Source organism: Wenzhouxiangella sp. YN1 (assembly GCF_056324145.1).
On the sequence record NZ_JBJNIO010000154.1, the window covers coordinates 226,329 to 307,226 of the forward strand.

Sequence of the window (80,898 nt, forward strand, 5' to 3'; positions counted from 1 at the left end):
TGCCGAAAATCGACGCTGAAGATCCGGGGCCGGCAGGCTTTGCCGGTTCGCTGATCGTTGCCGAGTTCGACAGCCTGGACGCGGCGAAGGGCTGGGCCGACTCAGATCCCTACCTGAGCTGCGGAGCCTGGGAAGGGACAGAGGTTCATCCGTTCAAGCAGGTGGCGCCATGACCGACCGGGTTGCCATGATTCGCGAGCGCCTCGAAGCCGGGCTGGCCCCCGATGAGCTCGATATCGTCGACGAGTCGCATCTGCACATCGGCCATCCCGGCGCCCGCGACGGTCGCGGTCATTTTCGCGTGCGCGTGGTCAGCGATGTGTTTGCGGGGCTGCCGCGCCTGGCGCGGCACCGCCGCGTCTATGCCGCCGTCGGTGACCTCATGACCACCGACATCCACGCACTCAACATTGAAGCGTTGTCTAAAAATGAGACATAGTCTACTGATTTTTGTATTGATTTTTCTGATTTCTGGCTGCGAGCAACAGCAGGGAAAGTCAGAGCCTGTCGATGGCAATCAGGTCGTGCTGGTCGAGGTCGACGGTCGCCCCGTGACCCTGGACATGCTCGAACGAGCGATGGAGGCGCGTGGCGTCGAAGACGGCGAACACGAACGCATGCGCGAGCTGCTTGACGAGCTGATTCGCGTACAGGCGGTGGCCAATGTCGCGCGCAGCGAGGGCCTGGCCGACAGCCCTGAAGTACAGGCGGAGCTGCGGTTGGCCGAGAGCCAGACCCTGTTTCGCCACTATGTCAATCAGGCCCAGCGCGCTGAACCGCTGGATGAGGAGCAGCTGCGCGCGGCCTACGAGGCGCAGCTGAAGCGCTCCGGCGACCGGCAGTACGATGTCGAAGTCATCGCTTACGCGGATCAGGCCCGGGCGTTGCAGGCCATCGAGCGGATCGAAAGCGGCGATATTGATTATGCGGCGCTCAAGAGCGAGGCTGAAGCGTCCGGACGCCGGGTGGAGCGGCCCGGCTGGATCGATCAAAGCCAGGTGCCGGAGGATTTTGCCGCCCAGCTTGCTGAAACAGGCGCCAATCAGGTGGTTGCCAAGCCGCTCAAGGACAGCCAGGGCTGGTTTCTGGTGCGGGTGAAAGGCCGGCGTGATCTGGAGGTGCCGGCGTTCGAGCAGGTGCGCGAGGGCATTGCCCGATCACTGCTGCAGCAACGGCGTCAGGCGTTGATCCAATCGATCCACGACCAGGCCGAAGTCGAGCCGATGCTGCCGCTCGAAGCCGCCGATGACAAGGGGCCGGATTGAGCGCACAGCATGGCTTCCCGAGCGCGCTTCGAGCCTGACAATCCGGCTGGCCTTTCCCGGGGTACACTAGGGTCTCGGGCGTGCGGACGCAGTCGGTGGATCCTTGCGCCGCCGGCGGGCCGGGGAGTGCATTCTGGATTTCCGCCCGGTTTGACGGCCGTTTTGGCCAGCCTTCTGGCGCCACGAGCGCGTACATTACAACAACTGACTAAAAACACTCTTCCTCGATGCGACTGACCGCAATGAAACTGTCCGGCTTCAAGTCTTTTGTGGAGCCGACCACAATCACGTTTCCCTCCAACCTGATGGGGATTGTCGGACCGAACGGTTGCGGCAAATCCAATATCATCGACGCGGTGCGCTGGGTGATGGGCGAGGCCTCGGCGCGTCAGCTGCGCGGCGAATCCATGAGCGACGTGATCTTTTCGGGCTCGAGCGCGCGCAAGCCGGTGGCCACTGCCACGGTCGAGCTGATTTTTGACAACAGCGATGGCCGCGCCGGCGGAGAATACGCCGACTACAGTGAAATCTCGGTCAAGCGCCAGGTCACGCGTGACGGCCAGTCCAGCTACTGGCTCAACGGCACCAAGTGCCGCAAGAAAGACATCACCAACCTGTTCCTCGGTACCGGCCTGGGGCCGCGCAGCTACGCCATCATCGAGCAGGGGATGATCTCGCAGATCGTCGAGGCGCGTCCGGAAGAGCTGCGCGCCTTTCTCGAAGAGGCCGCCGGCATCTCCCGCTACAAGGAACGCCGCCGCGAAACGGAGAACCGCATTCGGCATACGCGCGAAAACCTCGATCGTTTGAGTGACTTGCGTGATGAGGTCAGCAAGCATCTCGACAAGCTCAAGCGCCAGGCCAACGCCGCCGAGCGCTACAAAAAGCTCAAGGCGCGCTATCGCGACGACGAGGCACGGCTGATGGCGCTGCGCTGGCGCGAGCTCAGCGCGCGCTCGGAAAGCGAGGAAAAGGCGCTGCGCGAAGTGGAAAACCGGCTGCAATCGACCCTGTCGACGCAGCGCACGGCTGAAAAGGAGCTGGAAACCCTGCGACAGGACCAGCACAAGGCGCGCGAAGCGGTGGCCGGGGTTCAGGGCGATCTCTACGAGGTCGGCGGCGAGATTGCCCGCATCGAGCAGGCCATCGAACACCAGCGCGAGATCCGCAAGCGCCAGCAGGCCGAGTACAGCGAAACCGAATCCCAGCTCAACGAGCTCAAACAACATCTCGTGCTCGACAAGGCACAGGTCAAGGAAACCTCCGAACTGCTGGCGCGCCTCAATCCGGAGCTGGAGACCGCGCGCGAGGAAGAGAGCGCCGCTCAGCTCGAGGTCGAGCGCATCGACCCGGCAATGGAAGAATGGCAGCAGCGCTGGCAGGCCCATCAGGAAGGTGCCGGCAGCGCCGCGAGCGAGGCGGAGCTGCTGCGTCAGCGCATCGATCATCTCGATGACCGCATGAACCGTGCCGCTGAGCGACTCAAGGCGCTGGACGAGCAAAGCGGCGACGCGGCACTGGAGCGTCTGTCAGCGGAAAAGGAGGCGCTGTCGGAGCAGATTGGCGACGGCGAGTCGCACCTGGCCGAGATGCGCAAAAAGCTGGAGGGCAAGCGCGGCCGGCTGAATGAGCTGCGCCAGAAAATCGAAACGCTCCGCAACGATCTGGAAGCCGCCCGCGCCCAGCGCCATGAGCGCCAGACGCGCATCGAGTCCTTGCGCCTGCTCAACCGCGGCGATGATGACGGCGACGAGATCGAACGCTGGCTCGACGCACGTGGCCTGGATGGCGAAGCGCGCGTTCTGCGTCAGCTTGCGGTTTCCGATCGCGAATGGAGCCCCGCCGTCGAGGCGGTGCTGGAAGACTGGCTGCAGGCGGTTCGGGTCGACGATGTCACCCGACAACTCGGCGAGGACCTGCCAACGGCCGGGCTGCGGCTGGCCGACGAAAGGCAAACCGCGCCTGTGCCCGGCACGCTGGCGGACAAGGTCGACGGCGCCGGTGCGCTCGCTGCCGTGCTGTCGCGAGTTTACTGCGCGCCGGATCTGGCCGCTGCGCGGGAGCGGCTGAATACGCTCGATGAGCATCACTCGGTGATCACGCCCGAGGGGATCTGGTTGGGTCCGGGCTGGCTGCGGCAGCCGGCCAGGGCCGCCGATGAATCGGGTCTTTTGCAGCGCGAACAGGAGATCCGCGAACTGAGCGAACGGATCGAGACCGATTCCGATCGAATCGAAAACATCGAGACGCAGCTGGCCAGAACCCGCGAAGAGCGCCAGCAGCTGGAAACCGCGATGGCGCAGGAAAACGCTGGCCTTGAAGCGGCGCAGCGCGAGCATGCGCGGCTGCAGGGGCAGCTCAGCAGCCTCGAATCCCGCCGTGAAAATCTGGAGCGTCAGCGTCGCGAGGCGGTGGCAGAAGTCGAAAGGCTCAAGGCCAGACAGGCTGAAGACGGCGCGGCAGTGGCCAAGGCGCGCGGCGAGATGGAAGCGGCACTCAAGCGCATGCAGGCATCGGAAGCCGCGCGCGAGCCGCTGCAGCGCGAGCGGCGCGAGCTCGACACCGCCCGCCAGCAGGCCAGGCAGCGTCTCAACGATGCGCGCAGCAAGCGCGAGGCATTGTCGATCAAGGCCGAATCCAGCCGCGCTGGTCTGGAATCACTGCGCCAGTCGATCGAGCGCATGGACAATCAGGTCGGCCAGCTGCAGTCACGCTATCTGGAGTTGAGCGAAGCGCTGGCCCAGGGTGATGAGCCGGTGGCCGCTCAGCAGAAGAAGCGTGACGAGCTGCTCGATCAACGCCTGCAGATCGATGAGCGTCTGCGTGAGGCCCGGGTGGCGCTGGAGTCGCTGGAGGCGAAGTGGCGCGAGCAGGACGAGATCCGGCAAAAGGCTGCCGGCGAGGTCGAGCGCATTCGTTCTGATCAGTCCAGCGGGCAGCTGGCGCTGAAGGAAACCCAGCTCAAGGCGGAACAGCTCGCCGGACGCATCGCTGAACTCGATGCCGACCTGGAGCAGCTGCTCGGCGAGCTGCCTGGCGGCGCCGAAGCCGAGAAATACCAGAACGAGCTCGAAAGCCTGGAGCACCGAATTCGTCGTCTCGAGCCGGTCAACCTGGCTGCCATCGACGAGTACGAAGCCGAATCGGAGCGCAAGGAGTATCTTGACCGTCAGCACCAGGACCTGATCGAGGCCCTGGAGACGCTCGAAAAGGCGATCAATCGCATCGACCGCGATACGCGCACGCGTTTCCGCGAGACTTTCGAGCAGGTCAACCAGAATATGGAAGCACTGTTCCCGCGCCTGTTCGGCGGCGGGCACGGGCATCTGGAAATGGTCGGCGATGACTGGTTGTCGGCCGGGGTGGCCATTCTGGCGCGGCCGCCGGGCAAGCGCATTGCGCGCATTCACATGCTCTCAGGCGGCGAGAAGGCGCTGACGGCGGTAGCGCTGGTGTTTTCGATCTTCAATCTCAATCCGGCGCCGTTCTGTCTGCTCGACGAGGTCGACGCGCCGCTCGATGATGCCAACGTGGGACGTTTTTCCGAAATGGTGCGCGAGATGTCCGAACAGGTGCAGTTCCTTGTGGTAACCCACAACAAGGTCACCATGGAGGTCGCCCATCAGATGCTGGGCGTGACCATGCGCGAGCCCGGTGTATCGCGACTGGTTTCGGTGGATCTCGACCGGGCCGTGGCGTTGGCCCAGGCTTGAACAGGGCAGGGCAGATGGACGGCTTCGGTTACACTCTTTGCATCGCAACGGGCTAAGGTCGAACAAACGTGGATAATCTCCGCCTGATCCTGATTCTGATCGGTCTGGTCGTGCTGGCCGTGATTGTGTTGCTGCACAAGCCGGAAGGCGAGTCGAGGCGCAATCATGCCCGCTGGCGCGGCATGCGGCGCGAGCCGACTCTCGGCGGCGAAGCGGACAACCGGCCTGGCGCGGATAGTGGGTCACCCGCGGCCGACGATGGTCTTGGCGATGGTCGCGACGACCGTCATGACCATCGTCATGGCGACAGCAGTCAGACCCGCACAAAGAAGAGTGTGCCGCCTGAAAGCACCCGCGAACCCGGGCTTGGCAGCCGCATCGACCAAACGGCCGCCGACGAAGAAGCGAAACCGCGCGAGACGCCCGACAAGATCGTTTATCTGTATATCTGCAGGCACGGCGAGCAGCGCATCAGTGGTTCGGAATTGCTGGATGCCGCCATCAAGGCCGGCCTGAACTTCGGCGAGATGAACATCTTTCACCGCCGTCATGAAGGCGCCACCAAGCCGGTCTTTTCGATGGCCAACCTGACGCCCCCGGGCCATTTCGATGCCTCGCAGTGGAATGTCTTCGATACGCCGGGCGTGACGCTTTTCCTGACGCTGCCGGCGCCGGTCAGCGCGCTCGATGCCTGGGACGCCATGCTGGCCACCGCCGAGCGCATCAGCAAGCTGCTCGGAGCCGACGTGCTCGATGACAGCAAGTGCCTGCTCACACGCCAGCGAATCGCCCAGATTCGCGAAGAGATGCGCGAGTACGACCGCCAGTCGGGCACCATCAAGCCACAGTAGGGCGCCGCACATGACAAAACGGCATGCCGGTACGGTCGCAGAGCACATCGCGTCCCTGCGCGAGCAGTTGCGTGAGCACAATTATCGCTACTACGTGCTCGACGATCCCGTCGTTTCCGATGCCGAGTACGATCGCTTGCTGCGCGAGCTGCAGGAGCTCGAGTCCGAGCACCCGGAGCTGATCACCGAAGACTCGCCCACCCGGCGTGTCGGCGCCGAGCCGGCCGCGGGGTTCGAGACGGTCGAACACCGTATTCCGATGCTCTCGCTGGGCAACGCCTTCAGCGAAGAGGAGGTGGCCGAATTCGACCGGCGGGTGCGCGAGCAGCTCGATATCGAACAAGTGGCCTACAGCGTCGAGCCCAAGCTCGACGGCGTGGCCATTGCGCTGCGCTACGAGCGCGGTCGCCTGAGCCTGGCAGCCACTCGGGGTGATGGCCGCAGCGGCGAGAACGTGACCGCCAACGTGCGCACGATTCGCGCCGTGCCCCTGAAGCTGCGCGGCGACAATATTCCCGACAATCTGGAAGTGCGCGGCGAGATCTTCATGACCCGTTCGGGATTTTCCGAGCTCAACGAAGGCCTGGCCGATAGCGGCGAGAAAACCTTCGTCAACCCGCGCAACGCGGCTTCGGGCAGCCTGCGTCAGCTCGATTCGGAGGTTACTGCGCGTCGGCCGCTGCATTTTTTCTGTTACCAGGCGGCCACCACGGACGGTTTTCCGGAGTGCCACTCCGAAACCCTGGCCCGCCTGCGTGAAATGGGCCTGCCGGTCAGCCCCGAGGCGCGGACCGCGCAGGGGCTCGAGGGCCTGCTCGACTACTATCGACAGATCGGCAAGCGTCGTGATGCGCTCGATTACGATATCGACGGCGTGGTCTACAAGGTGGATGATTTCGATCAGCAGCGGGAGCTCGGCTTTGTCTCGCGCGCTCCGCGCTGGGCGATGGCGCACAAGTTTCCCGCACAGGAAGAAACCACCCGGCTCGTGAGTATCGAGGTACAGGTCGGCCGCACTGGTGCGCTCACACCCGTGGCCCGGCTCGAGCCGGTGTTCGTCGGCGGGGTGACGGTCACCAACGCCACGCTGCACAACCTCGATGAGGTCCGCCGCAAGGACGTGCGCCCGGGCGATTGGGTGGTGGTGCGCCGGGCCGGCGACGTGATTCCCGAAATCGTGCGTTCGATTCCCGAGCGGCGCGAGGGTGAACCCGAACAATGGCAGATGCCCGAGCGCTGTCCGGAATGTGATTCGGCCGTCGAGCAGGTCGAAGGCGAAGCCGTGACGCGTTGCACCGGCGGCCTGGTCTGTCCGGCCCAGCGCAAACGCGCGCTCGAGCACTTTGCCGGCCGCACGGCGATGGATATCGATGGTCTTGGCGAGAAAGTGATTGCGCAGCTGGTCGAGCGGGATCTGGTGCATAGTCCGGCCGATCTTTACCGCCTGGACCATGACACCCTGGCGGGCCTGGAGCGCATGGGCGAGAAATCGGCCGATAATCTGCTCCAGGCGCTGGAGAGCAGCAAGCAGGTGACCCTGGGGCGGCTTTTGTTTGCGCTCGGCATTCGCGAGGTTGGCGCGGTGACCGCGCAGGCGCTGGCGCGGCATTTCGGCAGCCTCGACAAGCTGGCGGCAGCCGGGGTGGCGGATCTCGAGGCCGTGCGCGATGTCGGTCCCGTCGTGGCCCGTCACGTACACGCATTTTTCGACGAAGCGCACAACCGCGAGATCATCGACGAACTGCTCGATGCCGGCGTCAGTTACGATCCCGAAGAGCCCGCTGCCGAGGCCGGCGAGCTGCCGCTGTCGGGCTGTACCTACGTATTGACCGGTTCGCTGTCGGGACTGACCCGATCACAAGCCAAGAGCCGCCTGGAGGCGCTGGGCGCGCGCGTGACCGGCAGCGTGTCGAAAAACACGACGGCAGTCATTGCCGGCGACAGCCCGGGCTCGAAGCTCGACCGCGCCGAAGAGCTGGAAATCGAAGTGCTCGACGAGGCAGCGCTGGAGCGACTGCTGGCCGAGCACGAGCGCTGAAAGCGTTCCGGATTTGCTTCCGGTCAAGTCGGGCCGGCATGCTGTCGTACATAATCAAGCTGGAAGTCAATCAATGATCATTGATTCAGGAGGAAGAAAATGAGTCACCCCGTCAAGGAAATCCTGGTGCCGGTCGACGGCTCCGAGAACGCCAATCGCGCCGTGAAATTCGCCGCCAGCATGGCATCGGCGCTGCAGGTGCCGATGCGTCTGTTCTACGTCTTTCCGGCCGCTTCGGTGGAGGTCATCGGCATGGCCGGCATGTCGCGCAACGATATCGACCGGGCCGCCCAGGCCGCGGCTCAGCGTGCTTTCGACAGCACGCGGGAAGCGCTTGGGGATGCAGCTCCAAAGGAGCTTGAGGAAGAAACCTCCATTGGCGATCCGGCCGAGGAAGTTGTGCGCTATACCGAAGACGACCCCGGTGTGATGGTCATCATGGGCCGCCGCGGCCTGTCGCGCATGAAAAGCCTGGTGCTCGGCAGCGTCAGCGACAAGGTCAGCCGCCACGCCAGGAGCCCGGTGACCATTATTACCTGAGCGGGCTTGCGTTGTGGTTTCGGTGCCTCCGCCGGGGGGAGCGCCCCTGGCGGAGGGCATGAAACTCCAAATTTCAAGCACCAAATCGCAAACAAATTCGAATGACCGAAATTCGAATGTTCAAAACAAAGCCTGCGTAGGTCGGCGTTACATCGCCGACGGACGACATGTCAAAACCTCCACGGCGCGCTACGCGTATTTTCGGCGCTCACTGCTCCCCGATGGCTCATCAACAAAAATCCCGTGAGCGGCTGTCGAGTTCGGCCAGCCATGCATCAAGGCTGTCGATGCGCTCGGCCACCAGGTGGCACACGCCTTCGGCGCTCTGAAGCCGGCCGTATACGCGCAGGATGCGCCCGCCGAGCACTTCGCGGCGGTAGCGCTCGAGCAGTTTCGGCCACACCACCACGTTGACGATGCCGGTCTCGTCTTCCAGCGACAGAAAGACCACGCCCGAGGCCGTGCCCGGGCGCTGACGGTGCGTGACCACGCCGGCGGCGGCAATGCGGCGACCGTCGCCGTGGCGGGGCAGGGCGCTTGCGTGCAGCACCCGTCGGCCCAGCCGGTGCCGCAGCAGTTTTGTCGGATGATGCTCCAGGCTCAGGCCCAGGCTGGCGTAGTCGTCGATCAGCTCTTCGCGGGCTTTCGGCACGGACAGCCGTACCGGCTGCTCGCGGATCTCGGCGCCGGCCAGCAGATCGCCCTGGCGCTGCGCGCCGAGCGCGGCCCAGCGCGCCCGATGACGATGTCCGGTCAAGCCCTTGAGCGCGCCGGCGTCGGCCAGTTTCCGCAAAGCATTTTGATCGAGCCCGGCACGCTCGGCCAGGTCGTCGATGTCGCCAAACGGCTGTTGCGAGCGCGCATCAACGATCCGCCCGACGACGTCTTCGCGCAGGCCCTTGATCATGCGCAGACCAAGGCGGATCGCAGGTTGGCTGGTTGGCGGGTTTACTGGTTGGCTTGTTTTCTGGTTGTTTTCTTTTTTGTTTCGATCATCCGAATTTGTTTGCGATTGGGTATTTGATATTTGGTGCTTGCTTTCAGCTTGTCCGTCGGCGATGTAACGCCGACCTGCGCGGCCATTGGCAAGGTCTGAATGCCATCCGCTGTAGCGCACATCCACCGGCAGAATCCGCACGCCATGGCGCTTGGCGTCGTTGATGATCTGGGCAGGGGCGTAGAAACCCATCGGCTGGCTGTTGAGCAGCGCGCAGGCGAAGGCGGCCGGATGATGGCACTTCAGCCAGGATGAGATGTAGGTCAGCAGGGCGAAGCTGGCCGCGTGTGATTCAGGAAAACCGTACTCGCCGAAGCCGCAGATCTGTTTGTAGATGCGCTCGGCGAAGTCGATGGAATAGCCGCGCTCGCGCATGCCCGTCATGAGCCGTTCGCGAAACGGCTCCAGGCCGCCGCGCCGCCGCCAGGCCGCCATCGCCCGCCTGAGCTGGTCGGCCTCGCCGGCGCTGAAGCCGGCGGCGACCATGGCGATCTGCATGACCTGCTCCTGGAAGATGGGCACGCCCAGGGTACGCTCGAGCACGCGCTTGAGCTCCGGGCTCGGATAGCTCACCGCAGCGGGATTGCGGCGCCGCTCGAGATAGGGATGAACCATGTCGCCCTGGATCGGCCCGGGCCGCACGATCGCCACCTCGATGACCAGATCGTAAAAGCAGCGCGGCTTGAGCCGGGGCAGCATCGCCATCTGCGCACGCGACTCGACCTGGAATACCCCCACCGCATCGCCGCGGCAGAGCATTTCGTAGGTGGCAGCGTCTTCGCGCGGAATGGTGGCGAGCGTCAGCTCGCGGGGGCTGCCCGGGGCCGGAGTGTGGCTCGCGCAGGTCGTGGTTACATCCGCGACGGACGAGGTTTCGGGTCTGTTCACGCATGGCGATGCATGTTCAAGAATGGCACATTGCTTATGCCATCTGGCCGGTTTGTCGGCTCTTTCTTTTGTTGGCTGGTTGGCTGGTTTCCTTGCTGCCTGGTTGTTTGTCTCCTTGTTTTGATCATTCGAGTTTATTTGTGATTTGATATTTGTGATTTGGTGCTTGCATTCAGGTTGTCCGTCGGCGATGTAACGCCGACCTACGCGGGTTTCGTTTTGAGCATTCGAGTTTATTTGCGATTCGGTATTTGAGATTTGGTGCTTGCTTCCGTGGTTCCAGGTTTCGGAGCGATTGACCAGATCCATCGCTTTCCGTATCACCGTCAGCATCCCCAGCGCCAGGCAGTCGACCTTGAGCAGGCCCAGGGTTTCCAGATCGTCCTTGTCCCACTGGATGATGGTGCGATCTTCCATGGCGGCGTTTTCCACCGGCACCAGTTCGTTCAGGGGCCGATCGGAAATGACCATGCCGCCGACGTGCTGCGACAGGTGGCGCGGAAAGCCGATCAGGCGAGTGCTCAGTTCCAGGAAATGCTTCGTCAGCGCCGCGTCGGGGTCGAGCCCGCACGCGCGCAGGCGCTCGGGCCAGGCCTCGGGTTTGTCCCACCAGGCCAGCGAGGCGGTCAGGCGGTTGACGCGCTCGGGCTCCAGGCCCAGCGCGCGGCCGACGTCCTGCATCGCGCTGCGCGGCCGGTAGCAGATCACGGTAGCGGCCAGGGCGGCGCGCTCGCGGCCGTATTTCTCGTAGACGTACTGCAGGACCTCTTCGCGGCGCTCGTGCTCGAAGTCGACATCGATATCGGGCGGCTCGTTGCGCTCTTTCGATAAAAAACGCTCGAACAGCAGCTGCTGCTCCGACGGGTCGACCTCGGTAATTCCCAAGCAATAGCACACCGCCGAGTTGGCCGCCGAGCCGCGGCCCTGGCAGAGAATACCGCGGCCGCGGGCGAATTCGACCAGGTCGTGCACGGTCAGGAAGAAGGCTTCCACGCCCATGTCCTCGATCAGGGCCAGCTCGCGCGCGAGCAGGGCCTGGACTCTTTCGGGAACCACATCACCGTAGCGCTTGCGCGCGCCGGCCAGGGTGAGCCGGCGCAGGTGCTGAATGGGGCGTAGCGGCTCGGGCACCAGTTCGCGCGGATAACGATAGTCGAGCTCATCGAGCGAGAAGCGACAGCGCGCGGCCACCCGCCCGGTTTCGGCCAGCCACTCGGCCGGGTAGAGCTTTGCCAGCACGTCGCGCGGGCGCAGGTGCCGCTCGCCGCTGGCGGCCAGCGCCAGGCCGCAGTCGGCGACGGGGCGCCCCAGCTCCAGCGCGGTGAACACGTCGAGCAGGGGCTTGTCGTCGCGGACGGTCAGGCGCACGTCACCGCAGGCCAGTCGGGGGATGCCGTGGCGCCGGCCCAGCGCGTCGAGCTGGTCGAACCAGGCGTGTTCGCCGGGGGCCAGCAGGCGGGTGGCGCCCAGCCAGAGCCGGTTGCCGAAACGTGCCTTGAGCCGGGCGGCATGAATATCATTTGCTGGTTGTGCTGGGGCATGGTTCTGATGCGCGCCTGATCGTCGGCGCGCTTTCCAGATGGCCAGCACGCCGTCGAGCCCGGCTTCCAGGTCTTCGGGCTCGAGCCGGTATGCGCCCTTGCCGGCGCGCCGGCGGGCAGAGGTGATCAGACGGCAGATCTGGCCGTAGGCAGCCCGGGACGGGGCGAGCAGCACCAGGCGGCTGTCGTCTTCGAGGCGGAATTCACTGCCGATGATCAGTCGCAGGCCGTGCTCGCGGGCGGCCTCGTGGGCGCGCACCACGCCGGCCATGGAGCACTCGTCGGTGATCGCCAGCGCCGAGTAGCCGCACTCGGCGGCGCGCTCGACCAGTGCCTCCGGCCGCGCGGCCGAGCGCCGGAAGCTGAAGGCGCTCAGGGCGTGGAGTTCGGCGTATTCGGGCGCTGATGCGGCTGGAGTGGTCAAAACGGGCTCCGGAAAATCCGTCGATTCGCGGACTTTGAGAAACTGTAAACTTATACAGTATTCTGATTCATCCATCCGGAGTCCGCAATGTCGGCCAAAGCGCGCATTGAACAACTGCTCAACCGCCGTTCCGATCTGTGGCGCGGGCGCGGGCGCGGGCGCCAATCCCTGCCGGTGGCCGCCACCGGCCTGGGCTGGCTCGACCGCGGCCTGCCCGGCGGCGGCTGGCCGCTGGGCCGCCTGACCGAGCTGCAGCCGCGCTTGCCCGGGTGCGGCGAGCTCGGCCTGCTGCTGCCGTTTTTCGCGCGCTGCACACAGCAGGGGCAGCCGGTGGTGCTGGCCGGGCCGACCCTGGTGCCGGGGCCGCAGGCGCTTGCCGGGGCCGGGGTGGTGCTCGAACATCTGATCGTGGTGCGCGCGGTCGACGAGGCGCTGTGGGCGGCCGAGCAGTGCCTGAAAAGCGGGCTGTGCGGCAGCGTTGCGGTGTGGCCTCCGAGCGGCCGCGTCGGAGAAAAAGCCGTGCGCCGCCTGCAGCTGGCCGCCGGAGATGGCCCGGGGCCGGCTTTCGTGATCTATCGCCCCGACCAGACGCCGCCGCCTTCCGTGTCGACCCTGCGTCTGGGGCTTGCGCCCGGGCCTGAAATCGAGGTTCTGCGCAGCCCGGCCGGGCTGGTCGAGTCGAAGCGTCTGGATCCGAAAGCCGGGTCTCCCGTCGACCTGGCGAGCTATCGTCGTCATGCCCGGTCGAGATAGCGCCAGGCGCAGCGAGCTGTGGCTCGGGCTGTACTGCCCGCAGCTGCCGCTGATGGCGGCCTGGCAGTGCGATCGACAGGTGCCGCCGCTGCATGCCGTGCACCGCCATCATCGCGGCCGCCACGTCATCGTGCAGGCCAGCGCGGCCGCCCGCCGGGCCGGGGTCTGCGCGGGCCAGCCCCTGGCCACAGCTCTGGCCGTGGCGCCAGCCCTGCACAGCCGCCCGCGCGATTTACGGGCTGAAACCTCCCTGCTCGAGCAGCTGGCGCTGACCGCCTGGCAGCACAGCAGCCACGTCGTGCAAGTGCCGCCCGACAGCGTGCTGCTCGAGATTGCCGGCAGCCGGCGCCTGTACCGCGGGCTGCGGCCGCTGGTCGAGGCCTTGCGGACAGACCTCGAGCGCCGCGGGCTTGAGGTGCAGCTCGGCTCGGCGCCGGTTGCGGCCACGGCCTGCCTGTTTGCCCGCCACGGCCTGCATGCCGCCGGCATCAACAACATGCGCGAGAAACTGCACGGGCTTTCGCTGACCGCGCTGGCCGCCGACGACAAACAGGCGCGGGCGCTGGCCGGCTGTGGGCTGAAATCGGTGGCCGAGCTTCTGCGCCTGCCGGCGCCCGAGCGGGCGCGGCGTTTTGGTCCGGCGCTCGGCCGACACCTGCTCTGTCTGGAAGGGCGCCAGCCCACCGCGCTGGCCGCCTGGCAGCCGCCGCAGACATTCCGGCTGCGTCTGGAACTGCCGGCGGCCAGCAGCGACAGCTCGGCCCTGTTGTTCGTCTTCCGCCGCGCGCTCGAGCGCATGGCGCACTGGCTTGACGTTCGCGATCAGGCGCTTGTGCGCCTGCATATCTCGCTGCATCGCGAGAACGGCGGCGGCAGCATTCCGCTGAGAGTCGGACTGTCGCGCCCGGGCGTGGATGTCGACAGGCTGTTGGAGCTGCTTGCGCTCAAGCTCGAGAATCTCGAGCTGCCGGCGGCCGTGGAAGCCGTGGAGCTGAGCGCTGAGAGCACCGATGAATATTGCCCGCCCCAGGCAGATCTGTGGGGCGGTCATGATGGCTACAACAATCGTCATGACAATCGCGACGACGCCTGGCCGGCGCTGCTGGACCGGCTCAGGGCGCGGCTGGGTGACGACGGTTTGTCCGGCCTGGCGCCGCGGCCCGATCATCGCCCCGAAAAGGCCTGGCGCTGGGTCGAGCCGGGAACGGCGACGCAATGCGAGGATACGCGCCCGCGCCCGACCTGGCTGCTGCCCGTGCCAAAGCCCTGTCGGCGCGAAAATTTGCGGCTGGAGGAAGGGCCCGAGCGCATCGAGGTCGGCTGGTGGGACGGTGCGCGCTGTCAGCGTGATTATTTCATCGCCCGCGACCGTCATGGCCGCCGCGTCTGGGTCTTTCATGAACACCAGTCACCGAGAGGATGGTTCATCCACGGCCTGTTCGAACCCTAGGTTTTGGCTCGGCAGCAGGGACAGTCGCGCATAAGTGGCAGCAATGCTGCTACGCTTTGTGGTTGGTCATGACTCCGCAAGGACACAGGTCCGCCTCATGTCGCAGCATCAGGCATCCGCCGACAACCGGCTCCAGCAGACCATCGAAGAGCTGAAAAAGGCCGAACGCATACAGAAAGCCCTGTTCCAGATTTCCGATCTGGCCGGCGCAAACCTGGACACCGACGATATCCTGCAGCGGCTGCATCAGATCATTGCCGAGCTGATGTATGCCGAGAATTTTTATATTTTTCTCTACAATGCCGACCAGGATACGGTTCGCTTCCGCTATTTTGTCGACGTGGCCACCCAGCCTCCCGATCTGTCGGCCAACATTCCGCTTGAAGATATCAAGCACAGCCTGACCTGGTACGTGATCCGCCTGGGCAAGGCGTTGCGTGGATCAATCAGTGACATCGAGAAGATGATACCCGGGCCGCTCAAGTTTCTGGGCGCTACCACCAATGACTGGCTGGGAGTGCCCATGCTCGACGGCAATCAGGTTCGGGGCATGCTGGTTCTGCAAAGCTACAACCAGGAAAACCGTTACAGCCAGGAAGAGCAGCACCTTCTGAGCTTCGTGGCCAGCCATATTCTGACCATGCTGCAGCGTCGTCAGGCCCACAAGGACCTGGAAGAGGCGGTTGTGGCCCGAACGCGGGAGCTCGCCGAAGCCAATCGATCCCTGCAGGTGGAAGTCGCTCAGCGACGTCGTGGTGAGCGCCTGCAAAGGGCGCTGTTCCATATTGCCGAGCAGGCCAGTGAGGCGGGCCGGGAAAAAGATTTTTTCCAGCTGGTTCATCGTGAAGTGGGGCAGCTGATCTATGCCGAGAATTTCTTCATCGCGCTGCTGGTCGATCAGAATCAGGCTCTGGAGTTCGGCTACTATGCTGACGAGTTCATGCAGCCGCAAGAAAAGCGCCGCCTCAGCGGCGGCTTGACCGAATACGCCCTCAAGCAGGATGGCGGCGTCCTGCTGATGCAAAAAGACACGCTGGCGCTGATCGAGGCAGGCAAGGTCAATCCCCAGGGCCAGGGGGCACTGCCTTGTGCATGGATGGGCGTGCCGCTGCAGTGTGAGGGCAAGACCCTTGGTTTGCTGGCGGTGCAAAGCTACCGCGAAGATCGCCTCTACCAGGAAGGGGATCTTGACCTGCTGCGTTTTGTATCCAACCAGCTGGCCAGCAGCCTGGAGCGCAAGCGCGCATTGACGTCTTTGCGAGAGGCTAAAGAGACGCTGGAGCAACGCGTTCTCGAGCGCACTCGAGAACTGTCGAAGGCCAATGAGGCATTGGCTGAGCAGAGCCTGACCGATCCGTTGACGGGGCTGCGTAACCGCCGCTATCTGGTAGAGCAGGCGCCGGCTGATGTTGCTCTGGTTGATCGTTACTATCGCGACCAGAATACCGCGCCCGGTGAGCAGCTGGGCGAGAATGTCGATCTGCTGTTTCTCATGCTCGATATTGATCACTTCAAACAGATCAACGATCAATATGGGCATTCAGCTGGCGATCGGGTGCTCGAACAGGTTCGCGATATTCTCAACCAGAGTATTCGGGAGTCGGATACGGCCGTGCGCTGGGGTGGAGAGGAGTTCTTGATCATGGCGCGCTTTACCGATGCCTGCTTTGCTCCCCGCCTGGCCGAGCGACTGCGCAGATCCATGGCCGAGTATGAGTTTGACCTGGGCAGGGATCTCACTGTCCGCCTGACTTGCTCGCTCGGCTACGCTCAATACCCGATATTTCCGGCGCGCCCCGGCCACGTGCACTGGGAGGAGGTGATCAACGTGGCGGATCAGTGCCTGTACGCCGCCAAGCGCACCTGGCGGGATGCCTGGGTGGGCGTGCGCTGGGCCGAGTTGCCGCCACCCCGCAGTCTGCCCAAGCGGTTGACGCGCGTATTGCCGGAGCTCATCGAGTCTGGCCATCTGGAAGTGGCCACATCGGGTCCTGACGGCACTCGGATCGAGTGGCCGGATTAGCCGCGGGCCCTGCCGCACTGGGCTCTGGCGGAAACCGGGATGACAGCGCGGCGCGCTGTCATCCCGGCGGGTTTTGAGGGATGCCATAACCACATCAATCGAAGAAGGCCGCTACCTGGACACCGTCAAAAGAGTCAGATTTGGCTTTCAGAAGCAGATAGTGCCAGCCAGTGCCCGGGTTGGAGACGATGAGCGTTTCATCGTTGCCGGGGGCGGTGCCGGCGTTGTCGTAATCTGACGTTCCTGGCCAGCCACCATGTTTCTGATACAGGTCGGCGTCGCCTTCACCGCCGCTCATTTCCAGACGCAGCGTACCGGTGCCTTCAGGTACGTAAATATAGAGCCAGACATCTTCCTGTACCGTGCTGGCGGAAAGCCCGCCGCGCTTGCAGCCGTTTTCCAACTCGCGCTCATCTTCGAGCGTGCATTCACCCACCCCGGGTTCAGGCGGTGGTTCGCTGCCGCCATCGTCATCATCATTGCCGGAGGTATCAAAGCGATCAGCAAAGATGCTGTCGCCACCGCTCGGCGGCGGGTCCACTGGCGGTCCGCCGCAGGCCGAGGTGTCACCGTTGCCGCTGTGAAAGCAGATCAGCCACTCGCGGAATTCGTTGTTGTAGATGTTGCGGACAGGGTCTAGCCAATTACGATATCCCGGGTGGTAATTGCCGGCCCGGGTGATTGTGAACATGGCATCCAGTTCCGCTTCGTGCCGCTCGAACATGAAACGAGTGGCCAAGTAACCCCATTGATAGATGCGCTCCTGGCTGCTGTTGTAGTCGTTGTCGAAAATCTGTCCGAGCGTGAACTTATCAGGATTGGATGCTGAGTTGACGGCACCGACGTTGGTTACCTGGCGGAAGCTCCATGACATGTACTCGGCAAATCCCTCGATGAACCAGATGGCCGATGCCGGGGAACTCATCGGATAGTCAGAAAACATGCCCCACCAGTTGAAGCGGCCGTCCAGATAGTGGATGTATTCATGGGTGAGGTTCCACACATGGAACTCGGGTCGCATCCACTCCGCCTCATAAGCGATGAAGCGAGCCTGGTTATTTGGGTCGGAAGGGTCACCCTCCAGGTACATGCCACCATTGTTGGTATCGTTTCCGAACAAGGTGCCGGAGTAGGTTTCATAGTCGCTACTGGAGTGAAAGATGATCATCTCCAGCGTTTCGTTGTAGTCATCGTCCACCGGCACATGGTTGGTCTGCAGACGTTCGTGAAAAAAGACCTCTTCAGCACTGACTTCAGCGCAAACCTCATCGAGCTGACCGGGGGTCAATGCCTGGCTGCGTACGCGCAGTGTAGGGCTGCAGTCTCGGGCATGTTGTTCGGGCAGAATGAAGTCCTCCAGATCCTCTGCAAAGGTACACAAGGCAAAATATGCGCAGTGCTCGCTATCTTCATAGTCGATGATGCCGGCCATGCGCACATAAACGCCGGTTCCGGGGCCGGTCATGCTGAACTGATCCAGAACGGACTTGACCTTGGGGTGAACCTGGTTGTGGAATGGTTCCGGATAGCCCCAGGCACCCTTGATCAGAAAGCGGGCCAGCTCTCCGGCGGCGTTTTGCAGCATGTACTCACGATCACTGCCCAGGTCCGCGTTCTTGTTGGTGTTGATGAAATCAACCAGGGTATCCAGAATTCCAGTATTGCCTTGCTGCTGCACGGCCGTGCGAAAATCGGCCAGCTGCTGCCCGCGAAACAGTACGGTAAAGACGTTGTTGACCGCGGCCTCCATGTACCAGAGCCCGTGGTGGGAAGGGCCATAGCGATCGAGGACTCCGCTTATGGTGTCGATCTGAGTGGCGTTTCGCTCAGCACTGTCGATCAGGGTGATCACTTCGGACAGGATTTCGCCGTGAGCATCATTGACGTCCGTGAAGTGGCTGTTGTTCTTGAACGCGTTGAGTGCCTGATCAATGGCTGCATCCAGCGCCGGTCCATAGCTTCCGATCTGGCCGCTGTTGTAAAATTGCACGTAGTATCCCGCGCGCAGATAGAGAACCAGCTGCAGCATGCCACTGCTGTTATTGCCCGGATAGCTTGCCGCGTCGACCGCCATGGCATTGGCGATGCTGATCATCTGGGACTGGGAAAAAATGCCTGCGCCTGTTGCGCCATCGACGCTGAACAGCGAGTTGATGCACCCTGCTGATGCGGCCTTTACGGCGCTGACAAGGGCTGAACCATCAAGGCCGGTGAAATTGCCCACGCCACAGCCGGCGAGTACTTGCGCTGGCCGTGCCGGCGACGGACGATCATAGTCCAGTCGCAGATGCTCACGGGTCGACGGAAGGGGCGGCAACGGAGATTGGTTGCTTGCATGCGGCTGCACGTGCATTACAGGCGGGCGCGCAGATGGGTCGCTGGCAGGCTTCGGACCCTGGTTACTGGCCATTATCACGCGGCCATCGCTGGCCATGCCGGACGATGCCGCCAGAAGTAACAGAGCTGTGGTAATCAGCAGGCCAGAAAAGGCCCGCCGGGTCATGACGCTGGTCAACATGAGTTCTCCCTGGATAAAAATCATCATTCACTCAGCGCTGCAAGAAAGCGCTGATGAAGCTGCATTGATAATTTAACGGTGGAGCATGTTGAGAATCTTGAAAGATAGTTCCGACTTGACGTATCAATTTGCACAAACCAGTCTGTTATCGATCTGCAGCACACCGAGTACTGACCAAGTGACATTGATATTCGATTCACCAGCCATGACAAAAGACCGATTCATCGGTCGGGTTACTGGGCATGCATTCGTTCGCGCTCTATTTGATCGGATGCCCGACATGGTCTTTTCAATCAAGGATAGTCGCGGCCGCTATATGCACATGGCCGAGGAGGGGATTCGGCGATTCGGGCTGAGTCAGCCGCTCGAGGTGGTGGGCAAGACCGTTTTTGATCTGTTTCCGGAACCCATGGCCAGACGCTACCATGAGCAAGACCAGCAGCTGTTCAACAATGGAGAACCCATTACCGACAACCTTGATCTCACGATTTATCGGGGTGGAGGTGCCGGCTGGTGCTTGACAACAAAAGAGCCGTTATTTGATGCCGCTGGAGACATCATCGGTCTTGCCTGTCTATCCAAGGATCTGGCCGAGGCGACATCTGCAGCGCTGGTCGATTCGCGCCTGGCCCGTGTTGTTGACGGTTTGCAGGAAACGCCGCCCAGACCACTGACGGTGGAGTCGATGGCTACGGCGGCTGGCTTGTCGGTGCCGCAGTTGAACCGCCGCATGAAAAAGATCTTTCACCTGACAGCCGGGCAGTACATCATCAAGGCGCGCATTGATCGGGCAACGCGACTATTGTCTGACAACGACATGCCGCTTGCTGATATTGCCGCAGAGCTCGGGTTTTCCGACCAGAGCGCGCTGTCGCGACAGTTTCGACAGGTCACGGGAATGACGCCCAGGCAATATCGCCAGCTGGGACGCCAGAACAGCCTCTGAATGCGCCCCTCGCGCGCGATCGGCGAAGGCTGCCGGAGATTGTCGGGTAATTGCTCCGGATCCAGCACCATTGGCCAGGCAGAAAAAAAGGGGCTGCGACAGCGTCGCAGCCCCTTGATTGATCTGGCTCCCCGGGTCGGATTCGAACCAACGACCTAGTGATTAACAGTCACCCGCTCTAACCAGCTGAGCTACCGGGGAATTGTGAAGCCGTGTATTGTGCGCATCCTCGGCGCTGTAGTCAAGCCCCTTTTGGCTTGCGGTCGCGCAGGCGCGTCTGTGCGGGTGAATTTCTGCCTGTCTGGGTATACAATCAAGCGTTTGCCCGGCCAAGGGTGTACTGGCTGGCAAGTCATCGCGCTGGTTCGCCCTGTCCGGGGAGCCAGTCAAGCACCTACGACAGACTGCAGGAGCACGCATGGAGCGCACACTGTCCATCATCAAACCCGATGCCGTAGCCAAGAACGTGATCGGTGAAATCTACAGCCGTTTCGAGCGGGCCGGCCTGAAAATTGCCGCTGCCCGAATGAAGCATCTCTCCCGTGAAGAGGCCGAGGGCTTTTATGCCGTCCATCGCGAGCGGCCGTTTTTCAAGGATCTGGTGGAATTCATGATTTCCGGTCCGGTCATGGTTCAGGTGCTTGAGGGCGAAGACGCCATTGCGCGCAACCGCGAGATCATGGGCGCGACCGACCCGAGCCAGGCTGCTCCCGGCACCATTCGAGCCGACTTTGCCAACAGCATCGACGCCAATGCAGTGCATGGTTCAGACGCCGAAGAAACCGCCAGAGAGGAAATTGCCTTCTTTTTTGGCGCTGATGAGATATACTCGCGCTAATTACCAGCGAAAGCACACAAATGCCCGCAGGGCCTGAAGAAATCACCAATCTCCTCGGTCTCGACCGCGGAGGGCTTGAGCGGTTTTTCGTCGACCTCGGCGAAAAACCCTTCCGCGCGCGCCAGATATTGCAGTGGATCCATCAGCGTGGTGTGAGTGATTTCGAGCAGATGACTGATCTGTCCAAGGCGTTGCGCGAACGCCTGAAAGCCCGTGCGGGAGTGGCCCCGCCCAGGGTGATGCGGGAGCAGCGCTCGGCGGACGGCACGATCAAATGGCTGATGTCGATTGCCGGCGGCAATGCTGTCGAGGCGGTTTACATCCCCGAGACCAGCCGCGGCACCCTGTGCATTTCTTCGCAGGTGGGGTGCATGCTCAACTGCACCTTCTGTTCCACGGCTACCCAGGGGTTCAACCGCAATCTTGATGCGGCGGAGATCATCGGGCAGGTCTGGCTCGCTGCACAACGCTTGCGCGAGATTCACGGCGGGGAGCGGCACGTAACCAATGTGGTGTTCATGGGCATGGGAGAACCCATGCTCAATCTCAACGCGGTTCGTCCCACGCTTTCCCTGTTGCGCGATGATCTGGCCTATGGCCTGGCCTCGCGTCGAGTGACCATCTCCACTGCCGGCGTCATTCCCGGCATCGACGGCCTGGCCGAAGGCGATGAGTTTGCCCTGGCGGTCTCGCTTCATGCGGCCGACAATGATCTGCGCACTCGGCTGGTGCCGCTCAATCGCAAGTATCCGGTTGAAGAGCTGATCGCGGCCTGCAAGCGCTTTGTCAAGGCGCGCCCGCGGCGTTCGGTGACGTTCGAATACACCATGATTGACGGCGTCAATGACCAGCCGGAGCACGCCCGCGCCGTGGTGCGTCTGCTCAGTGTGCTGCCGGCAAAAATCAATCTGATCCCCTTCAATCCGTTTCCCGGCACGCCGTTCGAGTGCTCCTCGGATGAAGCCATCTACGAGTTCCAGAAGATCACTCGTGCCGCCGGCCTGATCACTACCGTGCGCAAGACCCGTGGTGAGGACATCGATGCTGCCTGCGGACAGCTGGTGGGCAAGTTGCTCAGCCCCAGCCAGCGTCGCCAGATCGTTCAGCAGCAGCTGGCCAGTCAGGTAATGGCCGTATGAGTCGCGCGCGCCTGTTTGTGGCCATTGTGACTCTTCTGCTGCTGGCGGTCGGCTGCGCCAGCTCGCAACCACGGCCCGGAACATCCGGGCGGGCCGGCATGGATCGAGTCAGCCCGGTGCGGGCTGCGGACGTCAACACGCGTCTCGGGATCGGCTACTTTCAGCGCGGTGATCTGCAGCTGGCCATGGAGAAGCTCGAACGCGCCGTTGAGCTCGACCCGGCCCATGTGCCTGCCTATGCGACGCTGGGAATGATTCAGGAGCGCCTGGGGCGCGACTCCAGAGCTCGTCGCTACTATCGTGAAGCGGCCCGGCTGGCGCCTGAAGACGGCGCGACCCTCAACAGCTACGCCACCTTCTTGTGCCGGCAGGGCGAGTACAACCAGGCCGACGAGTTTTTTCAGCGCGCCATCAATGATCCCTTTTACGAGACTCGCGAAGTGGCGTACACCAATTCAGGCGCCTGCGCTCGCAGAAACGGGCGCCTGGACTTTGCCGAGGAGCAGCTGCGGCAGGCCCTGGAGGTCAGCGCCGAGTACCCGGATGCGCTGTACCATCTGGCCCAGCTGTTCTTGCAGCAGGGCGATGCTTTTCGGGCGCGCGCCTTTCTTCAGCGCCTGGAGTCGGTATCCGATGCCGATGCCGGAACGCTCGCGCTGGGGCATCGAATCGAACAACGCCTCGGCAACGGGCGGGAGGCGAGCCGCTACTTCGAGCGCCTGGAGGAACGCTTCCCCGATTCGGCCGAGGCGCGAAATATAAGACAGCAGACCAGCCAAGATGACTGAAAACACCAGCGCGAACGAAGACAGGGAGCAAAAGCCTGCCGACAGACGGCAGCGCTATGCGGATATCGGTGCCAGGCTGCGCAAACAGCGTCAGGCGCTGTCGTTAAGCCAGAAGGATATGGCCCGCCGGCTGCGCCTGCCCGGCATCGTGGTCAACGACATCGAAACCGGTCAGATCGAGCAGTTGTCCAGTATCTATCGCCGCGGCTATATCCGCAATTACGCCCAGGCCCTTGATCTGGACCCGGAGGTGCTCCTGGTCGACGCGGGCGAGGACTCACCGCCGGAGCTCAAGGCCGCTTTCCCGGTCGCGCCACAGCGCGAGTGGCAGTTTGAGCGATACTTGAAGATTGCCACGTATGCCATTGTTACCGTTGCCATTATTCCACCCCTGGTTTACTTTTTCATTGCCGGCGGCATGCGTATTCTCGAGCGCGACCCGGGCGTTGGCCCGAATTCAGTCGCGGTCCGTTCCGACACTCCATCCGGACACGACCAAAGGGCCGCTGCTGATCACGGCGAAGAATCAGGAAAGCAGGCTGACCGGCGCCGGCCGGCAGCTTCTGCAGGGCACGTGTCGGCTTCCGCGATTCCACTCAAGACCATTCGGCCGGTCAGCGAAACCATCGAAGGGCCGGTTCTTCCGACAGATCTCACGCCAGACCAGCAGATGTCTGCACCGACAGCTGATGAGGTGGCTGACGGACTGACATCTTTGCACCTTGAGCTGCTCGACGACAGCTGGATCGAGATTCACGATGCCGAGGGCGAACGTCTGGAATATGACCTGTTGCGTAGCGGCCAGACCCGCAGTTACCAGGCGCAGGCGCCTTTTCGGCTGTTGCTGGGGCGCTCGAGTGCGGTCGATTTGCGAATTGACGGTGAAAAAGTGACCTGGGAGGGGCACGAGAGCGGTGATGTGGCCGATATCGCGATTGCCGCCGACGGCAGCGTGGAGCCGCAGCAACCGTAACGCTGCAGAAAGCACGAAACCAGCAAGGCTGGCGCTGTTGCCAGCTCAGGGCGTATCGCCATGACACCAAGCCCGCCGCCGGCGGGCTTGCCGTTTTTGATGGAATTCAAGCGATGAACAACATTCAGTCGATTCGCGGCATGCACGATGTTCTGCCAGAGCACACGCCGCTGTGGCGCTGGCTCGAACAGCGTTTGGCACGGGCATTTGCTGCTTATGATTATCACGAGATTCGCCTGCCCATTCTGGAAAAGGCGGAGGTGTTCACTCGTGCCATTGGCCAGTCCACGGACGTGGTTGAAAAGGAGATGTACGCCTTCGAAGACCGCAATGGCGAACTGCTCAGCCTGCGGCCGGAGGGCACCGCTGGCGTGGTTCGCTCTGCGATTCAGCATGGTTTGTTGCAAACGCCCGGGCGCAAGGTGTGGTATCAAGGGCCGATGTTCCGCCACGAGCGGCCGCAAAAGGGACGGCAAAGGCAATTCCACCAGTTCGGCGCCGAGATGTTCGGCCTGGAGCAGCCGGCGGCCGACGTTGAAGTCATCGCTCTGGGCGAGCGTCTGTGGCGCGAGCTCGGGCTGTCGGATCGAATCCGGCTTGAAATCAACACGCTCGGAGACCGCGAAGATCGCAAGCGCTACCGTCAGAAACTGATCGACTACCTCGAGCCGTTCCGCGAGCGCCTGGACAAGGACAGCCAGCGACGGCTGGACAGCAATCCGCTGCGGATTTTCGACAGCAAGGATGAGCAGACGCAGGCCATCATGGCGGAGGCACCGAAGCTGACCGATGCGCTGGGAGACGAGGCGCGCTCGCACTTTCGCCAGGTCTGCGAGCTGCTCGATCACCTGGGCATCAACTACCGCATCAACACCGGCCTGGTGCGCGGGCTGGACTATTATTGTCGTACCGTGTTCGAGTGGATGACCGATGAGCTGGGCGCCCAGGGCACGGTGTGTGCCGGCGGGCGCTACAACGACCTGGTAGCCATGCAGGGAGGGCGCGATACCCCGGGTATCGGGTTTGCCTTGGGGGTCGAACGGCTGCTGGCGATGCTCACGGCCGCGGGCGTGACCCGAGATCAGCGCGCCGACGTGTTTGTGGTCAGCATGGTCTCTGCGGCCGACATGCTGGTGGTCGCCGAGGAGATCCGCGATCAGCTGCCGGGGCGCGGCGTTGCCGCCGCGTTGTCCGGGGGCAGCATGCGCTCGCAGTTCAAGCGGGCTGACCGCAGCGGGGCCCGCTGGTGCGTCATCCTCGGCGAAGACGAATTTGCTGAAGGCAAGGCGTCCATCAAGGACCTGCGCGGCGAGTCCGGGCAGGAGCTCATCGCGCTGGATGAGCTGGGTAATCGCCTGAATTCTTTGCTTGCCGCCGAGCGGCAGGACTGATTTATCATAGGCGACTGATTTTCTTTCAATGCCTATCGCAAGGAACTGATCGACATGGCCGTAGAGCTTTATGACGAGCACGAGCAGGGCGAGCGCGTTCGCCGCTGGATCAAGGAAAACAGCCCGGCGATTGTGGTTGGCCTGGTTCTCGCCTTTGGCGGTATTTTCGGATTTCGTTACTGGCAGGATCACCGCGCCGAGCAGCAGGTGCTGGGTTCGGAGTACTACCAGGTGGTTCGCCAGCAGATCGAGAATGACGAGCTCGACAAGGCGGAGTCGGAGTTCAAGGCCATGCAGGACGTGGCCGGCAACACCGCCTATGCGGGCCTGACCAGCCTGTACCTGGCCGCTGCTCGGGTCGATAACGGGCGCCTGGGCGCGGCAGCCGAGCTTTATCAGAGCGTTCTCGACAACCGGCGACTGAAGTCGCTGTGGCCCGTTGCTCGCCTGCGGCTGGCCCGCGTGCTCGAGGCGCAGGGAGAATATGAGGATGCCCTGGCGCTGATCGACGGCGAGGCGCCGGACGGTTTTGCCGCAGCCTGGGCTGAAACCCGTGGCGATTTACTGTTCGAACGCGGCATGGTCGATGAAGCCCGGGCAGCGTGGGAGGACGCTGTCGCCCGGCGCACTGCCGATGGCATGAGCGCCAATCTGCTGCAGATCAAGCTTGACGCTGCGACCCGTGGTGGAGATGCTTCGTGACCCGGCAGGGGCGCCTACCGGTACTGATCTTTGCTGTACTGCTGCTTGCTGGCTGCCAGACCATTGGCGGCTGGTTCAGCAGCAAAGATGACCTCGAGCCCGCAGAACTGACCGCTATCGAACAAACGGTACCGGTTGAACGTCTCTGGTCGGTGAACACCGGCAAGGGAATCAACCGCAGCAAGCCCCGGATTCGACCGGTCATCGAGGATGAGCACATCTGGGTGGCGGACTACCGCGGCAAGATCACGGCGGTTGACCTGGAAACCGGTCGAATCGAGCGCGAGATAGACCTTGGCCTGCCGATCTCGGCGGGCCCGGCGCTGGCCGATGATCTCATCATGGTCGGCACTTTCGATGGTGAACTCATTGTCATCGATCGCGAATCCGGGCAGATTCGCTGGCGCAAGCAGCTTTCCTCCGAGATTCTCGCTTTGCCGGTGCTGCATGACGGCATTGTCGTCGCACGCGCAATCGACGGCCGCGTATTCGGCCTGGATCGTAGCGACGGCGCTCGCCTGTGGATCTACGATCGCAGTGTGCCCTTGCTGAGCCTGCGTGGCAACAGCGACCCTTTTGCGCGGGCAGGGCAGGTGTTCATCGGCTTCGATGACGGGCTGGTTGCGGCCTTGCGCGTCTCCGATGGCTCGGTTCTCTGGGAGCAGCGCGTGAGCTCGCCGGAGGGCCGCACCGAGCTTGATCGTCTGGCCGACATCGACGGGCCGATGATCGTCGTCGGTACCGAGCTTTATGTCGTGACCTATCACGGTCGTCTGGCCGGGCTGGCGCTTGAGTCCGGGCGCACGCTCTGGGTCAAGGATGTTTCCTCGGCCAGTGGCCTGAGCCTGCGCCGCACTCAGCTTGCAGTGACCGATCGCAAGGACCACCTCTGGCTCATCGATCGACGCAACGGCGCTACGTTGTGGCATGACGAACAGCTTCTGCGGCGCGAGCTGACGCGTCCCGTTTTTCTCTCCGGGCTGGTCACGGTCGGAGACCTTGAAGGACATGTGCACTTTTTCGATGCCGACAGTGGCCAGATCGTGGCGCGGATCAGGGCCGGCAAGAAGGCCTTCGCGTCCGCCCCGCTGGTCAAGGGCAACCGGCTGTTCCTGTTTGATGAAGACGGCAAGCTGAGTGCCTGGCGGGTCGGTCGCTAGTGTGTGATCCGGGAGCCTGAAGCAGGTGTCTTTGCTGCCGGTGGTGGCCATAATCGGGCGCCCGAACGTGGGCAAGTCCACGCTTTTCAACGCGCTCACGCGTACTCGGGACGCGCTGGTTGCCGACACGCCCGGCGTCACCCGCGATCGTATCTATGGGCAGGCCAGACTGGACGAGCGCCCGATCATCCTGATCGATACAGGCGGTCTTGACGAGGCTGAAGACGAGATCGAAGCCGGTGCTCAGGCGCAGACTCGCACGGCCATCGACGAAGCCGACCTGGTCATCATGCTGACCGATGCGCGCGCCGGCATCCTGCCGGTGGAGCACGAGATTGCCGGCGATCTGCGCCAGCGCGGCAAACCAGTGGTGCATGCCGTCAACAAGACGGACGGTCTGGATGCTGACATGGCGTTGGCTGAAGCGGCTGAGCTGGGGCTGGGTGAAATCTGCCCGATTGCCGCCAGCCATCGGCGCGGGCTGGAAAGTCTGGCGCGCGCGCTAACGGAGAAATTACCGCCGGCCGTCGACCCGGGCCTGCCCGATGATGATGGCCTCCGGCTGGCTTTGATCGGACGCCCCAACGCCGGAAAATCGACCCTGCTCAATCGGCTGCTCGGGCAGGAACGCGCCTTGACCACGCCGATTGCCGGCACCACCCGGGATCCGGTCCACGCCACGGTCGAGCGTGACGGGGTGCGCTATCACCTGATCGATACTGCCGGCATACGCCGTCGCCGCGGCCAGCATGAAGGCGTTGAGCGCTTCAGCACCATCAAGGCCCTGCAGTCGGTCGATCAGGCGCGTATCGTTTGCCTGGTCTGCGACGCGGTCGAAGGCATTACCGACCAGGATGCCCGCCTGGCGGGCCACGTCATCGACGCCGGCCGCGGCCTGATTGTGGCACTCAACAAATGGGATGCAATCGATGGCGACCGCAGGCGCGCGGTGCTGGTGGAGGTGGCCGAGCGCCTGGGTTTTGCCCGCTTTGCGCCGACGGTCACGATTTCCGCTCTGCACGGCAGCGGTCTGGGCGAATTGACCGACGCCATAGAGCATGTCCATGACGCCGGGGAGCAGGAGTTCTCCACCTCGGCGCTGACGCGCGTCCTGCGCGACGCCGTCAACGCCCACCCACCACCGGCAATACGGAACAAGGTACCGAAGTTGCGCTACGCGCATGGTGGCGGCAAGTTTCCGACTCGCATCGTCATTCACGGCACGCGAACCCGCGGCATTCCGGACCAATACCGCCGTTATCTGATCAATCTGTTCCGCCAGCAATTCGAATTGACCGGCATGCCGGTGCAGCTGATCTTTCGTGAATCGGAAAACCCCTACGCTGGGCGGCGCAACCCGCTGACGCCCCGTCAGCAGGAAAAACGCCGGCGGCTGAAGCAGTTTTCCCGCAAGAAGGGCAAACGCTGAGGCTGCTGTGAAGACCCGCCCGCGGTCGCCTCAGACCCCGCCCAGCTGCTGATTGACATGCCTTGTCAGGCCGGGATCATCGGGCAGTGTTTCGGCGTGAAAACGCTTGACCAGCGCGCCGCGACGGTCGAACAGATACTTGCTGAAGCTGCCGCGCGGCAGAATTGAACTGCCGTGCTCCTGGAGCAGCTCCCGGAACAGCGGATGGGCCTCCGGCCCGCGGGTAGCATAGCGCCGGGTCACGATGAAAGTCGCCGGATAGTTTTCGCGCAGAAAGTGGTCGATCTCGGCTTCTTCCCGCGGCTCTTCCCCAAAGTCGTTGCAGGGAACCGCAACCACCATCAGCCCGTGGCGCCTGAACTGCGTATGCAGCTGTTGCAGGCCCTTGATTTGCGGCGTAAACCGAGCTTCGGTGGCAATGTTGACGATCAAGAACGGCTGGTTGCGATAGCGCTCGAGATAGATCCGTGCGCCTGAAAGATCCACGAAATGATGGTTGAAGAGATTCACGGCGACCGTCGCTCACTATCGGTTTTCACGCCCATCCTACTTTACAATATCGCGCATGACGAATTCCTCTGCACACACACTCGATGGTCGCGTGGTCGCCGACCGCCTGATCGCCAACGTGGCCGATGCGATCTCGCATCACGTCGAAGGCGGCGGGCGCCGACCCAGTCTGGCCGTGATTCTGGTTGGCGATGACCCGGCCTCGGAGATCTATGTCAATAACAAGATCCGCGCCTGCAAGCGCGCCGGCATGGTGTCGACGGATCATCGCCTGACCCACGGCGTCGGGCGGGGCGAGTTGCTGGCCTTGATCGATGCGCTCAATCGCGATGAGTCCGTGGACGGGATCCTGGTTCAACTGCCTTTGCCCGCTCATCTCGATGAACATGCAGTCACCCGCCGTATTGCCCCGGAAAAGGACGTTGACGGTTTTCACCCGGTCAACATGGGCCGGCTCGCGCTGCGTGATCCGGGGCTGCGTCCCTGTACGCCGCGCGGGGTCATGACGCTGCTCGCGGCCAACGGAATTGATACCAAGGGCATGAATGCGCTGGTGGTAGGTGCTTCCAACATCGTCGGTCGGCCGCTGGCGCTCGAGCTTCTTCTGGCCGGCGCGACAGTGACGGTGGCGCACCGTTTTACCCGCAACCTCGAAGCACTTGTCAGGCGCAGCGAGGTATTGTGCGTGGCGGTGGGCAAGCCCGGCATCGTCAAGCCGGAGTGGATTGCCGACGGTGCGATCGTCATCGATATCGGTATCAATCGCCGGCCCGACGGCAAGCTTCAGGGCGACCTGGACTTCGAGGCGGCTTCGCAGCGAGCCAGCTGGATCACGCCTGTCCCCGGCGGGGTAGGGCCGATGACGGTGGCCACGCTCATGCAGAACACGGTTGAGGCGGCCGGCCTGGTCGTACTGGCGCCCTGATGACTGACGCATCGTGGTCCGGGGCTTGTCGACAGTCGCTCGATTGGCCCGTGGCCGCAGCAAGACCGTTCGTCTGCGCGTCTCGCCAGATCGCGTGAGCCAGCCGGAGCAGGTGTGCCGCCCGCATGACCGCCGGCGCTCGGGGTTTGATCGGCTGGTCACCGCGCTGCTTTTGCTGCTGTTTGCCACGCTGATGGTGTTGGCGGCAACTCAGTTGCTATGGCGCCTGCTCCCCAAGACCGCCGCTGCGCCCTGGCTCGGCTCGTCGATCGCAGCCGTCGTGCTCTGGCTGGTCATGATCGGGGCGATTCAGGCCACCGGGCGCGCGGCTCATGTACGCATTCAGGTGCTTGAGCGCTGGCTGCCGCCAACCGCTGCGACTGCGGCATGGCGGTTGGTACTGGCTCTCACGGCCGTGATCTGTCTGGCGCTGGCGTCGAGCACCACGGGCATGGTTTTCCTGGAGTACGAATTCCTTGGTCGGAGCTTTCCCGGCCTGCCCGCCTGGTTGGTGCTCGCAATCGTGCCCGTAGGGTTCGTGGTCATGGGCCTGCGCTTTCTGGTGCGGGCCGTTGCCGCGCGCAGCTGAGTCCTCGATGCCGCTTTTGATCGGACTTCTTGTCGTGCTGGGCCTGCCCATTTTTGCTGTACTGGCGGCTGCGGCGCTGCTCGGCTATTGGCGGGCCGGGGTCGATCCACTGCTGCTCGGCGTGGATTTTACCCGCGTCGTTGCGCTGCCGGAACTGGCCGCGCTGCCGCTTTTCATTTTTGCCGGCGCGCTGATCGTCCACCGTCGCGACGGCGCCGGGTCAAGCGCTGCGTCGTCGTCGGTTGACAGCGAGGCGGTCGAGCTCGACGCCACGCCTGTGGGTCTGATCGCGCCCGCTCTGGGGCTGGTGATCTATGCGCTCGCTGCCGGCCAGCTGGTACCGCGATTCCGGCTCGAACTGACTGACCTGTATCTTCAGGCGCTCGTTGCCCTGGGGCTTTTCACGCTGCTCAGTGCCGGGCTGGTCGCCATTGGCCGCCGGCCGCTCGGATTGCCCCTGTCCGGCCACCGAGTGAGGCGAGTTTGGCGTGAATGGCTTCCGGAATGGCCGCTGTTGCCAATCGTGGTGGCCGGGTTCTGTTCGGGCTGGCTATCGCTGTTGGATGCGGCGGTGGTGGCGGTTGCCTGGCTGCTGTTTACCCGCGGGCTGCTGCAAGGCAAGCTGACGCTCCGGGAGCTGACAAGGCAGATCGGCGATGCCACGGTCAGAACGGCCGCGCTGTGCCTGCTGCTGGGACTGTCGGTGGCAGCTTGGAGCGCGCTCGACGTGGCCGGAATGACTCAGCACGGCCTTGACGGCCCGGGTTCGACCCTTCAGGGCCTGGTGTTTCTGGCGCTTGTCGTGTCGCTGCTGGCGCTGGTGGGCACGCTCGTGGATGTGCTCACCGGCATGGCCTTGCTGGCGCCGGTTGTCATCCTGCTGGCAGCCGGCGGCGCGAGCCGGATCGACCCGGGCGGGCTGGGGATTCTGTGCGTGCTCGCGCTGCAGCTGGGGCGCGGCCTGGTCGGCGGACAAAAAAGCCGGCCGCAGGGGGCTCCCGAAGCCGCTGTCAAGGCGGAACCCGAGATAACGCAGTGGCCCATCACACTGGTGGTCCTGCTGCTGTGGCTGGCTTGGCTGGTGGCGACCAGCAGCTGACGGGGCGAGCACAACCCGCTGCCCGCGCCGCACGCGGGGTACACTTGAGTGATGTGCTGTTCGCCTGAGCCAATCCGGAACCGCGCGCGTTCTGGCGCGCGCATTCATGCATTGCCGGTCCTGTCCGTGCTTGGACTGTGTCTGCTGCTGGCTGGTTGTCAGCTGCTGCCCATCGAGCGCCGCCAGCCTGGCGAGCCGCCCCGGGCATCGGTGCTTGAACAGTGGGAGCGCGCCGGACAACCGGTGGACGGGTCGCTGGATGCCGCTCTGGCCTTCCTGCAGGAGGGCAGGGAAAAGCGCGCCCGGCGTCAGCTGCAGCGCTTTCTGGAGGTCGACCCGGATAACGCCGCCGCCCGGCTGGTGCTCGCGCAGATCGACCAGCCGCCGGAAGAAATCCTGGGCTCTTCTTTCGAGCTTGTCGAAGTGCAGCCCAACGACAGCCTTTCGGCCATCGCCGGGCGCCGACTGGGCAATGAGCTGTTGTTTTACTCGCTGGCGCGCCTCAATGACATCACCGTACCGCGCCTGGTGCGGCCAGGGCAGCGAATTCTGGTGCCACGCCGCGAGGCTGATGACGAGGATGAGGCGTCAGAAACCACCGCAAAACCGGCGGTCGCGGCCGCTGCAGTGGCATCATCCGCGCCGGAAAAAACAGCGCCGGATGCCACGGTGAAACGCTTGATCAACAGCGACCGGCATCGGCAGGCTCACGCGCTCTTGCTCAGCCGGGCACGTTCCGGCCAATTGGACCCTGCCGGCCGCCAGGCGCTTGCCGACGTTGCGATCATCCTGGCTGAGCAGGCCTGCCGCCGCGATGCTCCCGATGCGGCAGTCCGGGTGCTCGACGACGCCGCACCCTGGATCGGGGCGCGTGCGGAATCCGGCGAGTTCGCGCGCTGGCGCCGGCATGTGGCGGCCCGTTTGCTGCTGGACGAGGCGGCACAGGCGCTGGCCGACAATGACCAGGACGCGGCAGTGAAGGCGCTGCTGCAAGCGCGTGCCGAAACGGATGATTTGCGTCGGCGACACAAACAGTCGCTGCGCCGGCTCGAAGTCGAACTCAGCGAGTACTATCATGATCTGGCGCTGTCTGCCTGGCGTGATCAGCAAGTCGACAGCGCGGTTTCACTTTGGGAGCGGGTGGTTGACATCAGACCGGATTTCGAGCCGGCGTTGCGCTATCTCGACCGCGCCCGGCGTGCGCAGCAGAAGCTGAAAGCCCTGGAAACCGAAGAAGTGCTCGGCGCGCCGGGCTGAGGGCAGGGCGGCCATCGATCGCTGACCCAGCTGCTACTGCCTGCGTTTGGGCAGCGGCAGGACGTTGTCGTCTTCCGGCGTCGACTCCATTTCAATGGTTTCTTCAAGATCGGGGTCCAGGTCTTCACTCGCCGTGGGCAGCGCTCGCTCTGCCGGCTTGTGCCGGAGGTGGCCATAGCGCTCTTCGAGGCGGTTGGCCATGTTGTTGAAACACTGGATGAGCGGCCTGAAAACATCCTCTCGCCCGGCATCGAGGCGGGTATCGTACTGGCCGCGAGCAACGCGCTGCAGCCCGCGGTTGATCCGCTGTACGGCGCGCTGCTGGCGGCGGACAAGCAGGCTGAACCCGCCGCCGACGACCAGAATGGTCACCGCAAACACCAGCGCCAGCATCAGCAGCGTGGTCTGTGCAGCAGACTCGAGCTGGTGGCCGTCGATACCCAGTTGAACCTCGCCGATACGCTTGGCCTCGAAGCGGATCGGCGTCTGGAACTCGAGGTTGCCATCCTGGCGATTGAGCAGCCGGACGGCGCCCTGCTCACGCTCGATCGTTGCCCGCCCCGGCTGCGGTCGCGGCTCGCCTTGAAGGAATGGATCGGTGCTGGCCTGCACGCGCCCCTCACGATCGCTGATATGCAAGTAGGTGATGCGGGGGTTGACCGAAAAGTCCGACACCAGATTGGACAGCGCGGTGGTGTCGTCGAGCAGCAAGGCTTCGGCCGTTTCCTGGGCGATGACGCCGGCCAGCGCGTCGCCATAGCCGTAGGTGGACTCGGTCATGGCTCGGGTCTGACTGTGATAGACCCACACCAGTCCGCCGCCCAGGACAAGCACCAGCGCCAGCGAAAGTACTGCCAGCCAGCGCCAGGGGCCGGGATGACCGCGAACGGTCGTCAGCAGACCGCGGTCGAGATCGGCGCGGATTTCCTGCAGTTCTTCAAGCAGCAGCGCGCCGCTGGCCGGTCGGGCTTCGGGATTCTTGGCCAGCAGGCGGTGAACCAGCTCGATCAGATCGACCGGCGTCTTGTCGTCTCTTGGCTGCAAGCGCGCGGCCGGCCGGTGGACGATCTGGTGAATCAGGACGCCGATGGAATCGCCCTGAAAAGGCGCGGCGTCGGCCAGCAGGCGGTAAAGCACCACGCCCAGAGCGTACAGATCAGCGCGGCCGTCCAGTTCACCACCCTGGATTTGTTCAGGCGACATGTAGTTGGGCGTGCCGGCAATGGTTTCGGCCTGCTCGTCGCCGGCAACCCGGGATGGGTCGTTGATCGCCGCGATACCGAAATCAACCAGCTTGACCAGGCCAGACTCCGGATCGAAATAAATGTTCGACGGCTTGACGTCGCGGTGAATGACCCCGCATTCGTGCGCATAATCCAGCGCCCCGGCAAGCTGGATGCCGATTGCGAGGATTTCACGGATGCTCAGGCGGCCGCCGGTGGCCAGATAGCCTTCGAGACTCTGGCCCTTGAGCCGCTCCATGACCAGAAAGGGCAGGCCCTCGTGCTGGCCGACATCGAATACCGTGACGATGTTGGCGTGGCTGAGACCGCCGGCCGAGCGTGCCTCGCGCAGAAAGCGCTGCCGACTCTTGAGATCGCGGGCGTAGCGTTCGCGCAGCACCTTGACTGCAAGGTGCCGGTTGATATGCGGGTCGAAGGCCTCGTAGACGATCGACATCGAGCCGCGCCCCAGCTCACGCTCGATCTTGTAACGTCCGATTCGCTCCATGGGGATCTCTGGTCAGTGGCTCACGAAGGCCATGTTAGCGCCTTCAGCCCGTTGCCGCAGAACGCAGATAGAAGTGAATGGCAACCCAGTCGTAGAGAGCGTGTACGATGATCGGCACCAGCAGGTTGCCGGTCCACAGATACAGCGCGCCCAGATAGAGCCCCATCAGGCTGGCGATGATGAAATAGGCCCGCGAGACTGCATGTGCAGCACCGAAAAGCACCGCGCCGGCAACCAGGCCGATCCCTGGCGTCAGCAGCTCGCCCAGGCCGGCCTGGGCGACACCCCGAAACAGCATTTCCTCGCCGAAGCCGGCCAGAAGCGACACCAGTAACACTGCGCCCGGGCGAGCGTGGCGAAACAGAAGCGTCAGAAAGTGCTTGACCTGCGCCGTCAGCTCCCGGGCCCAGCGCCAGCGTTCGAGCGGCAGCCACAGCAGGCTGGCGGCCAGCGGCAGGGTGGCTGCCACGGCAATGAGCAGCGCCTCGCCTGACCAGTACAGATTCTGCCAGTGATGCTGTCCGAAGACCAAGCCCAGCGCGACGGCGAGGACGAGCAGTACGCCCTGCATCGCCAGGCCGAAGACGAGCGGGTGAGAACGCGCGTTCAGCTTTGTTCCGTCCCGCTCTGCGGTGCGGACGCCTCCGGAGCTGTCTCGCTTCTGGCGGTCGTTTTCTTCTTGCTCGTCTTCTTCTTTTTCTTGCTGGCTTTCTTTCCGGCCTTCTTGCCGCTGGACTTCTTTTTGGCAGCTGCGCTTGCAGGGGCGGTCTTTTTCGTGGACGGAGCGTTGCCCGAGCCGTTGTTGTCGCGCTCGAGGATGGCCGCCACGCCCATACCTCCGGCCGTGCAGATGGAAATCAGCCCGCGGCCCGAGCCGGCTTTTTCAAGCACGTGTGCAAGAGTGGCGACAATCCGCGCGCCGGTTGCGGCAAAGGGATGACCGATGGCCACCGACCCGCCGTGGACGTTCATGCGGCTGCGGTCGATGGCACCGAGGGCGGCGTCCAGACCCAGGCGCTGGCTGCAGTAGGACTGGCTCTCCCAGGCCTTGAGCGTGCACAGCACCTGCGCGGCGAAGGCCTCGTGAATTTCGTAGAAGTCGAAGTCCTGCAGCTTCAGTTCAGCGCGCTCGAGCATCTCGGCCACGGCGACCGTCGGCGCCATCAGCAGGCCTTCATCGCCGTCGACGTAATCGACCGCGGCCGTGCGTGAGTGCGTCAGCCAGGCGAGTACCGGCAGGTCGTGTTCGCGCACCCATTCTTCCGAGGCCAGCAGCACGGCGGCGGCGCCGTCGGACAGGCTGGTGGAGTTGCCGGCCGTCAAGGTGCCGCTTCTGGAGCGATCGAAGGCGGGCTTGAGGCTCGAGAGCTTGGCCATTGACGAGTCGGGGCGCACGATATTGTCGCGCAGCACGCCGTTGTGCGGGCGCACCAGCTCGTCGAAGAACCCGGAGTCCCAGGCTTCGGCGGCCTTCTGGTGAGACTCAAGCGCCAGCTCGTCCTGCTCTTTGCGGGTAATGTTCCACTCGCGGGCCATGCGCTCGCAATGCTGCCCCATGGACAGGCCGGTGCGCGGCTCGGAGTTGCGCGGCGGCTGCGGCGCCAGCTCGGAAAAACGAAAGCCCTTGAAGGCCTTGAGCCGCTGGCCCAGGGTTCGGGCCTTGTTGAGCTGCATCAGGCGCTGGGCGAAACGGCGCTTGAAAACGATGGGCACGTCCGATGTCGTATCGGTGCCGCCCACGAGCGCGCATTCGATTTCGCCCGAGGCAATCTGGCTGCCGGCTAGCAGAGCGGCCTCCAGGCTGGTGCCGCAGGCCTGCTGCATGGTCACTGCCGGTGTCAGCGGCGAAAGCTCGGTCGAAAGAACGGCCTCGCGAGCCAGGTTCCAGTCTTTGGAATGCGTGGTCACTGCCCCGGCAATGACCTGGTCGAGCTTCTTGCCGGCCAGGTTGTAGCGATCGACCACGCCGCTGAAAGCGGCGGTGAGCATGTCCAGATTGGTCTGGTCAGCGTAGAGTGAACCGGAGCGACAGAACGGGATGCGGCTGCCGCCGACAATGGCGATGCGTCGCAGGGTCTGGTCTGCCATCAGGGTGCCTCCTTGTCGGCCTTGCGGGATTCGAGGTAATGCATCGGCCCACCCCGGAAGGGCGCGAAACCGGTGCCGAAGATCATGCCGGCATCGAGCAGGTCGGCATCTTCGACCACCTGGTCTTCGAGACAGGCCAGGCACTCATCGAAATAGGGTTGCATCAGCTGCTCGGCCAGCTGCTCGAGATCATGGCCCTTGTGGGCCTCCTTGTCGCGCTCGGGTTTGCCGTCCTTCCAGCGATAGAAGCCCTCACCGGACTTCCGTCCCAGCTTGCCGGCGGCGACCATCTCTTCGAGCACCTTGCGGTCTTCGCCGGCGGCGTCGCCCATCAGTGTCTTGATGACGCTCAAGCCGACATCCAGGCCGACGGTATCGGCCAGTTCGACCGGCCCCATGGGCATGCCGAACTGTTCAGCCGCGCGGTCAAGCGCTTCCTTGGGAAGGCCTTCCCGGTGCATTTGCATGGCGTTGCGCATGTAGGGTGCCAGGACGCGATTGACCAGAAAACCCGGCGTCGAGGTGACCGGCAAGGCGTATTTGCCGATCTGTGTGGCGAAGCTCGAGCCGTCGTCGACGCGATCGCCGTCGGAGTGCTCCGGATCATGGACCACTTCGACCAGCGGCATCTTGGCCACCGGGTTGAAAAAGTGCAGCCCGATCAAGCGCCCGGGGTCATCGAACACGTCGGCCAGCTCGGACAGCGGAATGGCCGAGGTATTGGTAGCGATGATCGCATCGCGGCGCGCCTTTCTGTTGACGCGGGTGAACACCTCGCGTTTGGCGTCGCGGTCTTCGAAAATTGCCTCGATCACCACGTCGGCTTGCGCCAGGCCCTTGCCTTCGACGTCGGCCATCAGGCGGGTCCTGGCAGCGGCCACCGCCGTGGGCGTCTTGAGCCGCTTGTCAAACAGCTTGTGCGCGCGTTTGATGGCCGGTTCGATGTGCTTCATTTCGCGATCTTCCAGCGTTACCTCCAGGCCGCGCAGGGCGCACCAGGCGGCGATATCGCCGCCCATGACGCCGGCGCCGATGACGTGGACGCGGCGGGCATTGAAGTCACTGCGCTTGCCCTGGGCCTTGAGTGCTTCCATCAGGCGGAATACGCGGCGCAGATTGCGCGAGCTGTCACCCGCCAGAAGCTGTGGCACCTGTTCAGCTTCGATGCGAATCATGTCTGCGCAGGAATCACCCGCTTGTTCGAAAGCGTCGATCAGGGCATGGGGAGAGGGGTAGTGTTCCTTGCGCGCCTTGGCGGCCGTCTGCTTGCGCATCTGCCCGGCCAGGAATTTGCGCACCAACCCCCAGGTCGTGGCGCGCGCACTCAGGCCGGGGCGGCGTGATTTGCGCTTTCTGGCAATCGCGTTGCGAGCCGTCCAGCGCAGCGAGCCGTGCTGGCCGACCGTCTGATCGATCAGGCCCATGCGCCTGGCGGCGCCGGCGCGAAGCAGCTTGCCGGTCAGCATGATCTGCATGGCCTGGAGCCCGCCCATGGCCCGGATGCTGCGCCCGGAGCCGCCAAAGCCCGGGTAGATGCCAAGATTGACTTCGGGAAAGCCGATGCGCGTGTGCTCGGCATCCCGGGCAATGCGATAGTCAAAGCAGAGTGCCAATTCCAGCCCGCCGCCCAGGCAGTAGCCCTCGAAAGCCACAGCGGTGGGGAAGGGGAGGTCATCAATGCGCTGGAACAGCTGGTGGACTTCGCTCACCTTGCTGCGCAGCTCGTCGACATCGTCGGTGGCGTCGAACTCGCGCACGTCGGCGCCGACGATGAAAGAACCCGGCTTGCCCGACATCAGGATCAGCCCGGCGGGTTGCTCGGACTCGAAGCGGGTGATGATGGACTCGAGTTCCGCCAGCACTTCCGATCCGAGACTGTTGACCTTCTCGTCGTCGCGGTCGAGATAGAGCCAGGCAATGCCGTCGAGATCGGTTTCCATTCGCCAGTGTCGACCGACACCGGTTTGCGAGGCCGTTGATGCCATCCCGAACTACTCCATTCAGAAACGTATGGTGGGAATCAGCTTATCATCACCGCCGCAGCGCTGTATTGACCGGCCGGCCAGTCACGGCAGATCGATGCCGAAACGGGCCAGCAGCGCCACTACACCGGTCAGCGGCAGGCCGATCAGAGCCGTCGGGTCATCGCTGGTGATCGACTCGGCCAGGCTGATCCCCAGCGACTCGCTTTTCATGCCGCCGGCACAGTCGAAGGGTCGATCGCGATCGACGTAGCGCTCGATCTGCGCATCCGCAAGCCGGCGCATGACCACGCGAGTGGGGACCGACAGGCTGTGGCACACCGTGCCGCGACAGATCGCCAGGGCCGTGTAAAACGTGATCTGCTGGCCGCTGCAGGCGCGCAGCTGGGCAATGGCCGGCTCTCGGGCGCCCGGCTTTTCCAGCAGGTGGTCATTGCAGACCGGCACCTGGTCGGAGCCGATCACCACGGCATCGGGATGGGCATCGGCCACCGCCGCCGCCTTGGTCCGGGCCAGCCGCAGAGCCAGTTCCGGGCCCGGCTCCCCGGGGCGCGGAGATTCGTCCACAGCCGGCGAGATCTGTTCGAAAGGCAGGCCGAGGCGGCGCAGCAGCACGGCCCGGTAAGGCGAGCTCGATGCCAGGATCAGGGGGCAGGGCAGTTGCATGTCATTCATGGCGCCAGGATAGAGCTGTTGTAGCTGCAAGCGTGGTTTGAGTGATATAATGAACGGCTTATGTCGCGAGACTTTCCAGATTGGATCGACCCTGACAAGGCAGCGGCTGCCGGACGCGAATTCAGCGGCACGGTTCCGCTCGCGCGCCTGGCTCGCCTGGAAGGCATGATAGCCGATCCCGGCGACGCTGAAATCGACTTTCACGTGGCTTTCGATCACGATGAGCAACGCCAGGTGCGGGTGGATGTGTCGGTCAGCGGGCAAGTGCCGCTGCGCTGCCAGAGAACGCTGAAAGTGTTCGAGCAGCCGGTGGAGAGCCGCTCGACCGTGGGCATCGTTGCCAGCGACCAGGCTGCCGATTCGCTGCCTGACGACTATGAGCCGCTGCTGTGCGAGGACAGCAAGGTGGAGCTGGTTCGGCTGATCGGTGAAGAAGTTCTTCTCGGCCTGCCGCTGGTGCCGATCGATCCGGCGTCACCCGGGGTGGAAGAAGAGGCACCAAAATCGGATACGCACCGGCCCTTCGAGGGCCTGGCCGAAGATTTGCGCAAGAATCGTCACGCGAACCGTGACAAGAATCGCGACGAGGAAAATTGACTCAAGGAGCACTCCAATGGCTGTTCAGAAAAACCGCAAGACCCCGTCCAAGCGCGGCATGCGCCGTTCGCACGACCGCCTGAGCGGTCCCACCGTGTCGGAAGAGCCGACCACCGGCGAAATGCATCGCCGCCACCATGTCTCCGCCGAAGGTTTCTACCGCGGCCGTCAGGTGGTGGAAGTGGCACCGGAAATCGACGAAGACGAGCTGGAAGAATCGCAAGGCTGAAGCAGCCCGCTCTGATTCATCATGGCGGTGCAGCAGATTGCACGCGTGGCTGTCGACGTGATGAGCGGCGACGGCGGCATTGATACGGCGCTGTCGGCGGTGCGCCAGGCGCTGGACGCGGACACCGATCTCCGGGTGGACCTGGTGGGCGATGCCGCGCGCCTGCGCCAGCGGCTTGCAGCCTTTGGTCTGGCGCGCGAGTCACGGACAACGATCATTGCTTGCAACAGCGTTCTGCCGATGGACGCCGGCCCGGCCCAGGCCTTGCGTCATGGCCGCGGCAGCAGCCTGCAGCTGGCGCTCGAGCGCGTCGCCGAAAAGGCCAGCGCCGCGATCGTCAGCGCCGGTAATACCGGTGCGCTGATGGCGTTGTCCCGCCAGGTTCTGGGAATGCTGCCGGGCATTGAGCGACCGGCGCTGATGGCGGCCTTGCCAAGCACCGAGCGGGCCGTCTGGGCGCTGGATCTGGGCGCCAATGTGGGGGTCGACGCCCTGCGGCTGTGCGAGTTTGCGCGCATGGGCAACACTGCCGTGCGTGTTCTCGAAGGCCATGATGCCCGCATCGGGCTGCTCAATATCGGCCACGAGCCGAACAAGGGGCCGGATGTCGTGCGTGAAGCCGCGCGCCTGATCGACCACGAAGACGGTCTCGAATTCTGCGGTTTTGTCGAGGCCGATCAGATCTTTTCCGGCAAGGTGGACCTGGTGGTCTGCGATGGCTTTGCCGGCAACGTGCTGCTCAAGAGCGCAGAAGGTACCGCACGACTGCTGCTCGAGCGCATGAAACATGAGCTGGCGGGCTGGCGCGGTGCGGTGGTTCGCCGGCCGCTGGCGCGGGTGTATGACAAGCTCGATCCGGCGCGGCATAATGGGGCCCCTTTACTGGGTGTGCGCGGCATCGTGATCAAGAGCCACGGCGGCGCTTGCGAGCGCGGTTTTGCCACCGCCATCCGTCTGGCTGCACTCAAGGCCCGACGCAAATTGATCCCGCAGCTTGAACAAGCGCTCTGGGCCAGCTACTGACCGACAAGCAGGAAACAAAAGAATCAGCCATGTACGCTCGCATCATCGGAACCGGCCACTACCTGCCTGAAAAGATCCTCACCAACAAGGATCTCGAGCAGATGGTCGACACCAGCGATCAGTGGATCACCGATCGCACCGGCATTCGTCAGCGCCACATTGCCGCCGAGGGGCAGACCACCTGTGATCTGGCCGAACAGGCCGCGCGCCGGGCCATGGACGACGCCGGTCTCGAAGCCGGCGACATTGATCTCTTGCTGGTCGGCACGACCACTCCGGACCTGATCTTTCCCTCCACTGCCTGCCTGCTGCAGCATCGTCTGGGCATGGCCGACTGTGGTGCCTTCGATGTCAACGCGGCCTGCTCCGGTTTTATCTATGCCCTCTCAGTGGCCGACCAGTACATTCGTAACGGAAACGCCCGCAACGTGCTGGTCGTGGGAGCCGAAACCCTGACCCGCATGCTCGACTGGAACGATCGCTCGACCTGCGTGCTGTTTGGCGACGGCGCCGGGGCCGCGGTACTCACCGCTGATGAAAACCCCGGAATCCTGTCGACTCACATCCACGCCAACGGCGGTTTCAGCGACCTGCTCAAGGTCGATGTCGGCGTCTCGCGCGGATTCAAGGCCGAAGCTCGCGGCGGCGTCAGCGTTTCGATGAAGGGCAATGAAGTGTTCAAGGTCGCCGTCAACACCCTGGGCCGCATTGTCGACGAGACCCTGGCGGCAAACGATCTGAACAAGGAAGATCTCGACTGGCTGATTCCTCATCAGGCCAATCTGCGCATCATCAAGGCGACGGCCAGAAAGCTCAAGATGTCGATGGACCAGGTGGTCGTGACCGTGGATCGGCACGGCAACACCTCGTCCGCCTCGGTGCCGATGGCGCTTGACGTGGCGCTTCGCAGCGGCCGCATCCAGCGTGGCGACAAGCTGCTGCTCGAAGCCTTCGGTGGCGGCTTCACCTGGGGCGCTGCCCTGATCGCCTACTAAGCAAGGCATCAACGGGCACCTGTCACTTTTCCCCTCACTTCATCCGTGCATTTCATAGTCAGGGAGGACGCATGACGGACTTTGCATTGCTGTTTCCGGGACAGGGTTCCCAGTCGGTCGGCATGCTCAGCGCGATGGCCGACAGACACGATTGTGTCCGCCAGACGTTCGAAGAGGCCGGCAACGCCCTGGATCTCGACCTCTGGCGTCTGGTTCGCGAGGGGCCGGAAGAAGAGCTCAATCGTACCGAAATCACTCAGCCGGCCATCTTGACGGGTGCGGTTGCGGTCTGGCGCGCCTGGCAACAACTCGGTGGTCCGCAGCCGTCTCGCCTGGCCGGCCACAGCCTGGGCGAGTATGCCGCTCTGGTGGTTGCCGGTTCGCTTGATTTTGCAGCCGCTGTTTCACTGGTGGCCGAGCGCGGCCGCCAGATGCAGTCGGCCGTGCCTGAGGGGGTGGGCGCCATGGCGGCCATCCTGGGCCTGGACGACGAAGTGGTCGAGGCGATCTGCCGTGAAGTGGCTGAAGACCAGACCGTGGTGCCGGCCAACTACAATTCTCCGGGCCAGCTCGTGATCGCCGGGCACGCGGCAGCGGTCGAGCGCGCCCTGCACAAATGTCGTGAAGCGGGCGCGCGCCGGGCGTTGAAGCTGCCGGTCAGCGTGCCCTCACACAGCCCGCTGATGGCGCCGGCGGCAGAGGCCATGCGTGCCATCCTGGCAGCAACCGACGTTCGTGCACCGGCCATCCCGGTGACCCATAACTGGGACGTGTCACAGCACGAGGACCCCGCCCTGATTCGCGAATCTCTGGAGCGCCAGCTGACCAGCCCGGTCCGCTGGACCGAGTCGGTGCGAGATATCTGCCAGGCGGGTATCATGGACCTGGCCGAGTGCGGCCCGGGGCGGGTGCTCAGTGGTCTGGGCCGTCGCATCGAGCGCCAGGCGCGCTGGTACGCGCTGGAGAATCCGGAAACCCTCGAGGAAACCATCCAAAGCTTCAAGGAATCTGTTTGATGAACCCTGAACAGGCATATCAACTGGACGGACAGGTCGTGTTGGTCACCGGAGCCAGCCGCGGCATCGGACGGGCTACGGCCGACTGGCTCAAGGCCCAGGGCGGCGATGTATTCGGCACTGCCACTTCGACGGCCGGCGCCGAGAAGATCAGCGAACGCCTGGGCGAGGATCGCGGACTGTGCCTCGACGTGACCGATGCCACAGCCGTTGAGCAGACGGTTGCAGCGATCCGGGAACGTGCCGGCGCCGTGACCGTGCTGGTCAACAATGCCGCCATTACCCGCGATCAGCTGCTGATGCGGCTCAAGGACGAGGACTGGGATGCCGTGCTCGACACCGGCCTCAAGGGCGTGATGCGCATGACTCGTGCCTGCCTGCGCGGCATGCTCAAGGCGCGATTCGGTCGTATCATCAGCATTTCTTCGGTGGTGGGCTACAGCGGCAACCCGGGGCAAAGCAACTATGCGGCTGCCAAGGCCGGGCTGGCCGGCTTTTCGCGCTCGATTGCGCAGGAACTGGGCAGCCGCAACATTACCGCCAACGTGGTCGCGCCCGGCTTCATTGAAACCGACATGACCGCCGCGCTCGATGAGAAGCAGCGCCAGCGCCTGACCGAGTCGATTCCGCTCGAGCGGCTCGGCGCAGTCGAGGACGTGGCCGCCGCCGTTGGCTTTCTCGCCGCCGGCGCCAGCAGCTACGTCACCGGCCAGACGCTGCACGTCAACGGTGGCATGTACATGAGCTGACGCCTTGGAAAGCTCGCATAAACCCATGACTTCATTGAGGACTTAAAGCAAGTTCCGGCGTCGCTTCACGCGCAGGCCGGAATACGCAAGCTGGCAGTGAGCGAAATTGTTCACTACAATGTGCCCGCTTTGGGCAACCCCCTATCAAAGAGGATATATCCAATGAGCAGCATCGAAGAACGCGTCAAGAAAATCGTGATCGAACAACTCGGCGTCAAGGAAGAAGAAGTCACGCCAAGCGCCTCCTTCGTCGACGACCTGGGTGCCGATTCGCTCGACACGGTTGAACTGGTCATGGCGCTCGAAGAGGAATTCGAATGCGAGATTCCAGACGAAGAAGCTGAGAAGATCACGACCGTTCAGCAGGCTGTCGATTACGTCAAGGCGAACGTCGAAAAATAAACCGCGCTCGCGGTTCGGTGAATCCAGTGGAATTGAATAACGGAGTCGTCAATGCGTGGTGACCGTCGCATCGTGATTACGGGCATGGGCTGCCTCTCGCCGGTAGGCAATGATGTCGCCAGCGCCTGGGACGCCATCTGTAACGGTCGCAGCGGCATTGGCCCGCTGGAGTCGTTCGATCCCGAACACTTTCCGGCCAAGATTGCCGGTGAAGTGCGGGACTTCGATATCGGCGACTACCTGACGCCCAAGGAAGCACGCAAGTGCGATCCGTTCATCCACTATGGCATGGCCGCAGCAATGCAGGCCATCGACGACGCCGGGCTTGGCGACAGCGAGGCCGATGCCGAACGGATCGGCCTGGCTATCGGCGCGGGCATCGGCGGTATATCGACGATCGAGAAAACCTACAAGACCTACCTTGATAATGGCCCCCGAAGAATTTCACCGTTCTTCGTCCCCGGGGTCATCATCAACATGATCGCCGGCAATCTGTCCATCAAGTACGGCTACAAGGGGCCGAATCTGTCCATGGTGACGGCCTGTACTACCGCCACCCACAACATCGGGGATGCCGCCCGGATCATTGCCTACGGCGACGCCGATGTCATGGTTGCCGGCGGCGGCGAATTCGGCACCACGCCGACGGCCTACGGTGGCTTCACCTCGGCCAAGGCGCTTTCAACCCGCAACGACGAACCGAAAAAGGCCAGTCGTCCATGGGATGTCGAAAGGGACGGCTTTGTCCTCAGCAACGGCGCCGGCATCGTGGTGCTGGAAGAGCTCGAGCATGCCAAGCGTCGTGGTGCCACCATTTATGCCGAGCTGGCCGGTTACGGCATGAGCGGAGATGCTTATCACATCACTTCTCCTTCCGAGGGCGGCGAAGGGGCCGCCCGCTGCATGGCCAACGCCGTACGCGATGCCGGGCTGAATCCCGAAGACGTCGATTACATCAACGCGCACGGCACCTCCACCCAGTTGGGCGACCGCGCCGAGTGCGCTGCCGTGCGCAGTTGCTTCGGCGACCATGCCGGCAAGCTGGCGATGAGCTCGACCAAGTCCATGACCGGCCATCTGCTCGGTGCCGCCGGCGGTGTCGAGGCGATCTTCACGGTGCTGGCGCTGCGCGACGGCATTCTGCCGCCGACCATCAACCTCGAAGAAGTCGACCCCGACTGTCGCGACATCGACCTCGTGCCACTCGAGGCTCGCGAGCAATCGATTCGCGTTGCCCTGACCAATTCCTTTGGTTTTGGCGGCACCAACGGCACCCTGCTGCTGAAACGATTTGAATGAGCGCTCCGGCGCGTGAGCTGGCGGCTTCCCTGCCGCTGCTCACTGTCCACCGACAGCTCCCTGAGCGCTGGCCCTTCCTCCTCGCCAGCTCCGCCCCGGCCGGCGGGTCTGCGCGCTGGTCGATGCTGCTGCGCGCAGCTGACGAACCCGCGCTGGTACTCGAAGCTCACAGAATCGGCGACCAGCCCGGCTTTCTCGACCAGCTTGCCGATGCACAGCGCGCCAATGCGGCACCTTCCGGGGACCTGCGCTTTCCGTTTTCCGGCGGCTGGTTCCTGTACCTCGGCTACGAGCTGAGCGGCGAAATCGAGCCCGTGCTCGCGCTGCCTCCTGCGGCCGACGGGCTGCCGGTGGCGCTGGCCCGGCGTTGCCGTGCGGCCATACTCCATGATCACTTCGAGCAGCGTTCATGGCTGGTTGCCGAAGACACGCAGGAGCTTGATGAGGCCTGGGCAGAAGTCGCCGGACTGAACACTGCTGATCAACCCCGTGCTCCGGAAACCGTGCCGGATCTGGCGCTGACCGTCGATGCAGGTGAACACTTCAAGGCAGGGGTGGAGCGCATTCGCGAGTACATTCGCGCCGGTGATGTGTTCCAGGCCAATCTATCGCGCGGTTGGCAGGCCACGAGCGAGCGCGATATCGACCCCGCCGGGCTCTACCAGGCGCTGGCCGAAGTCAACCCGGCACCGTTTGCCGCGCTGGCCCGTCTTCCGGGAGGAACGGTGATTTCCTCTTCACCAGAGCGCCTGATCAACGTCCATGGCCGCCGGGTCGAGACCCGACCCATCGCCGGCACCCGCCCGCGCGGGCACTCGCCGGACGCCGACTCGCGCCTCAGCCAGGAGCTGGTTTCGCACCCCAAGGAACGGGCCGAGCACATCATGCTTATCGATCTTGAGCGCAATGACCTGGGGCGAGTGTGCGCCGTGGGCAGTGTGGAGGTCGACGAGTTGATGGTGATCGAATCCTACGCTCATGTGCACCATATCGTCTCCAATATCCGCGGTCGACTGCGCCCGGAGGTTGATGCCGCCGACGTCATTCGCGCCGTCTTTCCCGGCGGCACCATCACCGGCTGTCCGAAAGTGCGCTGCATGGAAATCATCGCCGAACTGGAGGGACAGGGTCGCGGCTGCTATACCGGTGCCCTGGGCTACATGGGGCGCGACGGCAGCATGGATCTGAATATCCTTATTCGGTCCATGGTGGCCACTCCGCGTCGGCTGACGTTCCGGACCGGGGCGGGCATCGTGGCTGATTCCGATCCGCTGGCCGAGCTGCACGAAACCGAAGACAAGGCGCGCGGGCTGCTGGCAGCGTTGGGTCGGGATCGAGCATGAGCGAGTGTCTGGTCAACGGCAAGCCGGAAAACAGCGTGCCCACCGCCGATCGCGGGCTGCTTTACGGCGACCATCTGTTCGAGACCATCGCCTTTGTCGACGGCCGCGCGCCGCTGTGGCCGCTGCACATGGCGCGCCTGACTCAAGACGCAGGCCGCTTGCTGTTGCCGGCGCCGGATCCGGAACTGCTCGCCGCTGAATGCACACGCGTGGCAGGCTCGCAACCACGCTGTGTTGTGCGTCTGACGCTGACGCGCGGCAGCGGCGGGCGAGCCTACCAGCCGCCGGCTACGCCGCAGCCGCGGCGCATTATCCAGCGCCGCGCCTGGCCACAGCGCCTGGCAGCCCAGCGTCAGCGGGGTCTGAAGCTGCACACCAGCAGCGTACGCCTGGCATCCTCGGCTCAGCTGGCCGGCATCAAGCACGGTAACCGCCTGGAGCAGGTGCTGGCGGCCGAGTACGCTCGGCGTGCCGGCGTCGATGAAGCGATCATGCTCGATCAGCGTGGTCGCCCCCTCGAAGCCATTGCCGGCAATCTGGTGTTGATCATCGATGGTCAGGCGCTGACGCCGCAAAAGCGCCACGCCGGCGTCGACGGCGTCGGCCTGCAGGCGCTCGGCGAGTGGCTGCGGCAAGCACCGCAGGAAGCCACTCTGGAGGTCGACGATCTGCGACAGGCTGACGAGGTCATGGTGATAAACTCGGTTGCCGGCATCCGCCCGGTGCGCATGCTCGATGATCGAGCATTGGCCATCGGGCCGGTCTGCCGGCGCTGGCAGCGACTCTGGGACGAACTGTTCGAATGCGACGACTGATCATGGCCACGGGTTTTGTCGGTGTGCTGGCGGCGCTCATGGCCGCCTGGCTGGCCAACGATTGGCTACAGTTTCGTCAGCGGCCGCTGACCGATTCGGGAATCACTCATCTGTGGCTGGACAAGGGCACCAGCCTTCACGGCATGGTCCGGCAGCTCGAACATCTGGGGCTGACGCGTCTGGACTGGCGCTGGCGCCTGCTGGGGCGTGTCGAGTCGCCACTGCTGCAGGCCGGTGAGTATCGCATTGCCCCCGGCATGAACGCCGACCAGCTGCTCGACAAGATCGTCTCCGGTCGGGTGCAGGAGCATCGCTTCACCATTGTCGAAGGCTGGACTCTGAGCGAGTTGCGCGCGCGCCTGAGCAGAGATCCGCGGTTGCGCAAGGTGTCCGCCGATTTCAGCGAACAACGCCTGATGCGTGAACTGGGCTGCGATGGTTGCCGGGGAGAGGGCCGTTTTCTTCCCGAGACCTATTTTTTCGTGCGTGGATCAAGCGACCTGAACCTGTTGGAACGAGCCCATGCAGCCATGGACAAGGCGCTTGCCGCGGCCTGGGCCCGGCGCGATGCCGGCCTGCCGCTGGACGCACCCGAGGAGTTGCTTGTACTCGCCTCCCTGATCGAGCGCGAAACCGGGCGCCCTGAAGAGCGTGCCCGGATTGCCGGCGTTTTCGTGCGCCGGCTGCGGCGCGGCATGCGCCTGCAGACCGACCCAACCGTCGTTTACGGCCTGGGCCAGGACTTTGACGGCCGGCTGCGACGTGCGCATCTGCGCACCGATCACCCCTGGAATACCTACACCCGCCATGGGCTGCCGCCCACACCGATTGCATTGCCCGGCCGCGCAGCTCTCGCTGCGGCGGCACAACCGGCCCCCGGCAGCGCCCTGTATTTCGTTGCCCGCGGCGACGGCAGTCATCAATTCTCCGACACTTTGCCTGAGCACAACGCCGCGGTCGATCGCTACATCCGGAGCCGCCAGTGAAGCGCGGACGATTCATCACCCTCGAGGGGGGCGAGGGCGCCGGCAAGACCACGGCCGTTGAGACCATCTGCGCCTGGCTTGATCGCTACGGCCGCGAGGTGGTGGTCACGCGTGAACCCGGCGGCACACCCACGGCCGAACGCATCCGCGAACTACTGCTTGACCCGGCAACGGGCGCGTTGACGCCGATGAGCGAGCTGCTGCTGATGTTTGCTGCACGCCAGGAAAATCTGGCGCAGGTCATTCGTCCGGCGTTGGCCGACGGCCATGACGTGCTGTGCGATCGCTTCACCGATGCCAGCCGCGCCTATCAGGGGGCCGGGCGACAGCTGGGAGCCGCGGCAGTGGAAACCCTGGCCGATCTGGTGCATCCGGATTTCGAGCCGGATCTGACTCTGCTCCTCGATGTGCCGGTCGAGCTGGGCATGTCGCGGGTGCAAGCGCGCGGCATTCCGCCGGATCGCATGGAGCAGAATCGGCCCGAATTTCTCGAGCGCGTACGCCGCGCTTATCTGGACCAGGCCCAGCGCCAGCCGCAGCGTTTTGCCGTCATTGACGCCACCCGACCGCTCGAGGAGGTTTCCAAAATGATCGAAAAGACTCTCGAGCAGAGGCTGAGGTGATGCTGCCCTGGCTGGAAGGGGCCTGCCGCGGGCTGGCGAAGCGCATGGCGGGCGGGCGTCTCGGCCACGCGCCATTGATCCACGGGCCGCGCGGCATCGGCAAGCGCGCGCTTGGCGATTGGCTGGCGCGACTGCTGCTTTGCAGCCAGCCAGACGACGGGCAGCCCTGTGGAGATTGTCAGAGTTGTCGCCGGATCGACAGCGATACCCATCCTGATCTGTTTGTGGTTGAACTTGCCGAGGACAAGCAGAGTATCGGCGTCGATCAGGTGCGCAGACTGATCGAGCAACTACAGCTGACAGCTTCTCTGGGCGCGAGCCGGATCGGTTTGATCCCACACGCCGACGCCATGAACCGCAACGCCGCCAACGCACTGCTCAAGACGCTGGAAGAGCCACCTTCCGGGGCCTGGTTGATTCTGCTCAGCGAGACGCCCGCGCGCTTGCCGGCAACGGTGCGCTCGCGCTGCCAGCAATGGCCGCTACGCGTCGCAGAGCCACACCTTGCCGCACGCTGGCTCGAGCAGCAGTGCAGCAGCGCGGAAGCGGGCACGCGCGAAGCCGCCCTGGAACTGAGTGGTGGTGCACCGCTGGCAGCACGCGAGATGATCGCAAGTGACGACCTCGCGTTCGGTTTCGAGCTGCTTGATGATCTGAGCCAGTCGCGTCCGCACGCACAGGTGCTCGAGCGCTGGCAAAGCCATCCGGCGGCGACCTGGCGCTGGCTGGCGCGCTGGCTGAGCATCATCATGGCGCAGCTCAGCGGCGCCGGCGGCTGGCAACCGCCCGACCGGGCCTTGCCCCGTCATATCGATCGACGCCGCCTGGCAGAACTCTGGCAGCGCGCGCTGGAGGGCCACCGGGAGGCTGAAAGAGGCGTGGTTCGCCAGGATCTGCTGCTGGGGCAGTGGCTGTTAGAATGGCAGGCAGCTCAATCGGCGCGGAAGTGACTTCATGGCTCAGAAAGGCATTCTGTCCTACAACATCGAAAACAAGCAGGAACTCTACGGCGCCTACATGCCGTTCTTGATCAACGGCGGCCTGTTCGTGCCCACGCGCAAGCAGTTCCGGCTCGGCAACGAGGTTCTGATCCTGCTCGGCCTGATGGGCGAGGAGCGAATTGCAATTCCCGGCAAGGTGGCCTGGTTGACGCCGTCGGGCGGTCGGCATACGGCCAACAGCGGTGTCGGCATCCAGTTTTCCGACAGCGCCGAGGGCCAGCAGGCCAGGAATGTCATTGTTTCCCATCTGGCCGGCATGCTCGACAGCGACACGCCGACCCGGACCATCTGATTTCAGGTTTCCTGCCAGGCATTGAAAGCAGGTCCCGTCGGGCCCGTGAACGCAATCCAGGCGCCTGGGGCAGTCGGCGCGCCCGATGTTCTGCGATCAATGTCGTTGTGGTCCACTGATGCCCGATCGTCGATGTGAGTAACCGCGCCATCATACATGTCGACATGGATGCCTTCTACGCCAGCGTTGAACAACGTGATCATCCCGAATTGCGCGGCCGCCCGGTCATGGTGGGTGGCGGCAGCACGCGCGGCGTGGTGGCGGCAGCCAGCTACGAAGCCCGGCAATATGGCGTACGCTCGGCGATGCCCGGCGCCCGGGCCCGGCGGCTTTGCCCCGCGGGTGTGTTCGTTGCCGCGCGTTTCGATCGATACCGTGAAGTTTCCGGCAGGGTCTTCGCGCTGTTCCGGGAGCTCAGCGATCGGGTCGAGGGGCTCAGCCTTGACGAGGCCTTCATCGACGTCAGCGAACGCGTTCGCCAGCACGGCGAGTCGCTGCCGGCGATTGGCGCCCGGCTCAAGGAGCGCATCGCAGAGCAAACCGGGCTGACGGCCTCTGTGGGCATGGCCCATAACAAGCTGTTGGCCAAGATTGCCTCCGACTATGACAAGCCCGATGGTCTGGTGCACGTGCCGGCAGGGCGCGTACAGGGCTTCCTCGACCCGCTGCCGATTCGGCGGCTATGGGGGATCGGGCCGCGGACGGCAGAGCGCCTGCACGAGATCGGCGTTTTTACCATTGGCCAGCTGCGGCGCACCCATGCTGACGTGCTTGCAAGCGTGCTGGGTGATCAGGCAGAAGAATTGATCCAGCGCGCCGCGGGCATCGATGAGAGAGCGGTCGCAGGCGATCGCGTTCGCCGCTCGATCAGCCAGGAAACGACGTTTGCGCGTGACCATCACGATATCGAAAGTCTGCAGCAAGTCCTGCGCGTTCAGGCCGACGAGGTGGCAAGAAGGCTCGACCAGCGTGATCTGTACGCCCGCACTGTCACGATCAAGCTGCGCTCCGGAGGGTTTTCCACCATCACCCGCAGTCAGTCACTGAGCGGTTACACCCGCGCCGCCGAACCGATCCTGGCAGCCGCGCGCGAGCTGCTGGCAGACTGGGCCGGCTGGCGCAAGCAGTTTTCGGTTCGCCTCATCGGCGTAGGAGTTTCCGGCTTGTCAGCCCGGCCAGACGAGTCAGAACTGCTTGATTGACGCGCGCCGCGACCCGAACCCGTCTGCGCGGCAGAGTCAATGTTCATCCGAGCTGTTTGCCTCGCCATGAAGATCGCGCACTTCTCGCCGCAGAATCTTGCCGACGTTGCTTTTGGGCAGCTCGTCGACGAACTCGACGTACTTGGGGACCTTGTATCCGGTCATTTGTTCGCGGCAGTATTCACGCAGCTCCTTGACCGTGAGCGATTCGTCCTTGCGCACGACCACCACCTTGACCACCTCGCCGGACTTTTCGTCCGGTACACCGATGGCGCCCACCTCGAGCACTTTGGGATGACCGGAGGCAACGTCCTCGATTTCGTTGGGATAAACATTGAACCCGGAGACCAGAATCATGTCTTTCTTGCGGTCGACGATGTAGAAGTAGCCGCGCTCGTCCATCCGCGCCATGTCTCCGGTGCGCAGCCAGCCATCGTCGTCGAGCACCTTGGCGGTCTCTTCGGGCCGATTCCAGTAGCTGTGCATCACTTGTGGACCACGCACGCACAGTTCGCCGATTTCACCTGTCGGCAATGGCGTGCCGTCGGCGTCGATGATGCGGCAATCGGTCGAGGAAATCGGCAGGCCGATGGAGCCGTTGTATTCCTCGAGATCCATCGGGTTGATGCACGCTGCCGGGGCGGTCTCGGTCAGCCCGTAGGCCTCGACCAGCGTGACGCCCGTGGCTTTTTTCCAGCGCTCGGCCACGGAACGCTGAACCGCCATGCCGCCGCCGAGCGTCATGCGCAGACTGGAAAAGTCGAGTTGGCTGAAGCCCTGGGTGTTGAGCAGGCCGTTGAACAGGGTATTGACCCCGGTAATGGCGGTAAAGCGCACCTTGGCGAGCTCCTTGACGAAACCGGACATGTCGCGCGGGTTGGTAATCAGCACGTTGCGGCCGCCGAGCTTGAGAAACACCAGACAATTGGCCGTCAGCGCGAAGATATGGTAGAGGGGCAGGGCGGTGATGATGGTTTCCTCGCCCATGTTCATGTTTCCGCCCAGCCAGGCGGATGCCTGCTGCATGTTGGCGATCATGTTGCCGTGGGTGAGCACCGCCCCCTTGGAGATGCCGGTGGTGCCACCGGTGTACTGCAGAAAAGCGATGTCTTCATGCCCCAGACGCACCGGGTGGAACTGCTGATCGGCGCCTTCCCGTAGCAGTGCTTTGAATGGCAGTGCTTCGGGCAGGCTGTAGGCCGGCACCATTTTCTTGACATGGCGCACCACGAAGTTGGTCAGCGCGCCCCGGATGCCGCCCAGCATGTCACCCATGCGGGTGACGATCACATGCTCGACCGGCGCATCGTCGATGACCGCCTCGAGCACGCCGGCGAAGTTGTCCATGATCAGGATTGCACGGGCGCCGGAATCGTTGAGCTGGTGCTTGAGCTCGCGCGCGGTGTAGAGCGGGTTGGTGTTGACCACCGCCAGCCCGGCGCGCAGAGCTCCGAAAACGGCAATCGGATACTGCAGGACATTGGGCATCATGATGGCGATCCGGTCGCCTTTTTCCAGACCCATGGCCTGCAGTCGCGCGGCGAAGGCCGCGCTGTGGCGATCCACCTGGCCGTAGGTCAGCTTGCCGCCCATGTTGACGTACGCGATCTTGTCGCGAAAGTCATTGCAGCTGGTGTCAATGACATCCACTACCGAGTCGAATTCATCCACGTCAATCTCGGCCGGCACCCCTTCCGGATATTGCTTGAGCCAGGGTTTGTCGCTCATCAGGTCTCCCTTTGAATCCGCTTGATCGATCTGATCAAAGCTTGGCACAGGAGCTGCGCCGAGACAAGCCGGGATCGCGCCCGCACATCGACCGATGCGTGACCTGCCACAAGCTCGATATTTGCCCCTTTATCGGCCGCCGTATATGATCGCGGGAAAACCCTCAGCAACCGAACCCCATGGGCGAAGAGAACGTCGAACAAACCAGCGATGAGCGCAGCCGCCACGCCTTCATGAAAGCGCTGCTAAAAGAAGTGCGTGCTCTCGAGGACATGCTCGAGACCGGCATGATCGAATCCGGCGTCAGGCGCATTGGCGCCGAACAGGAGATGTTCCTGGTCGATCAGGCTGCCCGCCCTGCGCTGACGGCAATGCAGGTTCTCGAGCAGATTGACGACCCGCGCTTCACGCACGAGCTGGGCCTGTTCAACCTGGAAGCCAATCTGTCACCGCTCGAGCTCGGCGGCGACTGCTTGCGCCAGCTGGAAAGGGAGGCCGAGGAAGTGCTCGCCATCGCGCGGCAAAAGGCCGACACGGCAGGCAGCCGCATCGCGCTGGTGGGTATTTTGCCTACGCTCACGCGTGAGCACATGTCGCTGGACTCCATGGTGCCCAAGGCGCGCTATTTTGCGCTCAACGAGGCACTGTTGAAGCTTCGTGGCAGCAAGGTCCAGTTTGCCATCAAGGGCATTGACCAGCTCAACATCAATCACGACAACCTGATGCTCGAGGCCTGCAATACCAGCTTTCAGGTGCATTTTCAGGTGGGTGCGGATGAATTTGCCCATCTCTACAACATTGCCCAGGCAGTCACCGGGCCGCTGCTGGCCAGCTGCGTCAATTCGCCCATTCTGCTTGGCAAGCGGCTCTGGCACGAGACCCGGATCGCCGTATTCGAGCACTCGGTCGACGCCCGCTCGGAGGCACATGCCACCCGTGGCCACAAGCCCCGGGTCCATTTTGGCGATCACTGGATCGACGAGTCGGTCATCGAAATCTTCAAGGAAGACATCGCCCGCTTCCGGGTCGTGCTGACGACCGAATTCGAAGACGATCCGGTCGGCATGGTGGCGCGTGGCGAGACACCGCGATTACGCGCGCTGTGTCTTCACAACGGCACGGTCTATCGCTGGAATCGCGCCTGCTACGGCGTTTCGTCCAACGGCAAGCCGCATCTGCGCATCGAAAATCGCGTTATTCCGTCCGGGCCGACCGTCATCGACGAAGTGGCCAATGCGGCGTTCTTCTTCGGCATGATGTCGCATCTGTCGCACACCATCGACGACATCCGCGAACATCTGAACTTCAGCGACGTCAAGAGCAACTTCCTGGCCGCAGCGCGGGAGGGGCTGCGTGCGCAGCAGGTCTGGTTCAACGATCGTCAGGTCACTGCGCAGGAATTGATCCTCGACGAATTGCTGCCCATGGCCCGAACCGGCCTGGTCGAAGCCGGTATCGACGAGCGCGACATCGAGCGTTACCTGGGCGTGATTCAGGCGCGGGTGGAAAATCGCCGCACCGGCGCGCGGTGGCAGCTGGAATCGCTCGAGAGCATGCGCGGGGAGGGCAACGAGCATGAGCGTTTGCGGGCGCTGGTTTCGTCGATGGCCGAGCGCTCCGAAACCGGACGACCGGTTTCGGAGTGGGAGCTGGCTGCCTTCTGCAGCCAGCAGGACTGGCGCGACAGCTATCGCCATGTGGGACAGTTCATGGCCACTGATCTGTTTACCGTCAGGCCGGACGACATTGTCGATTTTGCAGCCAGCCTGATGGAATGGCGACACGTTCGCCATGTCCCGGTAGAGGACGACGCGGGCCAGCTGTTGGGCCTGGTCTCTCATCGTCAGCTGCTGCGACTGATCGCCCGCGGCAGGCGCAGCGAAGAATCCGTGACTGTTCGCGACATCATGCGATCAGATCCGATCACGATAACTCCGGATACGACCACGGTAGAGGCCATACGTCTGATGCGAGACAAGCGTCTGGGCAGCCTGCCGGTAGTGGAAAAGGGCCACCTGGTCGGTCTGATCACCGAGCATGATCTGATTGTGGTGGCCTCGCGGCTGCTGGAATCCTATCTCAGCGAGGACCAGCGCCAGTGAAAAGGCGAACGCGCCTTCGGGCACTGGCAATGGCGGCAATAGCGGCGGCGACTCTTGCCGCCTGCGCCGATGATCGGCCAGCCGAAGAGCGGATTCGGGCCCGTATCGAGTCGATGCAGACAAGCCTGAGCGAAGGGCGGGCGCGTGCGTTCATGGCACCGATAGCCAAGGACTTCACTGCGACGACACGCAACCTGGACCGGCGCGCGGCCGGTCTGCTGCTACGGCGGGAAATGATGGCGCACAAACGCCTCAAGGCGCGCTTGGCCAAACTGGAGATCAAGCTTCAGGGCAGGGACCGCGCCACCGCTACCATGCACGCCGTATTGACCGGGGGCAGCGGCCTCATCCCCGATACCGGCGGCTGGTACCGGCTCGAGACCGGCTGGCGGCTCGATGAGAGCGAGTGGATGCTCATTTCGGCCCGCTGGGAACGGGTTGCGGGGACATGATGATGTTCAATGATCGATGATCAGAAACCACCTGATGCTGGCGCCGCAATTGTTTCGGTCATTGGGGCATTCGAGAATTGGTACTTGTTTGAAAACTGGAGCTTGATCACGGGTCAATAACGAACGTGCCGGCACATTGGCCGGCACGTTCGTTTTCGATTTGTCGCTGCCCGGTTACAGAACGTAGACGAAAACGAAAAGGCCCAGCCAGACCACGTCGACAAAGTGCCAGTACCAGGCCACGGCCTCGAAGCCGAAGTGATTCTTCTTGGTGAAGTGTCCGGCCATGCAGCGCAGGGTAATGACGATGAGCATGATGGTGCCGGCAGTAACGTGCACGCCGTGGAGACCAGTCAGCATGAAGAATGTCGAGCCATAGATGCCCGAACCCAGGGTCAGGCCCAGGTCCTGGTAGGCGTGGACGTACTCCGTGGCTTGAAAGTACAAAAAGGTGGACCCCAGGGCCACGGTGGCAATCATCCAGCCGACCAGCGGGCCGCGCTGGGCTTTCTTCAGCGCCCAGTGGGCCAGCGTGATGGTCAGGCCGGAGCTGAGCAGAAGCAGGGTATTGACCAGCGGCAGGCCGAAGGCCGGAATGAGCTCGAACCCGCCACCGAGATTGGCCGGTCCGGCGGTGGGCCAGGCGGCGTCGTACTCGGGGTAGAGCAGCTGGTTGGTCATCGCCCCGGTGCCCTCACCACCGACCCACGGGACCGACAATATCCGGGTATAGAACAGGGCCCCGAAAAAAGAGCCGAAAAGCATGATCTCCGTGAAGATGAACCAGATCATGCCCTGGCGGAAGGAGCCATCAACGGCCTTGTTGTAGACCCCTCTCTCGGATTCGCCGATCACCTCCGAAAACCAACCAAAAAACATGACCGCCACGATTGCCGCACCGGTCAGCAGAATCCAGGGCCCGATGGCCGGGTTGTTGAACCAGGTGGCCGTGCCCATGACCATGACGAACAGACCGAACGAGCCGACGATGGGCCACCTGGCCCTGGAGGGTACGAAATAATGTGCTTGTGCCATTGTTGATTCCTGATGCAGTTGGTTCTGTGGCTGGCCGCTCGCCAGCTCCCTCTGTTGTTCGAGCACCTCAGGGCGCTGATCCGTTATGTCGCCGGAGTGTTCATTGGGCGTTGACGACTCCCATCATGATGAAACCGATGTAGATGGCCGTCGCGATTCCGGCAAGCACCAGCGCCATCCCGATGACCCGGCGCCGCCGGGTCTTGTGCTGATTGTTGTTCTCACTCAACGCCCGCGCTCCCATCATCCGGTATGGTCGGGATGAGCGGTCACGCTGTCGTCCACTTTCGGTGGCGTTTCAAAGGTATGCAGCGGAGCGGGCGAAGGCACGGTCCACTCCAGGCCGCGCGCGCCTTCCCAGACCTGATTGCTGGCGCGCTCCCCACCACGGATGGTCTGCCACACGATATAGACGAAAAACAGCTGGGCGATGCCAAAGGCAAAGCCGCCGATCGACGAGATCATGTTGAACTCGGCGAACTGAACGGCATAGTCGGGGATTCGTCGGGGCATGCCAGCAAGACCCAGGTAGTGCTGTGGGAAGAACAGCACGTTGACGGAAATCGCCGACCACCAGAAATGGATCTTGCCGAGCCTTTCGTTGTACATGTGGCCGGTCCATTTCGGTATCCAGTAGTAGACGGCGGCCATCAGGGCAAAGACCGAGCCGGTCACCAGAACGTAGTGGAAGTGAGCCACCACGAAGTAGGTGTCGTGGTACTGGAAATCGGCGGGCACGATGGCAAGCATCAGCCCCGAGAATCCGCCAATGGTGAACAGCACGATGAAGCCCAAGGAGAACAGCATCGGTGTTTCGAAACTCATCGAGCCGCGCCACATGGTCGAGACCCAGTTGAATACCTTGATGCCGGTGGGGATGGCAATGACCATCGTGGCGTACATGAAGAAGATATTGCCGCCCAGCGGCATGCCAACGGCAAACATGTGATGCGCCCAGACGATGAACGACAGAAACGCAATCGACGCGGTCGCATATACCATCGAGGTATAGCCGAACAACGGCTTGCGCGAGAACGTCGGCAGGATTTCCGAGACGATGCCGAAGGCAGGGAGGATCATGATGTAGACCTCCGGATGCCCGAAGAACCAGAAGATGTGCTGATACAGCACCGGATCGCCGCCACCTGCGGCATTGAAGAAGCTGGTGCCGAAGAAGCGATCGGTCAGCAGCATGGTGACGGCACCGGCCAGAACCGGCAGCACGGCGATGAGCAGAAACCCGGTGATCAGCCAGGTCCAGGCGAACATCGGCATGCGCAGCAGGCTCATTCCCGGGGCACGCATGTTGAGGATCGTGACGATGATGTTGATTGCGCCCATGATCGACGACATGCCCATCAGGTGGATGGAAAAGATGCCGAAGGCGATGTTGGTGCCGCCCTGCAGCGACAGCGGCGGGTATAGCGTCCAGCCCGAGGCCGGTCCGCCGGTGCCGATGCCGAACATGCCCAGCACCAGCGGCGTGAGCAGGACGGCGAACGCGAACGGCAGTATCCAGAACGACAGGTTGTTCAAACGCGGCAGCGCCATGTCCGGTGCGCCGATCATCAGCGGCACCATCCAGTTGGCCAGGCCGACGAACGCCGGCATCACCGCCCCGAAGATCATCACCAGCGCATGCATGGTGGTCATCTGGTTGAAGAATTCGGGGTTGACGATCTGCAGGCCGGGCACGAACAGTTCGGCGCGAATGACCATGGCCATCGCACCGCCGACCAAGAACATGGTCAGGGAAAAGACCAGGTAGAGGGTGCCGATTTCCTTGTGGTTGGTGGTGAACAGCCAGCGCGCCAGGCCGGTCGGGTGGTCGCCGTGGTGTTCGTCCTGATTCAGTGCGGTTTCATGGCTCATGACTTGGTTTCCTTGCTCTTGTTCACTCTTCCACCCGACTCGACGCTGCCGGCAGGCTCACCGGTCGCTGCCACCTGCTGCGCTGACGCTGGGCTGTCGGCGGCTGCCGCCTGCTCCGCCTTGCGGTTTTCAATCCACTCGCGGTAATCCGCTTGTGAAACGGCCTCGACCACAATGGGCATGAAACCATGGTCCTTGCCGCACAGCTCGGCGCACTGACCGCGGTAGACGCCTTCTTCCTCGATCTGCACCCAGGCCTCGTTGACCATGCCGGGGATCGCGTCTCGCTTCCAGCCGAGCTCCGGCACCCACCAGGAGTGGATCACGTCACCGGAGGTCAACAGGAAACGAATCTTGGTGTCGACGGGGACAATCAGCCGGTTATCGACTTCGAGCAGGTAGTTGTCGACGGTGCGAACGTCGATGCCCGCGCCAATCTGGCGCGCGCGATTGCTTTCCCGGTCCAGCATCGAATAGAAATCCACGCCGTCCTCGAGATATTCGTACTGCCACAGCCACTGGAAGCCGGTGACCTTGATATTGATCTCGGCCCCGCCGGTATTCTCCATGTCGATCAGAACGCGGGTCGAAGGGATTGCGAGGATGATCAGAATGACAACCGGGATGGCCGTCCAGGTAATTTCGGCGGCAGTGGAATGACTGAACTTGGCCGCCTTGTAATCTCTTGACTTCCGATGCACAAAGATCGACGTGAACATCGCCGTGAACACCAGAATGCCGATCACGGTCACCACGGCCAGAACAATATTGTGCAGCTGATAGACATCCTGGCTGTAGGCCGTCACGCCAGCGGGCATGTTGTCGCCGACGGCGAACAGGCCCCAGGTGACCACGGTGATGACCGCCAGTACGGCCAGGGCCACGATCAGTTCGTTCGTTTTCTTCATCCTCGTCTCACCTGTGATTGCTTGCTCAACTCCGGGCACTGTATGGCCGGAGACTTTCCCTGAGAGCGCCAGCCAGCGCCAGCTTCTCGTCAATCGGCAGAAATTCGCCGATCGCCTGTTGCCGTCCGTGACAGGCTACCATCACCTGCCGCTCACCCATCGGCTGCTGCAGGACCTTCACTTGTACCCAGGCCGAAGGCCATTCGGAACAAGTCTGGCGCCGGACGTCGAAGTGCTCGATCTTGAGCCTGTCACGATCAACCATCATGGTCTCGCGCGCCCAGTTCCCTCGCCAGGCCAGTCGCATGCACCAGCCGACAATGAACAGATGCAGTATTGCAGCTATCATGATTGGCCAGAAGCCCAGCAGAAGCGGGCCAAGCGCCACCAGAAGCGTTACTGCGCTCAAACCGAGAAACACGGCGGCCAGCCGGTCGAGCGACATGGAAAGATTGGAACGCGCCTCTATTACACGGGAGGGCTGCGGTTCCGAACTGTACCGGATGTCGATCATGCCAGCGATCACCATGTTTCCGGACTGCATTGCGCCCATTCTAGCTGATGCAATCGGAAGGTGGCAGGGGGAATTGCGCTGGATCAAGAAATCGGCCACGCAAGCGTGCACGCGCACCCGCACCCGGTCGTCAGTGATGACGCCAGTCACAAGCCGCCTTCGGTTACACTTGCGAATGACTTTCGAAACCTGTTTTCAGAGGGCCCGATGACACAAGCTTCCCACCCTTTCGTCACCATTGATTCCTTCACCGCGGACGCGCGCCGCCAGGCGCTGGATGCGGCCTGGCAGGTGGATGAGGGCGAGCATGTTCGCTTCTTGCTCGAGCAATTGCGTCTCGACCCCGAGCAGCGCGAGAGCATCAGCGGCAAGGCTGCCGCTCTGGTCCGGAGCGTTCGCAATCGCAGCCGCGATGTTGGCGTGATGGAAGCGTTCATGCGCGAGTACGACCTGTCGTCGGAAGAGGGCGTGATCCTGATGTGCCTGGCCGAGGCGCTGCTGCGGATTCCTGACAACGACACCGCAGAAATGCTGATTTCCGACAAGCTTTCGGACGCCGACTGGGAAGCGCATCTCGGCAAGAGTTCGTCAGTGCTCGTCAATGCCGGCACCTGGGGGCTGATGCTGACTGGCCGGCTGGTCGGCGTCAAGGGCTCGGAGAAGCGCAGCATCGGCACGCTGCTGTCGAAAATGGCCAACAAATCCGGCGAGCCGGTGGTGCGCACTGCCATCCGCCAGGCGATGCGCATCATGGGCCACCAGTACGTCATGGGGCGCACGATCGAAGAGGCCATGCAACGGTCGGTCAAGAAAGAGAACCGGCGTTTCCGTTATTCCTTCGACATGCTCGGAGAGGCGGCGCTGACGGCGGCGGACGCCCGCATCTACTTCGATGCCTATGCCAATGCCATCGACGCCATCGGCGAGCGCACCGAAGGTGACAATGTATTCGCGCTGCCGAGCATTTCGGTCAAGCTCTCGGCACTGCACCCGCGCTACGAATACGCCCAGCATCAGCGCGTGATGGAAGAGCTGGTTCCGCGCCTGCTCGAGCTGGCCCAGCGCGCGCGCAAGGCAGGCATTGCCCTGACCGTCGACGCTGAAGAGGCCGACCGTCTGATGATCTCGCTGGATGTTTTCGCCGCCGTTCTGGGCGATGCTTCACTGCAAGGCTGGGACGGCTTCGGGCTGGCGCTGCAGGCTTATCAGAAGCGGGCCTGGGCCGCCATCGACTGGCTGGCGGAAAAGGCGCGCGAAACCGGGCACCGCATTCCCATCCGCCTGGTCAAGGGCGCCTACTGGGACACCGAAATCAAGTTTGCTCAGGTTGACGGCGTCGAGGGCTACCCGGTATTCACCCGCAAGGCCAACACGGACCTGTCCTATATCGTCTGCGCCGACAAGCTGCTGTCGTTGCCGGATTGCTTTTATCCGCAGTTTGCCACCCATAATGCGCATACGATTGCCACCATCGCCGAGCTGGCCGGTGACAACACCGAGCATGAATTCCAGCGTTTGCACGGCATGGGTCAGCAGCTCTACGAAGAGGTGCTCGACGGTGAAGGCTTCAACGCGCAGTGCCGCGTCTATGCGCCGGTCGGCAACCACAAGGACCTGCTGCCGTACTTGGTGCGCCGCCTGCTTGAAAACGGCGCCAACACTTCGTTTGTCAACCGTATCGTCGACGAGAAACTCTCGGTCGAAAAGGTCATCGACGATCCGATAGCCGAGGTCCAGTCGCATGCGCAATTCTCGCATCCGCGCATTCCCCTGCCGGCCGACATCTATGGCTCCGGGCGGCGCAACAGCCGCGGCATCAACATGGCTCGCGATCCGGAGCTGTCGCAGCTCAAGCAGGATATGGAACGTGCCGCCGAAGCCGACTGGCGGGCAGCGCCCACCGGCCCGGCCGCGCGTGGCAGTACGGACGACAATATCGCCTCGCCGATGGACAGTCGCATGTCGCTCGGCCAGGTCACCTGGACCGATCCCGAATCGGTCTCCGAGGCCGTCAACACGGCGCTGACTGCGCAGGGCGACTGGGATCACCGCGGCGCTGCCGAGCGGGCCGACATTCTCGATCGCATCGGCGATCTCTACGAGCAGCACTGCGCCGAGCTGATGGCCATCTGTGCCCGCGAGGGCGGCAAGGCGTTGCTCGACGGGCTCGCCGAGGTGCGCGAGGCGGTCGACTTCTGCCGCTACTACGCCATGCAGGCCAGAAACGAGCTGGCCGAGCCGGTCGAGCTGCCCGGCCCGACCGGGGAATCCAACACCCTGCGTACGCACGGCAAGGGCGTGTTCGTGTGTATCAGCCCGTGGAACTTCCCGCTGGCGATCTTCACCGGCCAGGTCGTGGCCGCGCTGGTGGCCGGCAACACGGTGCTCGCCAAACCCGCCGAACAGACGCCCCTGATCGCCGCCCGCGCCGTGGCTCTCATGCACGAGGCGGGCGTGCCGGAAGAGGTAATTCAGTGCCTGCCCGGCGGCGGCAAGGTGGGTGCCGCACTCACTGGTGATTCGCGCATCGCCGGCGTGGCATTTACCGGCTCGACCGAAACCGCGCGCGTCATCAACCGCAGCCTGGCCGAGCGCGAAGGCTCGCTGGCGACCCTGATCGCCGAAACCGGCGGCCAGAACGCCATGATCGTCGACTCCTCGGCGCTGCCCGAGCAGGTTGTCGCCGACATCGTTCACTCGGGCTTTCTCAGCGCCGGGCAGCGCTGCTCGGCGCTGCGCGTGCTCTATCTGCAGGCCGACGTGGCCGATCGCATGCTCGAGATGCTCGCCGGCGCAATGGCAGAAATCGTGGTGGGTGACCCCGGCCTGCTCGAAACCGATGTCGGCCCGATCATCGACGCCGGTCAGCTCGAAATGCTCAACGAGCACGCCGAGCGGATGGATCGCGAAGCAAAGCTGATTGCCAAAACGCCGCTGCGCGATGATCTGCCGCCGGGCCACTGGTTTGCCCCGCGCGCCTACGAAATCGACAGCATCGACCGCCTCGAGCGTGAGATCTTCGGGCCGATCGTGCACGTGGTGCGCTACAAGGCAAGCGAGCTGGATGCGGTGATCGACAAGATCAACGCCACCGGATACGGCCTGACGCTGGGCATCCACAGCCGCATCGACCGGGTCTATCGTCATATCGCCCACCGTGCCCGAGTGGGCAACGCCTACGTCAACCGCAACATGACCGGCGCAGTCGTGGGTGTACAGCCCTTCGGCGGCGAGGGGCTGTCGGGCACCGGTCCGAAAGCCGGCGGTCCGCGCTACCTGCATCGTTTCGTGACCGAGCGCGTGCTGACCAATAACACCGCAGCCATTGGCGGCAACGCATCGCTGATGGCGCTGTCGGACTGAAATGAAGCCCCGCGAGCCCCAGATGCCGAAGCGGTGACGACACGGGTGAAACTGAGCGAGTGACTGCCGGGATCTGCTACTGATGTATCAACACTTCTACGGTCTGTCCGAGCGCCCGTTTTCGATCACGCCCGACCCGCGCTTCGTCTATCTGAGCCAGCGCCACCGCGACGCGCTGGCGCATCTGCTCTATGGCGTGGGGCAGGGCGGCAGCGGTGGGTTCGTGCAGCTGACCGGAGAAGTCGGCACCGGCAAGACCACGCTGTGTCGCGTGGTGCTCGAGCAGGTGCCCGAAAACACCCGTATTGCGCTGATCCTCAACCCGATGCTGTCGCCGGCGGAGCTGCTGCGCGCGGTCTGCGGCGAGCTGGAAATCTCGATTGCAGGCACCGACGGCAGCCTGCAGCAGCTCCAGGAGCGCCTCAACAGCTATCTGCTCGAGCGCCACGCCGAGGGCGAGCGAGTGGTGCTGATCATCGACGAGGCCCAGAACATGAGCCGCGAAGGGCTCGAGCAGATCCGACTGCTGACCAATCTGGAGACGGCCACCGACAAACTGCTGCAGATCATTCTCATCGGCCAGCCCGAGTTGCGCGATCTGCTGTCGCGGCCGGAGCTTCGACAGCTGGCGCAGCGGATCACGGCGCGCTATCACCTGGACCCGCTCAACGAAAGCGAAACCGAAGCCTATATCCGGCACCGTCTGGACGTGGGCGGCGCCCACCGCTGCCCGTTTACCGCCGACGGACTGCGCGCTGTTTACCAGACCTCTCAGGGCGTACCGCGCTTGATCAACATCATTGCCGACCGTGCTCTGGTTGCCGGCTACGCACGCGAGCACGACCGGGTTGGCGCCGGGCTGGTGCGCGCGGCCGCCCGCGAAGTCGCCGGAGAGGAAACCCGGCCGCGCGGCGGCTGGCTGCGCGGAACCATCGCAGCCGGCGCCCTGGTGGCGGTGCTGGCCGCCGGTGGCGCCTTGTCCTGGCTGATGCTGCAGCCACAGGGTGAAAGCGTCGACGAGATCCGCTCGGGCTGGCAGCTCATGCTCGCCGATGCCGATGCGCAGACAGCCTGGACCGAACTGTCCGCCTTATGGCCCGAGCTGGACTCCGTGGATATCGCCCGGGCCTGCGCTGGAACGGAGGTCGAAGCCCTGGTTTGCTTGCGACTGAAAGGCAACTGGTCCTTTGTCGAGTCGATCGACCTGCCTCTGGTGCTGCGGCTGAGCCGTCCGCCCGACGGACACGTGCTGCTGGTCGGGCTCGACGATCAGGAAGTGCTGCTGCGCCACGACGGCCAGGATTGGCGCGTGCCCCGCCTGCAACTCGACCGCCGCTGGCGTGGCGACTTGCTCGTGGCCTGGCCCGACAGCGGCGAGGTGTTCAAGCGCGGCGATAGCGGCGCCGCTATCCGCAGGATGAAAACACTGGCCTCCCGAGCCGATCCAGTGCCGTGGACTGGCGCCATCGATGCCAATTATGATGATGCCTTCAGCGACTGGGTGGCGGCCTTTCAACGCCATAACGGGCTCAACGACGACGGTGTGGTGGGACCCGTTACCCGCCTGTTCCTGCGCGCACCGCACGAGAATGCACCGCGCCTGCTGACCCGACACGACGGAGCCTGAACTTGTCCTTCATTCTCGATGCCCTGCGCAAGTCCGAATCGCGCCGCCAGCACTCCGGCGCGCCGGGGCTGAACTCGCCGGAACCACCCCGACCAGCACCGCGCCGCCGGCGACGGATATGGCCCTGGCTTGGCGCCGTGCTCCTGGTCGTGGCCGTGGCGGCGGCCACCATCTACGTTGTGCAGCCACAATGGCTGCCCTCGAGCCACGACGACGCGCCGCTCGCAAAAGACCGCGCGCCACGCCCGGAGCCCGTGCGGCCCGGCGAGGAGGAAGGTGACGCCGCAACGCTTGAAGTCGCTCAAGTCGAACCGTCTGACAGTGCGGATGCAGCGTCCGCCACGCAAGACCGGCGGCGCCGTCGGACTCCTCCGGTCGAATCCGACGACCGGGCAGGTGAAGAGGCCGCACCGGTCAGGGACCGTCGCGACCGCCGGCAGCCGATTCCGGCCGCCCCCGATCGTGTCGTGCGGCGAAAACCGTCCGAGCGCGAGTCACGGCCCGTCCCCGCCACGGAAGCAGGCGAGGAACTGGAGCGCCGCATCACCGCCGAGCGTGCGCAGCGCCAGCGTGACGCCCCCAGGCAACCGGCGAAGCGCGAGACAGCGCCCGCTCAGAAGCCAGACACCGGGGGCGAATCCGCCGCTGCACCTGAAGCAAGGCCGGAGCCAGCGCCGCTCAATGAGGGCGTCTCGGAGTACCTGCGGATCTGGGAACTTCCCTTGTCAACGCGTCGCAACCTGCCGGAGCTCGATCTGACAATCCACGTCTATTCACCCAGGGAGGCAGAGCGCTTCGTGCTGCTCAACGGCGAGCGTCACATGGTCGGTGACAGCGTCAAGGGCGCGCATATCGTCGAAATCACGCGTGATGGCGCAGTGATTGATTTTGAGTCTCACCGTTTCCTGCTCGAGCCGCGATGAGGCAAGCCGTCAACACCCACCGGCGCAAGCTGGTGTGGCCCTGGGTGCTGACGTTTTTCAGCCTGGCCATGGTGCTGACCTGGGCCTGGGCGCAGTGGGGCTCGGCGACGAATGCGACCGAGTGGGTCCGCAGCTGGGGGTTTGTGCCGGCGCACGTGCTCACCGACCTGGCCCGGTTTCCTGCCAGCTGGCACAGCCCGGCACTGCTCCGGATTCTGAGCTCGCTGTTCGTACATGCCGACTGGCTTCACCTGGCCGGCAACCTGGCCTATCTCTGGGTGTTCGGAATCACCGTGGAGCGGGCGATCGGGCACGGCGGGATGGTGCTGAGCTTTCTCGGTCTGGGCGCGCTTGCCAATCTGTTCCTGGCCTGGCAGATGGGACAAGTGCAAACCCCGGTCATTGGCGCCAGCGGCGGCGTGTCAGCCATCATCGGTATCTATCTCGGGCTGTTTCCGGTCAGCCGGATGGGTTTGTGGCTGCCGCTCGGGCTGTATCTGCAGTTTGCCCGGGTGCCGGCCATCCTGGTCATCGGCTCGTGGTTTACACTGCAGTTGATCTACACCGTTTTCGGCACACCCGATGGTGCCGTCGCCTGGTGGGCACACGTGGCCGGCTTCATCGCCGGCATGATCGTGGCCCTGATACTGCGCCCGTTTCCCGGTCTGGTCGATCTCGGGCTGCAGGACGACTGACAGGCACGCGCACCATGGCAATCGTTCGGATCATGTGATGTCCATTCTTTACAAGGTCAGTTTTCTCAATCAAGGGCAGGTCTACGAGCTTTATTGCCGCAAGGTCGGCGGCAGCGAGCTGGCCTACGGATTTGTCGAGGTTTCCGAGCTGGTGCTGGGAGGCGACGAAGGGCTCGTGGTCGATCCGACCGAAGAGCGGCTGCGCGACGAGTTTGAAGACGTCGAAGTGCTGCATCTGCCGATGCACTCGATCGTCCGTGTCGAGCAGGTCGCAAAACGCGGCACGGCGGTCATCCGCGACCGCAAAAGCGGGGAGAAGGTCACGCCACTGCCGCTCGACGGGCCGCGTCGCCGGCGCTGAGCCGAAGTGCGGCTTCAGTGGTCTGCGCGGCGTGGTTATGGTACGGTTCTGGCGCTTTTCAGCGCCGGGTCGCTATCGCTGGTACCGACCGGGTGGACACGTGCGGCGCTGACCGAATAACGATCTGATGGGGACCATCCGCCAATGAACAGCACCGAACAGAATTCTGCCGGCCACAGCGACAGCACGGCCGGCTGGCTCAACCGCGCACTGAACTTCATCGAGGTGGTCGGCAACAAGCTGCCCGACCCGGCCATGCTTTTCCTGCTGCTGATGATCGTGGTCTGGGTGCTCTCCTGGCTGATGTCAGGCATTCAGTTCGGCGCTGAACATCCCACGACCCGTGATGCCATCACCATCACCAACCTGCTCACCGGCGAACAACTGGTGAGCTTTCTGACCACCATGGTCGACACCTTTACCGGCTTCGCGCCGCTGGGCGTGGTGCTGGTAGCCATGCTGGGCGTCGGCGTGGCCGAGCACAGCGGCTACATCAACGCGTTGCTCAAGAAGCTGTTGGCGTTCACGCCAAAGCTGCTGCTCACGCCGATGCTGATCCTGATCGCGATCGTCAGCCATACCGCGGTCGATGCCGGCTACGTGGTGGTGATTCCGCTCGGCGGCATCATTTTCTACGCCGCCGGCCGCCATCCCCTGGCCGGCATTGCCGCAGCGTTCGCCGGCGTCTCCGGTGGCTTCTCGGCCAATTTCGTGCCCTCGGCGCTCGATCCGCTGCTGATGGGCTTCACTCAGCCCGCAGCCCAGATCGCGGATGCCAGTCTGGAGCTGCATCCGCTGATCAACTGGTACTTCACCTCGGCCTCGTGCCTGGTGATCGTGCTGCTGGGCTGGTGGCTGACCGACCGCATCATCGAACCGCGCCTGGCCAACACGCCGCTTGACGGCGATGCAGAAGACATGCCTGAAATGCACCCCATCGAGGCCAGGGAAAGCCGTGCGATGTGGGTTGCATCCAGCGTCATGGGGTTGGGTTTCGTGCTGCTGATCGTGTCGCTGTTTCCGGAGACTTCGCCGTTCCGTGATGCCGCCAGCGGCAAGATTGCTGAATTTTCGGCGCCGATCATGCAGTCGATCGTGCCGCTGATCTTCCTGTTCTTCGTCGTGCCGGGCGTGATCTATGGCTACATGACCGGCAGCTTCAAGAAAAGCAAGGATGTCGTCGATGCCATGTCTGAAACCATGGGATCGATGGCCTACTACATCGTCATGGCTTTTTTCTGCGCTCTGTTCGTGGCCGAGTTCGGGCGCTCCGGCCTGGGGCTGTTGCTGGCAGTGGAGGGCGGCAATTTCCTCGCTGGCCTGCCGCTGCCGGGCGGCGCGACCCTGTTCGGCATCATCCTCCTGGTCGGCTTCGTCAACCTGTTCGTCGGCTCGGCCTCGGCCAAGTGGGCGCTGCTGGCGCCGATTTTCGTACCCATGCTGATGCAGATCGGGTTCTCTCCCGAGCTGACTCAGGCTGCCTACCGCGTAGGCGATTCATCGACCAATATCGTGACCCCGCTGTTGCCGTACTTTCCGCTGGTCGTCGTCTACTGCCAGCGCTACGTCAAGGGCACTGGTATCGGCACGCTGGTGTCGATGATGTTGCCGTTCTCGGTGGTCTTTTTGCTGGTGTGGTCGGTGTTCCTGATCAGCTACTGGATGCTTGGCATCCCGCTCGGCCCGGGCACGAGCTATGCCTATCCGCCGGCGGGCTAGGGCAATTCAGACTACTGACGGTTGAGCCATCCGGCCGGATCCACCGGCCGGCCGTCCCGGCGCAGCTCGAAATACAGGGCCGGCTGATCCACTCCGCCCGAACGCCCGGCCAGAGCAACCACGTTGCCGGGGGCCACCCAGTCGCCGACATCGCGCATCAGCGCTTCATTGTGCGCGTAGAGGCTCATGAAGCCATCGCCGTGATCGAGGATGAGCAGCAAACCATAGCCACGCAGCCAGTCAGCGTAGGCCACGCGTCCGTGCGCGATGCTGACCACCTCTTCACCGCCATCGGCCTCGATCAACCAGCCGCTCCAGCGTAGTTCGCCGCTACGCTCGGCGCCAAAAGCCCTCAGAACACGACCGGCAAGCGGCATTTGCAGTTCGCCGCGAAGCTCGGCAAATGGGGGGATGTTGGCATCCGCCGGCACATCCGCCAGCGCATCGGCGAGCTCTTCAAGCAGTTCGGCGAGCTCATCGGCATCGCGTTCGAGCTCTGCCAGGCGCTCACGATCACTGATCAGGCGCTGATCCAGCGCATCGAGCGCGGCCGCGCGCTCTGCACTTGCCGTCTCCAGATGCAGCGTTTCACGCTTGCGCCGAGCCAGCAGCTGACCTCGTCGTCTGGCCTCCGCATCGAGCTCTTCGCGCGTGAGCATCAGCGCAGCCACCGTTTCCTGCAGTTCCTCGATTGCGGCAATGCGCGCCCGTGACAGATAACCGTGGTAGGCCAGGCGCCGCGACAGATGCCTGGGGTCATCCTGGTTGAGCAGCATGGCAAGCCGCGAGCGGCTGCCCTGACGATAGGCGCTGGTCAGCTGCAGCGCCAGCTCCGAAGCACGCTCTCCGACGCGGTTTTCAAGTGTCGCCTGGCGCGCTTCGAGCTGGTCGATCTCGGCGCGGGTCTGTCTCAATGCCTGGCTCGCCTCGACCTGCGCCCGGCGGGCGCGGCCCACCTCGCGCTCGGCTTCGGCCAGCTGTTCGTCCAGACGGTCGCGCTCACCCAGACGCTCGTCGATCTGCGCCTGCACGGCAGCGATGCGCGTGCGCAGCTGCTCCAGTTCGGCCTCGAGCGCTTCGCGGTCTTCCTGGGCCCAAAGCGACAGAGACGAGGCGGCCAGCAGCGCTGCCGCCGGCAGGCAGAATCGGGGCGCCAGCGCTCGCACCCGCCTCAGTCGGCCCGGATCAGCGAGCGGCCGGTCATGGCCTCGGGATGCGGCAGGCCGAGCAGGCCGAGCAGTGTCGGCGCAATATCTCGCAGGCTGCCACCCTCACGCAGCCGCAAGCGTCGCGGGCCAACATAGACCAGAGGTACCGGATTGGTGGTATGCGAGGTATGGGGCTGACCGGTGGCCGGGTCACTCATCTGCTCGACATTGCCGTGATCGGCGGTAATCAGCACTTCGCCACCGGCGCGCTCGAGCACCGGAAGAACCTCGCCAAGCACGTCATCGACGGCCTCGACCGCGGCCACGGCGGCCTCGAACCTGCCGCTGTGGCCGACCATGTCGGGATTGGCGATATTGCACACGATCAGATCATAATCGCCGCTGTCGATCGCCGTCTGCAGCGCTTGTGACAGCTCCGGCGCGCTCATCTCCGGCTGCAGATCGTAGGTGGCAACTTTTGGAGACGGAATCAGCTTGCGATCCTCGCCGTCGAACACTTGCTCCACGCCGCCGTTGAAAAAATACGTGACATGCGCATATTTTTCAGTTTCGGCAATGCGCAGCTGGCGTAGCCCGGCCGCCGCCAGCTCAGCGCCCAGCAGGTGTTCGAAGCGCTGCGGCTTGAAGGCCACATCCACCGGCAGGCCGTCTTGATAGTGCGTCATCGTGACCATGCCTGAAAGGGCAGGGCGGCGGCAGGAAAAGCCGTCGAAGTCGGGTTCGACAAAAGCGCGGGTGAGCTGGCGCGCACGATCGGCACGAAAATTGATGAACACAGCGCTGTCACCGTCGGCCACCCGACGGCCGCCGGCAATGACCGTGGGCTGAACGAACTCGTCACCCTCCCCGCGGGAATAGGCTGCCTCGAGCGCCTCGGAGGCGTTTGCGGCCGCAAAATCTGCGCGGCCTTCGACAATCGCATCCCAGGCGCGCCGGGTTCGCTCCCAGCGCTGATCGCGGTCCATGGCGTAATAGCGGCCGCTGACGCTGGCAATGCGCGCGCGCCCATCGGCGGCCACTGCCGCTTCAAGACGCGCGATGGAAGCCGCCGCACTGCGCGGCGCCACATCACGTCCGTCGAGAAAGACATGCACCGCAACCTCGGTCACGGCGCTGCTGAGGGCAAGCTCGAGCGCGGCCAGCAGATGATCCTCGTGGCTGTGCACGCCCCCCGGTGAGAGCAGGCCCATGAGATGCACGCAGCCGCCGGCGGCGCGCGCCTTCTCGATACCGCCGAGCAGCGCCGGGTTGCGGGCAAAACTGCCGTCGGCAATGGCCTGGCCGATGCGCGTGAGCTCTTGGTACACGATTCGACCGGCACCGAGATTCATGTGTCCGACCTCGGAGTTGCCCATCTGGCCTGGCGGCAGGCCCACCGATTCGCCGGAAGTCTCGAGCAGAGTCGTGGGGCAGCTGGCCTGGATCCGATCCCAATTGGGCGTGTGACCGGCGGCAATGGCGTTGTCCTCGGCAGCTTCGCGCTGTCCCCAGCCATCGAGAATGAGCAGCATGAGTGGTCGGTGTGTCGGCATGATCTCCCCGGAATTCAGGCTTGGCGCATTGATGACAATTATCCCACAGCCGGCCGCCGAGGTGCTGGCAACAAAGCGACGGATCAAGGATAATGGGTCGTTTTGACCCGAAGCGATTGACCCTGGATGGAACAAGCCCTCGAGTTCATAGGAAATCACCCCGTGCTGACCGGCGGGCTGGGCGTGGCTGTGGTCGCGCTCGTTGCCTACGAAATCAGCTGCCTGTTTCGCAAGTGGACGGAGCTGGGCACGCTGGCGGCGGTTCAGCTGATCAACCGGGGCGACCCGGTCGTGCTGGATGTCTCCAACAGCAGCGACTACACCAAGGGCCACATCCGCGGGGCCCTGCACATGCCACCCTCGAATATCGAGGCCGGCAACCAGCAGCTGCTCAAGCATCGCGAGCAGCCGATCCTGATCTACTGCAAGAACAATCAGGTGGCGCCCCAGATGGCCTCGCGACTGGTCAAGCTCGGCTTCACCAACGTCAATGTTCTGGCCGGCGGCCTGACGCAGTGGATCAGCGATCAGCAGCCCGTCTCTCGCCCGAAGGGCGCAGGCAAAAGCGGCAAGTCCAGAAGCAACAGGCGCAATGCGGATAAAGGCCGAAAGAAAAAGAACAGGACAGGCAAGGACGATTCGAAGCAATCCACGCCTGATGAGCCGTGAAAAACTGAATTCAATCAGACTACTGGAAAGGAAACCTCAAGCATGACTGAAGAGAACCAAGCCGCCGCAGCCGGCCAGGAGCAGGAAGCCCAGATGGCCGTCCAGCATATCTATCTCAAGGACGCCTCTTTTGAAGCGCCCAATATCCTCGAGCTCAGCCAGAGCGAGGGGGAGCCCGAAATCAACCTGAACCTGTCGCAGCGCAGCGAGAACATCGGCGAAGACCGCCACCAGATCACGCTTTCGGTTACCGTCACCTCCAAGCAGGGAGACAAGACCGCCTTCCTGTGCGAGGTTCAGTACGGCGGCATCTTCCAGATGGCCGGGTTTTCCGAACAACAGATGCCGTACGTGATCAACGTGCTGTGCCCGAACGTGCTGTTTCCTTATTGCCGCACGCAGATCGGGTCCCTGGTCAGCGCGGGCGGTTTTTTCATGCCCCCCATCCAGCCGGTCAATTTCGAGGCGGTTTTCCGCCAGCGCCTGGAGGAAGCCCGCAATCAGCAGCAAGGCTCGGGCGAGGGCAATGGCCAACAGCCGCCCAGCGGCGACTAGAGCCTGATCAGTGACAGCCGTCCGGATTGCGGTTCTGGGCGCCGGCTCATGGGGCACGGCGCTGGGAATGCAGCTGGCGCGCATGGGCCACGATGTGCAGCTGTGGGCGCGCGACGCCAGGAGCGCCCAGGCGATGGAGCGCAACCGTGTCAACCAGCGCTATCTGCCCGACTGTCCGCTGCCTGAGTCGCTGCGCGTGACCGCAGATTTCAAGGCGGCCTGTCGTGATGCACAGCGTTTGCTGGTGGCCACGCCCAGTCACGCCTTTGGTGAGACCCTGGACCGGGTGGCGCCGTTCGTGTCGGCTCAAACCGGCCTGGCATGGGCGAGCAAGGGCTTCGAGCCGGGCACTGGGCGACTGCTGCACGAGGTTGCCGCCGAACGCTTTGGCGCCAACATCCCCTTGGCGCTGATCACCGGCCCGTCGTTTGCCCGCGAGGTGGCCGAAGCGCTGCCGACGGCGGTGACCGTGGCGGCCACCAGCCCGGATTTTGGCCAGGCCTGGGCCGCGCTGCTGCACGGCAACAGCTTTCGTGCCTATTACACGGCCGATCTGGTCGGCGCGGCGCTGGGCGGCGCAATCAAGAACGTGCTGGCGGTCGCCTGCGGCATGGCCGATGGCCTGAAGCTCGGGCACAACGCCCGCGCTGCCCTGATTACCCGCGGCCTGGCTGAAATGCGCCGGCTTGGCCGCGCACTGGGCGCCGACGACCGTACCCTGATGGGCCTGGCTGGGATCGGTGACCTGGTGTTGACCTGCACCGGCGATCAATCGCGCAACCGCCGGCTCGGCCTGGCCGTCGGGCAGGGCCGCTCGGTCGACGACGCGGTGGCCGACATCGGCCAGGTGGTCGAGGGAGTCAAGACCGCCACAGAGGTCATGCGCCTGGCCACGCGCGCCGGCGTGGAAATGCCGATCGCCGAACAGGTGCACGGCATCCTCTTCAAGGGCTGGAGCGCCCGCAAGGGCGTGCAGGTGCTCATGGAGCGCGAGCTCAAGGCCGAAACGGAATAGCGCGCCCGCGCAGCCGCCCGTACCCGCAAACACCTCCTTTGGCAAGACTTGATCGCGCCCGGCCTTGGGCGTATGGTATGGGCATCTGACACAAGATCTTGTGTCCCGCGACAGGAACAGGCACAACCAGTTGTGAGTACAACGGTGGGTAACCTGTGTATAACCCTAAGTAGCACACAATAATCAAGAGGTTGAAACATGAGCGTTTCGGCAGAAGCTTTGACGGCTGCGCTTCCGGATATTGCCTTCCAGGAAGCGTCGCTCGACATCTGGGACAAGAAGTACCGTCTCAAGTCGAAGTCGGGGGACATCATCGACCAGGAGATCGACGACACCTACAAGCGTGTCGCCCGCGCCCTGGCCGAAGTGGAGGAGGGCAGCGACAAGCAGGTCCACTGGTATCGTGAATTCCTGTGGGCGCTCAGGCGAGGCGCCATCCCGGCCGGACGCATTACCTCCAATGCCGGCGCGCTGGCGCACAAGCCGGCCACCTCGACCATCAACTGCACGGTCTCGGGCACCATCGAGGATTCGATGAACGACATCCTCGGCAAGGTTCACGAGGCCGGCCTGACGCTCAAGGCCGGCTGCGGCATCGGCTACGAGTTTTCCACGCTCAGGCCCAAGGGCGCCTATGTTTCCGGCGCAGGCGCCTACACTTCGGGCCCGATGTCGTTCATGGACATCTACGACAAGATGTGCTTTACCGTGTCATCGGCCGGCGGCCGCCGCGGTGCGCAGATGGCCACTTTCGACGTCTCGCACCCCGACGTCATGGACTTCATCCGCGCCAAGCGCGAAGACGGCGTGCTGCGCCAGTTCAACTGCTCGCTTCTGATCACCGACGCTTTTGTCCAGGCCGTGGTCGACGATGCCGACTGGCCACTGGTCTTCCCGGTGCTCGACAGCGAAGCCGAGGATATCGACCTGGCCGACCCCGAGCAGGTCATCTGGCGCGAGTGGCCCACCACCAAGAACTACGTCAGTAACGAAGAAGGCCTGGTCGCCTGCAAGATCTATCGCAAGGTGCCGGCCCGGCGCCTGTGGAACATGATCATGACCTCCACTTATGACTACGCGGAGCCGGGCTTCGTGCTGGTCGACCGCATCAACGAAGACAACAACAACTGGTGGTGCGAAACCATCCGCGCGACCAACCCCTGTGGCGAACAACCGCTGCCGCCCTACGGCGCCTGTCTGCTTGGCTCGATCAACCTGACGCGCTTCGTCGAAGAACCATTCACCGACAACGCGCGCTTCAACTGGGACGAGTACCGGCGCACGGTCAATATCTTCACGCGCATGCTCGATAACGTGGTCGAGATCAACGGTCTGCCGCTGGACAAGCAGCGCAACGAGATCCTCTACAAGCGCCGCCACGGCATGGGCTTTCTCGGCCTGGGCTCGGCCCTGACCATGCTGCGGATGCAGTACGGTCGACCCGAATCGCTGGAGTTCACCGAGCGCGTCTCGCGCGAGATGGCCGTCGCCGGCTGGGAGACCGCGGCCGAACTGGCCGAGGAAAAGGGCGCAGCACCGATCATGGACGACGACTTCGAGGTCACCCCGGAGATGCTGCGCAAGCGCCCGGAGATGAAACGCGACGGCTACAGAGTCGGCGACAAGGTGCCCGGCCGCATCCTGCACGCACGCTACAGCCGCTACATGCAGAAGGTGGCGGAAGTGGCGCCCGAAGTGGTCGACCGTCTGGCCGAGTCGGGTGCGCGCTTCAGCCATCACACCTCGATTGCGCCAACCGGCACCATCTCGCTGTCGCTGGCGAACAACGCCTCCAACGGCATCGAGCCGAGCTTCGCCCACCACTACAACCGCAACGTGATTCGCGAGGGCCGCAAGAGCAAGGAAAAGGTCAGCGTCTATTCCTACGAACTGCTGGCCTATCGCACCCTGGTCAACGCGGGTGCCATGCCGTATTCGGACCATCCCGACGAGCAGTTGCCCGACTACTTCGTGACCGCCGAATCGATCACGCCCAAGGAGCACGTCGCCATCCAGGCGGCGGCACAGAAGTGGATTGACTCATCCATTTCCAAGACCGCCAACGTGCCTACCGATTATCCCTACGAGGACTTCAAGGACATCTATCTGTATGCCTGGGAGCAGGGCCTGAAGGGCTGCACCACCTTCCGCTTCAACCCGCAGGCTTTCCAGGGCGTGCTGGTCACCGACAAGGACCTGGAGTCGACCACTTACGTGTTCGAGCTCGAGGACGGGTCGAAGGTGGAGGTTCAGGGGCACGAGAAGATCGAATATGACGGCGAAGTGCACACAGCCGCCAATCTGTTCGATGCCCTGAAGGAAGGCTACTACGGAAAGTTCTGATGTGGCTTCGTCACGACACCGCAGGCCGTGTTTTACGGTTATCGGGCCTCCTCACGTACCCGGATGTACGCTCCGGGGCCCCGGTAATCGCAAAGCCTCGCCTGCGGCGCCGTGACTGGGCCACATGCCTTCGGCATTAGCAGAGTGATCAAGCAATCCAGCAACAGATCGAGAAACAATCCGGGAACATTGAAATGACCATCAGGATCGACAAGAAAATCGTGGACTACGCGGTCCAGGACAAGCAAGCCGAGGAAAAAGCGAGCGATCACCAGGACGGTCGCAAGGAAAAGGCCGAAATCATCCGGATGCACGAAAAGCTCGAACGCCCGGAGGGTATGGAGTGCTTGGAAGGCGCGACCTACAAGATCCGCACGCCGCTCGACGACCACGCCCTGTATGTCACCATCAACGACATCGTGCTCAATCAGGGCACCGAACACGAGCAGCGCCGGCCCTTCGAGATCTTCATCAACTCGAAGAACATGGACCACTTCCAGTGGATCGTGGCGCTGACGCGGGTGATGTCGGCGGTGTTCCGCAAGGGTGGCGACGTCACCTTCCTGGCCGAGGAGCTGCAGGCCGTGTTCGACCCCAAGGGCGGCTACTTCAAGCCCGGCGGGCGCTTCGTGCCATCGATCGTGGCCGACATCGGTGCGGTGGTCGAGCACCATTTCAAACGCATCGGCATGATCGAGCCCGACGAACTATCCGAGCAGCAGCAGCTCATTCTCGAGCAAAAACGCGCCGAAGCCGAAGCCCGCGAACAGCAACAGCCACAAGCCGAAGCGCCAAAGCCGGCCGGATCCGATGCCGGCGATGCGGGGCAGGGCGGTGAGGCCGCCTATCCGGCCTCGGCCACGCTGTGTCACAAGTGCAACACCAAGGCGATGGTCCTGCTCGACGGCTGCCAGACCTGCCTGGCCTGCGGCTATTCCAAGTGCGGCTGATTTTTGTCCCGCCCAGCCGCTGAAGGCCCGAAAGGCCGGCAAGATCGGGGACGCCTGGAGGTCGAATGCCGTCTCAATGAAGGCTGATTCTGGCCGCTCAGGTCACCCGGATCCCGGTCGACGCCGAGTCGGTCGAGCGCCGGAATGTGGGCGCGTCTTTTCACCGCGATCCACAGCACGGCCGCGGGTCACACCACGGTGACCAGACCGGGGGCGTGAGCCAGTACTTTCTGGCTGACGCTGCCCATGAGCAGCGCCTTGATCCGCGACATCCCGCGGCGTCCCATTACCAGATGCGTACCCGGATTGTCTTCCATGAAGGCGATGATCTCTTCTGCCGGATCGCCAATCAGCACGTGCCGCTGCGCAAACGTCAATCCTGCCCGCGATTCGCCTTCGTCGAAGATCTGTTGCGACTCGCTCTTGCTCGCACGCTCGAGCTCCTGCGGCGAGCTCTGGTCGCCAAGCCCGGCCGGGGTGGCCGACACGTGAGGCTGGTGAGCAAAGACATAGAGGGCCGAGAGCTCGCGGCCCATGGACGCCGCCAGCGCACGCGCCTCATCCAGGGCCTCGAAGGCCGGCTCGGATCCGTCCAGGGCGACGAAGAGATTTTTCGATTGGGTCATGGCGAACCTCCTTGGAGATGGTGTGATGGTGCGTCGACTCAAACCCGATCATGCCAGATGCCGGCGCCGAAGCGCTTGACCTGCGTCAGTCACGACGCGGCGCCAATCATGAGCGGCTGCTCATCCTAACGCGATTTTTAGAATAACGCGCCAAGCCAATGAAAATAAACAGAAACAGCGAGCGCATTCAGTTTGTCGAGCGCAGAACAGATGACGCGCCACCCGACCAGAGCTTTACATAATATACATTATGCGAACTATCGTCACAGCAGCCCTTGGTGTGGAAAAGCACCTGAATACACGAACAAGAAAAGGTGGAAACAATCTGCAAGTAACCTTGGAAACTTTCCAAGCAACCCTGGAAACAATTCGTTCTTTCCAAGAAACCTTCGAAACAATTTGTGCTTGCGCTACCCGGTTCTTGCGGAGGGATCAGGAAAGCTTTCGGATGGAGTACGCCGATGAGCCACTCTGACAAAGGCGGCAGTCCACCTCGCCGTCAGGCCGAAGGCGGATCGAACCGAGTGGTTCGCTGTGGTCCCAAACGAGAAATTGTCCGCCGCCTCACGTTCAAGCAGAGCCATAATCACATTTTTTTATAACGTCTGAGTCAAGTGGCGCGGCGTTAGCATTGACCCGCCCCGTGTAGCGCAAAGCGCGAGACGCGGAACGAACTAAAGCGATTTGTTGAACGAAGCCGCTTCGCGGCAGAAAACCCCATTCATGTTGTGTAACCCTTGATCGACGCCCAATCGGGGGCGCGTTTGTCAAGGAGTTTAGCATGAACAAATCCGAGCAAAAACGGTTCGATGAGTTGTACCGCCAACACCTCAGAGCCCTGAAGCTGCAAGGCATGAGCGACAAGACCATCGACGGCTATTCACGTGCGCTACGGCGGATTGCAGCCTGGTTTGACTGCTGCCCGGACCGACTCAACGTTGAGCAACTGGCCGGGTATTTTTCTGAGCTGGTCGAGACCCATTCCTGGTCAACCGTCAAGCTGGATCGCTGCGGTTTGCAGTTCTTCTACAAGCATGTGCTCGATCGCGACTGGCAGTGGGTGGAGATGATCCGGGCCCCGAAGGTCCGCTCCTTGCCCGATATTCTGACCACCGCAGAAATCGAGCGCCTGATCGGGTCGGCGCGCAAGCTGCGCTACCGGGTGTTTGTGCTGGCCACCTACTCCATGGGACTACGCCTGGGCGAGACGCTGGCCCTGGAAGTCGGGGATATCGACAGTGCGCGAGGCCAGGTGCACGTCCGGCGTGGCAAGGGGCACAAGGACCGGCTGGTGCCATTGCCGGATCTGACTTGCCGGGCACTTCGCGCCTTGTGGTGCCGGCATCGCCATCCGCGTTTACTGTTCCCCAATGCCGCAGGCTCGATGGACACGGTCCGTCAAGCCGCTTCGCATATGAGTCGCGGCGGCGTGCAAACGGCGATGAAGAGAATGCTGGCTGATTGCGGCATTAAAAAAAAGCGACCATCCATACCCTGCGCCATTCCTTCGCCACGCATCTGCTAGAACAGGGCTTGAGCCTGCGCCATATCCAGGCGCTGCTCGGCCATGCCAGCCCCACCACCACCGCGCGCTACGCACAACTGACCCGAACCACCGAGCAGGACAGCTTTCGCATCATCAACCAACTGGTCGACCGGCTGCATGTCGATCTGCAAAGGTTGTGATCATGGAACTGGCCACGATCATCCACCAATACCGCAGCGAGCTTGAACAGCGCTACGGCCACCGTCTGCTCCCCGGACACCGACGCGCCATGGACGCGATGCTGCGCTGCCGAACCCCGCAAGCCGGACAGGTCCACTGGGCGTGTCACGACTGCGACCAGCATCATGATCAACCGCTGTCGTGCGGCCATCGAAGCTGCCCGCGCTGCCAGAATCAGCAGGCCACTCACTGGCTGGAGCGCCAGCGCGCCAAGCTGCTGCCCGTCGATTACTTCATGGCCACCTTCACCTTGCCGGCGCAACTGCGCGCTGTGGCCTGGCGACATCAGACCATTGTCTACGGGCTATTGTTCGACTGTGCCGTATCCACCCTCACCGACTTCGGCCTGAACCCGGACCACCTCGGCGCCGAGCTGGGCATGACGGCCGTGCTCCATACCCATGCCCGCGACAAGCGTTTTCATCCGCATGTCCACGTCGTTGTGCCCGGGGGCGGGCTCAACCGACTGCGGCGCTGCTGGAAAAAGGTCAGGGGCCGCTACCTGTTCAACGCCTTCGCTCTGGCCACGGTGTTCCGGGCGCGCCTGCTCGATGGCTTGAACAAGGCCGGACTGCCGATCCCCGAAAACACCCCCGAGCGGTGGGTCGTCGACTGTCGCCGGGTGGGTCGCGGTGAGCCGGCGCTTCGATATCTGTCGCGTTATCTCTACCGCGGCGTGATCGCCGAGCGCGACATCCTGGCCAATCGGAATGGCCAAGTCACCTTGCGCTATGTCGAATCGGCAACCGGAGAAACCCGCACCCGGACACTGCCCGGCGCGGACTTCCTGTGGCTGATTATTCAGCACGTGCTGCCCAAGGGCTTCAGGCGGCTGCGAGACTACGGGTTCTTGCATGGAAACGCGAAAAAGCGGCTCAGGCTCGTGCAGTTGATCCTGCAGGTCGCGCTTGCCTTGCCGGTGGCATGCAAGCGGCCCAGGCTCGTCTGCCCCGCGTGCGGTAACCCCATGCATATCGCATCGGTTCTACCGAAACCGTTGCATCCTGGATAGCTCCACAGCACGGCAGCATCCGCGGCCCACCGATACGGAGGACGCAGAACCATCCATGACGAAGTTCAGTTAACCCAGCTTATTCATCAGACTGCCTCTTTCACGCTGAGTCAAGCCGGCTTTGATGGATTTTGGTCACCCAGCTTGCAGGTTCGGCTCGATGGTGGGTCTGGATGGCATTGATTCGCCAGGATTTGGCATTTTTGA

Annotated in this window: 71 protein-coding genes and 1 tRNA gene (1 of these 72 cut by a window edge); 54 read left to right on the forward strand and 18 right to left on the reverse strand. The window is 63.4% G+C overall.

Annotated features, from left to right (window positions below):
* The 7 genes from ACEWQZ_RS10915 to ACEWQZ_RS10945 form a co-directional block, all read left to right on the forward strand.
* Positions 1–173 carry the 3' portion of a YciI family protein gene (locus ACEWQZ_RS10915; protein ID WP_476483109.1) on the forward strand. It extends 127 nt beyond the left edge of the window, so only the last 173 of its 300 coding nucleotides appear in the window; the start codon falls outside the window, past its left edge; its stop codon occupies positions 171–173.
* Positions 170–439 carry a BolA family protein gene (locus ACEWQZ_RS10920; protein WP_476483110.1) on the forward strand — a complete coding sequence of 90 codons (270 nt, stop codon included), beginning with the start codon at positions 170–172 and terminating at the stop codon, positions 437–439. Before ACEWQZ_RS10915 ends, ACEWQZ_RS10920 begins: the two co-directional genes overlap by 4 nt.
* A 16-nt stretch (positions 440–455) precedes the next feature.
* Positions 456–1,265, forward strand: a complete 810-nt coding sequence (locus ACEWQZ_RS10925; protein WP_476483111.1) for a peptidylprolyl isomerase — start codon at positions 456–458, stop codon at positions 1,263–1,265.
* A 227-nt stretch (positions 1,266–1,492) separates the two neighbouring features.
* Positions 1,493–4,978 carry a chromosome segregation protein SMC gene (smc, locus tag ACEWQZ_RS10930; protein WP_476483112.1) on the forward strand — a complete coding sequence of 1,162 codons (3,486 nt, stop codon included), beginning with the start codon at positions 1,493–1,495 and terminating at the stop codon, positions 4,976–4,978.
* Positions 4,979–5,046: 68 nt separating this feature from the next.
* Positions 5,047–5,829, forward strand: a complete 783-nt coding sequence (zipA, locus tag ACEWQZ_RS10935) for a cell division protein ZipA (protein ID WP_476483113.1) — start codon at positions 5,047–5,049, stop codon at positions 5,827–5,829.
* Positions 5,830–5,839: 10 nt separating this feature from the next.
* The gene (ligA, locus tag ACEWQZ_RS10940; RefSeq protein WP_476483114.1) at positions 5,840–7,867 is read left to right on the forward strand and encodes an NAD-dependent DNA ligase LigA; all 2,028 of its coding nucleotides are present in this window, start codon (positions 5,840–5,842) and stop codon (positions 7,865–7,867) included.
* 99 nt (positions 7,868–7,966) lie between these two features.
* Positions 7,967–8,407, forward strand: coding sequence for a universal stress protein (locus tag ACEWQZ_RS10945; protein WP_476483115.1), 441 nt, complete (start codon positions 7,967–7,969; stop codon positions 8,405–8,407).
* A gap of 229 nt (positions 8,408–8,636) precedes the next feature.
* On the opposite strand, the gene ACEWQZ_RS10950 is transcribed toward ACEWQZ_RS10945, so the two are convergent.
* Positions 8,637–12,257, reverse strand: coding sequence for an error-prone DNA polymerase (locus tag ACEWQZ_RS10950; protein WP_476483116.1), 3,621 nt, complete (start codon positions 12,255–12,257; stop codon positions 8,637–8,639).
* A gap of 87 nt (positions 12,258–12,344) precedes the next feature.
* Here ACEWQZ_RS10950 and ACEWQZ_RS10955 point away from each other — a divergent pair, with 87 nt between their 5' ends.
* The 3 genes from ACEWQZ_RS10955 to ACEWQZ_RS10965 all read left to right on the forward strand — a co-directional run bounded on the left by ACEWQZ_RS10955 (position 12,345) and on the right by ACEWQZ_RS10965 (position 16,483).
* Complete coding sequence (locus tag ACEWQZ_RS10955; protein ID WP_476483117.1) at positions 12,345–13,010, forward strand: hypothetical protein; 666 nt, start codon at positions 12,345–12,347, stop codon at positions 13,008–13,010.
* Positions 12,994–14,460 carry a Y-family DNA polymerase gene (locus ACEWQZ_RS10960; RefSeq protein WP_476483118.1) on the forward strand — a complete coding sequence of 489 codons (1,467 nt, stop codon included), beginning with the start codon at positions 12,994–12,996 and terminating at the stop codon, positions 14,458–14,460. The genes ACEWQZ_RS10955 and ACEWQZ_RS10960 overlap by 17 nt, the downstream gene beginning before the upstream one ends.
* Positions 14,461–14,557: 97 nt before the next feature.
* Positions 14,558–16,483 (forward strand): sensor domain-containing diguanylate cyclase, encoded by a 1,926-nt coding sequence (locus ACEWQZ_RS10965; protein ID WP_476483119.1) that lies wholly within the window; start codon positions 14,558–14,560, stop codon positions 16,481–16,483.
* A 94-nt stretch (positions 16,484–16,577) separates the two neighbouring features.
* Here the strand turns inward: ACEWQZ_RS10965 and ACEWQZ_RS10970 are convergent, their stop codons facing one another.
* Positions 16,578–19,028, reverse strand: coding sequence for a M9 family metallopeptidase (locus ACEWQZ_RS10970; RefSeq protein WP_476483120.1), 2,451 nt, complete (start codon positions 19,026–19,028; stop codon positions 16,578–16,580).
* 88 nt (positions 19,029–19,116) lie between these two features.
* Between ACEWQZ_RS10970 and ACEWQZ_RS10975 the strand changes: the two genes are divergently transcribed.
* A complete protein-coding gene (locus ACEWQZ_RS10975) occupies positions 19,117–19,947 on the forward strand; it encodes a helix-turn-helix domain-containing protein (protein WP_476483121.1) in 831 nt (276 codons plus the stop codon).
* Between the two features lie 124 nt (positions 19,948–20,071).
* On the opposite strand, the gene ACEWQZ_RS10980 is transcribed toward ACEWQZ_RS10975, so the two are convergent.
* A tRNA-Asn gene (locus tag ACEWQZ_RS10980) sits at positions 20,072–20,148 on the reverse strand.
* Positions 20,149–20,365: 217 nt separating this feature from the next.
* Between ACEWQZ_RS10980 and ndk the strand changes: the two genes are divergently transcribed.
* The 8 genes from ndk to der all read left to right on the forward strand — a co-directional run bounded on the left by ndk (position 20,366) and on the right by der (position 28,367).
* The gene (ndk, locus tag ACEWQZ_RS10985; protein WP_476483122.1) at positions 20,366–20,785 is read left to right on the forward strand and encodes a nucleoside-diphosphate kinase; all 420 of its coding nucleotides are present in this window, start codon (positions 20,366–20,368) and stop codon (positions 20,783–20,785) included.
* Between the two features lie 20 nt (positions 20,786–20,805).
* Positions 20,806–21,924 carry a dual-specificity RNA methyltransferase RlmN gene (rlmN, locus tag ACEWQZ_RS10990; RefSeq protein WP_476483123.1) on the forward strand — a complete coding sequence of 373 codons (1,119 nt, stop codon included), beginning with the start codon at positions 20,806–20,808 and terminating at the stop codon, positions 21,922–21,924.
* Positions 21,921–22,712, forward strand: a complete 792-nt coding sequence (pilW, locus tag ACEWQZ_RS10995; RefSeq protein ID WP_476483124.1) for a type IV pilus biogenesis/stability protein PilW — start codon at positions 21,921–21,923, stop codon at positions 22,710–22,712. Before rlmN ends, pilW begins: the two co-directional genes overlap by 4 nt.
* Positions 22,705–23,685 carry a helix-turn-helix domain-containing protein gene (locus tag ACEWQZ_RS11000; RefSeq protein WP_476483125.1) on the forward strand — a complete coding sequence of 327 codons (981 nt, stop codon included), beginning with the start codon at positions 22,705–22,707 and terminating at the stop codon, positions 23,683–23,685. Before pilW ends, ACEWQZ_RS11000 begins: the two co-directional genes overlap by 8 nt.
* 113 nt (positions 23,686–23,798) lie before the next feature.
* Positions 23,799–25,076 carry a histidine--tRNA ligase gene (gene hisS, locus ACEWQZ_RS11005; RefSeq protein WP_476483126.1) on the forward strand — a complete coding sequence of 426 codons (1,278 nt, stop codon included), beginning with the start codon at positions 23,799–23,801 and terminating at the stop codon, positions 25,074–25,076.
* A gap of 54 nt (positions 25,077–25,130) precedes the next feature.
* Positions 25,131–25,778 carry a YfgM family protein gene (locus ACEWQZ_RS11010; protein ID WP_476483127.1) on the forward strand — a complete coding sequence of 216 codons (648 nt, stop codon included), beginning with the start codon at positions 25,131–25,133 and terminating at the stop codon, positions 25,776–25,778.
* The gene (gene bamB / locus ACEWQZ_RS11015; protein WP_476483128.1) at positions 25,775–26,938 is read left to right on the forward strand and encodes an outer membrane protein assembly factor BamB; all 1,164 of its coding nucleotides are present in this window, start codon (positions 25,775–25,777) and stop codon (positions 26,936–26,938) included. The genes ACEWQZ_RS11010 and bamB overlap by 4 nt, the downstream gene beginning before the upstream one ends.
* A gap of 25 nt (positions 26,939–26,963) precedes the next feature.
* Complete coding sequence (gene der / locus ACEWQZ_RS11020; protein WP_476483129.1) at positions 26,964–28,367, forward strand: ribosome biogenesis GTPase Der; 1,404 nt, start codon at positions 26,964–26,966, stop codon at positions 28,365–28,367.
* A gap of 30 nt (positions 28,368–28,397) precedes the next feature.
* Here the strand turns inward: der and ACEWQZ_RS11025 are convergent, their stop codons facing one another.
* Positions 28,398–28,877 (reverse strand): glutathione peroxidase, encoded by a 480-nt coding sequence (locus ACEWQZ_RS11025; RefSeq protein WP_476483130.1) that lies wholly within the window; start codon positions 28,875–28,877, stop codon positions 28,398–28,400.
* Positions 28,878–28,932: 55 nt separating this feature from the next.
* Between ACEWQZ_RS11025 and folD the strand changes: the two genes are divergently transcribed.
* From folD to ACEWQZ_RS11045, 4 genes are all read left to right on the forward strand, one after another.
* Positions 28,933–29,802: a bifunctional methylenetetrahydrofolate dehydrogenase/methenyltetrahydrofolate cyclohydrolase FolD gene (folD, locus tag ACEWQZ_RS11030; RefSeq protein WP_476483131.1), complete on the forward strand. Its 870-nt coding sequence runs from the start codon at positions 28,933–28,935 to the stop codon at positions 29,800–29,802.
* Positions 29,803–29,845: 43 nt separating this feature from the next.
* On the forward strand, positions 29,846–30,391 hold the full coding sequence (locus ACEWQZ_RS11035) for a TRAP transporter small permease (protein WP_476483132.1): 546 nt from the start codon (positions 29,846–29,848) through the stop codon (positions 30,389–30,391).
* Positions 30,392–30,398: 7 nt separating this feature from the next.
* Complete coding sequence (locus tag ACEWQZ_RS11040; protein ID WP_476483133.1) at positions 30,399–31,490, forward strand: TRAP transporter large permease subunit; 1,092 nt, start codon at positions 30,399–30,401, stop codon at positions 31,488–31,490.
* A 111-nt stretch (positions 31,491–31,601) separates the two neighbouring features.
* The gene (locus ACEWQZ_RS11045; RefSeq protein ID WP_476483134.1) at positions 31,602–32,747 is read left to right on the forward strand and encodes a LysM peptidoglycan-binding domain-containing protein; all 1,146 of its coding nucleotides are present in this window, start codon (positions 31,602–31,604) and stop codon (positions 32,745–32,747) included.
* A 33-nt stretch (positions 32,748–32,780) separates the two neighbouring features.
* Here ACEWQZ_RS11045 and ACEWQZ_RS11050 read toward each other — a convergent pair whose 3' ends face one another.
* The 5 genes from ACEWQZ_RS11050 to ACEWQZ_RS11070 form a co-directional block, all read right to left on the reverse strand.
* Positions 32,781–34,478, reverse strand: coding sequence for a protein kinase domain-containing protein (locus tag ACEWQZ_RS11050; RefSeq protein WP_476483135.1), 1,698 nt, complete (start codon positions 34,476–34,478; stop codon positions 32,781–32,783).
* Between the two features lie 43 nt (positions 34,479–34,521).
* Positions 34,522–35,049 (reverse strand): lysostaphin resistance A-like protein, encoded by a 528-nt coding sequence (locus ACEWQZ_RS11055; RefSeq protein ID WP_476483136.1) that lies wholly within the window; start codon positions 35,047–35,049, stop codon positions 34,522–34,524.
* 35 nt (positions 35,050–35,084) lie between these two features.
* Complete coding sequence (locus ACEWQZ_RS11060; protein ID WP_476483137.1) at positions 35,085–36,566, reverse strand: acetyl-CoA C-acetyltransferase; 1,482 nt, start codon at positions 36,564–36,566, stop codon at positions 35,085–35,087.
* Entirely contained in the window at positions 36,566–38,551 is a 1,986-nt protein-coding gene (locus tag ACEWQZ_RS11065) for a 3-hydroxyacyl-CoA dehydrogenase NAD-binding domain-containing protein (protein WP_476483138.1), read from the reverse strand. Before ACEWQZ_RS11065 ends, ACEWQZ_RS11060 begins: the two co-directional genes overlap by 1 nt.
* 81 nt (positions 38,552–38,632) lie before the next feature.
* Positions 38,633–39,223: a Maf family protein gene (locus ACEWQZ_RS11070; RefSeq protein ID WP_476483139.1), complete on the reverse strand. Its 591-nt coding sequence runs from the start codon at positions 39,221–39,223 to the stop codon at positions 38,633–38,635.
* A gap of 60 nt (positions 39,224–39,283) precedes the next feature.
* Here ACEWQZ_RS11070 and ACEWQZ_RS11075 point away from each other — a divergent pair, with 60 nt between their 5' ends.
* From ACEWQZ_RS11075 to ACEWQZ_RS11145, 15 genes are all read left to right on the forward strand, one after another.
* Positions 39,284–39,820, forward strand: a complete 537-nt coding sequence (locus ACEWQZ_RS11075) for a YceD family protein (RefSeq protein WP_476483140.1) — start codon at positions 39,284–39,286, stop codon at positions 39,818–39,820.
* 16 nt (positions 39,821–39,836) lie between these two features.
* Positions 39,837–40,049, forward strand: coding sequence for a 50S ribosomal protein L32 (rpmF, locus tag ACEWQZ_RS11080; protein ID WP_476483141.1), 213 nt, complete (start codon positions 39,837–39,839; stop codon positions 40,047–40,049).
* 21 nt (positions 40,050–40,070) lie between these two features.
* Positions 40,071–41,072, forward strand: a complete 1,002-nt coding sequence (gene plsX, locus ACEWQZ_RS11085; protein ID WP_476483142.1) for a phosphate acyltransferase PlsX — start codon at positions 40,071–40,073, stop codon at positions 41,070–41,072.
* A gap of 29 nt (positions 41,073–41,101) precedes the next feature.
* Entirely contained in the window at positions 41,102–42,067 is a 966-nt protein-coding gene (locus tag ACEWQZ_RS11090) for a beta-ketoacyl-ACP synthase III (protein ID WP_476483143.1), read from the forward strand.
* A gap of 71 nt (positions 42,068–42,138) precedes the next feature.
* Positions 42,139–43,083 carry an ACP S-malonyltransferase gene (gene fabD, locus ACEWQZ_RS11095; protein WP_476483144.1) on the forward strand — a complete coding sequence of 315 codons (945 nt, stop codon included), beginning with the start codon at positions 42,139–42,141 and terminating at the stop codon, positions 43,081–43,083.
* Positions 43,083–43,832, forward strand: a complete 750-nt coding sequence (fabG, locus tag ACEWQZ_RS11100) for a 3-oxoacyl-ACP reductase FabG (protein ID WP_476483145.1) — start codon at positions 43,083–43,085, stop codon at positions 43,830–43,832. Before fabD ends, fabG begins: the two co-directional genes overlap by 1 nt.
* 162 nt (positions 43,833–43,994) lie before the next feature.
* Positions 43,995–44,234, forward strand: a complete 240-nt coding sequence (gene acpP, locus ACEWQZ_RS11105) for an acyl carrier protein (protein WP_476483146.1) — start codon at positions 43,995–43,997, stop codon at positions 44,232–44,234.
* 51 nt (positions 44,235–44,285) lie between these two features.
* On the forward strand, positions 44,286–45,533 hold the full coding sequence (gene fabF / locus ACEWQZ_RS11110) for a beta-ketoacyl-ACP synthase II (protein WP_476483147.1): 1,248 nt from the start codon (positions 44,286–44,288) through the stop codon (positions 45,531–45,533).
* On the forward strand, positions 45,530–46,876 hold the full coding sequence (locus tag ACEWQZ_RS11115; protein WP_476483148.1) for an aminodeoxychorismate synthase component I: 1,347 nt from the start codon (positions 45,530–45,532) through the stop codon (positions 46,874–46,876). Before fabF ends, ACEWQZ_RS11115 begins: the two co-directional genes overlap by 4 nt.
* On the forward strand, positions 46,873–47,691 hold the full coding sequence (gene pabC / locus ACEWQZ_RS11120) for an aminodeoxychorismate lyase (protein ID WP_476483149.1): 819 nt from the start codon (positions 46,873–46,875) through the stop codon (positions 47,689–47,691). The genes ACEWQZ_RS11115 and pabC overlap by 4 nt, the downstream gene beginning before the upstream one ends.
* Entirely contained in the window at positions 47,679–48,677 is a 999-nt protein-coding gene (gene mltG, locus ACEWQZ_RS11125; protein ID WP_476483150.1) for an endolytic transglycosylase MltG, read from the forward strand. Before pabC ends, mltG begins: the two co-directional genes overlap by 13 nt.
* Positions 48,674–49,300, forward strand: a complete 627-nt coding sequence (gene tmk / locus ACEWQZ_RS11130) for a dTMP kinase (RefSeq protein WP_476483151.1) — start codon at positions 48,674–48,676, stop codon at positions 49,298–49,300. Before mltG ends, tmk begins: the two co-directional genes overlap by 4 nt.
* Positions 49,300–50,250 (forward strand): DNA polymerase III subunit delta', encoded by a 951-nt coding sequence (gene holB, locus ACEWQZ_RS11135; RefSeq protein ID WP_476483152.1) that lies wholly within the window; start codon positions 49,300–49,302, stop codon positions 50,248–50,250. The genes tmk and holB overlap by 1 nt, the downstream gene beginning before the upstream one ends.
* Positions 50,251–50,254: 4 nt before the next feature.
* The gene (locus tag ACEWQZ_RS11140) at positions 50,255–50,593 is read left to right on the forward strand and encodes a PilZ domain-containing protein (protein ID WP_476483153.1); all 339 of its coding nucleotides are present in this window, start codon (positions 50,255–50,257) and stop codon (positions 50,591–50,593) included.
* Positions 50,594–50,727: 134 nt separating this feature from the next.
* Positions 50,728–51,795: a DNA polymerase IV gene (locus tag ACEWQZ_RS11145; protein ID WP_476483154.1), complete on the forward strand. Its 1,068-nt coding sequence runs from the start codon at positions 50,728–50,730 to the stop codon at positions 51,793–51,795.
* 36 nt (positions 51,796–51,831) lie between these two features.
* Here the strand turns inward: ACEWQZ_RS11145 and ACEWQZ_RS11150 are convergent, their stop codons facing one another.
* Positions 51,832–53,523 (reverse strand): AMP-binding protein, encoded by a 1,692-nt coding sequence (locus ACEWQZ_RS11150; protein WP_476483155.1) that lies wholly within the window; start codon positions 53,521–53,523, stop codon positions 51,832–51,834.
* 179 nt (positions 53,524–53,702) lie between these two features.
* On the opposite strand from ACEWQZ_RS11150, the gene ACEWQZ_RS11155 reads away from it, so the two are divergent.
* A complete protein-coding gene (locus tag ACEWQZ_RS11155) occupies positions 53,703–55,625 on the forward strand; it encodes a glutamate-cysteine ligase family protein (protein ID WP_476483156.1) in 1,923 nt (640 codons plus the stop codon).
* 29 nt (positions 55,626–55,654) lie between these two features.
* Complete coding sequence (locus ACEWQZ_RS11160; protein ID WP_476483157.1) at positions 55,655–56,077, forward strand: hypothetical protein; 423 nt, start codon at positions 55,655–55,657, stop codon at positions 56,075–56,077.
* Positions 56,078–56,251: 174 nt separating this feature from the next.
* Here ACEWQZ_RS11160 and ACEWQZ_RS11165 read toward each other — a convergent pair whose 3' ends face one another.
* The 5 genes from ACEWQZ_RS11165 to ACEWQZ_RS11185 all read right to left on the reverse strand — a co-directional run bounded on the left by ACEWQZ_RS11165 (position 56,252) and on the right by ACEWQZ_RS11185 (position 60,421).
* Positions 56,252–57,112, reverse strand: coding sequence for a cytochrome c oxidase subunit 3 (locus ACEWQZ_RS11165; RefSeq protein ID WP_476483158.1), 861 nt, complete (start codon positions 57,110–57,112; stop codon positions 56,252–56,254).
* Between the two features lie 100 nt (positions 57,113–57,212).
* Positions 57,213–57,341 carry a hypothetical protein gene (locus tag ACEWQZ_RS11170; protein WP_476483159.1) on the reverse strand — a complete coding sequence of 43 codons (129 nt, stop codon included), beginning with the start codon at positions 57,339–57,341 and terminating at the stop codon, positions 57,213–57,215.
* A gap of 14 nt (positions 57,342–57,355) precedes the next feature.
* Complete coding sequence (ctaD, locus tag ACEWQZ_RS11175; RefSeq protein WP_476483160.1) at positions 57,356–58,984, reverse strand: cytochrome c oxidase subunit I; 1,629 nt, start codon at positions 58,982–58,984, stop codon at positions 57,356–57,358.
* Complete coding sequence (gene coxB, locus ACEWQZ_RS11180; protein WP_476483161.1) at positions 58,981–59,892, reverse strand: cytochrome c oxidase subunit II; 912 nt, start codon at positions 59,890–59,892, stop codon at positions 58,981–58,983. The genes ctaD and coxB overlap by 4 nt, the downstream gene beginning before the upstream one ends.
* A 25-nt stretch (positions 59,893–59,917) precedes the next feature.
* The gene (locus tag ACEWQZ_RS11185) at positions 59,918–60,421 is read right to left on the reverse strand and encodes a DUF2244 domain-containing protein (RefSeq protein ID WP_476483162.1); all 504 of its coding nucleotides are present in this window, start codon (positions 60,419–60,421) and stop codon (positions 59,918–59,920) included.
* A 192-nt stretch (positions 60,422–60,613) separates the two neighbouring features.
* Here ACEWQZ_RS11185 and putA point away from each other — a divergent pair, with 192 nt between their 5' ends.
* The 6 genes from putA (at position 60,614) to ACEWQZ_RS11215 (ending at position 69,094) form a co-directional block, all read left to right on the forward strand.
* Complete coding sequence (putA, locus tag ACEWQZ_RS11190) at positions 60,614–63,769, forward strand: bifunctional proline dehydrogenase/L-glutamate gamma-semialdehyde dehydrogenase PutA (protein WP_476483163.1); 3,156 nt, start codon at positions 60,614–60,616, stop codon at positions 63,767–63,769.
* Positions 63,770–63,851: 82 nt separating this feature from the next.
* A complete protein-coding gene (locus ACEWQZ_RS11195) occupies positions 63,852–65,396 on the forward strand; it encodes an ExeA family protein (RefSeq protein WP_476483164.1) in 1,545 nt (514 codons plus the stop codon).
* Positions 65,397–65,398: 2 nt separating this feature from the next.
* On the forward strand, positions 65,399–66,319 hold the full coding sequence (locus tag ACEWQZ_RS11200) for a general secretion pathway protein GspB (protein ID WP_476483165.1): 921 nt from the start codon (positions 65,399–65,401) through the stop codon (positions 66,317–66,319).
* Entirely contained in the window at positions 66,316–67,014 is a 699-nt protein-coding gene (locus ACEWQZ_RS11205) for a rhomboid family intramembrane serine protease (protein ID WP_476483166.1), read from the forward strand. Before ACEWQZ_RS11200 ends, ACEWQZ_RS11205 begins: the two co-directional genes overlap by 4 nt.
* Before the next feature lie 37 nt (positions 67,015–67,051).
* Positions 67,052–67,375, forward strand: a complete 324-nt coding sequence (locus ACEWQZ_RS11210; protein ID WP_476483167.1) for a DUF1820 family protein — start codon at positions 67,052–67,054, stop codon at positions 67,373–67,375.
* Positions 67,376–67,519: 144 nt separating this feature from the next.
* Positions 67,520–69,094 (forward strand): AbgT family transporter, encoded by a 1,575-nt coding sequence (locus tag ACEWQZ_RS11215; protein WP_476483168.1) that lies wholly within the window; start codon positions 67,520–67,522, stop codon positions 69,092–69,094.
* Between the two features lie 11 nt (positions 69,095–69,105).
* On the opposite strand, the gene ACEWQZ_RS11220 is transcribed toward ACEWQZ_RS11215, so the two are convergent.
* Together ACEWQZ_RS11220 and gpmI are read right to left on the reverse strand one after the other, a co-directional pair.
* Complete coding sequence (locus tag ACEWQZ_RS11220) at positions 69,106–70,260, reverse strand: murein hydrolase activator EnvC family protein (RefSeq protein WP_476483169.1); 1,155 nt, start codon at positions 70,258–70,260, stop codon at positions 69,106–69,108.
* Positions 70,261–70,265: 5 nt separating this feature from the next.
* The gene (gpmI, locus tag ACEWQZ_RS11225; protein ID WP_476483170.1) at positions 70,266–71,795 is read right to left on the reverse strand and encodes a 2,3-bisphosphoglycerate-independent phosphoglycerate mutase; all 1,530 of its coding nucleotides are present in this window, start codon (positions 71,793–71,795) and stop codon (positions 70,266–70,268) included.
* Between the two features lie 126 nt (positions 71,796–71,921).
* Here gpmI and ACEWQZ_RS11230 point away from each other — a divergent pair, with 126 nt between their 5' ends.
* The 5 genes from ACEWQZ_RS11230 to ACEWQZ_RS11250 all read left to right on the forward strand — a co-directional run bounded on the left by ACEWQZ_RS11230 (position 71,922) and on the right by ACEWQZ_RS11250 (position 77,327).
* The gene (locus ACEWQZ_RS11230; protein ID WP_476483171.1) at positions 71,922–72,464 is read left to right on the forward strand and encodes a rhodanese-like domain-containing protein; all 543 of its coding nucleotides are present in this window, start codon (positions 71,922–71,924) and stop codon (positions 72,462–72,464) included.
* Positions 72,465–72,506: 42 nt separating this feature from the next.
* Positions 72,507–73,019, forward strand: a complete 513-nt coding sequence (secB, locus tag ACEWQZ_RS11235; RefSeq protein WP_476483172.1) for a protein-export chaperone SecB — start codon at positions 72,507–72,509, stop codon at positions 73,017–73,019.
* A 10-nt stretch (positions 73,020–73,029) separates the two neighbouring features.
* Complete coding sequence (locus ACEWQZ_RS11240) at positions 73,030–74,034, forward strand: NAD(P)H-dependent glycerol-3-phosphate dehydrogenase (protein WP_476483173.1); 1,005 nt, start codon at positions 73,030–73,032, stop codon at positions 74,032–74,034.
* 198 nt (positions 74,035–74,232) lie between these two features.
* A complete protein-coding gene (locus tag ACEWQZ_RS11245) occupies positions 74,233–76,377 on the forward strand; it encodes an adenosylcobalamin-dependent ribonucleoside-diphosphate reductase (RefSeq protein ID WP_476483174.1) in 2,145 nt (714 codons plus the stop codon).
* A 194-nt stretch (positions 76,378–76,571) separates the two neighbouring features.
* Positions 76,572–77,327: a TSCPD domain-containing protein gene (locus tag ACEWQZ_RS11250; protein WP_476483175.1), complete on the forward strand. Its 756-nt coding sequence runs from the start codon at positions 76,572–76,574 to the stop codon at positions 77,325–77,327.
* A gap of 188 nt (positions 77,328–77,515) precedes the next feature.
* Here the strand turns inward: ACEWQZ_RS11250 and ACEWQZ_RS11255 are convergent, their stop codons facing one another.
* On the reverse strand, positions 77,516–77,953 hold the full coding sequence (locus ACEWQZ_RS11255; RefSeq protein WP_476483176.1) for a universal stress protein: 438 nt from the start codon (positions 77,951–77,953) through the stop codon (positions 77,516–77,518).
* A 781-nt stretch (positions 77,954–78,734) separates the two neighbouring features.
* On the opposite strand from ACEWQZ_RS11255, the gene ACEWQZ_RS11260 reads away from it, so the two are divergent.
* The 3 genes from ACEWQZ_RS11260 to ACEWQZ_RS11270 are packed head-to-tail and all read left to right on the forward strand — an operon-like array spanning position 78,735 to position 80,691.
* On the forward strand, positions 78,735–79,478 hold the full coding sequence (locus ACEWQZ_RS11260; protein ID WP_476483177.1) for a tyrosine-type recombinase/integrase: 744 nt from the start codon (positions 78,735–78,737) through the stop codon (positions 79,476–79,478).
* A gap of 8 nt (positions 79,479–79,486) precedes the next feature.
* On the forward strand, positions 79,487–79,639 hold the full coding sequence (locus tag ACEWQZ_RS11265; protein WP_476483178.1) for a hypothetical protein: 153 nt from the start codon (positions 79,487–79,489) through the stop codon (positions 79,637–79,639).
* Positions 79,640–79,641: 2 nt separating this feature from the next.
* Positions 79,642–80,691, forward strand: a complete 1,050-nt coding sequence (locus ACEWQZ_RS11270) for an IS91 family transposase (protein ID WP_476483179.1) — start codon at positions 79,642–79,644, stop codon at positions 80,689–80,691.
* Positions 80,692–80,898: the final 207 nt, after the last annotated feature.

Excerpts from the sequence above, each read along its gene's own strand:
- ACEWQZ_RS10920 (WP_476483110.1), top strand. The coding sequence starts at position 170 with ATGACCGACCGGGTTGCCATGATTCGCGAGCGCCTCGAAGCCGGGCTG.
- smc (WP_476483112.1), top strand. The coding sequence starts at position 1,493 with ATGCGACTGACCGCAATGAAACTGTCCGGCTTCAAGTCTTTTGTGGAG.
- ligA (WP_476483114.1), top strand. The coding sequence starts at position 5,840 with ATGACAAAACGGCATGCCGGTACGGTCGCAGAGCACATCGCGTCCCTG.
- ACEWQZ_RS10945 (WP_476483115.1), top strand. The coding sequence starts at position 7,967 with ATGAGTCACCCCGTCAAGGAAATCCTGGTGCCGGTCGACGGCTCCGAG.
- ACEWQZ_RS10955 (WP_476483117.1), top strand. The coding sequence starts at position 12,345 with ATGTCGGCCAAAGCGCGCATTGAACAACTGCTCAACCGCCGTTCCGAT.
- ACEWQZ_RS10960 (WP_476483118.1), top strand. The coding sequence starts at position 12,994 with ATGCCCGGTCGAGATAGCGCCAGGCGCAGCGAGCTGTGGCTCGGGCTG.
- ACEWQZ_RS10965 (WP_476483119.1), top strand. The coding sequence starts at position 14,558 with ATGTCGCAGCATCAGGCATCCGCCGACAACCGGCTCCAGCAGACCATC.
- ACEWQZ_RS10970 (WP_476483120.1), bottom strand. The coding sequence starts at position 19,028 with ATGATGATTTTTATCCAGGGAGAACTCATGTTGACCAGCGTCATGACC.
- ndk (WP_476483122.1), top strand. The coding sequence starts at position 20,366 with ATGGAGCGCACACTGTCCATCATCAAACCCGATGCCGTAGCCAAGAAC.
- rlmN (WP_476483123.1), top strand. The coding sequence starts at position 20,806 with ATGCCCGCAGGGCCTGAAGAAATCACCAATCTCCTCGGTCTCGACCGC.
- pilW (WP_476483124.1), top strand. The coding sequence starts at position 21,921 with ATGAGTCGCGCGCGCCTGTTTGTGGCCATTGTGACTCTTCTGCTGCTG.
- ACEWQZ_RS11000 (WP_476483125.1), top strand. The coding sequence starts at position 22,705 with ATGACTGAAAACACCAGCGCGAACGAAGACAGGGAGCAAAAGCCTGCC.
- hisS (WP_476483126.1), top strand. The coding sequence starts at position 23,799 with ATGAACAACATTCAGTCGATTCGCGGCATGCACGATGTTCTGCCAGAG.
- ACEWQZ_RS11010 (WP_476483127.1), top strand. The coding sequence starts at position 25,131 with ATGGCCGTAGAGCTTTATGACGAGCACGAGCAGGGCGAGCGCGTTCGC.
- folD (WP_476483131.1), top strand. The coding sequence starts at position 28,933 with ATGACGAATTCCTCTGCACACACACTCGATGGTCGCGTGGTCGCCGAC.
- ACEWQZ_RS11040 (WP_476483133.1), top strand. The coding sequence starts at position 30,399 with ATGCCGCTTTTGATCGGACTTCTTGTCGTGCTGGGCCTGCCCATTTTT.
- ACEWQZ_RS11050 (WP_476483135.1), bottom strand. The coding sequence starts at position 34,478 with ATGGAGCGAATCGGACGTTACAAGATCGAGCGTGAGCTGGGGCGCGGC.
- ACEWQZ_RS11055 (WP_476483136.1), bottom strand. The coding sequence starts at position 35,049 with ATGCAGGGCGTACTGCTCGTCCTCGCCGTCGCGCTGGGCTTGGTCTTC.
- ACEWQZ_RS11060 (WP_476483137.1), bottom strand. The coding sequence starts at position 36,566 with ATGGCAGACCAGACCCTGCGACGCATCGCCATTGTCGGCGGCAGCCGC.
- ACEWQZ_RS11065 (WP_476483138.1), bottom strand. The coding sequence starts at position 38,551 with ATGGCATCAACGGCCTCGCAAACCGGTGTCGGTCGACACTGGCGAATG.
- ACEWQZ_RS11070 (WP_476483139.1), bottom strand. The coding sequence starts at position 39,223 with ATGAATGACATGCAACTGCCCTGCCCCCTGATCCTGGCATCGAGCTCG.
- ACEWQZ_RS11075 (WP_476483140.1), top strand. The coding sequence starts at position 39,284 with ATGTCGCGAGACTTTCCAGATTGGATCGACCCTGACAAGGCAGCGGCT.
- rpmF (WP_476483141.1), top strand. The coding sequence starts at position 39,837 with ATGGCTGTTCAGAAAAACCGCAAGACCCCGTCCAAGCGCGGCATGCGC.
- plsX (WP_476483142.1), top strand. The coding sequence starts at position 40,071 with ATGGCGGTGCAGCAGATTGCACGCGTGGCTGTCGACGTGATGAGCGGC.
- ACEWQZ_RS11090 (WP_476483143.1), top strand. The coding sequence starts at position 41,102 with ATGTACGCTCGCATCATCGGAACCGGCCACTACCTGCCTGAAAAGATC.
- fabD (WP_476483144.1), top strand. The coding sequence starts at position 42,139 with ATGACGGACTTTGCATTGCTGTTTCCGGGACAGGGTTCCCAGTCGGTC.
- fabG (WP_476483145.1), top strand. The coding sequence starts at position 43,083 with ATGAACCCTGAACAGGCATATCAACTGGACGGACAGGTCGTGTTGGTC.
- acpP (WP_476483146.1), top strand. The coding sequence starts at position 43,995 with ATGAGCAGCATCGAAGAACGCGTCAAGAAAATCGTGATCGAACAACTC.
- fabF (WP_476483147.1), top strand. The coding sequence starts at position 44,286 with ATGCGTGGTGACCGTCGCATCGTGATTACGGGCATGGGCTGCCTCTCG.
- ACEWQZ_RS11115 (WP_476483148.1), top strand. The coding sequence starts at position 45,530 with ATGAGCGCTCCGGCGCGTGAGCTGGCGGCTTCCCTGCCGCTGCTCACT.
- pabC (WP_476483149.1), top strand. The coding sequence starts at position 46,873 with ATGAGCGAGTGTCTGGTCAACGGCAAGCCGGAAAACAGCGTGCCCACC.
- mltG (WP_476483150.1), top strand. The coding sequence starts at position 47,679 with ATGCGACGACTGATCATGGCCACGGGTTTTGTCGGTGTGCTGGCGGCG.
- holB (WP_476483152.1), top strand. The coding sequence starts at position 49,300 with ATGCTGCCCTGGCTGGAAGGGGCCTGCCGCGGGCTGGCGAAGCGCATG.
- ACEWQZ_RS11140 (WP_476483153.1), top strand. The coding sequence starts at position 50,255 with ATGGCTCAGAAAGGCATTCTGTCCTACAACATCGAAAACAAGCAGGAA.
- ACEWQZ_RS11150 (WP_476483155.1), bottom strand. The coding sequence starts at position 53,523 with ATGAGCGACAAACCCTGGCTCAAGCAATATCCGGAAGGGGTGCCGGCC.
- ACEWQZ_RS11155 (WP_476483156.1), top strand. The coding sequence starts at position 53,703 with ATGGGCGAAGAGAACGTCGAACAAACCAGCGATGAGCGCAGCCGCCAC.
- ACEWQZ_RS11160 (WP_476483157.1), top strand. The coding sequence starts at position 55,655 with ATGGCGGCAATAGCGGCGGCGACTCTTGCCGCCTGCGCCGATGATCGG.
- ACEWQZ_RS11165 (WP_476483158.1), bottom strand. The coding sequence starts at position 57,112 with ATGGCACAAGCACATTATTTCGTACCCTCCAGGGCCAGGTGGCCCATC.
- ctaD (WP_476483160.1), bottom strand. The coding sequence starts at position 58,984 with ATGAGCCATGAAACCGCACTGAATCAGGACGAACACCACGGCGACCAC.
- coxB (WP_476483161.1), bottom strand. The coding sequence starts at position 59,892 with ATGAAGAAAACGAACGAACTGATCGTGGCCCTGGCCGTACTGGCGGTC.
- ACEWQZ_RS11185 (WP_476483162.1), bottom strand. The coding sequence starts at position 60,421 with ATGGTGATCGCTGGCATGATCGACATCCGGTACAGTTCGGAACCGCAG.
- putA (WP_476483163.1), top strand. The coding sequence starts at position 60,614 with ATGACACAAGCTTCCCACCCTTTCGTCACCATTGATTCCTTCACCGCG.
- ACEWQZ_RS11195 (WP_476483164.1), top strand. The coding sequence starts at position 63,852 with ATGTATCAACACTTCTACGGTCTGTCCGAGCGCCCGTTTTCGATCACG.
- ACEWQZ_RS11205 (WP_476483166.1), top strand. The coding sequence starts at position 66,316 with ATGAGGCAAGCCGTCAACACCCACCGGCGCAAGCTGGTGTGGCCCTGG.
- ACEWQZ_RS11210 (WP_476483167.1), top strand. The coding sequence starts at position 67,052 with ATGTCCATTCTTTACAAGGTCAGTTTTCTCAATCAAGGGCAGGTCTAC.
- ACEWQZ_RS11215 (WP_476483168.1), top strand. The coding sequence starts at position 67,520 with ATGAACAGCACCGAACAGAATTCTGCCGGCCACAGCGACAGCACGGCC.
- gpmI (WP_476483170.1), bottom strand. The coding sequence starts at position 71,795 with ATGCCGACACACCGACCACTCATGCTGCTCATTCTCGATGGCTGGGGA.
- ACEWQZ_RS11230 (WP_476483171.1), top strand. The coding sequence starts at position 71,922 with ATGGAACAAGCCCTCGAGTTCATAGGAAATCACCCCGTGCTGACCGGC.
- secB (WP_476483172.1), top strand. The coding sequence starts at position 72,507 with ATGACTGAAGAGAACCAAGCCGCCGCAGCCGGCCAGGAGCAGGAAGCC.
- ACEWQZ_RS11245 (WP_476483174.1), top strand. The coding sequence starts at position 74,233 with ATGAGCGTTTCGGCAGAAGCTTTGACGGCTGCGCTTCCGGATATTGCC.
- ACEWQZ_RS11250 (WP_476483175.1), top strand. The coding sequence starts at position 76,572 with ATGACCATCAGGATCGACAAGAAAATCGTGGACTACGCGGTCCAGGAC.
- ACEWQZ_RS11255 (WP_476483176.1), bottom strand. The coding sequence starts at position 77,953 with ATGACCCAATCGAAAAATCTCTTCGTCGCCCTGGACGGATCCGAGCCG.
- ACEWQZ_RS11260 (WP_476483177.1), top strand. The coding sequence starts at position 78,735 with ATGAACAAATCCGAGCAAAAACGGTTCGATGAGTTGTACCGCCAACAC.
- ACEWQZ_RS11270 (WP_476483179.1), top strand. The coding sequence starts at position 79,642 with ATGGAACTGGCCACGATCATCCACCAATACCGCAGCGAGCTTGAACAG.